Source organism: Arthrobacter sp. FX8, assembly GCF_026723805.1.
In the GTDB taxonomy this organism is placed as follows: Bacteria; Actinomycetota; Actinomycetes; order Actinomycetales; family Micrococcaceae; genus Arthrobacter.
This window is the reverse complement of sequence record NZ_CP113505.1, coordinates 57,672-173,014: the sequence shown is the minus strand read 5'-3', so window position 1 is coordinate 173,014 and position 115,343 is coordinate 57,672. Positions and strand designations below refer to the sequence as shown.

Genomic DNA, 115,343 nt, shown 5'->3' with positions numbered 1-115,343 from the left:
GGCCATCGAGCCCAGCGACGTCTCCGCCCTGCTGGCCAGCATCGACTACGTGGTGGGCGAGCTGCGCAAGTAACCACAGTTAAGCACGACGGCGCCGCCCGGGTTTCCCCGGACGGCGCCGTTTGTTTGTGGTCAGGAAGTCCTTGTTTCGGCGTCAGGCTCCGCGCCGTCGTCGGCCGGCCCTTCATCCCCGGGTTCCCGCTCCGCTGCCCGAAGCCCATCCGGGTTCCCCTGCCCGGGCTCCTGCTGTTCCGGTTCCTGCTGTTCCGGCTCCTGCTGCTCCGGTTCCTGCTGCTCCGGCTCCTGCTGCTGTTCGTCCTCGGGACGGACGCGTTCGGCCCACGGCACCCACTCCGGGGCCAGGACGGAGTCCCCGGACGGCAGCAGGCCCAACTCGTTGACCGTGACCACCTTGGAGCGCGAGTTACGGGTCAGTACCGCATACCACTGCCAGCCCACGTAGCCGGGCAGCCGGGATTCGAACAGGTGCGTGACCAGCCGGTCGCCCTCGCTCTTGGCTGCCAGGTGCGGCCCGATGGTGCCGGCCGGGGTGATGCCCTCCACTGCAGCCCGGGCGGTGTCCACCGCCGCGGCCAGGAAAGCATCGGGCTTGCCCGTGCGCCACACGGGCACGCCTGCCTTGCGCTTGGGCTGGGTCTTGGCAGCCTGCTCCTGCACTGGCGTGCCCGGCTGATCAGGTTGGGGGTCCATGGGCAGCCTAAACGTCCAGCTCGTCGGCAACCTTACGCAGGGCGGCAGCAATGGCCTTGCCCTTGTTGCCGTCCGGGTACTTGCCCTTGGACAAGGTTCCGGACAGGTTGTCCAGGACGGTCACCAAGTCCTGAACCAGCGGGGCGAGGTCCTTCGCGCTGGGGCGCTTGGCCTTGGCGATGGACGGGGTCTTGTCCAGCACCCGCAAGCCCAGGGCCTGGGCGCCCTTGCGGCCGTCCGCAACCCCGAACTCAACCCGGGTGCCCGCTTTCAGTTCCGTCACGCCCTCGGGCAGCGACGACTTGGGCAGGAAGACCTCCTGGCCGTCTTCGCCCGCGAGGAACCCAAAGCCCTTGTCCTTGTCATACCACTTGACCTTGCCGGTAGGCACGTAATCAACCTTCTTCGTTCTGCTGTCATGAGACACGGCCGGCTGCCACCGCGTCCGCATTGTTGTGCGGGTTCAAGGTATGGCCAGCGCAAACCGTGTTGGTCTGTATCCTTCAAGGTTATCCTGCCGCGTGCCCTAATCACGCTTCCGGCCGCACCGTTCCGCCCCGGGCGCAAGCTCCCGGTGCTTTCACTTGCGGCGCTGCTGCCGCTGTAGCGTTACGTCCATGACTCCCTTGCGTTACCGGCGGCCGCTGATGGTCCTCGCCGCTGTTATAGCCGTGCTGTCCCTCATTGCTGTGGGAACTGTGATGGCGCTTGCCTTCGCCGACACGGTCGCCCCCGCCTGGGTCACATACTCGGCCCTTTACGGCCTGCCGGCGGCCTTCATCCTGATGCTCCTGGTGGTCCTGGACGGCGTTGCCGCCCGGCGGCGGGCGGGGAAGCGGGAGCCGCGGTAACGTTGGACTGATGTCCCTCATTCGAGCGCTCGGCAAGGACCTGGAGGCGCGCAGCGACGACTCGTTGCGCGCGTTGTTCGCCGCGCGGCCGGACCTCATTTCCCCCTCTGTTCCGGACTTCGCCGCGCTGGCGGCGCGTGCCAGTTCACGGGTCAGCGTCCAGCGTGCGCTGGAGCGCCTCACCCGGCCACAGATGCAGGTGCTTGAGACCCTCCATCTGTGCACCAACACGGACACCGGGCACAGCGCCTCGGCGGAGGGCCTGCACCAGTTGATCCGGGGTTCATCCCTGGCCGTCATCGAACAGATCATGGACACCCTGCAGGAACTCGCTTTGGCGCATCCTGCGGTCCCCCGCATGGCGCCCACGCCCAGGCTGCCGGGCACCACTACTACCTCCCTGTCGGCTCCCTCAAGGATGTGGTGGGAATCTATCCCGCCGGGCTGGGCCGCAGCTACACGGAGCTGGTCCGCCTGCAGCCGGCCTTCGCCCAGCGGGTGGTCCAGCTGGTCTCCGAACTGCACCGCGGCGGATTCGCGATCCACGATGCCAGCACGCCCATGGAGGCGGCGCTGGCGCTCCAGCATTGGACCTCCTCCCCGAGGCACTGCGGGACATCCTCGCCAACGCCCCGGAACGGACGACGGCGTTGCTCGCCAGGTTCCGCAACTGGGCCATGGGTGCCGTCCCCCAGGCGCAACGGAAAGCGTCGGTCACCACGGAGGGTGCCGACGTCGGGCCCGTGGACTGGCTCCTTGCGCGCGGGCTGCTGGTTCCGCTGGATGCCGCCCACGTGGAGTTGCCGCACAGCGTGGGGCTGGCCCTGCGCGGCGGGGCGATCATCGACGACTTCACCCTGTCCCCGCCGGTCCCGGAGCTTGGCCGGACCACCGCGGCGCTGCGCAGGAATGCAGCGCTCAGCGCCATCTCTGAAACCCTGCGGCTGGTCTCCGAACTGCTGCATGCCGTCAGGGAGAACCCGCTGGCCACGCTGCGCAGCGGAGGCGTGGGGATACGCGAGATGCGCCGCCTGTCCGACCAGCTGCGCGTCGACCAGGGCGTGACGGGCCGGCTATTGGAGCTGTGCGGCCTGGCGGGCCTGATCCGCCTCGACGTCGACTCGTCCTCATGGGTGCAGCCGCCGCAGCTGGAATGGCTGGTGCTGCCGAGGCAGGAACAATGGCTGTGGCTGGTCAACGCCTGGCTGGCCAGCGAGCGCGTGCCGTCGATGGTGGGCCAGCCCATGAACACGGCAGCGGCAGCACCATCCCGGGGACCGTCAGGAGCCACCATCCCGGCGTTGTCCGCCGGTGCGCAGCGGCCTGACGCCCCGGTGGTCCGCAAGCGCATCCTGGAGATCCTGCACGAACTCACGCTCGAAGCTGCAGGACCGGACGGCACCGTGCCCGTGCTGGATGCCGCCGCGGTCCTGCAGCGTGCGGAATGGTCCCAGCCGCGGATGGCCCGGCGGTTCAGTTCCCTCATCCGGGGAGTCCTCGCCGAGGCGGAGATGCTGGGCCTGGTGGGCTCAGGTGCGCTGAGCCAACTCGGAAGCGCGTTCGCCGAAGACCAGCCCGATGCTGCCCTTGCCATCCTTGGCGAGCACCTGCCGGCAGCCCTGAACCATGTGCTGTTGCAGGCAGACCTGACCGCCGTTGCCCCCGGCTACCTCGCTCCCGCCCTGACCGAAAAGCTCCTGGTCATGGCGGACGCCGAGGGGCAGGGCCCGGCCACCATCTACCGCTTCTCGGCGACGTCCATCAAACGGGCACTCGATGAGGGCTACGACGCCGCAGGCCTGCTGGCGTTTCTCCGGGAACACTCCGCCACCGCTGTCCCCCAGCCGCTGGAGTACCTGGTGGAGGACACGGCCTCCCGGCACGGCCAGCTCCGGGTGGGCCAGGCCGCAAGCTTTGTCCAGAGCGATGATGAAGCCGCACTCCGCGAGTTGCTGGCGGGGCCCAAAGCGGCGCAGCTCGGCCTGGCCCGCCTTTCCCCCACGGTCCTCACGTCGTCGGCACCGCCCCGCGAACTCGCCGCCGCACTTCGGAGCCTGGGCCTGTCCCCTTCTGTGGACGGCGTCGAACCCGCCGCCCACGTCCGCCGGTCTTCCGTACCGCAGGAAAGCCTGCGTCCCGTCTATACCGCCCCGCGGATGGCGCCCGCGGCGGAGGAGGTTGACGCCCAGCTGGACGTCCTGCGGCGGCCGGGCCCCGCCGTCGGACACCACCCCGGTACCGCCGCCGGCGGCGAGGCAGCAACCCAGCTGGGGCTTGAGGCACTGCAACGGGCCATCCGGCTGAAGCAGCGGATCCACATGAACGTGGTGGACAATCTGGGGAATGCAAGCCTGGAAATTGTTGTTCCGCTTTCTGTGAGCGGGGGCCGGGTCCGCGTGTTCGATCCTGCCAAGGACACCGAGCGGGTCCTGTCCGTCCATCGCATCATCGACATTGAGGCCGCAGAGGAACTGCGCCAGTAAAGGATTCCCCGCGTGACCGACGGACCCCTGATCGTCCAAAGCGATAAAACCATCCTCCTCGAGGTGGACCATGAGCTGGCCACCGAGGCCCGGCACGCCATTGCGCCGTTCGCCGAGCTGGAGCGGGCGCCCGAGCACATGCACAGCTACCGGCTGACCCCGTTGGGGCTGTGGAACGCCCGGGCCGCCGGGCTGGATGCGGAGAAGGTGCTGGATGCGCTGCTGAAGTACTCGCGCTTCCCGGTTCCGCATTCGCTGCTGATCGACGTCGAGGAGACCATGTCCCGGTATGGACGCCTCCGCCTCGAAAAGGACCCGCGCCACGGACTGGTCATGCGGACCGATGACTACCCCGTGCTGGAGGAAGTGATCCGGGCCAAAAAGATCGCACCGCTGCTGGGTCCAAGGATCGATGGCGAGACGGTGGTGGTGCATGCCTCCCAGCGTGGGCAGCTCAAGCAGCTGCTGCTGAAACTCGGCTGGCCGGCGGAGGACCTGGCCGGTTACGTGGACGGCACGCCGCACCTGATCTCCCTCAACGAGGACGGGTGGAAACTGCGGCCCTACCAGCGCCTGGCCAGCGAAAACTTCTGGGCGGGCGGCAGCGGGGTGGTGGTGCTGCCCTGCGGCGCCGGCAAAACCCTGGTGGGGGCCGCGGCCATGGCCACCGGTTCCACCACCACACTGATCCTGGTCACCAACACCGTGGCCGCCCGGCAGTGGAAGGACGAACTGCTCAGGCGCACCTCCCTTACAGAGGAGGAAGTGGGCGAATACTCCGGCGCCCTGAAAGAGGTCCGGCCGGTGACCATCGCCACCTACCAGGTGCTCACCACCAAGCGCGGCGGCATCTACCCCCACCTGGAACTGGTGGACGGCCATGACTGGGGACTCATCATCTACGACGAGGTCCATCTCCTGCCCGCACCGATCTTCAGGATGACGGCCGACCTGCAGGCCCGCCGCCGCCTTGGGCTGACCGCCACCCTGGTCCGGGAGGACGGGCGCGAGGGCGAGGTGTTCAGCCTGATCGGACCCAAACGGTATGACGCACCCTGGAAGGACATCGAGTCCCAGGGCTACATCGCGCCGGCCGACTGCGTGGAGGTCCGCGTCGACCTGCCAAAGGACGAACGCGTGGCCTACGCCATGGCCGACGACGCGGACAAATACCGGCTGTGCGCCACCTCCGAATCCAAGACACAGGTGGTGGAGCAGCTGGTGGCGCTGCACGCCGGCGAGCAGCTGCTGGTGATAGGCCAGTACATTGACCAGCTGGACGATCTGGGCGAGCGGCTGCAGGCACCGGTGATCAAGGGCGATACCTCCGTCAAGGTACGGCAGAAGCTCTTTGACGCGTTCCGCGCCGGGGAGCTGCAGACCCTTGTGGTGTCCAAGGTGGCCAACTTCTCCATCGACCTGCCGGAGGCCTCGGTGGCCATCCAGGTCTCAGGCTCCTTCGGCTCGCGGCAGGAGGAGGCGCAAAGGCTGGGCCGGCTGCTGCGGCCCAAGAAGGACGGCAGGGCGGCCCGCTTCTACTCACTCGTGGCACGGGACACCCTGGACCAGGAGTTCGCTGCCAGGCGCCAACGGTTCCTGGCCGAGCAGGGGTATGCCTACCGGATCATGGACGCCAAGGACGTGCACGCCGCGGACTGACCCGCAGCGTGCACGCCGTTCACGTCACGCCCTCGGAACTGTCGCGCTCCATGGTGCCCGTTCTGGGATCGAACTGCGGGCGTTCGTAGGCCAGTTCCCCGCCGCTGCGGCCGCCGTAGGGACGGCCGTGGTCCGCAAATTCCTCCCGGAAGAAGGCCAGGCACCATTGCCCCATCTGGATCCTTGCCCCGGTCCGCAGGACGGATGGTCCCGTCCGGGAGACGCTGCCGCTGACGGGACCGTTCGGTACCAGGACGTATTCATCCTGCCCGTCGTGCCTGATTTCGGCGTGCAGCTCCGCCAGGCCCTCGAGCCGGACGTCCGCGCCTGCGCCGCTCCCTATCGTTGTAACGTCTGCCGTGAGGGCCACCTCCCGCGGAATCTGCCCGGTCCAGGTGGCGGCGTCCTGGACAAAGATCAGCCGCGGCCGGCCACCGCCCCTGGCGTAGTGGGTGGTGGTGATGCGGCGGGTGATCTTCCGCTGGACAGTGGGCACCAGCGGCAAGGGAGTCGACGGCGGCAGCAGCCGCATTCCTTTGGGCCTCCGCCTGCCCTGGCGGACCAACGGCAGCAGGGAGCCGAGTTTGCCGAGCTTGATGTGGGGGGAACGCGTGACCAGCCGCTGGGAGGCAGGGCTGGCCACGTTGCCCAGGCTGAGGATGTTTCCGCCGGGGCCGGCCACGGTGATGCTCACCCCCTTGCGGGCCAGCAGCTCCGCCAGCGGTTTGATCTCCTCCAGGGAGGGCAGCCCGCCGCCGGTCAACGGCGCCAGGCCTTCCAGGGACACTGTTACCTCGGTGCCGGCGGCCCTGGCGCTGCCCGAGGTGACGGCACCGGACTCGTCCGTGTAGGAGAAGTCCAGATCAACGTCCAGACGGTACTGGGGCATGTCCGTCAGCCGCGGTTCGCGTCCGACCCGGCGGCATCCCTGTCGCTGGTGGTGACGCGCAGGCTGCCGTTGAGCTTCCATGTGGCGCGCGGCGCGTCCGGGCCGATGTCGCGCGGAACTTCAATGGTCATATCGACGAACTGGTAGTTGATCGCAGCACCCTTGCCGGTGAGATAGGACCACATCTCCTCGGCAAGGTCTGCCCAATCCCGGATGCTGCGTTCGTTTACAGCTGCGTTTTCAGAAGCACTCAGGTCAGTCATGATGGTCTATCCCCTTCGATGGGCCAGGAACTATCGGGTTACTACCGTTGTTGGCGCGGGACCACCAGGGACGGGACGAGGCGGCAGCCGGTGATCCGTTGGAACGCTGGTGCCGGGCTTGACCGCCCGGCAAGCATCACTGTATTCCCGGCCGCAGGGCGGGGAAGATGCCGGGCGCGGAACGTTCTTGCCGTGAATTGGGTTCCCTGGTGCGTAACAGCGGTCTGCGACGCACACTGGAAGCATGAGTCCACGAATCATTCCCGTCGTGCCCGGGCCCGGGCAGGAGTCGGTCTGGGACTATCCCCGGCCGCCGCGGATCGAACCCAGCACGGAACGCATACGCATCGTCCTTGGAGGCGAGGTGATCCTTGACACCACCGACTCGCTGCGCGTTCTTGAGACCAGCCATCCACCGGTGTACTACGTCCGGCAGTCAGCATTCGTCTCCGGCGCGCTGGAGCCTGCTGCCGGCAGCAGCTTCTGCGAGTTCAAGGGCGCGGCCAATTACCTGACGGTGCGCGGCGGGGGTAAGGAGGCGGACGGCGCTGCCTGGTCCTACCCCGAGCCGGCGTCCGGGTTTGAGGCGCTCGCCGGGCGGGTGGCCGTCTACGCCGGGAGGATGGATTTCTGCGAAGTTGACGGGGAACGGGTGCAGGCGCAGCCGGGCCGCTTCTATGGCGGCTGGATCACCAGCCGCGTGGTGGGTCCCTTCAAAGGCGAGCCGGGAACAATGGACTGGTAAGCCCAAGCGGGCCTTCATCATGCTCACAACGAATATCCAGACAACTCCCAGAGACTGGGAGCATGATGGGAACATGAACAAGAACGGTCCAGAAGCCAGGCTGCTCGTCGTCGACGATGAACCCAACATCCGCGAGCTCCTCTCCACGTCATTGCGGTTCGCCGGCTTTGAAGTGGTCTCCGCTGCCAACGGGCGCGATGCCCTCGCCGCGGCCGACACGCACGCCCCTGACCTGGCCGTGCTGGACGTCATGCTGCCTGACATGGACGGCTTCACCGTGACCCGCCGGCTCCGTGCCGCCGGGAAGCACTTCCCGGTCCTCTTCCTGACCGCGAAGGACGACACCGAGGACAAGGTCACCGGCCTCACCGTGGGCGGTGACGACTATGTCACCAAGCCCTTCAGCCTCGACGAAGTGGTGGCCCGGATCCGCGCCGTCCTGCGCCGGACGCAGCCCCTGCTGGACGACGATGCGGTGATCCGCGTTGACGACCTCGAACTCGACGACGACGCCCACGAGGTGCGGCGCGGGGGCACTGTCATCGAGCTCTCCCCCACGGAATTCAAGCTGCTGCGCTACCTCATGCTCAATCCCAACCGGGTGCTGTCCAAATCGCAGATCCTGGACCATGTGTGGGAGTACAACTTCAACGGCGACGCGTCCATCGTGGAGTCCTACATTTCCTACCTTCGGCGGAAAGTGGACATCGACCCGGAGGCGCCGGCCCTGATCCAGACCAAGCGCGGCGTGGGCTACGTGCTCCGGACGGCTGAAAAGCGCTGACCTTGCTGAAGCGGTGGAAGTCGGCCTCGCTCAGGTCGCAGCTGGTGGCCATGATCATGGCCCTGCTGATCGTGGCCCTGACGGTGACCGGAGCGGTCACACTGACGCTGCTGCACAGCTATCTCCAGGGGCAGGTGGACGACAAGCTGAATGCCGCCGTCGACTCTGCCCGGAAACAGCGCTCGTTCACGCAGCTGCAGGCGCCCAGCTCCATTCCCACCGACTATTCGCTGATGCTCTTCGCCCCGGGTGAGCAGCCGTACACCTTCGGCGGTGATCCGGACGACCACCCGGACATCAGCGCCATCTCCGTGGAGCAGGCGCAGGCACGCGGGCTGGTTCCCTTCCAGGTCCGTGGAACGGACGGGGAAAACTGGCGGGTGGTGGCAGTGACCGTCCAGAACGGCCAGACCACCGCCGTGGTGGTCATCGGCCTGCCCCTGGAGAGCGTCGACGATGTCCTCAAGCATGCCACCCTGGTGGTCACCGGGGTGGGCCTGTTGACGCTGCTGCTGGCCTCGCTTATTGCCAGCTGGACCGTGTCGAGGTCCTTCCGGCCGCTGGCCCGCGTGGAGAAGACTGCGGCAGCGATTGCCGCCGGTGACCTCTCCCGCCGTGTGGAGGTGGAGAACCCTGCCACCGAGCTGGGCCGGTTGAGCAGCTCGCTGAACGCCATGCTGGCGCACATCGAGACCGCGTTCGCTGCACGGACCGCCTCAGAGGCACGGATGCGCCGCTTCGCCGCCGACGCGTCCCACGAACTGCGCACTCCCCTGGTCACCATCCGCGGGTTCTCCGAACTGTACCGCCACGGCGCCCTGGCGACGGACGAAGACGTGGCCACCGCCATGGGCCGGATCGAAAGCGAAGCCAAGCGCATGGGTTCGATGGTTGAGGACCTGCTCCTGCTGGCACGCCTCGACGAACAGCGGCCGCTGCAGCAGAAGCCCGTGGACCTGCAACTGATTGCGCACGACGCCGTGGTTGACACCCAGGCCAGCGACCGGTCCCGGCTGATCACGCTCACCGGACTCGACGGCGGACCGGCGGCACCGGCCCCGGTCCTTGGGGATGAGGCCAAGCTGCGCCAGGTGGTGGGCAACCTCGTGGGCAATGCCCTGCGCTATACCCCGGAGGGCAGCCCCATCGAAGTCGCCGTCGGGGTCCGCGGGACCGACGGCGAAGAACGTTCCATCATCGAAGTCCGGGACCATGGGCCGGGTATCTCGGAAGAGGATGCAGCCAAGGTCTTTGAACGCTTTTACCGGGCTGACACGTCCCGGACCAGGGAGACGGGCGGCAGCGGCCTCGGGCTCGCCATCGTGGCGGCCATCGTGGGGTCGCACGGCGGTTCGGTAAGGGTGGAAAAGACCGACGGCGGCGGCGCCACGCTGGTGGTGAGCCTTCCGCGGCGTGAGGATTCCGCCCGCACTGGCGGCGCGGACGGGCAGGAAACCACCGCCCGCAGTGCCGCAGGGGCCAAGGGCAGCGACGGGTCCGTTATCCACATATAGTCCTCCGGCCATGGCTGCCGCCCGGTTCTGCTCCATAGGCTCGTCCCAGCAGCCCGGATCCGCCGGGCGCGGGGCGCTCCGCCCGCCGTATCGAAAGGCACAGCCATGAGCATTATTTCCGTCGACCCCGAATTACTGCAGCTGAAGTCCGCGAACGTCCAGGCCACCGTGGACCGGATCAGCGCGGACGTGCACGCAATGAAGCGTGGCCTCGACGAACTGCAGGGATCATGGCGCGGTGCAGCGGCCACCAACTTCCAGGCGCTCATCACCGAATGGACCATCACCCAGGGCCGGGTGGAGGCGTCGCTGGCGTCCATCAACGCGGCCCTGGCCTCTGCAGCGGCCACGTATGCCCAGGCGGAGCAGGGAAACACGCAGCGGTTCAGCTGACGCCCGTGTGAGCTGAACGGTTCGCCTAAGCTTCCGGCGTTCCCTGATGGAACCGCAGCCGCCACCGGCCGCCGTCGAGGACCCACAGCGAGCTGCGCAACGTGGTGCCTGAGCGGGCGAAACTGCGGTAGGTCAGCAGGACCGCGCTGGTGCCGATGCGGTCAGCGCCCAGGATTTCGATATCGGTCCGTTCACCGGGATCCTCTTCGAGGGCCATCATCATGGCGTCCCGGGTCCAGACCCTTCCCGAGCTGCCAATCTCCATGAAGTCCGGGTGCAGCAGGACAGCTGTCCGGCCGATATCCCCCCGCACCAGTGGGCCCAGCAGCTCACGTTCGAGCTCTTCCACCAGCGCCTCAGGCGGGATGGCGCCGGCCTGTTGCGTTGCCTCGGCCATGTCAAGGGCGTCGCTGTCCAGTTCGCTGAACAGGTCAAGTTCATCGAAGGCCGGGAGCGGTTCAGGGGTGGCGCGCGGCCTGCCGGCGCCCGCTGCCGGTGCGCCACCGCCGGCCCCTGGTACCGGGCGCCCAGGAGCAGCGGTCGGGATGTCCAGGGTGGCGGGCGGGAAGCCAATACCGGAGGGCTGCCCGTCGGCGGCATGTCCGGAGCCGGATGGGGTCGCAGCAGGTTGGTGTTCGGCTGCGTGGTGTGCAGCTGCGTGGTGCGCGCCAGGGTGGTGTCCGCCGGGGAACCCGGGCCCGGACCTGGCTGCCACGCCCTGCTGGTACGCCGTTGCCGCGGCCCTGGCCCGTTCGTCCGCAGCCTCGTTCAGCTCATGGCCGGCGTGGCCCTTGACCCACTCAAATGTGTAAACCCGGCCGGCCAGCTCGCGGTCGAGTTCCTTCAACAGTTCCACGTTCAGGACGGGTTTTCCGTCTGCCTTGCGCCAGCCCTTGCGCTTCCAGCCCGGCATCCATTTGGTAATTGAGTTGATCACGTACTGGCTGTCGCAAAGGATGCGCAGGTCCTCACCGGGCAGGTGGGCGGTGGCGCGCAGGAGGTCAAGGACAGCCATCAGCTCACCCTGGTTGTTGGTCCCGTGCGGCCAGCCCCCGGCCCGCCAGCAATCGTCATTCACATACCAGGCCCAGCCGGCCGGACCGGGATTTCCCAAGGCCGAACCATCAGCCGCTGCAGTAATCGTCACCAAACCATCCTGCCAGAAGCCATCGACATTGGACCGACGCCACAGCATCCCAGCCTGGGCGAGCTGCCGCACCCCTTCCGGCGCGCCGGCAGTGGGCTGTGCGAATGGTCGTAAGCGCAACTTTGACGGCCGAAGCGACAGGGGTCGGGAAAACGCTTACCGAAACTTCTTGACGTGAGCATGCCGGGCGCGACACAATCACTTCATCACTCGAGAAAACGGTTTCTGATCTTCGCCGGTCAGCGCATCACGGCGACCCCGGCGCACAAGGAGCCCATCCGGAAGGAACATCAATGACGATTCCAGTCGTAAGCCGGCGCCGCTTCCAGCTGGGCGCGGCCGCGCTGGCACTCTCCATCCTGGCCACCGGCTGCGGGGCCCCCGGCGGTTCAGGCGACAACGGCCAGGTGACCTTGCGGTTCGCCTGGTGGGGCAATGAATACCTGAACGCACAGACAAACAAGGTCATCGCGGCCTTTGAGGCATCGCACCCGAACATCAAGATCAAAGCGGAGCCGGGAGAATGGTCCAGCTACTGGGACAAGCTGGCAACGAAGACCGCCGCCAACGATGCGCCCGACGTCATCCAGATGGACCAGAAATACATCGCCGAATACGGCGGCCGCGGGGCGCTGATGGACCTGTCCAGGCAAAACGGCATCGATACCTCAAAACTGGACAAGGAAGCGCTTGCGTCGGGCCAGTACGGCGGCGCCCAGTACGGGCTGAGCACAAGCCGGAACGCCTATGTCATCATGGCCAACACGAAAGTGTTCCAGGCAGCGGGAGTGCCCGTGCCGGACGACAAGATCTGGACGTGGAAAGACTTCGTGGACACGGCGGCGAAGATCAGCGCAGCAGGTGACGGGAAGAGTTACGGGGCCGCTTATGGCAGCAACGAAGCCGACCTGATCATCTGGCTGCGCCAGCACGGCGAGAATCTGTACTCAGGGGACGGCAAGCTCGACTTTGAAGCCGCGACTGCAGCGTCCTTCTGGGAACGGATCAAGGAACAGCGCGACTCCAAGGCCAGCCCCGCGGCCACCGTGGCAACCGAGGATGCAGGGGCAGGACTGGAGGAAAGCCTGTTCGGAACAAACCGGGTGGCCATGGCCTGGTGGTGGACCAACCAGCTTGGTTCCCTTGAAGCCACCACCGGCAGCAGCATAAAGATACTGCGGGCCCCCAGCGTCGACGGCGCCTCGGCCGGCAATGGCATGTACTACAAGCCCACCATGTTCTGGTCTGCATCCTCCCGTTCGAAGCATTCCCAGCAGGCCGCGGAGTTCATCAACTACCTCACCAACAGTCCGGAGGCGGGTGCCATCCTGATGACCGACAGGGGCGTCCCCACCAATCCGGACATCGTTTCGGGCATCACCCCGCAGCTTAAGCCGGCTGACACCACCGTGGTTGGATTCCTGAAGGACATAGCCCCGGACATCAAGGACGCACCGCCTGTCCCGCCCGTGGGTGCAGGGAGCGTCCAGAACGTCATCAGGAGGTACACGGATGAAGTGCTGTACGACCGGATGACCCCGCAGGCCGCGGCGGAAGCCTTCAAGAAGGAAGTCCAGGGGATGCTGGATTCGGCCCGGAAGTAACTCCCGTCCCACAGCTCCTTGTCCAGGCGGCCAAGCCGGCACAGGCCGCATCCGTGGCCGGGAACAAAACCTCCGGCACAAAGTGCGGCCCCCTCGCAAACGAGGGGGCCGCACTTTGCGGTTGGCGGGAGAGGTCCCGGCAGGAGGGCTTAGAAGCCGCCCATGCCTCCCATGCCGCCCATGTCGTCTCCGCCTGCGGGGGCGGCGTTCTTCTCCGGCTTGTCAGCCACCACTGCTTCGGTGGTGAGGAAGAGGCCAGCGATGGAAGCCGCGTTCTGCAGGGCAGAGCGGGTTACCTTGACGGGGTCGTTGACGCCGGCAGCCAGCAGGTCGACGTATTCGCCGGTGGCTGCGTTCAGGCCGTGGCCTGCGGGCAGGCCGCGGACCTTGTCCACCACGACGCCCGGCTCGAGGCCGGCGTTGAAGGCGATCTGCTTCAGCGGGGCGTCGATGGCAACGCGGACGATGTTGGCGCCGGTTGCTTCGTCGCCGGAGAGCTGCAGGTTGGCGAATGCCTTGGCACCGGCCTGGATGAGGGCCACGCCGCCACCGGCCACGATGCCTTCTTCAACTGCAGCCTTGGCGTTGCGGACTGCGTCCTCGATGCGGTGCTTGCGCTCCTTGAGCTCAACCTCGGTGGCGGCACCGGCCTTGATGACTGCAACGCCGCCGGCCAGCTTGGCCAGCCGCTCCTGCAGCTTCTCGCGGTCGTAGTCGGAGTCCGAATTCTCAATCTCGGCGCGGATCTGGGAAACGCGGCCGGCGATCTGGTCGGCGTCGCCGGCACCTTCAACGATGGTGGTCTCGTCCTTGGTGACAACAACCTTGCGGGCCTGGCCCAGGAGTTCCAGGCCGGCGTTCTCCAGCTTGAGTCCAACCTCTTCGGAGATGACCTGGCCGCCGGTGAGGACGGCGATGTCGGCCAGCTGGGCCTTGCGGCGGTCGCCGAAGCCCGGAGCCTTGACGGCGACAGACTTGAAGGTGCCACGGATCTTGTTGACGATCAGGGTGGCCAGGGCCTCGCCCTCGATGTCCTCGGCAATGATCAGCAGCGGCTTGTTGGACTGCATGACCTTTTCCAGGACAGCAACCAGTTCCTTGACGTTGGAGATCTTGGAGTTGACGATCAGGATGTACGGATCCTCAAGGACCGTTTCCTGGCGCTCGGCGTCCGTGACGAAGTAGGCGGAGATGTAGCCCTTGTCGAAGCGCATGCCTTCGGTGAGCTCGAGCTCCAGGCCGAAGGTGTTGGACTCCTCGACCGTGATAACGCCTTCCTTGCCCACCTTGTCCAGGGCTTCGGCGATGAGGGCACCGATTTCGTCGTCACCGGCGGAGATGGAGGCGGTGGCCGCGATCTCTTCCTTGGTTTCGATTTCCTTGGCGGAAGCCAGGAGTTCGCGGGTGACAGCCTCGACGGCCTTCTCGATGCCGCGCTTGAGGGACAGCGGGTCGGCGCCGGCGGCAACGTTGCGCAGGCCTTCCTTGACCAGGGCCTGTGCCAGGACGGTGGCCGTGGTGGTGCCGTCGCCGGCAACATCGTCGGTCTTCTTGGCAACTTCCTTGACCAGCTCAGCGCCGATCTTCTCGTAAGGATCGTCCAGCTCGATCTCCTTGGCGATGGAAACACCATCGTTGGTGATCGTGGGGGCGCCCCACTTCTTTTCGAGGACGACGTTGCGTCCACGCGGGCCGAGGGTGACCTTAACGGCGTCGGCGAGGGTGTTCAGGCCACGCTCAAGGCCGCGGCGTGCCTCTTCATCAAATGCAATGATCTTGGCCATAACGGCAGTAGTCCTTTCGGGACAGTCGTTAAGAATGAACCTTCGCTGCAGTGCCCGCGACGGACGATCCTTTGACGGCGGCCTCTGTATGCCTCCGGGAGGGGATCTCACTGAAGTGAGGTGTTTCTTTCGCTCCTCGTCCGGTGCCCCGCGCCGCCGGCCGGAACCAGGCTTTGCTTTAGCAGTCGGTACGTCAGAGTGCTAACTCAATAATTAGCACTCCCCAGGTGAGAGTGCAAGCGAAAAGACGCCGGACGGGCGGGTAGGGGCAGCGGCTTCGCCCAGGGCGATCAGCTTGAATGTCCGGCCGTCTCCCGGCCGGTGGGGGTGGGGTTGTTCTCCGGGCCGTAGGTGAATACGGAGAAAACGGCGGTGGTGATATCCCCGTTGGCGTCGAAGGCAACCGGTCCTGACTCGCCGTCGTAATTGATGTCCGGATTGGCAGCAAGGCCGCCCAGGCACTCCTTGTACGTCAGGCACGGGGCGGGCGGGGCCGTTGCCCCCGGGGCAGGTGTCCCTGCGGAGGGCATCCCCTGGGATGTGGTCCTGCCTGATGCGGCGCCACCCGAAACCGGAACCAGGTTGGCGGCGATGGAGCGTCCGGCATCGTCCTGGGCCCTTGCCGCCGCCAGGGCCGCCAGGGTAACGGCGTCGTAGGTTTCAGCAGCATACGAGACGTCCTTCAGGGAAGGATCAACGGCCAGGAGCTTTCCCTGGAAGGCGGCGGTGGGCAGTTGGCCCGGGACGACGGCGCGGGCGCCGTCCAGGGCCCGGGAGGGGAGCCCTGATCCGTAGCGGGCAAAGGCGCCATCGCTGAGGAGAATTTTTGAACCCCTGAGGCCGGAGTTGTTCAGCTCGGCCAACGCGCCCTGCGCCCCTTCCCGGGCAACCAGGACCACGGCGTCAGGGCTGGCCTTGGCTGCGGAGCGTGCGGCTTCGGCGGCGGCGCCGGGCTTGAAGGCGGCTCCGGGCAGGACCGTCAGGCCGGACTGTTGCGCGGCTTTCGTGACGGCAGCCGACAGGTCCTTGCCGTAGGCACCTTCCTGGTACACCACGGTGATGCTGGCGGCCCCGGCGTCCTTGGCGAGTTTGGCCAGCACAGGACCTTGCGCGACGTCGGCCGCGGCCGTGCGGAAGTAGTAGCCTCCGCTGTCGATCCCGGAGAGGGCGGCAGCGGTGTTGGCCGGCGAGATGAGGGGTATGCGTGCGTGGGACAGGATGTCCACGGCGGCGGCCGCGTGGCTGGAATCGGTGGGTCCAATGACCACGTCCGCCCTGGCGGCCACCAGGTCCTTGGCCTGGCCTGCGGCTTCCTGGTCCGGATGCGCCGGCAGCAGCTCCACCGGCCGGCCTTTGTGTCCGCCGGCGGCGTTGATTTCCTGGATGGCCAGCTCGGCGGCCGCCAGCTGGGGCGCATTAAGGAAGGCATTGCCGCCGGTGTTGTCCAGGATCAGGCCCACCCGGAGGACGCCATCGCCGGAGGCTTCGACCGGGTCCACCCTGGCGTTGCCGCCGGCGCCCGAACATGCTGTGACCGCGAGGACTGCCCCCAGGGAAACAGCCAGCGCCGCTCGGCCGCGGACTGGGGAACGGTAAAACGGCATCACTGGGCGGGCCGGACGTTTTCTGCCTGGGGACCTTTTTCGCCCTCCCCGACTTCCAGCTGCACCCTCTGCCCCTCATCCAGTGCGCGGTAGCCCTCCCCTGGATCGCGGACCAGTGGACAAAAACGTCATCACCGGAGCCGTCAACGGTGATGAAGCCATAGCCCTTTTCAGCGTTGAACCATTTGACGGTTCCCAGTGCCATGATGAACAACTCTTTCCGTTGGGGTTATGCAGCCGTGGGCGGAGCGGGTGCGGCTAGCGGTATCCGGGGCCAAGCACCACCACGAGCGGCATCTGGAATTCGGCGCTGTTCACCACGGTGGGGATGTTGAGCAGCCCGGCAAGCGCCTGTGCGTTTGCCAGTTGCTGGGGGCCGGAGTAGAAGATCACGGAGGATTTTTGCGGGGCGCCGGACCAGTTGCCTACCTGGCCGAGGCGCCATCCGTCCGCCTGGACGGTTCCGGCCACCCGGCTGGCCAGCCCTGCCGTGCCTGCCGCGTTGTAAACCGCCACTGCCTGCGTCCTGTCGACGGCTGCCTCCCGGGTGGCGGAAGGTGTGGCCTGGGGCTCCGGGTCACGGCTTTGGGTTGGTTCAGACGAAGCAGACGGAGACGGCGAAGCAGGAGGCGCGGATGCCTGCGTGGCCGATGGGGTGGTTCCGGTTCCGGCCAGCGGAGCTGACTCCACGCTCGCCGATGCCTGGCTCGCGGTGGCGCTGAATCCCATCTTGGGAAGGATCAGGAAGGACACCAGCCCTATGGCAAGGGCCGCCATCCCCACTACCAGGATGGGCCACAGCCGCACCCGGGACGGGGCCGAGGCCGTCCGGTGGACACCTTGTCGCGACGCGGTCTCCGGGACCTTGTCGAATTCATCGCGGGCGTATCTGGTCATGGTGGAAGGACATCCTTGTTGATTGCGGCTGTTGTCCCGGCCTGGGGGTTGTTAAGCGTCGGATCCCAGGCGCCGGGCAGTGCGCGCACGGTGGCGCGACGTACGTAGTCTACGCAATCTCTTCACCAGCATGGGATCGTGTGCCAGCGCATCCTCGCGGTCGATCAGTGCGTTCAGGAGCTGGTAGTAATGGGTCGCGGAGAGGTCAAAGAGGTCGCGGATGGCCTGCTCCTTGGCCCCTGCGTACTTCCACCATTGCCGTTCCAGGGCCAGCATCTGCTGTTCGCGCTCGGAGAGGGAGGACTCACGGAGGGTGAAATCCGCCAAAAGGGACTTCCGTGGATCCTGCTCCGGCAGGTGTTCCCGGGCCGGTTCCGCCACGGCACACTCCTTCGCTGGTTACGGTAAATGTCTTAACCCCATGCTACCGGTCGAATAACACCGGTGTCATTCGCGCCCCGCGCCCCGCGCCTGCACCGGCCCGGTGCCGCGGGCGGGCGTCCCCCGATGGCCTGCAAGAATGGAACGATGTTTGAATCGGATGCGCTGTTCGAGCTGCAGCAGGACCCGGCGGACGGCACCCGCTTCGCTGACCTGGCTGACCTGCCCCTGGCGGAGCTCATGGCGCCGGACTGGGCCGCGGCCCTGCAGGGAGTGGAGGGCAAGCTCCGGTCGGTCCTGGCCTTCCTGGCTGCCGAAGAGGCGGCCGGGCACCAACTCCTGCCGCCGCCGTCGAACGTCCTGCGCGCCTTCCGCCAGCCGCTCGCCGGCGTCAAGGTCCTCATCGTGGGCCAGGACCCCTACCCCACCCCGGGGCACGCAGTCGGGCTGTCGTTTTCCGTCGATGCCCGCACGCGCCCCCTCCCCCGCAGCCTGGTGAACATCTACCGCGAACTCGAATCGGACCTCGGCATTCCGCCGCGCGTCCATGGCGACCTGTCGGCATGGACGGAGCAGGGCGTGCTGCTCCTGAACCGGGTACTCACGGTCAGGGCAGGATCTGCTGGGTCCCACCGGGGCAAAGGCTGGGAGGACATTACGACGGCGGCCGTCACCGCCCTGGCATGCCGCCGGGCCGCGGATGGGTCCAGGATGCCTTTGGTGGCGGTGTTGTGGGGCAAGGAGGCGGAGGGCCTCCAGCCGCTGCTGGCAGGCGCCCCCGCCGTCATCAGCCCGCACCCCAGCCCGCTGTCCGCCTCCCGCGGGTTCTTTGGCTCCAGGCCATTCAGCCGGGTGAACCAACTGTTGCGCGAACAGGGTGCAACGGCCGTAACCTGGGAACTCCCGCCGTCGCCCTAGCTTAGGCTTGCCTTATGAGCACCGTCCCCGCCGCCACCAGCGCCACGAAGAAGAGCCGCCCCCAGGTCACCCTGACCGTGCTGCGCAAGGAACAGCTGTCCCCGCACATGGTCCGGATCGTGGCCGGCGGGGAGGGCTTCAGCGACTTCGCCAACAACGGCTTCGTGGACCGGTACGTGAAGATCGTTTTCCCGCAGCCCGGGGTTGACTACCCCTCCCCGCTGGACCTGTGGGCCGTCCGGGAAACCATGCCGCGCGAGCAGTGGCCGTTCACCCGCACCTATACGCTGCGCTGGGTGGATCCGGAGGCGAGCGAACTCGCCATCGACTTCGTGGTCCACGGCGACGAGGGCCTGGCGGGTCCATGGGCGGCAGGGGCACAGCCGGGCGAGACACTGACCTTCACCGGACCCGGCGGCGCCTACAACCCCAACCCCGAGGCCGACTGGTACCTGTTCGCCGGTGATGAGGCAGCGCTTCCTGCCATCGCCGCATGCATCGAGGCCCTGCCCGCGGAGGCAACCGGGCTTGCCTTCCTGGAGGTAGGTTCCGAGGCCGACATCCAGCCTGTTTCCGCCCCTGCCGGGCTGGAGATTACCTGGCTGGCCCGCAACGGCACACCGGCAGGTGCCAGCGACCTGCTGGTCAGGACGGTGGCGGAGGCCGAATGGCCCACCGGCACCGTGGATGTGTTTGCACATGGCGAACGCGGCTATATGAAGGCCCTCCGCGAAATCTTCTTCAAGCAGCGCGGCCTGGACCGCCGGCAGGTGTCCCTCTCCGGTTACTGGGCGCAGGGCCGCGTGGAGGACGTCTTCCAGGCCGAGAAAAAGCTCCCGGTCGGCCAGATCTAGCGGCGGCGCGCCCGGCGCCGCTCGTTGCTTGCCAGGCTGCGGGTCAGGGGCCGGGCCAGCACGTCGCCCAGGACGATCCCGCCGGCCGTTCCCAGCACGATGGCACCGGCGCTGAGCATTCCTCCGGCGCCGGCCAGGATCTCGGACTCCTCAACGGTGAGGACGTACATGGACCGGAATATCGTGAGGCCGGGCAGCAGGATCAGGGCTGCGGGAACTGCCACCACCAGCTGCGGCGCACCCATCCGCAGCGCCACCACCCGTGCCAGCAGGCCAATGACGACGGCGGCCATGGCAGGGGCGAAACGGTCGCCGATGCCCAGCAGGCCGCAGCCCAGCAGCACCAGGTAGCCCGCCACGCCTACGGCTGCGGTTGGCAGCAGGAGCTTCCAGGTGGTCTGTTCCGTAATGCCGATGGCCATCACGGCGGCGGCTACGAAGATGATGAGGACCCACAGATCGTAGGCGGGCGGGAAGGTCTGGGTGACGTCGATGCGCTGCAGCCCGGTCAGCTCCCCCACCACGAAGGCAACAGCGATCCCTGCCACGATGGCGCCGAACGTCAGCAGCGTGGACAGGAACCGTCCGGCCGCCGTCACCGGGAAGCCGTTGATGGCATCCTGCACGGAGGACACCAGGCGCCCGGTGGGAAGGAGCAGCAGGATGCCGCCCACCACCACGATGGACGGCGATGCGGTGAGCCCGAACTGCCAGAGCAGCAGCGCCAGCATGGTGACCACGAAAGAGCAGCTGGCGGTGATGAAGAAGTCCGGTACGCGCCAGCGTCCCAGCTGCCGGGCCAGCAGGCTGATGCCGATATTGGCCACGAAAGCAACTGCCGAGGACACCGGACCGCCGCCCAGCACGCCAACGAACACGGCGGCGAAGATGCCGAAGGCGGCCGTGACCATCCAGCGCGGATAGGGTTTCGGGCTGGTGATGGCCTCGTTCAGCCGGCGGATCGCCTCATCCCGGCCCACGCCGCCGGCCACGATGTCCGTGACCAGTTGGTGCACCTTGGCCAGGCCCGCATAGTTGTTGGTCCAGGAGCGCACCACGCGCAGCAGGGCGATCGGCGTCTGGTCCTTGGGTGCGTAGTTGATACCCACGGACTGGTTGGTGATGTCCACCTCGATGTTTTTCAGCCCCAGGGCCGCGGTGACGGCAATGATGCTGGTTTCCACCTCCAGGGCGCCGGCGCCATACCGGAACATGGTCTCGGCCAGGTGCAGGGCGAAATCCAGGGTCTTCCGGGCGGAGGTGTCCACGCCACCCACCTGGATGGTGGGGTTGGCGTAGGGACTCCCCGCCAGCCGGTCCACGATGCTCAACGGGGCGGTTGGTGGATTCTCGCCCTGCACCAGGCGGCGCAGCATCCTCTTGGCGGCAGCGTCCTGCCGAAGCTGCGCAGGGGTCAGCGGTTCAGTCTTGGGCAGGCCGTCAGTCTTTGGCCTGTGCCCTGGCCGTTCGTGCCGTTCGGTCATGCCCGCTTCCTCCCTGTACGCGGTTTATGGACGGTCAGGCTGCACGCTTCAGCGGCAACTTGCCCAGCAGCGTGCGGGCGGCGGCCGCAGCGGACCTGGCGAGCCTGTTGGCATGGAAGACGGCGGGCCGCACCGGCACGACGAAGTCTCCCACCAGCTGGACCACTTCGCCGCCAAAGCCCTTCTTGAATTCGTAGCCGCCGTGGCCTTCCTCGTCCTGGCCGGAGATGCCGAAGGTGCCGTAGAAGTTGTACCGCGGGTATCCCTTCTCGAGGGCATGCAGCATCATTCCCCAGTACAGGGAGGTTGCGCCGTTGAAGTAGATGTAGTCCTGGACGGTGCCGCCGATGACGCACACCACCTCATCGCCGTAGCAAACGAAGTGGATGGCTGCCACGGTGGCCGTCCCCACGGAGTCGGGGAACCTTTCGATGTCCTTCAGGCTCCGCTCGTAGCTGTCCACCAGGTCCTGTACCACTTTGAGCCGGTTGGCCTTCTTTTTGCTGCCGGTCTCCTCCACCTCACGGCGGAGATCTGCTGCGGTGGCTGACTCCGTTTCCAGGCGCTCAGTGATGGATTTCCGGTAGGCCGGGATGTCGATCTTCGCCATCATCAGCTTGGTGAATTCCGGGGTGGTGGTCCGGAGCAGGTGTTCGTAGTAGGCGCGTTCGCGGTAGACGAATCCTTTTTCGTCACCGGCCCGGCTCAGGGCCCCGTAGAAGTCGTCCAGGGTGTCCAGGGTGGCCTGTTCCAGGAAGACGCCGTTCTTTTCCGCTTTGCGGATGGCTTTGCGCGTCCGGTAGCTGGTGCTCATGATCAGTTCTTCGGCGTCCTGGATGCCCACCAGGTTCTTGATGAACATCCAGTTGACGTTGACGAAGTTCATGTCCAGGCCCTGGTGCTTGAACCCCAGCCGTTCCAGGTCGGCCACCAGGGGCCGGTTGTCCTCGACGTCGGGGTGCTCGGCGCCGTCGGCGTCCCGGGCGATGTACCTGACGTTCGGCGAGATCCGCAGTTCAGCGGCTTTACGGCCTGCCGCGTGCTTGCGGAGAAGCTCGACGACGGCGCCCACCAGGTTCCGGTCCGTGTAGTCCATAAGGGGGCCCTTGGCGCATTCACAGACGGTGTAGCCGAGGCGGTTTGCGGTGTAGTTGAGCTTTCCTGCCGCCACGAGTTCCCCATTGCGCCGGACTCCGAAGAGTTCCACCTGCTGGCCGCGTGCTCGCTGGAAACGGGCAAAATCAATGGACTGCAGGAAACTGTTCTGCGGGTGCTTCAGGGCGAAGGCCTCAAAGTCGGCGTCGCTGAGGTTGGCGTATTCAAGCCCGGTAGCGGCGGAAACTGGATTCAAGGGGTGACCTTCTTCTGGACTCTTCGCGGCCTGGTGGGCGCGCGATGGGCGGGCGGTGTTCGGGGCGGCCGGCACGCGGGCGTGCTGGTCCGGCGGGGGTCGCGGGAGCTTTGCGGGTCTGGCGGCTGCAGGTCAGTAGAACTGCTGGCCGGTCCGTGCGGTTTCAATCCGGCGGAAGATCTTTTCGCCGCCTTTGACCCAAAGCCGGTGCCGCAGCGGGGACAGGACGTAGTCGTGGCAGCCCACGAAGTCGGTCACTGTCTTGGTGAAGCTGGTCTTGAACATGCCCATTCCGTAAAGGTTGTGGGTCTTGTCCTTGATGCGCGCAGCTGGAGGCGTGCCGCAGAAGTCGTACTCGGTGCAGCCGAGTTCCTGCATCCGGCGGATGGCCGCCCACTGGACCAGGTGCGAGTCACCGTACTGTTTGCGGTTCTGGGTGGAACCGCCGTCCTTGTAGGTTGCCTTGGCACCGTAGTTGATGACGAATGCGCCCACGCTGGGCTTTCCGTCCTCGTAGGTGAAGAAGAAGTTGCCCTGGCCGCGGTTGCTGAACTCATCCCAGAACTGTGCGTAGTAATCGTAGCTGCGCAGGGGCATGGATCCCTTGGCGCTGACGGTGTTGACCATCAGGTCGTACAGGGCGCGGTAGGTTTCAGGTCCGGGTTCCTGCCGGACCACCTGGCAGCCTTCGCGTTCGGCACGCCGGATGGCATTGCGGGCGCGCGAGGAGATGGCTTTGAATACTGCCTCTTCGGAGCCGGAGATATCCAGCAGGGCGGTGGAGTCGTTGGACTGGATATTGGGCGCTTTCACCAGGTTGGCCGCGCGGAGTTCCTTCTGCACCTCGTCGGAGTCGATAATGTCCGGTTCCACTTTGATGGTGAAGACATTCAGCTTCCTGCCGCGGACAAACGCGGCAACGGATTCAAGGACGGGGCCGAGGTCCGCTGCATCGGCCAGGTCGGGGCCCTTGATCAGGTACCACAACCGTCCCAGGACGGGGAAGCTCTTCTCCAGCACCAGGTTGTAGCTGGAGTTTCCGGGGCTTTCCAGCACCAGGAACCGGACTTTCCAGCCGCTTCCGTTCTTGACCGATGCATAGGCGGCGGACTGCAGCATATTGCCGCCGTTCGGATTGGCCGTGACGTGCTTGTCCCAGTTTTCAATTTCCTCGGCGGTGGCAAAACGTGCGGTGAATTGTCGCAAGGGGGCCTTGTCCAATCGGGTCTGTGCGCGGTTTCGGTAGTTCTGGGTGCGTGCGGACATGCAGCCTCAAGTCTAAAGCCTGATGTGCTTCCGGCTTTTCGCCGCCTTGCAGGGCATGCGGGCCAGCGGGGTTCAGGATGCCCGCTTGACGCCGCTGTTGGCGGTCAACAAGGGTGTAGGCATGAGGCCGGATGGGGAAGAGACTACAGCCCGCACGGGGAGCGACGGACAGCCCTACAGCGCCGGGGTGCAGGTGGCCGCGCTTATCGGATTCCTGGTGGCGTCACTGTTGGTGGCGGCGCTGGGCGGCCTGGCCTCGGCGGCCAATGTCTCCGGCTGGTACGCCACCGCTGACAAGGCGCCCTGGTCCCCGCCCAACGGCGTGTTTGGTCCCGTCTGGACCGTCCTCTATGCGGCAATGGCTGTCGCAGCGTGGCTGGTCTGGCGCCGGCGGACCAGCAGGACACGTCCGGCAATGGCCGCCTACGCCGTCCAGCTGGTCCTCAATCTTGCCTGGACCCCCGCGTTTTTCGCCCTTTACCCCGCCCTTGGCACGCCGGCCCTGTGGCTGGGGCTGGCCATCATCCTTGCCCTGATCGCCGCCGTCGCAGTAACCGTTGTGTATTTTGGTCCCATCAGCCGCACGGCCGGGCTGCTCCTGCTGCCCTACGTGTCATGGCTGGTGTTTGCGGCCAGCCTGAACTGGTGGGCCGCGGCGCATAACTAAGCGATGGTCTCCGCGTGGCCTGTGGCGTCGCGTTGCCAGGTGGGGGTCAGCATTCGACGACGTTGACGGCGAGGCCGCCCATGGCGGTTTCTTTGTATTTGGAGGACATGTCCTTGCCGGTTTCGCGCATGGTGATGATGACTTCGTCCAAGGACACGCGGTGGGTGCCGTCGCCCCAGAGCGCCATTTTCGCGGCGTTGATCGCTTTCGCGGCCGCGATCGCGTTCCGTTCGATGCAGGGGACCTGGACCAGCCCGCCGATCGGGTCGCAGGTCAGGCCCAGGTTGTGTTCCATCGCGATTTCCGCGGCGTTCTCCACCTGCGCCGGGGTCCCGCCCATGACCTCGGCCAGGCCCGCGGCCGCCATCGAGGACGCCGACCCCACCTCGCCCTGGCAGCCGACTTCGGCCCCGGAGATCGAGGCCTGTTCCTTGTACAGCACCCCCACCGCGCCCGCGGCCAGCAGGAACCGCACCACCACAGCGTCCCGGTCCTCCTGGGTGGCCTTGTCCATGCCCGGGGCGAAATGCAGGGCGTAGAACAGCACCGCGGGGATGATCCCGGCCGCCCCGTTCGTCGGGGCGGTGACCACCCGCCCGCCGGAGGCGTTCTCCTCGTTCACCGCCAACGCCACCAAATTAACCCACTCCTGCCAATACCTGGCATCGAACGGGCCCGCGTCCCACGCCGCATCCGTCTCCTCGACCGGGCCGCCCGCGGATTCCTTCTTCAACCGGTCGTACCAGTCAGGGCGCGGCGGCGGACCTTCAACCCGCCCGGCAGCACCCCTTCCCGCCTCAACGAGGCGGCCACGCAGCCCTCCATCACCGACCAGATCTGCAGCAACCCCGCCCGGATCTGCTCCTCGTCCCGGGAGACTTTTTCGTTCACGAGCATCACGTCGGCGATGCCCAACCCGGTCACCGCGCAGTGCCCCAGCAGCTCCGCCGCGGTCCGGAACGGCAGCGGCAGCTCCTGTTTGGACGCGTCCAGTTCCTGCTGCGCCGCGTCCTCCTCGCCCTCCCGGACGATGAACCCGCCACCCACCGAGAAAAACGTCGCCGCATGCAGCACCTCCCCGGCCGCATCAGTGACCGTGAACGTCATCCCGTTCGTGTGCCGCGGCAACACCGTCAACGGCCGCAGCACCATATCCTTCACCCCGTACGGCAAGGCCACAGCACCGGCCAGGTTCAGCACCCCGGTCTCCGCGATCGAGGCCAACCGCTCCTCCACCTCGGCGGGCAGGATCAACTCCGGATGGAACCCCTCCAACCCCAACAAAACGGCGGTCATCGTCCCATGCCCATGACCCGTCGCCGCCAACGACCCATACAAATCAACCCGCAACCCCGCCACATCACCCAGGACACCCAGGCCCTTGAGCTCCTCAGCGAACACCGCAGCAGCCCTCATCGGCCCCACAGTATGCGAAGACGAAGGCCCAATCCCGATCGAAAACAGGTCAAAGACACCAACAGCCATAACGGGGTATTTCCTAACTAAATCTGGTTCGGTTGCCGCTCAACCCACTTCCTGTACGTCCTGTCAGCCTCGACACACCGGTCCATGCGCACCAGGGGCCGGCAGAGCCGGACCCGAAGCCCGGCCACGGTGCGGTACAGGGCTTACTTTTGGCGTTTGTAGAACGGGAGGTCGACGACTTCGAATGGCTCCGCCTTGCCACGGAGGTCCACGTCGAGGGCGGTGCCGGGTGCCGAGTATTCGACGTCGACGTAGGCCATGGCGATGGGGTAGCCAAGGGTGGGCGACGGCTGGCCGGAGGTGACTTCGCCAACCGTGGCGCCGTCCTTGAGGACGGGATAGTGCGCGCGTCCGGCGCGGCGGCCCTGGCCTTTGAGCCCCACGAGGCGGCGGCCGGAGGTGCTGCCGGCTCCGGCTTCCTTTTGGCGGCCAGGGCGGCTTTGCCGACGAAGTCGCCTTCCTTGGAGAGCGCGACGACGGGGCCGAGGCCGGCGGCGAACGGGTCGCCCTGCAGGGACAGTTCGTTGCCGTACAGGGGCATTCCCGCTTCGAGGCGCAGGGAGTCACGGGAGGCGAGGCCTGCCGGGGTCAGTTCCCTGTCGTCGGCGACGGCGATCAGTGACTGCCACAGCGCGGGGGCATCGTCGTTGCCCACGAAGATTTCGAACCCGTCCTCACCCGTGTACCCGGTGCGCGCAAGCAGGAGTTCCTTTCCGGCGCCGCCTACCAGGAGCGGCACGCTGACGGCGGCGTAGTACTTGAGCTCGGTGACCAGTGCGTGCTGCGCGGCCGGGACCAGGCGCAGCAGGAGTTCCTGGGCCTTGGGGCCCTGGACGGCGATCAGCGACGTGCGGGCTGAGGCATCCTCCACTACAACATCGAACCCGGCGGCCCGTTCCTGCAGGGCTGCGGCGACCACGGCGGCGTTGCCCGCGTTGGGCACCACCAGGAAGACGTCGGTACCATCCTGTGCGGAGGGGCGGCGGTACGTGATGAGGTCGTCGATGATACCGCCGTCCTCGTTGCAGATCAGCGAGTACTTGGCCTTGCCCACGGCCATGGCGGAGATCTTTCCCACCAGGGCGTAGTCCAGGAAGGCTGCGGCATCCGGGCCGGTCACCCAGACCTCGCCCATGTGGGAAAGGTCGAACAGGCCGGCAGCCTTGCGGACGGCGTGGTGTTCAGCAAGCTCCGAGCTGTACTTCAGCGGCATCTGCCACCCGCCGAAGTCCGTGAAGGAAGCTCCAAGCTTCTTGTGCTCGTCGTAAAGCGCGGTGTATTTCTCGGTCATGGCGCCGGTCCTTAGTTTTCGAAGTCTTCCAGCGGCGGGCAGGAGCAGATCAGGTTCCGGTCACCTGCGGCGCCGTCGATCCTGCCCACGGGCGGGAAGTACTTGTCCTGCTTGTGGTGGGCAGGGAAGGCCGCCTGCTCGCGGGGGTAGGCGCGGTCCCAGTCAGAGCTGACGACGGCGGCCGCCGTGTGCGGTGCGCGGCGCAGCGGTGAGTCCGCCACGGCAAAGTCGCCATTGGCCACCTGGTCGATTTCCTTGCGGATGCTGATCATGGCCTCGATGAAGCGGTCGATCTCCGCCAGGTCCTCGGACTCGGTGGGCTCCACCATCAGCGTGCCCGCCACCGGGAAGGACAGGGTGGGGGCGTGGAAACCGAAGTCGATCAGCCGCTTGGCCACGTCCTCGGCCGTGACTCCCGTCTTCGCCGTGAGTTCGCGCAGGTCCAGGATGCACTCGTGCGCCACCAGCCCGCCTTCACCGGTGTAGAGGACCGGGAAGTATTCGTTCAGGCGGGACGCGACGTAGTTGGCCGCCAGCAGCGCGGACTTGGTGGCCTCGGTCAGGCCCTCACCGCCCATCAGCTTCACGTAGGCCCAGGAAATCGGCAGCACGCCGGCCGAACCGAACCGGGACGCCGAGATCGCCACACCGTGCCCGGCTTCGTGCGCCGCCTTGTTCGCGTCGCCCGGCATGAACGGTGCCAGGTGCGCCTTGGCGGCAACGGGCCCGACGCCGGGTCCCCCGCCGCCGTGCGGGATGCAGAAGGTCTTGTGCAGGTTCAGGTGGGACACGTCCCCGCCGAACTGGCCCGGCTGGGCCAGCCCTACCAGGGCGTTGAGGTTGGCGCCGTCGATGTAGACCTGGCCGCCCGCGGCGTGCACAGCGTCACAGACTTCGCGGACATCCCCATCGTAGACACCGTGGGTGGAGGGGTAGGTGATCATGATGCAGGACAGGACGTCCTTGTTGGCCTCGATCTTGGCCGTCAGGTCGTCGTGGTCGATGGTGCCGTCGGCAGCCGTGGCCACGACGACCACCTTCATGCCCGCGAGCACGGCGGAGGCGGCGTTGGTGCCGTGCGCCGAGGCCGGGATCAGGCACACGTTGCGCTGCTGCTCGCCCCGGGAATGGTGGTAGCCGCGGATCGCGAGCAACCCGGCGAGTTCGCCCTGCGAGCCCGCGTTGGGCTGGATGGACACCTGGTCATACCCGGTGATCGTGGTCAGGTCCGCTTCCAGGCCGGCGATGAGTTCGCGCCAGCCTTCGGTCTGGGAGTCCGGGGCGAACGGGTGGATCGAGGCGAACTCCGGCCAGGAAATGGCTTCCATCTCGGCCGTGGCGTTCAGCTTCATCGTGCATGAACCCAGCGGGATCATGGTGCGGTCCAGCGCCAGGTCGCGGTCCGAGAGCTTGCGGATGTAACGCAGCAGCTGGGTTTCAGACCGGTGCGTGTTGAAGACCGGGTGCTGCAGGTAGTCGGAGGAACGCTCGCCGGCGGCCTCCAGCCCAAAGCCCTGGCCCTCGCCCTGGACCTCGGCAACCGTGGCGCCAAAGACGTCGGCAACCTGGGCGACGATGGCCGCCGTCGTGGTTTCATCGAGGGCGATGCCTACGGTGTCGGCGTCGACGCTGCGCAGGTTGATGCCCCGCGCCTCGGCGTCGGCGATGATGCCAGCAGCCCGTCCGGGGACCCGGACCGTAAGGGTGTCGAAGAAGCTCGTGTGCAGCACCTCGACGCCGGCGGCCGCAAGCGAGGCCGCCAGGCTACGGGCGTGGCGGTGCGCCGTTTGGGCAATCGCCTTCAGTCCGTCGGGGCCGTGGTAAACGGCGTACATGGACGCAACGATGGCCAGCAGCGCCTGGGCGGTGCAGATGTTGGACGTGGCCTTCTCGCGGCGGATGTGCTGCTCGCGGGTCTGCAGGGCCAACCGGTAGGCAGGCGTGCCGGCGTCGTCCTTTGACACCCCAACCAGGCGGCCAGGCAAGGAACGCTCCAGGCCTTTGCGGACAGCCATGTAGGCGGCATGGGGGCCGCCGAAGAACAGCGGCACGCCAAAACGCTGGGCTGAGCCGACGGCAATGTCCGCGCCCTGCTCGCCCGGAGGTGTGATCAGTGTCAGGGCCAGCAGGTCCGCAGCCACGGTGACCAGCGCGCCCCGGTCCTTCGCTGCAGAGATCACCGCGGACTGGTCCCACACGCGGCCGGAAGCGCCGGGCTGCTGCAGCACGATCCCGTTGATGTCGCCCTCGGGCAGGCCCTTGGACAGGTCGGCGACCTCCACCTCGAAGCCGAGCGCCTCCGCACGCCCCAGCACGATGGCGATGGTCTGCGGCAGCACGTCGATGTCCAGGACGGTCTTGCCGTCTGCCGCGGGCTTGGTCTTGTTGGCGCGGCGCATCAGCAGCACGGCCTCGGCCACGGCCGTTGCTTCATCCAGCAGCGAAGCGTTGGCGATGGGCAGGCCCACAAGGTCCTGCACCATGGTCTGGAAGTTCAGCAGCGCCTCAAGCCGGCCCTGGGAAATCTCCGGCTGGTAGGGCGTGTAGGCGGTGTACCAGGCCGGGGATTCCAGGATGTTGCGGCGGATCACCGGTGGAGTCACGGTGTCGTAGTAGCCCTGGCCGATCAGCTGCACCGCCGTCTTGTTCTTGGCGGCAAGCTTCCGCAGTTCCGTGAGGACTTCAACCTCACTGAGGGCGTCCTGCAGGCGAAGGGCGGTGTCCTGGCGGATGACCTTGGGAACCGCGGTGTCCACAAGGGAATCGACCGAGTCGTAGCCTACGGCTTTGAGCATGGTGTCGACGTCGGCCTGGCGGCGCGCGCCGATATGGCGGTCTACGAAAGTGGTGGAGGCTGGGGTAACCGACACGAAGGAACTCCATTTACTCAGGCGGCGAAGGGTACGCCACAGCTATTCGGGTTCCTCCCCGCTCTGTATTGGACCTGAGAGTTTCCGCGTTCCCTGCCTGGGCAGGACCCGCTTGCACCGTCGGTGAGCACAACAGTCCCTACCTCTCCAAAAGAGAATAAGACTGCCTGCTGCTTTCCAGAGGTGCCTCGCCGCGGCGGTACGGGGGCCTGCGAGATTCCTGGGGAGGATTTGCTCCTACGGCGCCTGCCTGTACTTCCGGCAGAACTCTCCCGCCGCAGATCAAAGGCTATTCATTTGTTGGATCATGAAGGCCGGTGACAGCCCTCACAACTTTCTATTGTCCTACGCGGCAACCCCTCCCGGCAAATGACGGAGCTACCTGCGGAGCCGTTCCAGCGCGGCCAGGAGTTCCTCCACGTCAGCGGCCGCTCCCCCAGCCGGCGCAGGGGCCACGGACAGCATGGCGTTGAAGTACAGGCCGTCCCCCATATAGAGGACTGCCTTGGCCAGCCCAGGTCCCACATCCGCAGCAATTTCGTCCAGCCAGCGCTGCTGGATGGCCGCGAAGCGGCGCCGCGTCTCCTCGTGGGCCACCTCTGCAAGCCGGGTGGCGGCCACGATGGCACGGTCCAAAGGGGTATCCGCCCAGACCGAGGAACGGATGAAGTAGGCCGCGGCGCCTTCAGCTGCCGACGCCATGGCATCGGCATCCTCGCTCGCCAGGCCCTCCAGGCGGTCAAGCAACACGGCAATCAGGGCTTCCTTGTTGGGAAAGTGGTAGAGGAGGCCGCCTTTGGATACGCCGGCCTTGCGAGCCACGGCATCGAGGGTGGCCGCCCGCTCACCCACTTCAATCAGCAGGGACTCGAAGGCGTCAAGGACCGCGTCACGGGCAACAGGCTTTCGGGGCATGCCCTCCATCATGCCCTCCCCCGTGCAGGAATGAGGAAAACCATCGCATTTTTAAACTATACCGTCCGGACGGTATAGTTATCTCATGACCACTTCCATCGAGAGTTCGGCAACCGGGCAGGCAAGCAGCACTTCCGTGCGTCCTCCGTGGCGCGACTGGCTGGCGCTGGGGCTCCTGATGTTTCCCGTGCTGCTGGTGGCGGTGGACAACACCGCACTGACGTTCGCGCTGCCGGCCATCGCCCGGGCCCTGGAACCCACGGGCGTGCAGCTGCTGTGGATCGTTGACGCCTACCCCCTGGTGCTGGCCGGGCTGCTGGTATCAATGGGAAGCCTCGGCGACCGGATTGGGCGGCGGAGGCTGCTCATCCTTGGCAGCATCGGCTTTGCCGCGCTGTCCGTTGCGACGGCTTTTGCGCCCGCGCCGGAATGGCTCATCGCCGGCCGCGCCGCCCTGGGATTCTTCGGCGCCATGCTGATGCCGTCCACCTTGTCGCTGATCCGCAACATTTTCCCCGAGCCCAATCGCCGCAGGCTGGCCGTCGCCATCTGGGCCGCCGGATTCTCCGGCGGCGCGGCCCTGGGTCCGATCTTCGGCGGCTGGCTGGTGGAGCACTTCTGGTGGGGTGCCGTCTTCCTGGTGGCGGTCCCCCTCATGCTCCCCCTGCTGGCGTTTGGACCGGCCCTCATCCCGGAATCGAAGGATCCGGCACCCGGCAAGGTGGACATCCCCAGCATCCTGCTCTCCATGCTGGTCATGGTGCCCGTTGTCTACGGGATCAAGGCAGTTGCCACCGAAGGTCCAGGGGCGGCAGGTCTGGGCGCCATCGCTTTCGGCCTGGCCATGGGGGCGGTGTTCGTGCAGCGGCAGCAGCGGCTGGCGCACCCCTGCTGGACATGTCCCTGTTCCGGAACAGGGTGTTCAGCATGGCCATCAGCGCCAACATCCTTGCCTTGTTCTCCTTCAACGGCTTCATCCTGTTCCTCGCCCAGCACCTCCAACTCCTCGAGGGAATGACGCCGTCCGCAGCCGGCGTTGCCATGATCCCGGCACTGGCCGCCACGGTGGTGGCCGGCCTGGTGGTGGTGCCGCTGGTCCGCAAGGTCCGCCCGGGATACGTGGTGGCTGCGGGGTTGGCGTTCAGTGCCACCGGCTACACCATGGTGGCATTCGGGAATCACGACGGCGGCCCCTCGCTGCTGCTGGCAGCCCTGCTGGTCCTTGCACTGGGCGTGGGTACGGCCGAAACCATCTCCAACGACCTCATCCTCGGGTCCGCGCCGCCGGAGAAGTCAGGCGCTGCCGCGGCAATCTCCGAGACCGGCTACGAGGTGGGGTCGCTGCTGGGCACGGCGGTACTGGGCTCCATCCTGACGGCGTCCTACCAGCAGAACCTGCGGCTGCCCGCAGGCCTTGACGGCATGCTGCCCGGCTCCTCCCTGCACAGCGCGAGGGAAACACTTGCCGGCGCAGTGGAAGCAGCAAACCTGCTGCCCGCTTCCCTATCGGACACCGTCCGGGACGCTGCGGCGTCAGCGTTTGATTCCGGCGTGCACATCACTGCGGCAATTGGGCTGGTACTGATGGCGACGGCGGCAGTCCTCGCCGCCGTCGTGCTGCGGAAGGTGCCGAAAGCGGCCTGACCAAGCGAAACAAAAAGGGCGCCTGGTACCGGATCAATTCCGATACCAGGCGCCCAAAGGGTCCAGGCGGGTGGCTGCCGGCTACTTGGAGTCGGCGGCTGTGACCTTGGCGGTCGGCTTCATGTTTTCAGCCTGCACCATCCAGGCAAACTGCTCCAGCCGGGCAATGAACTCGTGCAGGAGGTCCGCGGAGGTGGGATCCTCCTCGTCCACCTCGTCATGGACTTTGCGCATGGTGCCCACGGCGGCTTCCATGGCGGCAACGATCCGCTCGATGGCATCCGTAGTGCTGATCAGCCCCTCAGGGAACTGGGCCAGGCTGGTGGTTTCGGCAACGGTGGAGCTGCGGCCGTCCGGGAGTGCATGCAGGGCGCGCATTCGTTCGGCTGTGTCGTCGGCGAACTGGCGGGCAGCGTCGACGATCTCATCAAGCTGCAGGTGCAGGTCGCGGAAGTTGGTGCCCACGATGTTCCAGTGCGCCTGCTTGCCCTGGACGTGCAGTTCGATCAGGTCGGCCAGGACAGCCTGCAGATTGTTGGTCAGTGTCGGTGAAGCTTTCATGCGTCCTCCTCAAGTGGTCCAATACGGCCGACGCTACCAGCCGAGCACCTAGCGGCGGCAGGGCTTTCGGCAATTTCTCAGTGAGCTTACTAATTTGGAAAGGAAGTCATAAACGAATGTGATTCATATTGCGTCTTGCATCACAGGTCCGGCACCCCCATACTAAATGAACGCCATTCATATAGTGACCTCCGTCTCACAGCCTTCCAGAAAGTGGTGCCATGACAGAGACAATCCGCACCAGTACGGCCAAACCCGGTCCGCACGCCCACGCCCCGTCCGCGGACGGCGTCAGCGCCAAAGGCCTCAAGGGCGGGCAGCTCGGGCTCCTCGCCGTCGTCGTCCTGGGCATTTCAACCATCGCCCCCGCCTACACCCTCACCAGCGCACTCGGACCCACCGTCAATGAAGCCGGACTCCAGTTGCCAGTCATCTTCCTGATCGGGTTCATCCCCATGATCCTGGTCTCGCTCGCCTACCGGGAGCTCAATGCCGACTCCCCGGACAGCGGCACAACCTTCACCTGGGTGACCAAGGCCTTCGGCCCCTGGGTCGGCTGGATGGGCGGCTGGGGCCTGCTGGCCGCCAACATCATCGTGCTGTCCAACCTGGCCGGCGTCGCCGTCGACTTCTTCTACCTCTTCCTGTCCCAGCTCACCGGCTCACCGGAACTGGCAGACCTGGCCGGCAACAAAGCGTTGAACGTCCTGACCTGCTTCGTGTTCGTGGCGCTGGCTGTTTGGGTCAGCTACCGCGGGCTGCACACCACCAAGGTGGTGCAGTACGGCCTGGTGGGCTTCCAGCTTCTGGTCCTGGGCCTGTTCGTCGCCATGGCCTTCGCCAACTGGTCCACGTCCGAAACGGCCATCCCGTTCAGCTGGGACTGGTTCGACGTCACGAAGATCGAGACGTTCGGCCAGATTGCCGCCGGCATCTCGCTGTCGATCTTCGTGTACTGGGGCTGGGATGTGTGCCTAACGGTCAACGAGGAAACAGCGAACGGCCAGAAGACGGCCGGACTGGCCGGCACCCTGACCGCCGTCATCGTCCTGGCCATCTACCTCCTGGTCAGCATCGCCACCATGATGTTCGCCGGCGTCGGGGACACCGGCAACGGCCTGAACAACGCCGACAACCAAGAGAACATCTTCACGGCCCTGGCCTCCCCCATCATGGGCCCCTTCGCCATCCTGATGTCCCTCGCCGTGCTGTCCAGTTCCGCGGCCTCCCTCCAGTCCACGTTCATGTCGCCGTCCCGAAGCCTGCTGGCCATGGCGCACTACGGCGCCCTGCCTGAACCGTTCAGCCGGATCAGCAGGAAGTTCGCGACGCCGGGCTACGCCACCATCGCCGCCGGCATCCTGTCCGCCGGGTTCTACGCGGTGATGCACGTGGTCAGCGAAAACGTCCTGAATGACACCATCCTGGCCCTGGGTCTGATGATCTGCTTCTACTACGGCCTCACCGCGCTGGCCTGCACCTGGTACTTCCGCCACAGCCTGTTCAACAGCACCCGCCACTTCCTGCTGCGGCTGGTATGCCCGGTGGTGGGCGGCGTGGGCCTGTTCGTGGTGTTCGTCCAGACCGCCGTGGACAGCCTGGCGCCGGAGTTCGGCAGTGGTTCCGAGGTCTTCGGCGTGGGCCTGGTGTTCATCCTGGGCATCGGCATCCTGGCCCTGGGCGCCGTCGTCATGCTGGTCATGTCCCGCACGCACCCCGGCTTCTTCCGCGGCGAAACCCTCAAGCGGGACACCCCCGCGCTGGTAGTGCCGGAATAGATCGCTGGAGGCCGCCACAACGCTGCCTGAACGAAAAGGTGCCGTGCCCCCATCAGGGGCACGGCACCTTTTTCGTTTTCACCAGTAGTGCGCCACGTCGATCACCAGGCGCGAGCCCGGGCCGGGACCGGCCAGGGTGAAGACCCGGAACGGCAGGCGGGCCCGGACGCCCAGACCGAGGCTTGTGTACCCCTCGAAGCTTCCGGCCGAAACCACCTGGCGGAACGTCTGGTAGCCGGCCACGTTGCTGAGTTCAGCCTTGTCCGCCGGGTTGTAGGTGGGGTTGCCGTTCTGGTCGTAGGACGGCGCCTTGATGCTGATATGCAGGCGCGCGCCGCCCCGTACCGGGATGACGGCCCCGGAGCCTTCCTGCTCAATCCGCGGCACATACTGCACCGTGTAGGACACGGCGGGCCCGTTGAGGTCCACCACCAGCCGGTCGAAGCAGTAGTGCTGCCCGGTCCGGACATTGGTGACCGATGCGGTCCCCGTATCCTGCCCGGTCTTCGCAAGGGAGCCCCATGTGAGGCCGCAGTAGGGCGCCGCCGAGGCGGGCGCCTGGACCACGATTCCCAGCCCGGAAGCCAACAGGATTGCCGCGAGCCAGGTGAGGAACTTCTTCATAGCAGTGCCATCCACGACTAAAGACCATTGGATGCTTCCAGCGTAGGAGTGTCCGGACCGGGAAACGAGGGGGCATTTTGATAACGACGGCGTCCGGGGACAAAGCAGCGCCGGCCACCTCGGGGAGGTGGCCGGCGCCGGCAAAAATCAGGAAGACACTCAGCCTTCGCAGTCGCGGCAGTACTTCAGGCCGTCCTTTTCACGGGCAACCTGGGAGCGGTGCCGGACCAGGAAGCACGACGAGCAGGTGAACTCATCGGACTGCTCGGGAACCACAATGACGGTCAGTTCCTCATTGGACAGATCGGCGCCGGGCAGGTCGATGCCTTCAGCGGTGTCGTTCTCGTCGACATCGATAACCGCGGTCTGCGCGTTGCCGCCCCGTGACGCCTGGAGGGCCTCGAGAGAGTCGGCCGGCGACTCTTCTTCCTGCTTGCGTGGAGCATCGTAATCGGTAGCCATAGCGTGTTCACTTTCGTTGCTGCGCAGCGCCATTTCAGGCACCTCAGTGCAGCAGTTTAGGGCATTATCGCGCTACCGTCGCAATAGTGTGGCTAAGCAGACATTCTGCCGCTTCCGCCGGCTGTTCCTGCATGCCCGGACCGGGCCTGGTCGGCACCGAGGGACACTCCGCTCAAGGCCGGAAGCCAGCCCCACCGGGTGGCGTCGGCCATGGCGCCGGCGGCACTGGACTCGGATTCGTAGGTGAAGGTGTCCAGCAGCCAGTCGCGGAGCCGGATGAGCAGGGTAGCCGTCATGCACTGAAAACTACGCAGCGATTGTTGTGGCCACGTTTCGCGCCGGTCTCCCCGGATTAAATCAGCTGCCGGCAGGATCTCCGGCCGGATTCGGCAGGCGGGTTCTTAGGCGGGCGGTGCCGTGCTGCTGCGCAGGACGAGTTCCGGCTCCACGACAAGTGTCCGGGGTCCTTCCGCGCCGCTGAACGCCGTCAACATCATCTGCATGCACCGCCGGCCCAGTTCCTCGAAATCCTGCCGGACCACCGTCAGCGGCGGACTGAAATAGCCGGCCTCGGGCTGGTCGTCGAAGCCCACCACGGACACGTCCTGCGGCACTTTGATGCCGGCCTCGGTCAGGGCGCGCAGGACTCCCAGGGCCATCTGGTCGTTGCCCACGAAGAGGGCGGTGGCCCGGCGGGTGGCCGCGATCCGCCGGCCGATGGCGTAGCCGCTGCCGGCGCTCCAGTCACCTTCGATGATCAGGTCCGCCTCGAGTCCTGCGGAGGCAAGGGTGGACCGCCAGCCGTCGGCACGCGCCACGGCATCGATCCAGTCCTGCGGGCCCGCGACGTGCCCGATCCTGACGTGCCCCTGCCCAATGAGGTGCCGCACGGCGAGTTCGGCCCCGCGGCGCTGGTCCACCCTGACGCCGCCAACAGTGTCATTCCCCTCGGGTCCAACGGCCACCACCGGGACCCCGATGGGAAGTTCCGCCAGGGCGGCCAGCGTCTCAAGGTGCGGAACGATCACCACGATGCCGTCCACCGACTGGTCCAGGAAGTGCCTGACGGCGTCCAGGATCGCGTCCCGGCTGACCTCCCGCAACGCGGCGACGCTGACGAAATATCCGGCGTCCCTCGCAGCGCGTTCCACGCCCAGCAATGTATTGGCAGGACCGTACTGGGAGAGCTCGCTGCCCAGGACCCCTATGGTCTGCGAGCGCCGGGTGACCAGGCTCCGGGCTGCGGTGTTGCGGCGGTAGCCGAGCCGGGCTATCACCGCTTCCACTTTTTCCCGCGTCCCCGGGCTCACGTTGGGGTGGTTGTTGACCACCCGTGACACGGTCTGGTGTGAGACCCCGGCCAGCTCCGCCACGTCCTCAAGCCTCGGCAGCCGGCGTGGTTTGCCGTGCGTCACGGGTTTGTTGTCCGTGGCGGGCGCCGGGAGCTCAGCCGTGCCATTGGATCAGATCCCGCCTGCCAGCTTGTAGTAGGCGGCGTTCCAGTTCAGGTCCTTCTTGAACTGCCGGATGGTGGTGTCGTGGTCAATGGTCAGCAGTTCGGTTTTGGCGATCTCGGCGAAGTCTTCGAACACGTCCATGCCCACCTGGGTGGAGAGCACGGTGTGGTGGGCTGCGCCGGCTGTGAGCCAGGCTGCTGCGGAGGTTGCGAAGTCCGGCTTGGGCTCCCACAGGGCGCGGGCCACGGGCAGGTTTGGCAGCGGCTGGTCCAGGGGAACGACGTCGACGGCGTTGGCCACCAGGCGGAAACGGTCCCGCATGTCGGACAGGGCGACGACGACGCCCGGGGAGGCATCGGCGTCGAACACCAGGCGGACCGGGTCTTCCTTGCCGCCGATGCCCAGCGGGTGGATTTCCAGGCGCGGCTTCGACGCCGTGAGGGAGGGGCAAACTTCCAGCATGTGGGCGCCCAGGATCTTCTCGGACCCGGGCTCCAGGTGGTACGTGTAGTCCTCCATCAGGGAGGCACCGCCGGGCAGGCCCGCGCCCATCACCTTCGCGGCGCGCACCAGGATGGCGGTCTTCCAGTCGCCTTCGGCGCCAAAGCCGTACCCGGCGGCCATGAGCCGCTGGACCGCAAGGCCGGGAAGCTGCCGCAGGGCGCCCAGGTCCTCGAAGGAGGTGGTGAACGCGGCGGAGCCGTTGCCCTCCAGGAAGCTGCGCAGGCCCAGCTCGATCCGGGCGCCGTACCGCAGCGATTCATGCCTGGCCGCGCCTGCGCGGAGCTCCGGCACCACGTCGTAAAGGTCCGTATATTCCGCCACCAGTGCGTCGACGTCGGCCTCCGCCGCGCCGTGCACGGCGTCCGCGAGCTCGTTGACGGACCAGGTGTTCACGGCGACGCCGAAGCGCAGCTCCGCCTCGGTCTTGTCGCCTTCGGTGACGGCGACGTTGCGCATGTTGTCCCCGAAGCGTGTCAGCTTAAGGGTGCGGACGGCGGCCCAGCCGGCGGCGGCGCGCTGCCAGGAGCCCACCTGGCGTGCCACCTCGGGGTTGGAGACATGCCCGACGACGGTCTTCCGGGCGATGCCCAGGCGGGACTGGATGTACCCGAACTCGCGGTCGCCGTGCGCGGCCTGGTTCAGGTTCATGAAGTCGAAGTCGATGTCCGCCCACGGCAGGTCCCGGTTGGCCTGGGTGTGCAGGTGCAGCAGGGGCTTACGCAGCAGGTCCAGGCCGGAGATCCACATCTTGGCAGGGCTGAACGTGTGCATCCAGGCGGTCACACCGATCACGGAATCATCCGCGTTCGCCTCCAGGGCGGTGCGCCGGATGGCATCCGAATCGGTGAGGACCGGCTTCCAGACGATCTTGACCGGGACGGCGGAATTGGCGTTGAGCTGGTTGGCGATCTCCTGCGACTGGGCGGCCACCTGCTTGAGGACCTCCTCCCCGTACAGGTGCTGGCTGCCGGTGAGGAACCAGACCTCGTAGCCGTCGAGGGAGGTGCTTGCTGCGGTGCTCATGGATTCTCCTGGGAAGTTGTGTGGCGGCGCCGTGGATTACTGGCCCGTGTTGTTTATTGGCCGTAGACGTTCTGGTAGCGGGCATAGAGGGAGTCGATGGAGCCCTGGTCGATGGGCAGCGGTTCGCCCAGCTGGCGGGAGATGTGGACGGTGCGGGCCACTTCCTCGCACATCACGGCGGCCTTCACCGCGGAGCGGGCGTCCTTGCCGATGGTGAAGGGGCCGTGGTTCTGCATCAGGACCGCCGGTGAATTGGAGTTCTTCAGCGTCTCCACGATCCCGTGGCCGATCGAGTCGTCCCCGATCAGCGCGAATGGGCCCACCGGGATGGAGCCGCCGAACTCATCGCCCATCATGGTCAGCACGCACGGAATGGCCTCCCCCGGGCAGCCCAGGCAGTGGCGTAGGTGGAGTGGGTGTGCACCACGCCCCCCACCTCCGGCATGTGCCGGTACACGTAGGCGTGCGCTGCGGTGTCCGACGACGGCGACAGCGGCGGGTTGCCCCAGTCCACGGTCCCGCCGCCACCGACGTTGGTGCCCCTGACGGGCATGCCGTGCAGGTCCGTCACGATCATCTGTTCCGGGGTCAGGTCCTGGTAGGCGACCCCGGAGGGCTTGATAACCATGAGGTCGGTGCCCGGCACCCGGGCGGAAACGTTGCCTGCGGTCCACACCACCAGTTCGTAGCGGGTCAGCTCGGCATGCAGCGCACACACTTCCTCACGGACCCGGGCGATGGTTTCCAGGATCCCGGTGTCGGTGCTCATGCGGAGACCCCCACGGCAGGTTCGGCGGCGGAGCCGGGCAGGCTGGCCCGGGCGGCTTTGCGCTGGATGGCCTTAAGCCGGTGCATCACGTCGTTGCTGCCGCGGCCAAAGTAGTCGTGCAGTGCCTTGTATTCCTGGAACAGTTCCTCGTACGCGGCAACGTTTTCCGGGATCGGCGTGTAGACCTCGCCGGGTTCGGCGCCCATGGCGGCGGCGGCTTCCCGGATGTCCGCGTATTCACCCGCGGCCACGGCGGCGTGGATGGCCGATCCCAGGGCCGGGCCCTGCTCCGAGCCGATGGTGGACAGCTGCAGGCCGGTGGCGTCCGCGTAGATCTGCATCAGCAGCCTGTTCTTGAGCAGGCCGCCGGCCACGATGAATTCCCTGACCGGAACCCCGGCGTCGCGGAAGGCGTCCACGATGGTGCGGGTTCCGAAGGCCGTGGCTTCCAGCAGGGCACGGTAGGTGTCCTCGGGCCGGGTGGCAAGGGTCTGGCCCACCACGATGCCGGACAGCTCGTGGTCCACCAGCACCGAGCGGTTGCCCGAGTGCCAGTCGAGCGCGATCAGGCCGTGCTCCCCGATGGCCTGCCGCGACGCCAGTCCGGTGAGGTACTCGTGGATTCCCAGCCCCGCGTCCCTGGCAGCCTCATGGTATTCGGGCGGGACGCCGTACCTGGTGAACCAGCCGAAGATGTCCCCCACACCGGACTGACCGGCCTCGTAACCCCACAGGCCGGGCACGATGCCGCCGTCCACTGCCCCGCACATTCCCGGCACTTCACGCAGTTCGCTGCCGTTCATCACATGGCAGGTGGAGGTGCCCATGATGGCCACCAGCTGGCCGGATTCCACGGCCTTGGCAGCAGGGGCAGTGACGTGGGCGTCAACGTTTCCCACGGCCACGGCGATGCCCTCCGGCAGCCCGGTCCAGGCTGCAGCCTCCGCCGTCAGGGTCCCTGCGGCGTCCCCCAGCCGCCCGATCGTGTGCTCCAGCTTGGAACTGACAAAGTCCTTGAAGTCCGGATTCAGGGCGGCCAGGAAATCCTCCGAGGGGTACCGCCCGTCCTGGTAGATGCCCTTGTAGCCGGCGGTGCAGGCGTTGCGGACGTAGCGGCCGCACAGCTGCCAGACGATCCAGTCGGCCGCCTCCACCCAGTGGTCCATTTCGGCGTAGGCCTCCGGGTCCTCTTCCAGCAGCTGCAGGCCTTTGGCGAATTCCCACTCGGACGAAATCAGGCCGCCGTAGCGGGGAAGCCAGTCTTCGCCGCGTTCGGCCGCCAGCCGGTTGATCCGGTCGGCCTGCCCCTGGGCGGCGTGGTGGCGCCAGAGCTTCACGTAGGCATGCGGGCGGTTGGCATAGCCCGGCAATTCGTTCAGCGGCGTGCCATCGGCCTTCACGGGCACCATGGTGCAGGCGGTGAAGTCGGTGGCAATGCCGACGACGGCGGCCGGGTCGATCCCCGCGTCAGCCACCGCGGCAGGAACGGCGGTGCGCAGGACGTCCCGGTAGTCGTTGGGCACCTGAAGCGCCCATTCGCCGGGAAGCCGCGTGCCGTCGTCGCCCGCCACGTCACCGGGCAGGGAGCCGGTCACCACCGCATGGGGATATTCATGGACGGCGCTCCCAAGCTCCTTGCCGTCGCGGACCCGCACCACCACGGCGCGGCCGGACAGGGTCCCGAAGTCCACGCCGACCACGCAGTGGTCGTGGCGGGGGTCGGAGCTGGAAGTGAACAGCGCATCTGGCATGGGGTTGCCTCCATCCGGGAGGCAAGCGGCCTCATTACCGGTTTTGTAGGGTCAGGGTCGAGCTAAGTGCTGCAGCAAGTGTGAACGCTAACAAAGAAGAAGTCAATGCCATCGAAAGATTTCGGAGTTTCCGGGAGAAGGCTCTTGTTAGCGTTCACAAATCAGTCTATATTGAACCGACACATCAACCATGTGGCCAGGACCGGGAGCACCGTTGCTTCCCGGCCCAACAACACTTCGCGGCAATGCTGCCGCGGAAGGAGATTATGGTGAGAATCAAAAAACTCATGGGCGCGGTGGCCCTTGTCCTCGCCCTGACCGTGGGAGCCACCGGTTGCGGCTCCCGTGGCGGAACCAGCGAATCCAGCGGCGCAGCGAAGCCCAGCGACTCGCTGGTTGGCATCTCGATGCCAACCCAGACATCTGAACGGTGGATCGCCGACGGCGCCAATGTTGAGAAGTCCCTGAAAGACCTCGGCTACAAGACGGACCTCCAGTTCGCCAACGACGACATCCCCACGCAGGTCTCGCAGATCGAAAACATGCTGACCAAGGGCGCCAAGGCCCTGATCATCGCTGCCATCGACGGCACCACCCTGACCGACGTCCTGGCCAAGGCCAAGGAGCAGAACGTCAAGGTCATCGCCTACGACCGCCTTATCAACGGCACTCCGAACGTGGACTACTACACCACGTTCGACAACTACACCGTGGGCGTCCAGCAGGCCACCTCGCTGCTGACCGGCCTGGGCCTGGTCGACGCGAGCGGCAAGAAGGTGGACGGCAAGGGCCCCTTCAACATCGAACTTTTCGCCGGAAGCCCGGACGACAACAACGCCAACTTCTTCTGGACCGGCGCCATGGACACCCTCAAGCCCTACATGGATGCCGGCACCCTGAAGGTCCCCAGCGGCCAGACCAAGTTTGAGCAGGCCGCCATCCTTCGCTGGCAGGCACCCGTGGCGCAGAAGCGCATGGAGGACATCATCACCTCCGCCTACAGCTCGGGCACCAAGCTGAACGGCGTCCTTTCCCCGTACGACGGCCTGTCCATCGGCATCATCTCCGCCCTCACCAGCACCGGCGGCTACGCCAAGGGAAGCCTTCCGGTGGTCACCGGCCAGGACGCCGAAAAGGGCTCCGTGAAGTCCATCGTCGCGGGCGAGCAGTACTCCACCATCTTTAAGGACACCCGCCAGCTCGGCGCACAGGCCGTCAAGATGGTCGACGCCGTCCTCAAGGGCCAGGAACCTGAAACCAACGACACCAAGACCTATAACAACAAGGTCAAGGTTGTTCCGGCCTTCCTGCTGAAGTCCGTGATCATCACCAAGGACAACTACAAGAAGGAACTGATCGACTCGGGTTACTACACCGACGCCGACGTCAAGTAGTCAGCGTCCGGGGGCTGTGGCCGGACCTCCATCCGGCCGCAGCCCCGCCCGCAACCTCCTGCAGCAGCAGGACGGCCAAGCTTCGACCAGTCAGTGGGAATTGACGATGAACACACCCATTCTTCAAATGCGAGGAATCACCAAGACCTTCCCCGGCGTGAAAGCGCTGCAGGACGTCACCCTCGATGTGAACCGTGGAGAGGTCCACGCCATCTGCGGCGAAAACGGCGCCGGCAAATCAACGCTCATGAAAGTGTTGTCCGGCGTCTATCCACACAACACCTTCGAAGGGGAAATCCTCTTCGAAAACGAACCCTGCAACTTCTCCAGCATCTCGGACAGCGAGAAGCGGGGCATCGTGATCATCCACCAGGAACTGGCGCTGAGCCCGTACCTCTCCATCGCGGAGAACATCTACCTTGGCAATGAACAAGCCACCAACGGATGGGTGGACTGGCGCAAGACCAACCTGGAGGCAGCAAAGCTGCTGGCCCGCGTGGGCCTCGACGAAAACCCCGTCACCCCCGTCCAGCACATCAGCGTGGGCAAGCAGCAACTCGTGGAGATCGCCAAGGCGCTGTCCAAGGAAGTGAAGCTGCTCATCCTGGACGAGCCCACGGCAGCCCTCAACGACGAGGATTCCGGCCACCTGCTGGACCTGATCCTCCATCTGAAGGGCCAGGGGGTCACCAGCATCATCATCAGCCACAAACTCAATGAAATCCGGAAGGTGGCCGACGCCGTCACCATCATCCGGGACGGCAAAACCATTGAGACCCTCCGGCTCGATGAAGGCCAGATCACCCAGGAACGCATCATCCGCGGCATGGTGGGCCGCGACCTGGAGAGCCTGTACCCGGACCGCGAGCCGAACATCGGCGAGGAAGTCCTCCGGATCGAGGACTGGTCCGTCCGGCATCCCCAGGACCACAGCCGCATGGTGGTCCGCAACGCCAACCTGCATGTCAGGAAGGGCGAGGTGGTGGGACTTGCCGGGCTGATGGGCGCCGGGCGCACCGAACTCGCCATGAGCGTCTTCGGCCGAACCTACGGCACCGCAATGTCCGGCAAGGTCTATAAGTACGGCGAGGAAATCAACACCTCCACCGTCTCCGACGCCATCCGCCACGGCATCGCCTACGCCACCGAGGACCGCAAGCACTACGGCCTGAACCTCATCGAGGACATCAAGCGCAACATCTCCCTGGCAGCGCTGCGCAAGCTCGCCAAACGCGGCTTCGTGGACAAGAACCAGGAGACCGTGGTGGCCAACGGCTACCGGAAGAGCATGAACATCAAAGCGCCCTCGGTGGCCGCCATCACCGGCAAGCTCTCCGGCGGCAACCAGCAGAAGGTCGTGCTGAGCAAATGGATGTTCTCCGACCCGGACGTGCTCATCCTCGATGAACCCACCCGCGGGATCGACGTCGGGGCAAAATTCGAGATCTACACGATCATCGCCAAACTGGCGGCCGAAGGAAAAGCCGTGATCGTCATTTCCTCGGAACTTCCCGAACTCCTGGGCATCTGCGACCGCATCTACACCCTCGCCGCCGGCCACATCACCGGCGAAGTCCCCATCGCCGAGGCCACCCAGGAAACCCTGATGCACTACATGACCAAAGAGAAGGAATAGCGAAATGTCCGCCTTACGAGAATCGCTCGGATTCCTCACCAGCCGCCTCCGCCAGGTTGGCATCTTCGTTGCCCTGATCCTGATCGTCCTGCTGTTCCAGGGGCTGACCGGCGGGATCCTGCTGGAACCGCAGAACGTCACCAACCTGGTGGTCCAGAACAGCTACATCCTCATCCTGGCCATCGGCATGGTGATGGTGATCATCGCCGGGCACATTGATCTTTCCGTCGGATCCGTTGCCGGGTTCATCGGCGCGGTGGCCGGCGTCATGATCGTGCACTGGGGCTGGCCGTGGTGGGCCGCAATCCCTGCCTGCCTGGTGGTGGGTGCCCTTGTGGGCGCCTGGCAGGGCTACTGGATCGCCTATGTGGGGATCCCGGCCTTCATCGTCACGCTGGCGGGCATGCTGATCTTCCGCGGACTCACGCTCATCACCCTCAAGAACCAGCAGATCACCCCCTTCCCCGCCGAACTGCGGGCCCTGGGCGGCGGTTTCCTTCCGGACATCTCCGGCGGCACCTCCGTCCTGGAATGGCTCACCGTCATCCTGGGTGTCGGCGCTACGGTGGCACTGCTGATCCAGGCCCTCAAAGAGCGCAGGATCCGCAGGAAGTTCGATCTCGAAAGCGAACCCCTGGTCTGGTTCGTCATCAAAACCGCCTTCACGGCGCTGCTCATGCTCATCATCACCTTCCTGCTGGCCTCCTACCGCGGCACCCCGATCGTCCTGGTGGTCCTGGCCGTCCTGGTGATCGCCTACACCGCCCTGATGAGCAACAGTGTCTTCGGGCGGCACACGTACGCCATCGGCGGCAACCTCCATGCAGCTGAACTGTCAGGCATCAAGACCAAGGCCGTCACGTTCCGGCTCTTCGTGAACATGGGCGTGCTCGCCGCACTGGCAGGCCTGGTCTTCACCGCGCGGCTCAACTCGGCACAGCCCGCCGGTGGAACAGGCTTCGAACTGGACTCCATCGCCGCGGCCTTCATCGGCGGCGCCGCCGTTACCGGTGGCATCGGAACAGTCGCGGGAGCCATGATCGGCGGCCTGATCATGGGCGTGCTCAACAACGGCATGTCCATCCTGGGCCTGGGCACCGATTACCAGCAGCTCATCAAGGGCCTGGTACTCCTTGTCGCCGTCGGCTTCGACATCTTCAACAAGAACCGCAGCGGCGGCGGTGGTGACCTCGGCAAGCGGTTCAAGCTGAAGACCACGCCCCCGCCCGCCGAGGAAAAGCCGACGCCGGCGGCCAGCGAAACCGTAGGCGTCAAGTAGCGGCTACCGCGGCCGCGGCGCTGCTCCGTGCAGACCCGGGCCTTGGACATCACGTCCGGGGCCCGGGTCTTTGCGGCTCAGGGCGCTGCCGCGAGCCCGGTAGCAGCATCTGCCGGCGAGCGCCGGCGGCGGCTGAGGAGGATGAAGGGTGCCGCCAGCAGCTGCACCGCGCCGCCCAATGCGAGCGATGCCGGGTAGCCGTAGAGGTCTGCGGCCCTGCCGAGCGCCGGCTGCACCACCACTCCCCCACTGGACCCCATGAGCGAGGCGAAGCTCAGGACGGTTGCCCGCTGTTTCGAGCCGATCATGTCGTTCAGGTAGGCCTGGCGCACGGGGGTTCCGGCGGAGGCCACCACGGCCCAGAGTGCCAGGAGCACCAGTGCCAGCCAGAAGATGCTGGTGGCCAGGAGCACCACCAGGACCACCGAGCTGGTGATGGTTGAAATGATCAGGACGGTGGTGCGCCGGCGGACCAGTTTCCGGACCAGCGGAGCCAGCCAGCCGCCCAGGATGTCCGCGCCGGCAACAATGGCCGCTGCCAGGCCTGCGATGGCGTAGGCCCTGGGATCTCCGAAGAGCTGCAGCAGGTAAGGCTGGAGGGCATAGAAGACATAGAATCCCACGCCCTCGGTGAACGGCGCAGCCAGCATCATGTACCTCACCGGCGGGTTCCGCAGGCCGCCGTCCAGCGAGGCGCGCAGGACAGCCCGCGTGGCCTGCACCGGGTGGGCCGAACGCTCCGGGGTGAAGCCGACGTCGTGCATGAGCAGGAAGGCCACCGCGAACATTGCCACCAGCACCGCGACGCGCAGCAGGAACGGCACGCCCAGGTTCGTTGCCTGCGCGATGACGCCGCCGGCCACTGACCCTGCCAGCATGGCGATCCCGGAAACCATCTGGCCGCGGCCCAGGACCGCTTCCAGGCCGCCGTCGTAACCGGAGAAGTGCAGGGCGTCCACCAGCCAGGCTTCCACTGCCCCCGAAAAGAAGGTGAAGCCAAGCCCCAGCAGCGCCGACACCCCGGCCCACCACCAGAACGGTGCGGACAACTGCCACAGCAGGTAATAGAGGTAGGTGGATCCTGCCAGGGTTACGGTGCCCAGCAGGAAGGAGGTCCGGCGCCCCCAGCTGTCCGCGACTACCCCGGTGGGAACCTCGAAAAGCACCATCCCGGCAGTGAAGAAGGCGTTTGCCGCGAAGGCTTCCAGGTTGGTCAGCCCGGCGTCGAGCAGGAACAGCGTATTGATGCCCCAAATGAACGACGCCGCAAGGGTGTTGCCCAACGTCAGCGTCAGGTATACGGTCTGGATCTTTCGTGCTGCGGCGTTCACCGGCGGCCGTTCCCTGTATCTGTTCCTGCCATGGCGGGCTCAGGATGGGCTGTAATTCGGGGGTACGGGGTCATGGCGCAGGTACTGGCGGCGGAAGCGCCCGGTGCCGGCGGTCAGCGCCCGCAGTTCCACCGCATACCGCAGGAGTTCCTGGTCCGGGACTTCGGCGCTGATCTCCGTGAGGCCCTCACCGGAAGAGGTGGTGCCGGTGAGGCGTCCCCGCCGGCCGGACAAATCACTCATCACTGTGCCCACATGTTCATCGGCGACCGTGATGGAGACGGATGACACCGGCTCCAGCAGCTGGATCCTTCCTGCTGCCGCGGCCTCCCGGAGCGCCAGCGCCCCGGCCGCCTGGAACGCCGCATCCGACGAATCCACGCTGTGGGCCTTGCCGCCCACCAGGGTGACCCGCAGGTCAACTACGGGAAAGCCCGCGGCGACGCCCTTGTCCATTTGGGCCCGGACGCCCTTCTCAATGGACGGGATGAACGTTCCCGGGATCACGCCGCCCACCGTCTTGTCCACGAACTCGAACCCCGCGCCGCGCTCCAGCGGTTCCACCTCGATGTCGCACACGGCGTACTGGCCGTGTCCGCCGGACTGTTTAACATGGCGGCCGTGGCCGGAGGCGGCTGTGGCAAAGGTTTCCCGCAGCGGCGTCACCACGTCCACGGTGTGCAGTTTCACTCCCTGTTCGCGCAGCCTGTCCAGGACCACCTCCGCGTGCGCTTCGCCCATGCACCAGAGGACCAGCTGATGCGTTTCGGCGTTCCGGTCCACCCGCAAGGTGGGGTCACCCGCCGCTATCCGGCCCAGGCTGCGGGCCAGCGCGTCCTCGTCGCTGCGGGAATCGGCTTCCACGGCAACCGGCAGCAGCGGCTCAGGCATTTCCCACGTGGCGAGCAGCAGCGGGCTCTCCCGGGCGGAAATGGTGTCGCCGGTTTCAGCGCTGCCCAGCTTCGCCAGGGCACACATGTCCCCCGCCACGCAAAAGGGGACGGGGCGAAGGGTGGCACCCAGCGGTGAGTAGATATGGGTCACCCGTTCATCGGTGTCATGGTCCTGGTGACCCCGGTCGGCCAGGCCGTGGCCGCCCACGTGGACCGGCGAGTCTTCCCGGAGCGTTCCGCTGAACACCCGCACCAGGCAGATGCGGCCCAGGAAGGGATCGTTGGAGGTGCGCACCACCTCGGCGGCGAGGGGGCCGGACGGATCGCAGGACAGGCTCCCGGCCGGTTCCCCCGCGAGGTCGGTGGTGTCCGGCAGGCTGCGCTCCCCTGGCGGCGGAAAGGCGCGGACCAGCAGGTCCAGCAGTTCGGCGGTCCCCAGCCCGGTGACGGCGGACGTGGGCAGCATGGGAAAGAACGATCCACGTGCGACGGCGGTTTCCAGGTCTGCTGCGAGCACTCCGGTGTCGATGTCCTCGCCTTCCAGGTAGCGGTCCATCAGCGTTTCGTCTTCGCTTTCGGCGATGATGCCCTCGATGAGTGCGCCCCGGGCAGGCCCGGCAGCCGCGAGTTCATCCGGCGTGGCGGCCCGGACTTCAGGGGTTGCCTCGCCGGAGGAGTAGTCCGTTACCTCCCGGGACAGCAGGCCCAGGAGGGACAGCGGCCCGGCGGCCTCCTCTGCTGAGGGCAATGGGACACACAGCGGCAGCACGCCGTCGCCGAACGCTTTGCGGCAGGCGGCCAGGGCGCCGTCGTAATCTGCCCGCGGGTGGTCCAGCCGGGTGATCACGACGGCGCGTGGCAGCAGCATGTGCGCGCACTCGCCCCACAGGGCGGTGGTGGTGGCGTCGATTCCGTCCACGGCCGACACTATGAAGAGGGCAGCATCGGAGGCGCGCAGCCCCGCCCGCAGCTCACCAATGAAGTCGGGGTAGCCCGGTGTATCCAGGAGGTTCACTTTTGTCTCGTCCACCATCAGGGGCACCAGGGACAGGGTGACGGAGCGCTGCTGGTGAACCGCGGCGGGGTCCGAGTCGCTGACCGTGGATCCGTCGGCGATGGAGCCTTTGCGCGTGATCATGCCGTTGGCTGCCAGCAGCGCCTCGATCAGCATTGTTTTCCCGGCGCCCGAGTGACCCACCAGGGCCACGTTCCGGATCCGCGCCGGGTCCTGGGCCGCGATGCCGGTGGCTTGGTCGGCGCGCTTTGACTCAGGCCCGTTCCTGCCGCCTCCCGCCCGCGCTGACTCCTTGGTGCTCTTCACCGACATTGGAACCTCCTGGCATCATCGCCGACCCGACCTGACGTGTCCCTCTGATTCGACACCTTGGACGGCAGGACGGCAAGAGCACAGGCTATTTGCTGCGGGCTTTGCGGGTGGCGGCGTCGTTGGCCTTCTGGATGGCCTTGACCAATTCACCCTTGTCCATCTTCGAGCGGCCTTTGACGTCCAGTTCCCTGGCCAGTTTGTAGAGGTGGTCCTTGGACGCATTGGCGTTGACTCCGCCCGCGGTGGGTTCGGAGGAGCTGATGCCCTGTTCTGCGCGCTTGTCCGACGGGCCTCTTTTTCCTTGGGCTCCCAGTGGTCGCCCACCTTCTCGTAGCTGTGCTTCAGGGATGCGTATGCTGCCCGGGCCGCCCGCTGCTCATCCTGGTCGTACGACTCAAGGGCGGAATCATAGGTCTTGGCGAATGTGTCCTGCGCCTTTTGCTCAGAACGCTGCAGGGTGGAAGGAAGTTCTTCCTTGCGGGCATGATCGTTCTTGCCGGTCTTGGGCATGGCACCCATCCTCCTTTAGTCAGCACGCTGATTATGTGGATGGATCCAGCTTAAACCCGGAGGTTGAATGGAGCCCCCTGTCGGATTCGAACCGACGACCCCCGCTTTACAAGAGCGGTGCTCTGGCCAACTGAGCTAAGGAGGCGCGCCCCTGCGGGCGTGCACCGTGAAGGCGCTAGATAAGGTTAGCCCAACTCCCCCGGGCGTAAAAACGCCGGACTACTGGCGGTGAATGCGCCAGGGGCCCGCCCCGGAAACGGTCCGGAGCGGGCCCCTGCCCTGACTGGGAATCCTTAGCCCTTGGCGGCGATGGCTGCCTGCAGGAAGTCCGGGAACGGCGTCTGCGCGCTGTCGCCCTTGCCCCACTGCTTGCCGTCCACGAACACGGTGGGCGTACCGGTGACGCCGATGGCCGCGGCCTCCTTCGTGGTGAACTTCACGAACGGGCGGTAGGTCTTGTCATCGACGCAGGAACCGATGTTGACGCCCATGTCGGACGCCATCTTCTTCAAATCACTGTCGGAAAGGCCTGCGCTGCCTTCCGCCGGCTGCTTGGCGAACAATGCGTTGACGAAATCGGAGTACTTCTCCGGGGATTCGTTGACCACGCACGCTGCTGCGTTGGCGGCCCGGGATGAGTAGTTGGTGGTGGACCGGCTGTCCAGGAATCCGAGGGCCCGGTACTCAACGGTGATCTTGCCTTCGTTGCGCAGCGACGTGAGCTGGTCGTTGTACTGGGTCTCGAAGTTCTTGCAGATGGGGCAGATGAAGTCGATGTAGAGGACCACCTTGACCGGCTTGCCCGCCTCCGCTTCGGCGCCGGGAGCCACTACCTCGGCGGGCGCCGTCTTCGGCGCGTCCCCCAGGGAGGCGGCGTCAACCGTGGCCGGTTCCGACTTGGCCACATCCGTATTGGCCAGCAAAGTGACGCCGCCATGCACGTTGGCGTTGGCAGGCGTGGGGCCCTGGTCCGCTATCGGGGCGTTCTGCTTGAGGCTGTTCGTCACCACCAGCGCCACCACCACCAGGATGGCCACCACTGCCGCCACGATGCCCCAGCCGATCAGCAGCTTGTTGCGCTTGTCCTTCTTCAGCTGCTCTTCCCTGATCAGGCGCGCCTTTTCCCGCGCCTCCGCGGTTCGCTCAGCCTTGGACTTACGTACTTCGTTTGCGGGGCTCATGAGTTCCTTGGGTCGGTCGACGTAGGGGACCACTTCGTGGCACTCCAACATTTTAGGGGAGAAAGCTGAGCGCTTGCGGTTTCAACCATTCCACCGGCTTGACCAACGGACGAATAGCCCCGATGATTCCGTCCGGCTAGGGTGGCTAAGAGGCACAAGCAACCCCAGGGGGCAGCAATGCAAACACCCGTCCAGGAAAAACCCGCCGGCAAAGCAACGGCCGGCAGCTCCGGTCCCAGCCATGCCGGCCATACGAAGTACGACTTCATGGTGGTCTCCAACAGGCTGCCTGTTGACCGGGTCGCGGCAGGGGATGCCGGTGATGACGAGTCTGGCTGGCGCCGCTCCCCCGGGGGACTGGTGACCGCCCTGGCCCCCATGATGACCAAGACAGACGGCGCCTGGGTCGGATGGCACGGCGCGCCGGACGAGACTGTCAAACCCTTCAGCCACGGCGGCATGGACCTCGTCCCGGTCCAGCTCAGCAACGACGACGTGGAGCTGTACTACGAGGGGTTTTCCAACGCCACCCTCTGGCCGCTCTACCATGACGTCATTGCCCCGCCGGAGTTCCACCGCACCTGGTGGGACGCCTACCGAAGGGTCAACCGCAGGTTCGCCGACGCCGTCGTACAGCATGCGGACCAAGGCGCCACCGTGTGGGTGCAGGATTACCAGCTCCAACTGGTGCCCCGCATGCTGCGCGAGGCGCGGCCGGACCTGCGCATCGGATTCTTCAACCACATCCCGTTTCCTCCGCCGGAGATCTTTGCCCAGCTGCCGTGGCGCCAGGCCATCATCGACGGACTCCTCGGCGCAGACCTGGTGGGTTTCCAGCGGCCCAGCGATGCCGGAAACTTCATGCGCTCCGCTCGCCGTTTCCTCGGTGCCAGCGTTAAGCAGCAGCAGGTCCACGTAAAGGGCCAGGACGGGCAGGTCACACACATTGCCCGGGCACAGGCCTTCCCCATCTCCATCGACGTCAAGCACATCAGCGAGCTTGCCGCCAGGCCGGACATCATTGAGCGCGCCCGCCAGATCCGCCAGGATCTGGGGAACCCGAAGACCATCCTGCTCGGCGTCGACCGACTGGATTACACCAAGGGCATCAGGCACCGGCTTAAAGCCTTCGAGGAGCTCCTGGCAGACGGCAAGCTCTCGGTTGGAGACGCCACCCTGATCCAGGTGGCCAGCCCCAGCCGCGAACGCGTCGAGCAGTACCGGCTCCTGCGTGAGGAGGTGGAGGGCACGGTGGGCCACATCAACGGCACCTACGACACCATCGAGAACACCGCCGTCCGCTACCTGCACCACAGCTACCCCGTGGAGGAGATGGTGGCGCTGTACCTTGCCGCCGACGTCATGCTGGTCACGGCCCTTCGGGACGGCATGAACCTGGTCGCCAAGGAATACGTCACGGCGCGCACCAACAACGACGGCGCGCTGGTCCTCAGTGAGTTCGCCGGCGCAGCCGACCAGCTCAAGCAGGCACTGCTGATGAACCCGCACGACATCGACGGCCTCAAGAGCGCCATCATGCGTGCCGTGGAGATGCAGCCGCGGGAGTCCGGCCGCAGGATGCGGGCCATGCGGAAGCAAATCCTCGAACACGACGTGGACCACTGGTCCGCCGACTTCCTGAACGCACTGAACGAGAAGGTGGTCCGCGATGACTCCTGACGGCCACACCAAGGCAGCGCTGGCGCTCACCCCCGAACTGCGGGAAGCGCTGCACCGCATTGCCGGTACGGAGCACCTGCTGGTGGCCATGGACTTTGACGGGACCATCGCCCCCATCGTGGGCCGCGCCCAGGATGCGCGGCCGCTTCCACGCTCAGCCGCGGCGCTCGCGGGGCTCGCCGTGCTTCCACGCACGACGACGGCACTCATCTCCGGGCGCGCCCTCGCCAGCCTGCGCGAGGTGGCGTCCCCGCCCGTGGACACCCTGCTGATTGGCAGCCATGGGGCCGAAGCCTGGCTTGGGCCGGGCTCCACGGAACTGACGCTGGACGACGGCCAGAAGACCCTCCTTGAAGAGGTGCGCGCCGAGTTGGCGGCTATCGTCGCGGAGGCGCCTGGCACGTCCCTGGAATACAAGCCCGCCGGCGTCGTCCTGCACACCCGACTGGCTGCGGATGACGTGGCCGAGGACGCGGTGTCAGCAGCCCGGTCGGTGCTCCAGGAGCGAAAGGGCGTCTTCCTCAAGGAGGGCAAGCGCGTCCTGGAGACCTCCGTGGTCAATGCCTCCAAGGGCGAAGGCGTCAGCTTCCTGCGGCAGGCCACCGGGGCCACTGCCGTGCTGTTCGCCGGTGATGACGTGACGGACGAGGACGCTTTCGGCCGGCTTGAACCAGGCGACGTAGGGGTCAAGGTTGGCCTCGATTTCACCCAGGCCCAATACCGGGTGGAGGCGCCTGTCCATATCGCGGAGCTGCTGGAAGCCCTGCTCCAGGAGCGGAGCATCGCCGTCGCCGAGGAAGACCCCCAGGCCGCTTCCGGATAGCCCGCGGCCGGAAGCACATGTGACATCCGTAACATTTGCGGTAAAAGAAGCAACTTCTGGCATACTCTTGGGTGTGATGTGGCGCACAACAACCGTGCGGCGTCACGTGGTGCTCCGCGCAAAGCCGCGGAGCATTTTGTGGGAACACAACTGAATAAACATGAACCATTCACAACGGATCGTCCGGCACGTACCTGCCGGTGAAGGGATTGATAACTGTGGCTACAGTTACTTTTGATAACGCTACGCGTCTGTACCCGGGCACAGATAAGCCCGCCGTCGATAAGCTCAACATCGACATCGCCGATGGCGAATTCCTGGTCCTCGTTGGACCCTCCGGCTGCGGCAAGTCCACCTCCCTGCGCATGCTCGCCGGCCTGGAGGACGTCAACGCAGGCCGCATCCTGATCGGTGACCGTGACGTCACCGATGTTCCGCCGAAGGACCGCGACATCGCGATGGTTTTCCAGAACTACGCGTTGTACCCGCACATGACTGTGGCCGACAACATGGGCTTCGCCCTGAAGATCGCCGGCGTCTCCAAGGAAGAGCGCGCCGAGCGCGTCCGCGAAGCCGCAAAGCTCCTTGACCTTGAGCAGTACCTGGACCGCAAGCCGAAGGCACTCTCCGGCGGCCAGCGCCAGCGTGTTGCCATGGGCCGCGCAATCGTCCGTAACCCCCAGGTCTTCCTCATGGATGAGCCGCTGTCCAACCTGGACGCCAAGCTCCGTGTCCAGACCCGCACCCAGATCGCATCCCTGACCCGCCGCCTGGGCGTCACCACCGTCTACGTCACGCACGACCAGGTCGAGGCCATGACCATGGGCGACCGCGTCGCCGTGCTGAAGGACGGCCTGCTGCAGCAGGTGGACACCCCCCGCAACCTCTACGACCGCCCCAAGAACGTCTTCGTTGCCGGCTTCATCGGCTCCCCCGCCATGAACCTGCTGGAACTTCCCGTCGTCGACGGCGGCGTCCAGTTCGGCGGCACCGTCTACCCCGTGCCGCGCGACGTCCTCGAAGAGGCACACGGCTCCACGGTTACGCTGGGCAGCCGTCCCGAGGACCTGGAAACCGCTCCGCACGGCGAAGGCCTGAAGGTTGAGGTAGATGTCGTTGAAGAGCTCGGCGCCGACGCCTACGTCTACGGCCACACCACGCTGGACGGCAAGGACCACGACATCGTGGCCCGTGTCGATGGCCGCCGCCCCCGATGAAGGGCGAGGTCATTTACGTCCGTCCGCAGTCCGGCCACGTGCACCTCTTCGACACGAAGACCGGCCTGCGCCTGGGCGACTAAACTCCCCACCGGCACCCTAACGGCGTGGGCCCACCCACGCGCGTAACTGACGGCGGTCCGCACCTTTTCGCAACGGTGCGGGCCGCCGTCGGCCTTAACCATGGCCGCACAGGATTTACCGTCCCTGCCCTGAGTACGGAAGAATTGAGCCCATGACCGAGGAACACAGCGCCCAGTGGCATGACGAACCCACAGACTATGCCCAGGTGGGTAAGCTCCCGCGGTTCGTGGCCGCCAGCGCCGACGAGAACAAGGCCGCTTCGGTAGCCTCCTCGCTGAGCATCACCGCGGCAGCGGCGGATCCGGAGCTGCTGGACCTGCCCTGGCACATCGCCCTCGAGGAGTGGCCGGCGCAGTACCTGGCCGCACTCCCCGGGGCATCTCCCGGCACATCGTGCGCTTCGCCCACCTTGGCGGCTCGGTGATTGCCATCAAGGAAACCTCCGAGCATGTGGCCCGGCACGAGTACCACATGCTGCGCAAGCTGGCCCGGCTGGACGTCCCCTGCGTGGAGCCCGTGGCCGTGATCACCGGCCGCACCACCCCTGACGGACGCCCGCTGAACCCCGTCCTGGTGACCCGGCACCTGAAATTCTCCATGCCGTACCGCGCACTGTTTTCGCAGATGCTGCGCAAGGACACCCTGACCCGCCTCATCGACGCCCAGGCGCTGCTCATGGTGCGGCTGCACCTGATCGGGTTCTACTGGGGCGACGTCTCGCTGTCCAACACCCTGTTCCGCCGCGACGCCGGCGCGTTTGCCGCCTACCTGGTGGACGCCGAAACCGGTGAGCTCTACCCCGACCTCTCCACCGGCCAGCGCGAATACGACCTTGAGATCGCCAGGGTGAACATCGCCGGCGAGCTGATGGACCTCCTGGATGGCGGTCTCATCGAGGAAAAGGTGGACCCCGTGGCCACCAGTGAGCTGATCATGGACAGCTACCGGCGGCTGTGGGCCGAGCTGACGGAGAAGGAATCCTTTGAGCTGGGCGAACGCTGGCGGGTGAGCGCCCGCATCCGGCGCCTGAACGAACTCGGCTTCGACGTCGAGGAATACGCCATAAAGACCACCCAGAACGGCTCCACCATCCAGCTCCAGCCCAAGGTGGTGGACGCGGGGCACCACCAGCGGCGGCTGCTGCGGCTTACCGGCCTGGACGCCCAGGAGAACCAGGCCCGCCGCCTCCTCAATGACATGGACTCCTTCCGGGCGGACAACAACCCGGACATGGATGAGGAATACAGCGCCCACCTGTGGGTCAGCCAGATCTTCGAACCGATCGTGCGCGCCATTCCCCGGGACCTGTCCGGCAAACTGGAGCACGCCGAGGTGGTCCACGAGGTCCTGGAGCACCGGTGGTACATGTCCGAGAAGCAGGAGCGCCACATTCCGCTGGCGGAAGCTGTCCAGTCCTACATCGACTCGATCCTCCGGCACCGCCGGGACGAGGCCGCGATCATGCTGAACCCTGATACCGAGCTGCTGAAAATCCTTGAGGTGGAGACCGAGGAGTCCCGTTACGGCGAAGACGAATCGGTGGACGAATACCCGGATTCGGACGACTGAGTCCTAGATCGCCTTACCGGGGTTGAGGATCCCCGCGGGATCGAACAGGTCCTTGATCCTGCGCTGGAGCTCCCGCACCGGTTCCGGCTGCTCCTGTCCCAGCCACCGGAGCTTGTACTGCCCTACTCCGTGCTCACCGGTGATGGTGCCGCCCATCGCCAGCGCCGCGGTGATGGACTCGTCCAGTGCCGCCTGCAGCCGCTGCATGGCTGCGGAGTCCACGCTTGCCCCCTGCCGGTCGATCCAAAATGTGGGGTGCAGGTTGCCGTCACCCGCGTGGGCCACCACCTTGAGGTGTACCTGCTGCCTGGCGGCCATGGCTTCGAGTTCCGCGACGTAGTCCACCAACCGGGAGCGGGGAACGGCCACGTCCTCGCCTACACGGTACTCGTCGTCCACCTCCGTCCCCCTGCTGTGCCGGCGGAGTTCCACCAGGCGCTCCGCCTCGGCGCTTGCCTCAGTAGTCACCGTTGCCCCGCCGGCGCGGAGGACCTGGCGCACAACCTCCGCTTCCGCGGCGGCGCCAAACCCGTCGGTCTGGACCAGCAGGAGTGATTTTCCGCGGGCGGTGAGGTCGGAGCCGTGGTCGTCGAGCTGGGCCAGGGTACCGCCGTCGAGCAGTTCCGTGATCGCCGGCTGGACGCGTGCCTTGCCTACGGCCAGGACCCCTGCGGCAGCCATCCTGAAGTCCGGGTAGAAGGCGGCCACGGTGTGGACTTCCCGTGGCAGGTACTTCAGGCGCACGGTGATTCCGACGACGACGCCCAGGGTTCCTTCGGATCCCACGAAGAGGCCCGTCAGGTCATAGCCCGCCACGCCTTTGAAGGTTTGGTGGCCTGTGTGGATGAGGGACCCGTCGGCCAGGACCACATCCAGTGCCAGGACCGAATCCCTGGTGACCCCGTACTTGGCGCAGCGCAGGCCGCCGGCATTGGTGGCCACGTTCCCGCCGATGGTGGAGCTTCGGAAACTGGCCGGATCGGGGGCATACATGAGGCCGTGCGCTGCTGCGGCTTCGTTGAGGACCGCGTTCACCACGCCGGGCTCCACCATGGCTGTCTCATCGTCTGGGTTCAGGGCGAGGATCCGGTTCATCCGCTCCAGCGAAAGGATGATGCAGTTCCTGGTGGCATGGGCACCACCGGAAACGCCTGTACCCGCACCCCGGGGGACAATGGCCACTCCGCTGCCGGCGCAGGTTTTCATCACCGCCTGCACGTCGGCCACTGATTCGGCGAACACCACCGCCAGGGGAAGCTGGAAATCGATGACGGGGGCCTGGTCGATGGCGTACCGCCGGAGCGAGACCTCGCTGACATCCAGCTGCCCTGGCGCCAGGATGGCCTCCAGCTCGTCAACGATGCTTCCCACAAAGCCTCCACCCGTCGTCGGACATGTCTACCCAGTCTAGGGCGTGCGACGCTCCGGTCTTCTGGATTTGCCGGCGTGCAATCGCTTCCAGTTGTTGGACTGCAGAGCCTCGAAAGTTCGTGCAAAATTAGGCGAAACATGTATGGAAGCGTTTTCATTTATCGCCCGTCCGCCGCTATGCTGGCTTTCATGTCTGTCGATACTGTGACCCAGGACACCTCAGCTGCCACTGGCCCCCTGACGCTCATCCACGCTGCCGATACCGCTCCCGGCTGGTGGCGCTCTGCCGTGATCTATCAGGTCTACCCCCGGTCATTCCGGGACCTGAACGGTGACGGCGTGGGAGACCTCGCGGGAATTACCGAGGAACTGCCGCATCTGGCGGACCTGGGCGTCGACGCTGTTTGGCTGTCACCCTTTTACCGTTCCCCCCAGCGTGACGCCGGATACGACGTCAGCGACTACTGCGACGTTGACCCGATCTTTGGCACACTCGCCGACTTCGACGTCATGATGGCCGAATCCCACCGCCTGGGCCTGCGGGTCATCGTGGACCTGGTGCCCAACCACTGTTCGGACCAGCATCCGGCGTTCCAGGCAGCCCGTGCGGCACCGGCCGGTAGCCCCGAACGGGACATGTTCATCTTCCGTGACGGCACCGGGCCTGACGGAGAGGAGCCACCGAACAACTGGCAGTCACACTTTGGCGGATCTGCCTGGACACGGGTAACAGACGCCGACGGCCGGCCGGGCCAGTGGTACCTGCACCTCTTTGACTCCTCCCAGCCGGACTTCAACTGGGACAACCCCGCCGTCCACGCCGAGTTCGAGCGCGTGCTGCGTTTCTGGTTGGACCGCGGCGTGTCCGGTTTCCGGGTGGACGTAGCCCATGCCCTGGTCAAGGCCCCGGGCCTGCCCGCCTGGGGCGGCCGGGCCGATGGCGGCAACAGCGACGGGTACCCCGGCCACGAGGCACCCATGTTCGGGCAACCCGGCGTCCACGACATCTACCGCAACTGGCGGCTGATCCTGGACGAGTACGGCCCGGACCGCATCCTCTGCGCCGAGGCAAGCGTGGACCTTCACCGGCTGGCCCACTGGGTCAGGCCCGACGAGATGCACCAGGCGTTCAATTTCCCCTACCTCCATGCGGGCCTGGACGTCTACCGGCTGCGCTCGGTCATCACCGATTCCCTGACCGTCCTTGACGGCGTCGGCGCCCCGAGCACATGGGTGCTGTCCAACCACGATGTGGTCCGCCATGCCAGCCGGTTTGGCTACAACGGCCATGGCCCACGGGACGGCGACGGCATCGGGGCGGCCGATCCCCAGCCGGATGAGGAACTCGGCCGGCAGCGCGCAGCTGCTGCCTCGCTGTTCATGCTGGGACTGCCCGGTGCCGCCTACCTCTACCAGGGCGAGGAGCTGGGGCTGCCGGACGGCATCGACATCCCCGGCCACCTGCGCCAGGACCCCACGTTCGCCCGGACCGGCGGGCAGCGGCTTGGCCGTGACGGCTGCCGGGTGCCGCTGCCCTGGCGTGCCGGAGAACAACACCTGGGCTTCGGTTCGGGAAATGAACCATGGCTGCCCATTCCCGCTTCCTTTGGCGGGTTGGCGAGGGACCTGCAGGCGGAATCGCCGTCGTCGCACCTGTCCCTCTACCGCGACGCCCTGGCACGCCGCCGCGACCTGGACCTGGGCCGGGGATCCCTGTCCTGGGCCGAGGACTGGTGCACCGGGTCATCGCTGGGCTACCTCAACGGCACTACGCTGGTGGTTATGAACCTGAACCACGAGCCGCTGGAGATACCTGCGGGCCGCGTCCTTATCCGCAGTACGAGGTCCGGCACGGAAGGACTGCTGGCTTCGGGCGAAACCGCCTGGATCCGCATCACAGCAGCAGGCTGACCATGGCGGGCATCAAAGAAGTTGCCAGCCGGGCCGGCCTGTCCGTGGCCACCGTCTCCAGGGCGCTGAGCGGCAAGTCCAACGTCTCCTCCAGGAGCCGCCGCCTTGCGCAGGAGGCGGCACGGGAACTCGGGTTCGTCCCCTCTTACCACGCCTCCAGCCTCGCCTCCGGGCGGAACCACAACATCGGCCTGGTGGTGCCCAACGTCCAGCGCTGGTATTTCTCTTCGGTCCTGGAGGGCGTTTCGGAAGCCCTCCTGGACGCCGGCTACGACCTGACGCTGTACAACGTGGGAGAGCAGCCGGAGCACCGCAGCAGCATTTTGAACGACTTCCTGCTGCGGAAACGCCTGGACGCCGTCATTGCGGTGGCGCTGGTACTCAGCGAGGAAGAGATCGGCCAGCTGCTCGCCGTGCACCGTCCGATTGTGGGCATCGGCGGGGCGCTGCGGGGCGCCTCGACCATAAGAATCGACGACGAAGGCCTGGCCATGATGGCCACCCGGCACCTGATCGGGCTGGGCCATACCCGGATCGCGCATGTTACCGGGGATGCGGCCTTGAACCGGGACTTCAACCTTCCGCAGCTGCGCCAGAAGGGCTTTGCAGCGGCTATGGCAGCAGCCGGGCTGACGGTGCGGCAAGAGTGGCAGGCCACGGCCGACTTCACCATCCAGGGCGCGTACGCGGCGGGCCGCCGGCTCCTGGGCACCTCCGCTGACCGCCCCACCGCAGTCTTCGCCGCGTCCGACGAGATGGCCGTGGGCATCATGCTCGCCGCCCGGGACTTCGGCCTTCAGGTCCCACAGGACCTTTCCGTCGTGGGGATTGACGGGCACGAACTTGCAGAGACCTTTAGGCTGACCACCATCAGCCAGGATCCACGCGGACAGGGAAGGCTCGCGGCTGCCACTGCTTTGGCCCTACTGGACAATGCCGGTGGAAGTTCCGAGGGCGCAGGTTCCGACGGAGGAGGTTCCGACGGCGGGCTGGCGGCGGATGGAGCGCGGGACCAGGAATACCCTACGGAGTTTGTGATCCGGAACAGCACCGCCGTGCCGCCGGACAAGGCCGCGGGGCCGGGCTAGGCCACGCCTCCAGTCGAGCTGTCCGCTGCGGCGTCTCCGGCGCCCATGAACCGCGCATACCTGTCCAGGATCCGGGGCCACGCCTCCGCGTACTCTTGACGCGCGGCGGCAGGATCCTCGGCGCCTTCCCACCCTTCATGAAAGACCCGGACTTCAGTTCCGCCGCCGAGGGCGCGGAACGCCACCAGGAGCTCGGTGGACCACAGCGCCGTAGTGCCGGGATGCCAGGTGGCATGGAAGGACAGGGGCGGCTGCCAGTCATCAAGGGTTCCCCAGATACTGGTGCGGCCGTCATCGGCTGTTTCGAGGATGAGGTTCTCTTCAAACTCCACGTAGGAGCCGGCACCATAGACACCGTGCTGCTCAAGGGGCCACCAGAGGTGGGTGTGCTCCGTGAAACCAACGAAAGCCCGGGCCACGGGACCGGGCACGACTACGGTGTTGACCACCGGTTCCAGCGGCTCAATTGCCCGCTGTCCGGCTTCTTCGAAAGGGTCCTGCGGGTGGCTGAAGATGCTGCTCATGAGGGACTACTCTACCCCCGGGCAGCGGTGCCCGGGGGTAGAGTCCGCCCGGAGGCAGGGCATCCTCTTTGTGCTGTTCGGAAGCAGCAGGGCCCTGACATTCGTTGTCAGGGCCCTGCTTAATGTGTGTCCGGCGGTGACCTACTCTCCCACACCCTCCCGGGTGCAGTACCATCGGCGCTGTGGGTCTTAGCTTCCGGGTTCGGAATGGGACCGGGCGTTTCCCCCACGCTATGACCGCCGTAACCCTTGTACCCGCCCGCCCGGTATTTTGTTCGGGGGTGGGAAGACTCGTGGTTACAACATTGTGGTGTTGTTATTCAGTTGTGTTGGTTCCGTGCCGTGACAACCCCGGTGTTGGGGGGTTGTTGGTTGGGAACCACATAGTGGACGCAAGCAGAGTTTGTATGTATCTGTGTGGTGTAAGTTGTTGGCCTATTAGTACCGGTCAGCTTCACGAGTCGTTAGTCCTCGCTTCCACATCCGGCCTATCAACCCAGTGGTCTGGCTGGGGGCCTCTCACACCCGAGGGTGTATGGAAATCTCATCTCGAAGCGAGCTTCCCGCTTAGATGCTTTCAGCGGTTATCCCATCCGAACGTAGCTAATCAGCGGTGCACTTGGCAGTACAACTGACACACCAGAGGTTCGTCCGTCCCGGTCCTCTCGTACTAAGGACAGCCCTTCTCAAATTTCCTGCGCGCGCAGCGGATAGGGACCGAACTGTCTCACGACGTTCTAAACCCAGCTCGCGTACCGCTTTAATGGGCGAACAGCCCAACCCTTGGGACCTACTCCAGCCCCAGGATGCGACGAGCCGACATCGAGGTGCCAAACCATGCCGTCGATATGGACTCTTGGGCAAGATCAGCCTGTTATCCCCGAGGTACCTTTTATCCGTTGAGCGACGGCCATTCCACAATGTACCGCCGGATCACTAGTCCCGACTTTCGTCCCTGCTCGAGATGTCTCTCTCACAGTCAAGCTCCCTTGTGCACTTACACTCGACACCTGATTGCCAACCAGGCTGAGGGAACCTTTGGGCGCCTCCGTTACTTTTTAGGAGGCAACCGCCCCAGTTAAACTACCCATCAGGCACTGTCCCTGACCCGGATTACGGGCCGAAGTTAGATGTCCAAAGTGACCAGAGTGGTATTTCAACGATGACTCCACCCGAACTGGCGTCCGGGCTTCAACGTCTCCCACCTATCCTACACAAGCCACTCCGAACACCAATACCAAACTATAGTAAAGGTCTCGGGGTCTTTCCGTCCTGCTGCGCGTAACGAGCATCTTTACTCGTACTGCAATTTCGCCGAGTTTATGGTTGAGACAGCGGGGAAGTCGTTACTCCATTCGTGCAGGTCGGAACTTACCCGACAAGGAATTTCGCTACCTTAGGATGGTTATAGTTACCACCGCCGTTTACTGGGGCTTAAATTCTCAGCTTCGCCTTGCGGCTAACCGGTCCTCTTAACCTTCCAGCACCGGGCAGGAGTCAGTCCGTATACATCGTCTTGCGACTTCGCACGGACCTGTGTTTTTAGTAAACAGTCGCTTCCCCCTGGTCTCTGCGGCCCCGATCCCCTCCACACCGCAAAGGGTGTATCAAGGTTGGGGCCCCCTTCTCCCGAAGTTACGGGGGCATTTTGCCGAGTTCCTTAACCATAATTCTCTCGATCGCCTTGGTATTCTCTACCTGATCACCTGTGTCGGTTTGGGGTACGGGCGGCTAAAACCTCGCGTCGATGCTTTTCTCGGCAGCATAGGATCACCAAATCCCCCCAAACGGGGGTCCCATCAGATCTCAGGCACCATGAGTGGCGGATTTGCCTACCACTCGCCCTACATCCTTAGACCGGGACAACCATCGCCCGGCTCGGCTACCTTCCTGCGTCACACCTGTTAATACGCTTGCCTCCCGGGATCAGGTCCTGCGCTCCACCAAAACCCTCACACCACAAGGGCGCTCGGGCAGGCTTCGGGCAGTTAGTATCCCCCGCTCAGCATGGGCGGTTTTTCGCCGGTACGGGAATATCAACCCGTTGTCCATCGACTACGCCTGTCGGCCTCGCCTTAGGTCCCGACTTACCCAGGGCAGATTAGCTTGACCCTGGAACCCTTGATCATTCGGCGGACGGGTTTCTCACCCGTCTTTCGCTACTCATGCCTGCATTCTCACTCGTGTAGGCTCCACCGCTGGTTTACACCGCGACTTCACCGCCCACACGACGCTCCCCTACCCATCCACACGCCTGAACCACAAGGGCTTAGCTAAAATGTGAATGCCACAACTTCGGCGGTGTACTTGAGCCCCGCTACATTGTCGGCGCGGAATCACTTGACCAGTGAGCTATTACGCACTCTTTTAAGGGTGGCTGCTTCTAAGCCAACCTCCTGGTTGTCTGGGCAACTCCACATCCTTTCCCACTTAGCACACGCTTAGGGGCCTTAGTTGGTGGTCTGGGCTGTTTCCCTCTCGACTATGAAGCTTATCCCCCACAGTCTCACTGCTGCGCTCTCACTTACCGGCATTCGGAGTTTGGCTGACGTCAGTAACCTTGTAGGGCCCATTAGCCATCCAGTAGCTCTACCTCCAGCAAGAAACACGCAACGCTGCACCTAAATGCATTTCGGGGAGAACCAGCTATCACGAAGTTTGATTGGCCTTTCACCCCTACCCACAGCTCATCCCCTCCATTTTCAACTGAAGTGGGTTCGGTCCTCCACGACGTCTTACCGTCGCTTCAACCTGGCCATGGGTAGATCACTTCGCTTCGGGTCTAGATCACGCCACTCACACGCCCTATTCAGACTCGCTTTCGCTACGGCTGCCCCACACGGGTTAACCTCGCGACGTAACACTAACTCGCAGGCTCATTCTTCAAAAGGCACGCCGTCACCAGAATCAGACTGGCTCCGACGGATTGTAAGCACACGGTTTCAGGTACTGTTTCACTCCCCTCCCGGGGTACTTTTCACCTTTCCCTCACGGTACTGGTCCGCTATCGGTCATTAGGGAGTATTTAGGCTTATCAGGTGGTCCTGACAGATTCGCACGGGATTTCTCGGGCCCCGTACTACTTGGGATACTCTCACAGGCGGTACAAACACATTACGGTTACGGGACTAACACCCTCTCTGGCCGGCCTTTCAAAACCGTTCACCTATGCGCGCACATCACACCCCACCAGCCCGGCAGAACTGGTATGGAAAGTCCCACAACCCCGACCATGCAACGCCCGCCGGCTATCACACATGGAACGGTTTAGCCTGATCCGCGTTCGCTCGCCACTACTAACGGAATCACTATTGTTTTCTCTTCCTGCGGGTACTGAGATGTTTCACTTCCCCGCGTTCCCCCCACGCACCCTATGTGTTCAGGTACGGGTCACCGAGTCACTCGCGCGCTCGGCGGGGTTTCCCCATTCGGACACCCTGGGATCACAGTCCGGTTATCGACTCCCCCAGGCTTATCGCAGATTCCTACGTCCTTCTTCGGCTCCTAATGCCAAGGCATCCACCGTGTGCTCTTAAAAACTTGACCACAAAGATCAAAAACATTTCTCGAGAGAACCACAGAAACCAACCACACCCCAACACCCAAAGGGCATCAACAGCGCAGCCAGATCCAGGTTCATTAATCTTGGAAATTGCTTCTTATACAAGATGCTCGCGTCCACTATGTAGTTCTCAAACAACAACCCCACACCACACACCCCACACACCCAAACAGGCGCACGGAACGTCACGGCAGGGAAACCAGAAACAAACAAACCCGACAAGGAACCACCACGACCAAAGCCGCAGCAACCCCTCCCCGGTCCTGTTGCCTCAGGACCCAACAGTGTGCCAAACACTAAACCACGCATCCCCCCGCCACCGTTCCAGAACCATCACTGGCTCGTACTAGACAAGACAAAAAAACACGCAGCCGCTATTTGCTGATATTCCACCCATGAGCACCCGCCACGGAACAATCGTCCATGCTGCGGGCTTGCTTCCTGACAACCCCCCACACCGGCATTCACCAGCACAGAAGAGTTGGAGGTGCTCCTTAGAAAGGAGGTGATCCAGCCGCACCTTCCGGTACGGCTACCTTGTTACGACTTAGTCCCAATCGCCAGTCCCACCTTCGACAGCTCCCTCCCACAAGGGGTTAGGCCACCGGCTTCGGGTGTTACCAACTTTCGTGACTTGACGGGCGGTGTGTACAAGGCCCGGGAACGTATTCACCGCAGCGTTGCTGATCTGCGATTACTAGCGACTCCGACTTCATGGGGTCGAGTTGCAGACCCCAATCCGAACTGAGACCGGCTTTTTGGGATTAGCTCCACCTCACAGTATCGCAACCCTTTGTACCGGCCATTGTAGCATGCGTGAAGCCCAAGACATAAGGGGCATGATGATTTGACGTCGTCCCCACCTTCCTCCGAGTTGACCCCGGCAGTCTCCTATGAGTCCCCACCATCACGTGCTGGCAACATAGAACGAGGGTTGCGCTCGTTGCGGGACTTAACCCAACATCTCACGACACGAGCTGACGACAACCATGCACCACCTGTAAACCAGCCCCAAAGGGGAAACCACATTTCTGCAGCGGTCCGGTTCATGTCAAGCCTTGGTAAGGTTCTTCGCGTTGCATCGAATTAATCCGCATGCTCCGCCGCTTGTGCGGGCCCCCGTCAATTCCTTTGAGTTTTAGCCTTGCGGCCGTACTCCCCAGGCGGGGCACTTAATGCGTTAGCTACGGCGCGGAAAACGTGGAATGTCCCCCACACCTAGTGCCCAACGTTTACGGCATGGACTACCAGGGTATCTAATCCTGTTCGCTCCCCATGCTTTCGCTCCTCAGCGTCAGTTAATGCCCAGAGACCTGCCTTCGCCATCGGTGTTCCTCCTGATATCTGCGCATTTCACCGCTACACCAGGAATTCCAGTCTCCCCTACATCACTCTAGTCTGCCCGTACCCACCGCAGATCCGGAGTTGAGCCCCGGACTTTCACGGCAGACGCGACAAACCGCCTACGAGCTCTTTACGCCCAATAATTCCGGATAACGCTTGCGCCCTACGTATTACCGCGGCTGCTGGCACGTAGTTAGCCGGCGCTTCTTCTGCAGGTACCGTCACTTACGCTTCTTCCCTACTGAAAGAGGTTTACAACCCGAAGGCCGTCATCCCTCACGCGGCGTCGCTGCATCAGGCTTTCGCCCATTGTGCAATATTCCCCACTGCTGCCTCCCGTAGGAGTCTGGGCCGTGTCTCAGTCCCAGTGTGGCCGGTCACCCTCTCAGGCCGGCTACCCGTCGTCGCCTTGGTAGGCCATTACCCCACCAACAAGCTGATAGGCCGCGAGTCCATCCAAAACCACAAAAGCTTTCCACCAACCACCATGCGATGGAAGGTCATATCCGGTATTAGACCCAGTTTCCCAGGCTTATCCCAGAGTCAAGGGCAGGTTACTCACGTGTTACTCACCCGTTCGCCACTAATCCACCAGCAAGCTGGCATCATCGTTCGACTTGCATGTGTTAAGCACGCCGCCAGCGTTCATCCTGAGCCAGGATCAAACTCTCCGTTGAAGTAAAACAAAAACAGACACAACCACAACCACCGGAAATAACGGCAGAAACAGCTGCACAAAATTTGAAACCAGCTAAAAACACCATGCACACCACGGGGTGGCGGCACAGCACAATCAACCAATTACATACATAATCGGTATCAACAAACTTGGCACACTATTGAGTTCTCAAACAACAGACACACCCGGCACCACCCAAACCAACGTCCAGGCTCGCTCCGGAGCAACTTTCCAAACTTACCGGCTGATCTCTCTCGTGTCAAACCGGCGTCCGCGACCATCCTCAGCGTTAGCTTGGGGGGTTCGGTTTTCCGTCTGACTCCGTGGAGCAGCGCGGAAATAAACTCTACCACCACTCATTACGGATCGCCAGTCCGCTGCCGGAGGGCGTCCTGCGGGCAGCCAAAAGGCCCGGAACCACGCGGATTCCGGGCCTTTCGCTTACTGCATCTGCCGTTATTTCTTCCCGTCGGCCTGGTCAGCCGATGCGGCCCCGGGCTTGAAGTAGGACGCTCCCAGCGGGGAAGCGTGACAGTAAGGGTGGCCGGCTGGCCATCCTGTCCCTCGTTGGTGGCCTTCAGCTCTCCACTGTTCAGCACACCCGATCCGCCGTAGGTGGTGTGGTCCGTATTAAGGACCTCGGTCCATGCGCCGGCCGTGGGAACTCCAAGGGTGTAGCCGACGTGCGGCGTACCGGAGAAGTTGATGGCGCAGACGACCGGGTTGCCGTCGGCGTCCCATCGGATGAAGGACAGGACGTTACGGTCGGCGTCTCCCCCGTTGATCCACTGGAAACCCGCAGGAACGTTGTCCTGGGTGTAGAGGGCGGGTGTGGCAGCGTACAGCTCGTTCAGGTCCTTGGTCAGCAGCTGCAGTCCGCGGTGCGCGGGGATGTCCGCGAGCCACCAGTCCAGTCCGTGCTGCTCAGACCACTCCGCTTCCTGGCCAAACTCGGTTCCCATGAAGATGAGCTGCTTGCCGGGGTGCGCCCATTGGTAGGCAAAGAAGGCGCGGAGGTTGGCCAGCTGCTGCCAGCGGTCGCCCGGCATCTTGCGGAGCATGGAGCCCTTGCCGTGGACAACTTCATCGTGGCTGATGGGCAGCAGGAAGTTCTCCGTGAAGGCGTAGACCAGGGAGAAGGTGACCGTTCCGTGGTGCCACTTGCGGTTGAAGGGATCCTCGGAGATGTACTTGAGGGAGTCGTGCATCCAGCCCATGTTCCACTTCAGGCCGAAGCCCAGGCCACCGTGGCTGGTGGGAGCGGTGACGCCCGGGAAGGCCGTCGACTCTTCCGCGATCATGACGGCGCCGGGGTGTGTCTTGTAGACGGTGGCGTTGACTTCCTGCAGGAAGGAGATGGCTTCCAGGTTTTCCCTTCCGCCGAAGCGGTTGGGCCGCCACTGGCCTTCCTGGCGGGAGTAATCGAGGTAGAGCATGGAGGCCACCGCGTCCACGCGCAGGCCGTCGATATGGAACTCCTCCAGCCAGTACAGCGCGTTGGCCACCAGAAAGTTCCGGACCTCGGTGCGGCCGAAGTCGAAGATCAGGGTGCCCCAGTCCGGGTGTTCCCCCAGCGCCGGATCCGCGTGCTCGTAAAGAGGCTCGCCGTCGAACTGGGCCAATGCCCAGGAATCCTTGGGGAAGTGTGCAGGCACCCAGTCCAGGAGCACGCCGATGCCCGCCTGGTGGAGGGCGTCCACCAGGTAGCGGAACTCGTCGGGATGTCCGAACCTGGACGTGGGTGCGAAGTAGGAGGTGACCTGGTAACCCCAGGAACCGCCGAACGGATGCTCCGCGACGGGCATGAATTCCACGTGCGTGAACCCGAGCCACTTGACGTACTCCACCAGTTCGTCGGCGAGTTCACGGTAGCCAAGGCCCAGCCGCCAGGACCCGAGGTGCACTTCGTAGACGCTCATGGCCGAGTTGTGCGGGTCCCGTTTGGCCCGTGCTTCCATCCATTCGTCGTCCTTGAAGGCGTAGGAAGGTTCCACCACCCGGGACGCCGTCAGTGGGGGCACCTCCGTGCCGAAGGCCAGCGGATCGGCCTTTTCGACCCAGTAGCCGCCCCGTGTCAGGATCTCGTACTTGTAGCAGGCACCTGCCGGGACGCCGGGAATGAACACTTCCCAGACACCGGAGGAACCCAGCGACCGCATGGAGTTTTCCCGTCCGTCCCAGGCGTTGAAATCGCCCTTGACCCGTACAGCCTGCGCGTTGGGGGCCCAGACGGCGAAGGACACACCGTTGACGTCCCCAAGCGATGATTTGTAGTGCCGCACGTGGGCACCGAGAACCTGCCACAGTTTTTCGTGCCGGCCTTCACCAATGAGGTGCAGGTCCACTTCGCCTACGGTGGGCAGGTAGCGGTAGGGCTCATCAATGGTCACCGGGTCCTTGCCCGGGTAGGTGACCGAGAGCCGGTAGTCGGGAACGTGGCCCTGGTCCTGCGGATCCAGGACCGCAACCCAAACGCCGTGTGCCTCGTGTTGCATTGGCACTTCACCGGCTTGGGTGACCACGGTGATCGCTTCGGCAAGATGCTTCACGGTGCGGATGGTGACATGCCCGTAGTCGTCCAGGTGCGCGCCCAGGACGGAGTGGGGGGCGTGGTGTTCACCGTTCGCGATCCTGCCCAGGGTGCCTTCGTCCACGTGCAGCGGCACCCCGGCTGGTCAGTTCGTGCTGAGCCTGTCATTTCGTTACCTTCCGATGCTGCACCGGCCTGATCGCCGGCACCGTTACCGCTTAGGAGCCGCCTGGAGGCGTTTACTGGAATCGCCACCCAGTCGGGCCTGTTACGCATTTCATAAACAACTTCGTACAGCGCCTTGTCCAGCCACAATGCCACAAACAGGGGCGAGGTCCGGTCCACCGTGCCGGGAATGACCCCCGCGTATCCGGCAAGGAAGGCATCAGCGCAATCGTCGACCCAGCTGTCCGGGACCTGTGCACCTTCCTGCTCGCGCTGCGCCGCACCGGCCGCGTAGTCGAAGGAGCGCAGCATTCCCACCACGTCCCGGAGTGGTACGTCCGGGACGTTCCGTTCGGAGATGGGCCGCAGGGGCTCGCCCTCGAAATCCAGGATGGCCCAGCGCGACTGGTCGCCGGATTGTCCGGTCACGAGGAGGATCTGGCCCAGGTGGAGGTCGCCGTGGATGCGCTGCAGCGGCCCGGCGGGAACCTTGTCCAGGCCGGCCAGCAGGGCGTCCAGAGCATCATCGTAAGGCCCGACGGCGGCACGGGCTTCCGCCCAAGCAGCGCGGACACGCTGGGCAACAGCAGCTCCTGGCGCCTTTCCGGGTTCGGGCTCGGCTGACTGCCCCAGTGCCTCCGCCAACCGCTTGTGCACCGTTGCGGTGGCCGCGCCCAGGGCTCGGGCTTCTGCCGTGAAGTCGGTGCCGGAGCGGGCGGCGTCAACCGCCAGCCGCCAGGCGTCGCGGCCGCCGGCGAGGAACTCGTGGGCCACCGCAAGCTCACCTTGGACGTAGCGGCTGCTTTGTCCGGCGTTACCGGATTTTCCGAGCCACTCCCCGCGGACCCAGCCCAGGGTGGCGGGGACTTCCGCTGTGCCGGCCCTGGTCAAGGCAGCACCGACTTCAATCTCCGGGTTGGTCCCGTCCGACAGGACGCGGAAGAATTTCACCATGGCGGCAGATTCGCCGTCGTCCACGATGACTGAACTGTTGGACTGCTCCCCCGAGAGCACCTTCACCACGCCCTTGGCAGTGGGCAGGCGGTGCGGCCCTTCCACCCGGAATCCGGTGGCACTGCCGCTCGCGGCCTTCGACCCGTCCCGGATGAGGTCGAGCCAGGCGCCTACGAAGTCGGGGTCGTGGACAGCGTCGTAGACCCAGGGACGGGTTGGATCCATTCCTGCGGCTTCGCCTACCAGCGCCCGTTCCATGCCGCCGGCCGGTGCCGGGCGGAAGCTCAAGGGGACCTGGACCACGGCGCTGCGCGGGCCGCCGTCGGGCCCCTCCATGGTGACGTTGAGGAGGAATACGGCCAGCGCGGCGTGCCCGGTGGGATCCTCCAGGCCCAGGCTGCCGGCCTGGGAAATGGCGAAATCGGGTGTCTTGACGGGGAACCATCGCTGCTGCGGCAGCCATTCCTTGAGCAGCGCGGTCAGGGCGGGAGTGAGGATTGGCTGGTTCATCTCAGTTCTCTATCGACAGGATGGGCATGGCCTGGGTGAAGGGCGACGACGGATTGGACCCCGCCGACCGCATGCGGAGCCAGAAGAAGTCATGGCTTCCGAGGGTCAGGGTGAGGGTGCCGTCATCGCCGATGCCGGGGAAGATCTGTCCACCGAAGACGTCGCGCAACCCGCGCCCGGCATATTCCGGAATGCGCAGCGTGGCGGCGACGGGGTGCTGGGAGAGGTTGAAGGCGCACAAAATGATTTCTCCATCGACGCCCGCAGGGTTGCTGTCCGGCAGTTCACGAAGGTAGGCCAGGACGGCGTCGTGGTCCGCCTCCACGTGCTTGAACCCGCCCAGTCCGAAAGCCGGGTGGTTCTTGCGGACGCTGAGGATCTGCCGGGTCCAGCGCAGCAGGGACCCGGAGTGGGCAGCCTCCGCTTCGACATTGGCCATGCCGTAGTTGTAGACCAGCGACTGGATGGGCGGCAGGTACAGCTTGCCGGGATCCGCATGGGAGAAGCCGGCATTCCGGTCCGGGTTCCACTGCATGGGGGTGCGGACGGCGTCGCGGTCCTCAAGCCAGATGTTGTCCCCCATGCCGATCTCGTCCCCGTAGTACAGGAAGGGGCTGCCCGGAAGCGAGAGCAGGAGGGCATTGATCAACTCGATCTCGGCGCGGGAATTATCAAGCAGCGGTGCCAGCCTGCGCCGGATGCCGATGTTGGCCCGCATCCGGGGGTCGGGGGCGTACCAGCCCAGCATCGCCGCGCGCTCATCGGCGGTGACCATCTCCAGGGTCAGCTCGTCGTGGTTCCGGAGGAATGTTCCCCACTGCGCGCCCTCGGGGATGTCCGGGGTGTCGCGCATGGTTTCGATGATGGGAGCGGCCTTCTGGTCCCGCAGCGCGTAATAGAGGCGGGGCATGATGGGGAAGTGGAACGCCATGTGGCATTCGGGTTCCTCAACGGTGCCGAAATACTCCACCACTTCGGTGGGCGGCTGGTTTGCCTCGGCAATGATGACGCGGCCGGGATAGCTTTCGTCCACCATGGCCCGCAGCCGGCGGAGGAACTCGTGGGTGGCCGGGAGGTTCTCGCAGTTGGTGCCCTCTTCCTCAAAGAGGTAGGGGATGGCGTCTGCCCGGAAACCGTCGATCCCCTGGTCCAGCCAGAACCGGACAACGTCGAAGACGGCGTCGATCACCTTCGGGTTTTCGAAGTTCAGGTCAGGCTGGTGGCTGAAGAACCGGTGCCAGAAGAACTGCCGGCGGATGGGATCGAACGTCCAGTTCGATTCCTCGGTGTCGACGAAGATGATGCGCGCGTCCTGGTACTTCTCGTCCGTGTCGCTCCAGACGTAGAAGTCCCCGAAAGGGCCGTCCGGGTCCTTCCGCGATTCCTGGAACCACGGGTGCTGGTCGGAAGTGTGGTTCAGGGGCAGGTCGATGATCACCCGGACGCCGCGGGCATGGGCTTCTGCCACGAGGCGCTTGAAATCGCTGATGGTGCCGAATTCGTCCAGGACGGAGTTGTAGTCGGAGATGTCGTAGCCGCCGTCGCGCAGCGGTGACTGGAAGAACGGGGGCAGCCAGAGGCAGTCAACGCCCAGCCACTGCAGGTAATCCAACCGGTCGATGAGCCCGGAGAAATCCCCGGACCCATCGCCGTTGGCATCCGCAAAGGCCCTGACAAGTACTTCATAGAACACGGCCTTGCGGTACCACAGCGGGTCATGCTGGAGGCCAGGGGCATTTAGCTCGAACGTGCTCTTTGGGGTGAAGTGGCCGGAACTTTGCGGATTAAAACTCACGAATGCATTCTCCTCACGCTCAGGATGTGGGCCGGTTCCACGTGCGGGTCGAGCCGCACATAGTTGTACTCGCCCCACTCCCAGCTTTGGCCGGAGATCAGGTCGTCCACGTAGAAGCCGCCGCCCGGGGTGCGGTCCTGCGGATCGAGCTCCAGGGCTGCCAGGTCCAGCACCACGCTGCTTTCCTTGGTGACATGCGGGTCCACGTTGACCACCACGATGATGGTGTCCTTGGTCCCGTCGGGAAGGGTCTTGTGCTTGGAGTACACCACCGTGGATTCGTCCGTGCTCTGGTGGACCGTCAGGTTCTGAAGGTCCAGCAGCGCCGGGTGGTCACGGCGGATGTGGTTCAGCCGTGTGATGTACGGTGCCAGGGAGCGCCCGGACTCGGCTGCGGCGTCCCAGTCGCGGGCCTTGTACTCGAACTTCTCGTTGTCGATGTATTCCTCGGCGCCGGGCCGGGCCACATGCTCGTACAGTTCGTAGCCGGCGTAGACGCCCCAGAGCGGGCTTCCGGTGGAGGCAAGGACCGCCCGGATCCGGAACGCGGCGGGGCCGCCGTACTGCAGGTATTCGGTCAGGATGTCCGGGGTGTTGACGAAGAAGTTGGGGCGGAAGAAGGCCGGGGATTCGTGGCTGACTTCGTCGAAGTACGCCTCGATCTCCTTCTTGGTGTTGCGCCAGGTGAAGTAGGTGTAGGACTGCTGGAAGCCGGCCCTGCCCAGTGCGTGCATCATGGCGGGGCGGGTGAACGCTTCGGCGAGGAACACCACGCCCGGGACCGTTTTATTCACTTCGGCAATAAGCCATTCCCAGAACCACACCGGTTTGGTATGCGGGTTATCCACCCGGAAAATCTTTACGCCGTGGCTGACCCACAACAGGACAATCCGCAGAATTTCCCGGGAAAGCCCTTCAGGATCATTATCGAAATTGAGCGGATATATGTCCTGGTACTTCTTTGGCGGGTTTTCGGCGTAGGCAATGCTGCCGTCCACCCGGGTGGTGAACCATTCCGGATGGGACTCCACCCAAGGGTGGTCCGGGGCTGCCTGAAGCGCAAGGTCCAGGGCAACTTCCAGGCCCAGTTCGTTGGCCCGCGCCACGAAGGCGTCGAAGTCCTCGAAGGAACCGAGGTCGGGGTGGATGGCGTCATGGCCGCCCTCCTTGGCTCCAATGGCCCAGGGTGAGCCGGGATCATTGGGGCCGGCAACCAGGGTGTTGTTGGGTCCCTTGCGGTGCTGCACGCCGATGGGATGGATGGGCGGCATGTACAGGACGTCGAAGCCCATGGCGGCCACGGCGTCGAGCCGCCTTGCCGCGGTCCGGAAGTTTCCTGACGTCCAAGCGCCCGTGTTGTGGTCCTTGACCGCGCCTTCAGAGCGGGGAAGAACTCGTACCAGGCGCCGCGGCCGGCGCGGTCCCGCTCCACCAGGAGGGGGAACTTCTCGGAAACCGTCACCAGTTCCCGGATGGGCTGCCGGGCCACGATGTCAGCGATTTCCTGGCTGAACCCTGCCCCGAGCCGTTCCTCGGTGCTGCGGGACTGGTCGGCCAGGACGTCGGAGGCGTGCCGCAGCGCTGCCCGGTCCACCTCGTCCCGGAAGTCCTCGGTGGACGCTTCGCCCAGCAGTTTGGCACCTTCGGTAAGCATGAGTTCGACGTCGATCCCGGCGTCGATCTTCACCTCGGCGTTATGGTGCCAGGTGCCGTAGCGGTCGTGCCAGGCTTCGATCACAAAGGACCAGTTCCCGGTTTCCGACGGCGTGAGCACGCCTTCCCAGCGGTCCGTTCCCATGCCGCGTTCCCCGCGGGGCGGCGCGAGCCGCACACGCTGGCGCTCCGCACCGGAGGGGTCCAGGAGCACGGCGCTCACACCGAGCTGGTCATGCCCTTCGCGGAAGGCGGTGGCGCCCACCACGATGGCTTCGCCGGGCAGGGCTTTGGCCGGAAACTTGCCGCCCTCGACGACGGGCTGCACTGCGGTAATGGGAAAACGCCCGAACCGAAGGCCCTCCGTGATATGGCGCTGGGGCATTTTGGTGGATGCGGCACTGGTTCCTGAGTTAGTCGTCACAGGCTCGACGTTAGCGAGAAATGGCCAGGATTGCTAAGCGTGCTCACTAAAATTCCTCGCGCCGCGGCCCAATTTCTTCACGCCCCTGTCATTTACCCAAAAGAAACCGAAAGCTGGTTCCAGCCGCGCATGTTGTCGATTAGTGTGACGCAGGTGAAGGCAATCCGCAGGTTTACGGTCCGTACAGTCCTCCCCGAGCCCATCCGGCCCCTGGCCAGGCTGGCCAGCAACTTGCGGTGGTCCTGGCACCGGCCCACGCGGGAGCTTTTCGCGGCACTGAACCCGCGCCTCTGGGAGGAAAGCGGGCAGGATCCCATCGGCTTCCTGGGAATGGTCAGCCGCGAGGAATTCCAGCGGCTCGCCGCGGACCAGTCAGTGGTGGACCGGGTGCGGGCTGCCGAAGAGGACCTCGACCGGTACCTTGAGGAACCCCGCTGGTACCAGGGCCTGGGCCCGGACGCCCCCGCCTCCATCGCCTACTTCTCCCCCGAGTTCGGCATTACCGAGGTCCTCCCCCAGTATTCGGGCGGCCTGGGCATCCTGGCCGGTGACCACTTGAAGGCTGCCTCGGACCTGGGTGTTCCCCTGATCGGGGTGGGCCTGCTGTACCAGGCGGGTTATTTCAAGCAATCACTCTCGCGCGATGCCTGGCAGCAGGAGACCTACCCGGTCCTGGATCCGGACGGGCTGCCCCTGACCTTGCTCCGCGAGCCGTCCCCCGACGGCAACGGCAAGGCCCTGCAGATCTCACTCCCCTCCCCAACGGAAGGCGGCTGCTGGCACACATCTGGCGTGCCGACGTCGGACGCGTTCCCCTGCTCCTGCTGGACTCCAACGTGCCGGGCAACGACGATGCCGCCCGCAGCATCACGGACCGGCTGTACGGGGGCGGCGGCGACCACCGGCTGCAGCAGGAACTCCTGCTCGGCATGGGCGGCGTCAAGGCCCTGCGCGCTTTCCAGAAGCTGACAGGCTGCGCCGCACCGGAGGTGTTCCACACCAATGAAGGGCACGCCGGGTTCCTTGGGATCGAACGCATCCAGGAGCTGATGTCCGGTGAACAGGCCCTGAGCTTCGACGAAGCACTGGCCGCGGGGCGTGCCTCCACGGTGTTCACAACGCACACGCCCGTCCCGGCAGGCATTGACAGGTTCGAAATCAACCAGATCAGCCACTTCTTCCAGGCCGGCCTGGCTCCCGCGGTGCCGCTGGACCGGATCCTGGAACTGGGCAGGAAAACTATGCGGACGGCAACCCGTCCGTCTTCAACATGGCGGTGATGGGCCTGCGCCTTGCCCAGCGCGCCAACGGCGTGGCCAAACTGCACGGCGAAGTGTCCCGCGGCATGTTCTCCGCCCTGTGGCCGGGCTTCGACCACTCCGAGGTGCCCATCACCTCGGTTACCAACGGCGTGCACGTGCCCACCTGGGTGGACAGCCGCATCTCCAAGCTGGCCCGTGACCAGTTCGGCAGCGAGGCGGAAGCGCTGGGCAAATGGGACCTGGCCTACAACGTCAGCGACGCCGATGTCTGGGCGCTCCGCCGGGAGATGCGGGCTGCGCTGGTGGAGGACGTCCGCCGCAGGCTGCGCGCTGCCTGGAAGAAGCGCGGCGCGGCCGACGCCGAGCTGGGCTGGACGGACAGCGTCCTGGACCCGGATGTGCTGACCATCGGTTTTGCCCGCCGGGTGCCCACTTACAAGCGGCTCACCCTGATGCTGCGCGAACCTGCCCGGCTCAAGGCGCTGCTGCTGCACAAGGAGCACCCCATCCAGCTGGTCATCGCTGGAAAGTCGCACCCTGCCGATGATGCCGGGAAGAAAATGATCCAGGACCTGGTGCGCTTCACGGACGATCCCGAGGTGCGGCACCGTATCGCGTTCCTGCCCAACTACGACATCGCCATGGCCAGGACCTTGTTCCCGGGCTGTGACGTCTGGCTGAACAACCCGCTGCGGCCGCTGGAGGCCTGCGGGACCTCCGGCATGAAGGCGGCGCTGAACGGCTCGCTGAACCTGTCCGTCCTGGACGGCTGGTGGGATGAGATGTACGACGGCGAGAACGGCTGGGCGATTCCCACCGCCAACAACGACGCCTCCCCCGAGGAACGCGACGACATCGAGGCGGCGGCGCTGTACGAGCTGCTTGAAACACAGGTGGCACCGCGCTTCTACGGGAGCACGGTATCCGAGGGGGCAGGAGCTGCCGGGCCTTCGACCACCAGGAGCGAGAAGGTCCCCACGCACTGGGTGTCCATGATCAAGCACACCCTGTCCCACCTGGGTCCGGCCGTTTCCGCGGAGCGCATGCTCCGCGACTACGTGAACATCCTGTACCGCCCCGCCGCCGAAGCCGGCCGCAGCGCCACCGCCAACTCCTATGCCCAGGCCCGTGCCCTGGCGTCGTGGTCGGCCAAGGTCCGCGGGGCCTGGCCCCAGGTGCACGTGGAGCACGTGGATTCCGTGGGTGTGTCCGAGGATCCGCAGATCGGCGACACACTGCAGGTCAACGCCTACATAGCGCTGAATGCCCTCACCCCCGAGGATGTCTGCGTGGAAGTGGCTTATGGCCGGGCCGAAGAGAACGACGCCCTGGCAGACATCACCATGATGGAGCTGCAGGTGAAGGAGGACCTGGGCAACGGACGGCACCTGTTCAGCGGTTCGCTGGTGATCGACCGCTCCGGACCGTTCGGATACACCGTCCGCGTACTGCCCCGGCATGAAGCACTGGCCTCCAAGGCGGAGCTGGGGCTGATCGTCAACGCTTAGCCCGCCGCTCCGATGGGTACGGCTCCTGGGCAGGCAGGGACCAACCCGACGCAGGAGGGCGCAATGACCGAACGTACGGTAGCGGATGTGATCGTGGAGCGCCTCACCACGTGGGGTGTGGGGCGGGTCTTCGGCTACAGCGGGGACGGCATCAACGGATTCATGGGTGCCCTGCGCCGCACCGATGGACGGGTTGAGTTCGTCCAGGCCCGGCATGAGGAATCGGCGGCCTTCATGGCCGTGGGCCATGCCAAGTACACGGGCGGAGTGGGCGTGGTGACCTCCACCCAAGGCCCCGGCGCCGTCCATCTGCTCAACGGGCTGTACGACGCGAAGCTGGACGGCGTGCCGGTGGTGGCCATCGTGGGGCAGCAGAGCCGCACCGTGCTGGGTTCGGCCTACATGCAGGAAATCGACCTCAACGCCTTGTTCAAGGACGTCGCCTCCCAGTTCGTGCAGCTGGTGAGCGCGCCCGAGCAGGTGCCCATGGTGCTGGACCGTGCCTTCCGGACGGCGAAGGCAACCTCCTCCCCCTGCGTGGTCATCATTCCGCATGACGTGCAGTCCGCGCCTGCCCCGGAGCTGGAACAGCAGCACGGCATCGTTGTCACAGCCCCCTCCTGGAGTGCTGCGGCCAAGAGCCCCCGCGGGGAAGACCTGGCCGCCGCAGCTGCCCTCCTCAATTCCGCAGAGAGGGTAGCCCTCCTGGTGGGCCAGGGTGCCAGGCACGCCGGCAAGGAAGTGGTTGCCGTGGCGGAAAAGCTTGGGGCCGGCATCGCCACCAGCCTCCTGGGCAAGCCCTACGTGGATGAGAACCTGCCCTTCGCGGTGGGAACCATGGGGCATCTGGGCACCACGGCCAGTGCCCACCTTCTGGGCAATTGCGACGCCCTCCTCATAGTGGGTTCCAACGACCCCTGGACCGAGTTCTACCCGCCGCCCGGGGCCGCCCGCGCCGTGCAGATCGACATTGACGAGAAGAAGATCGGCAACCGCTACCCCGTGGAGGTGGGCCTGGCGGGAGACGCCGCATCCGCCCTGGAAGCCTTGAACCAACGGCTGGAACACCGCCCACGCACCCAATGGCGTTCAGATGTGGAGGAGGCCGTCAGCCGGTGGCGCATCCTCTCGGCAGACCGGGCTGCAGTTGCGGCGAGCCCCGTTAATCCTGAACGTGTGGTGCGTGAGCTTAACGGCAGGCTGCCGGAGAACGCCCAGCTGAGTGTCGACGTCGGAATTTGTGTTTACTGGTATGCCCGTCAACTGGTGCTGCCCCTGAACGTCCCGGCGCACCTGTCCGGGACGCTGGCCAGCATGGGCTGCGCCATCCCTTACGGGATTGCCGCCAAGCTGGCGCATCCGGACCGCCCGCTCGTGGCCCTGGCCGGGGACGGTGCCATGCAGATGCTGGGCGTGGCCGAGCTGGTCACGGTGGCGCACAGGTGGCGCCAGTGGCAGGACCCACGGTTCGTGGTGTGCGTCTTCAACAACCGGGAACTTACCGAGGTCACGTGGGAGCAGCGTGAGTCGGAGGCCGAGCCGCGGTTTGCCGCAAGCCAGGAGCTTCCCGATTTTCCGTTCGCCGGCTACGCGGAACTGCTGGGTTTGAGGGGCATCCGGGTGGAGGACCCGGAGCAAATCGCAGACGCCTGGGACCAGGCCTTCGCCGCGGACTGCCCCGTGGTGATCGAGGTACTGACCGACCCCGAGGTCCCGTTGCTTCCGCTGTTCCCGGCCGGGCGCCAGAAGGCGGAGAACATGCGGAAAGGGCTGTCAGCGGAGGACGACGGCGGCCGGGCCTCTGCGCTGCTGGACACCTATGCCGCGCACGAGGAGCGACCGGAGGGCTAGCCGCGTGTGCCCGGTTCCTTGGGGAGGAACGGGACTTTCAGGACGGGAGCCGGGTCAGAGCATGACGGCGGTGACGGCAAGGTCATTGCCCGCGTACCGTTCGGCGTCCTGCAGGATTTCGCAGATGATCCCGAACGACCTGTCGCTGCGGAACGGGGCAGCCACCTGCCACAGGACCGTGACGGGCGGGTTGCCGTTGTCGGTGATGCTATCCGCGAAGTCGTGGAGCGAGTCGTTCAGCGCGTCCAGGTTAACGCCATAGTGTTCGGGAAAATCCAGGACCTCACCGAAGGTTTCCAGGACGGCGCGTTTGCTGTCCGCGGGTGGGACCACCACGCTGCGCCGGCCGGCATCCGCCACCTGTTCCTGCAGTTCTTCCAGGGTCCAGGTGTCGCCGGAGAAGATTCTCATGGTTGCGCTAGCTGCCTTCCGCTATGTACTTGAACGTTGCGTAGTGGTCACTGGTGTAATACTTCTCCCCGCCGTCACCGGCGACGATGCGCCGTGCGCCCCGGTCCGGTTCGCCGGGGGTGGGGACGGTGTACTCGCGGTAATAGCCACGGTTCCGGACCGGCAGGACCCGCTCGAAGTTGCCGAACACCTGCTGGTCCTGGCTGTACTGGAACGGACCGCCCGCCCGGATCAGCCCCAGCACCCGGCGGCCCTCCACGGGAAGGGCGGACTCCCTGATCTCCGGCAGGCTGGACGGGTTCGCGCCCCGCTGCGGCGGGGACTGCTTCGCTGCCGGGGACGTTGCCGCTCCGCCCGGTGTGGGGGTGCGGCTGGAAGCAGTTTCCGGCGTCGGGCCTTCCGTCTGCCGGCCCAACAGCCCGGCACCGCCGAACGCCACGATGGCCAGCACTACCAGCACGGCCAGGAGCAGGGGGAGGATGGAGCGGTTCCGCATGTGAGCTACGTGCGGTAGATGCTGATGGAGTTGGCCTCGGCCAGGTCGGTTTCCCCCGAAGCCACCTGGATGCCTTGCCGCTGCTTGTGGCGGGGCGAGGTGGTCAGCCGAAGCTCGAACAGGCTTGGATTCTTCCTCCCGGCGTCCGGCAGGGTGACCGTGACGTCCGAGGCACTGCCGTTCACTACCACCAGGCCGGCCAGTTCGCCGCCGTCGTCACCCAGCAGGAGCTGCATGACGCGGTGGTGCGGATCGTTCCAGCGTTCAGCGGACATGGGCTGGCCGTGCTGGTCGAACCAGTAGAGGTAGGACTGCTCGTCCCGCACCGGGAAATCATGCGGCTGGGCAGCCAGGAACTCCTTGCGCAGGCGGATGTACCGTTTGGTGCTGCGCAGCATTTCGTGCGCTTCCGGCGTCATGGTCCAGTCAAGCCAGGTGATGGCATTGTCCTGGCAATAGGCGTTGTTGTTCCCCTGCTGCGTCCGGGCGAGCTCGTCCCCGGCGGTGATCATGGGAACCCCCAGCGAAACCATCAGTGATGCCATCAGGTTCCGCCGCGACTGCGCCCGCCGGGCGAGGATGACACCGTTCTCCGTGGGGCCCTCCACGCCGTGGTTGTAGCTGCGGTTGTCCCCGTGCCCGTCCCTGTTCTCTTCGCCGTTGGCCTCGTTGTGCTTGCGGTCGTAGGACACGAGGTCGTTCATGGTGAAGCCGTCGTGGGCGGTGACGAAGTTGACCGATGCCAGGCGTGACCGGCCGGACGCTTGGAAGAGGCTGGCGGAACCGGACAGGGCGTCGGCGAGTTTGGCCATGGTCCCGCCGTGCCCGCCAGTGTCGATGGCGGCACGGTCTGCCAGCCAAAAGGTACGGACGGCGTCCCGGAAGTGGTCGTTCCAGTCCACCCATCCGGGCGGGAAGCGGCCTGTCTGCCAGCCTCCGTAGCCAATGTCCCAGGGCTCGGCAATCAGCTTGACCTCGGACAGCACGGGGTCGGCGGCGACAGCGGTGAGGAAAGGATGTTCGGGGTCGAATTCGTTCGCGGCGTCCCGGCAGAGCGTGACGGCCAGGTCGAACCGGAACCCGTCAATGTGGTATTCGTCCACCCAGTACCGGAGGGAATCGGTCACCAGCTGGACCACGCGCTGGTCCGCGAAGTTCAGCGTGTTGCCGCAGCCCGTCGTGTCGATGTACCTGCCGTGACCGTCCACGCGGTAGTAGGTGTCCCCCAGTCCGCGGAAGCTCAGGACCGGTCCGCCCGGGCCGGCCTCGGCGGTGTGGTTGTAGACGACGTCGAGGATGACCTCCAGCCCGGCCTCGTGGAGTGCCTTGACCATGGCCTTGAACTCATCCTGGACAGCCTGCGGGCCCTCCTCCCGGGCGGCCCGGGTGGCGTACCCGGGGTGCAAGGCGAAGAACGCAGCGGTGTTGTACCCCCAGTAGTTGGTCAGTCCCAGGTCCTGCAGGTGCGGCTCATCGACGTGGAAGTGCACCGGCAGGAGCTGGACGGAGGTAACGCCCAGGCTGGTCAGGTGCTCCACCACGGCTGGGTGGGCCAGGCCGGCATAGGTGCCCCTCAGCTCTTCCGGCACGTCGGGATGGAGCATGCTCTGGCCACGGACATGGGCTTCGTACACGATCGTGTTGCGCCAGGGAAGGCGCAGGCGTTCGTCCGACCCCCAGTCGAAGTCGGTTGCGGTACGGACGCTGGTGAGGACGCCGTCGCGCTGGTCCACTCCCCGGCCATAGGGGTCCAGGAGCAGGGGCTGGCTGCCGGAACCGTTCCCATTGCCTGCAGGAAGCCCGGAGGGCAGGGTTTGGCGGTCCGGCGTGGGACAGAAGCCGTAGTGCGATCCGTAGGGCAGGTCCTCGACAATGCCGTGATGGACGCCGCGCGTAACGTTGGGCAGCGTCTGGACCCGCCACTGGCCACCCGGAGGGCAGTACACGATGTCCAGGCTGGACACCCCGGGGGCAAGGCAGGCGACGTTGGCGCGCGCGCCGGCGTGGTGGCGGGTACCGCCGGAATCAGCGCGCGGAACGCTGACACCGAGGGGAACAGCCGAGGAGGCATCCATGGCGGAAGCAGTGTCGAAGAGCGGCATGACCATCACCTAAATAGTAGCCGCCAGCGGCACCTGACCTGCCCGTACGCCACAGCGGCGCCGGGTAACCATCCCGGGATACCGGGCTGGAAGTACTTACCCCGCCGCGCGTTGGCGGGAGACCTCGTACAGCGAGATGCCCACGGCCATCGACGCGTTGAGTGACTCCATGGCGGAATCGATGGGGATGGAGACGATCTGGTCGCAGTTCTCACGGACCAGGCGGCTCAGGCCCTTGCCCTCGGAGCCCACAACGATGCACACCGGTTCTTTGGCCAGGGTGAGGTCAGGCAGCGAAACGTCGCCGTCGCCGTCGAGCCCCAGGACGAAGATGCCCATGTTCTTGAACTGCTTCAGGGCGTTGTTCAGGTTGGAGGCGCGGGCCACGGGCACGCGGACCGCCGCGCCGGCGCTGGTTTTCCAGGCCGAGGCGGTGACGCCCACCGAGCGGCGCTCGGGCACGATCACGCCGTGGCCGCTGAAGGCGGAGACGGAGCGGATAATGGCACCCAGGTTCCGGGGGTCCGTGATGCCGTCCAGTGCAACGAAGAGCGGCGCGTTGGCGACGTGCCCCTTCTTCCACTTCTCCACAGTTTCCTCGGCCAGTTCGTAGGCGTCCTGGTAATCGTAAGGCGGGATCTGCAGCACCAGGCCCTGGTGGACGGCGTCGTCCGTCATCCGGTCCAGTTCCGCCTTGCCGGTTTCCATCAGCGGGATGCCGCGTTCGGCGGCGAGCTTCAGGGATTCCTTGACGCGGTCGTCCATCTCGATGCGGATGGCAACGTGCAGGGCTTTGGCAGGGATGCCGGCGCGGAGCGCTTCTACGACCGAATTGCGTCCGGTCACCACTTCCTCGGTGGCACGGCCCTTGGGTCCGGACTTGGCGGCACCGGCACTGCGGGCACCGGTTCCGCGCTTGGCAGCGGAGCGCTCGGCCAGCTGCTTGGCTTTGTGTGCCTTGTGGTACGGACGGTCCTCGGCCTTGGGCGTGGGGCCCTTGCCCTCGAGGGCCTTGCGGCCATGGCCACCGGTTCCGATGGTTGGGCCCTTCTTCGCTTTAACCGATCGGCGACCATTGTTGGCCATGATGTTCCACCCTTGATTGTGTTGACTGAATCTGCCTACCAGTCTACTGACCGAAGAAAAATCGGCAGCGCCGGCAAGCGATCCGTCCCCTGGGGCGGGTAGGGATCAGTCCCGCTTGAGGCTCCACGTGGCGCCGTCCGGGCCGTCTTCCACCACGACGCCGGCCTGGTTGAGCGTGTCCCGGATGGCGTCGGAGGCGGCCCAGTCCTTTTGGGCCCGGGCAGCCGCGCGGGCGGCCAGCTGCGCTTCGACCAGCACGCCAAGGGCCTCGGCCTCCCGGGTTGCCGCGGCAGCGGAGCCTTCGACTGCGTTCAGCCCCAGGACCCCGAGCATGTCGTGGACATGGTGCAGCGCCTGCCGGGCGTCCTCCAGCCGGTCCTCAGTGAGGGCGGTGTTTCCGGAGCGGACCGTGTCATGGAGTACTGCCAGCGCCTGGGGGACGTTCAGGTCGTCATCCATGGCGCGTTCGAACGCCTCGGGAACAAGACCGTCCGTGGCAAGGGTGTAGGTTCCGTCAGAGGAAAGTGCACGCACGGCCCGGCTGATGAAGCCGTCAATGCGTTCGACGGCGGCCGCGGCCTCCTGCAGGGAGGTGGGCCGGTAGTCCAGGATGGAGCGGTAGTGCGCCTGGCCGAGGTAGTAGCGCACCACCCGCGGCGACGCGAGTTCCAGCATCTCCGCGGGGCTGATGGTGTTGCCGATGGACTTGGACATCTTTTCGCCCTGGTAGGTCACCATGCCGTTGTGCATCCAGAAGTTGGCGAACGGGTGTCCGGCCGCCTGTGACTGCGCCATCTCGTTTTCGTGGTGCGGGAAGCGCAGGTCCAGGCCGCCGCCATGGATATCGAATGCGGTACCCAGGTACTTGGTGACCATGGCCGAGCACTCAAGGTGCCAGCCGGGCCGTCCTGCCCCCCAGGGCGAAGCCCAGCTGGCGGTGGCCGGCTCCCCTTCTTTGGAGCCCTTCCACAGCGCAAAGTCGCGGGGGTCCTTCTTGCCGCGGGGGTCGGCGTCGGGCGCTGCCTGCATGTCATCGATGTTCTGCCGGGTCAGTGCGCCGTATGTGTCCCACGAACGGACGTCGAAGTACACGTCCCCTGAATCATCCAGGGCAGGATAGGCATGGCCGCGGTCAATGAGCTGCTGGATCAGGGCATGCATCTCGGGGATGTGTCCGGTGGCCCGGGGTTCGTACGTGGGCCGGGAGACGCCAAGGGTGTCGTAGGCCTTCAGGAATTCCTGCTCGTAGCGGTACGCCAGCGCCCACCATTCCTCCTGAGGCACTTCGCCCACCTCCGGGCTGAAGTCCGGCGCGAACGAAGCCTCGGACTTGGCCAGGATCTTGTCGTCGATGTCCGTCACGTTGCGGACGACCGTGACGCGCAGGCCCCGGTACTCAAGCCAGCGGGTGAGCTGGTCAAAGGCGATGGCGGAGCGGATGTGCCCCACGTGCGGCATGCCCTGGACGGTGGCGCCGCAGTAGTAGAGGCTGACCTTGCCGTCGACGATGGGGACGAAGTTCCGGACTTCGGCGGAGGCGGTGTCATAGAAGCGCAGGGTCACCGCTCCAGACTAGCTGATGGGCTGGGGCTGCTGGGGGTACACCAGCGCGGTGGCCACCGCCGAAATGCCTTCCCCGCGTCCGGTGAATCCCAGGCCGTCGCTGGTGGTTGCCGTGACGCCCACAGAGGCGCCTGCGGCTTCGCTGAGGACCTTTTGGGATTCTTCCCTGCGCGGCCCGAACTTGGGCCGGTTGGCCACGAACTGCACCGCAACGTTGCCAATTTCGAACCCGGCTGCCCGGACAATCCGGGCGGCTTCGGCCAGGAGGGTGGCGCCGGATGCGCCGGCGAACTCCGGGCGGTCGGTACCGAAGTGGGTGCCAAGGTCGCCGATACCGGCGGCCGAGAACAGGGCGTCCGCGGCCGCATGGGCGACGGCGTCACCATCTGAGTGCCCGGCGAGGCCCCGTTCGCCGGGCCATAGGAGTCCACCGAGCCAGAGGGGCCGGGGCGAGTCTTCCGGCGCGTAGGCATGGACGTCGATCCCCACCCCGGTGCGCGGCAGAACCATCTCCGCGCTCATCCTTCCACCCACCGGGCGCCGAGCGGGCCTTCCAGGAGCCCTTCCGCGAAGATCAGGTCAAGGGGCGTTGTGATCTTGAGGGACTGCGTTGATCCGCGGACGGCATGGACGGGGGTGCCGAGCATCTCCACCAGCATGGCGTCGTCGGTGACGGCCGCGGACTGCTGCTGGTCCAGGGACTGTGCGGCCTGGTGCGCCTGCAGCAGCGCGCCGATCCGGAAACCCTGGGGCGTCTGCACGGCCCGGAGCTCCTGGCGGCGGGCTGTCCCCGTGACAACTTCGGGTGCAAAGGCCGCGTCCTCCCCGGTAGTGGCGGCCACCGTTTTGACGGTGTCTACCACGGGCAGCGCCGGAATGACGGCGGCAGCGCCGGCGGCAAGGGCATCGGAGACGCGGTGGAAAACGGATTCGGGCGTGAGCGCGCGGGCGGCGTCGTGGACCAGGACCGCCTCGATGCCGTCCATCAGTGCCGAGATGCCTGCGCGGACGGAGTCGGCCCGGGTGGCTCCGCCGTCGACAATCGTCAGGAGTGGACCACCATCGGCAAGCTCGCCACGGAAGTCGTCACACAACTCCCGCAGGCCCTGGTCACCGGCAGGCAGCGCCACGCACACCTGGCTGGCCACTCCTGACGCGACAATGCCCCGCAGGGCATGTATCAGGATGGGCTCGCCGCCGAGCGGAACAGCGGCCTTGGGCATGCCGTAGCCGAGGCGCTGCCCGGAACCGGCGGCCACGAGGATGACGGCCGTGACCAGGCGCGTGGGTGATTCACTCATGCGGACTAGCCTACGACGCCGCCACTGCGGTCAGGCGGCTTGGACACCGGCGGGTGATGCCAAAGAAGCCCCGGCGGCACTTGCGTGCCGCCGGGGCTAAATTCTTAGGAAGCCAGGACCTCGTCGAGAACGCTTGCAGCCTTCTCCTCGTCGGTCTTTTCAGCCAGCGCCAGTTCTGAAATCAGAATCTGACGGGCTTTGGCCAGCATACGCTTCTCGCCTGCGGAAAGGCCCCGGTCGTGATCCCGGCGCCACAGGTCGCGAACGACCTCTGCCACCTTGATGACGTCACCGGAAGCAAGCTTCTCCAGATTTGCCTTGTACCTGCGTGACCAGTTGGTGGGTTCCTCGGTGAACTCGGCGCGGAGCACATCAAACACGTGCTCCAGGCCTTCCTTGCCCACTACGTCCCGGACCCCAACAAGGTCAACGTTCTCTGCTGGAACTTCAATGGTCAGATCACCCTGAGCCACCTTGAGCTTGAGATACATCTTCTCTTCGCCCTTGATGGTGCGCATCTTGATTTCTTCAATCTTCGCAGCACCGTGGTGAGGGTAAACTACTGTCTCGCCGACCTCAAATACCATGTGGACATTTCCCCTTTCCCGCAGACCAGTTTATCACGATTCAGGCATATGACCGGCCGGAGAAAGGGCCTCCAACCGCGAAAATACGCGGAAAATGGGCCCAATCAACCCCCTTCACCCCCTTGACGGATGGGAGGATTAGTGCATCAGGTGAGCGCTCCCACAGTGGATGTGACACCGCCGAATCCTCGTTTGCCCCTCATTGCGGATAGGCTATGGGCTGAAAAAGACTTCAAATTTCTCGAGGAGTACGTGACGTGCGTTCCACTGCGATGAACCGGGCCCAGCGCGGCAAACTGGCACTGACGGCTGCTGCCCTTGGCGCCAGCCTGCTGACCGCGGGCTGCGGTTACATCACGCCCCAGCAGACCAGCCATCAGTACTCCGCCTCGGACGGCATCCGCGCGGACCTCGGTCCCCTGCAGTTGCGGAACATCCTGATTGTTTCCACCGGCGAGGACAAGCCCGGCCGCCTGATCGGCGCCGTTTACAACTCCTCTTCCAAGGACGTGAAGCTCACGGTCAACGGCGCCAAGGGCTCGCAGACCGAGGTACCGGTGAAGGCCAACTCGTACACGCTCCTCAACGAGAAGTCCGACGAAGCCATCCTGAGCACCACTGGTGGCCAGCCCGGCTCCCTGGTGGACGTCAAGATCAGCGAGAACGGCACCAACGTCAGCAACACCGTCAAGGTTCCCGTCCTGGACGCCACGCTGGAGGAGTACAAGGACTACGTACCTACGCCGAGCGCTTCGGCAACGTCCCCGTCGTCCGCTTCTTCATCCGCCACCCCCTCTGCCGGCGCAACCTCCAGCGCCACTTCGAGCGCCTCCGCCCCGGCTACTGCCACCGCGACCGCCACGAGCCGCTAAGCAGGCGCCGGAACCCCGGACACAACGAAAGGGAGGAGCCCACTGGCTCCTCCCTTTGTTATGCCTGCTGACGGAGTCCCGGTACGGCCTACGGCTCGAATTTGTACCCAAGGCCGCGGACGGTCACCAGGTAGCGGGGAGCGGACGGATCGGGTTCGATCTTGCCGCGGAGGCGCTTCACGTGGACGTCAAGGGTCTTGGTATCGCCCACGTAGTCGGAGCCCCAGACGCGGTCGATGAGCTGGCCGCGGGTCAGCACCCTGCCCGAGTTGCGCAGCAGCATCTCCAGGAGCTCGAACTCCTTCAAGGGAAGCAGGACCTGCTGGCCGTCCACGCTCACCACGTGCCGTTCGATGTCCATGCGGACCGGACCGGCCTGGACGGTTGAGGAAATCAGCTCCTCAGGCTCCCCCTGGCGCCGCAATACCGCCCGGACGCGGGCCACCAGTTCGCGGGAGGAGTAGGGCTTGGTGACGTAATCGTCAGCACCGAGTTCCAGGCCCACCACCTTGTCGATTTCCGAGTCCTTGGCGGTCAGCATGATGACGGGGACGCTTGAGCGCTGGCGGAGCTGCCGGCACACCTCAGTGCCGGAGAGGCCCGGGAGCTGCAGGTCAAGCAACACCAGGTCGGCGCCGTTGCGGTCGAATTCGGTGATGGCATCAAGGCCGTTGTCCACCACCTCCACCTCGAACCCTTCTTTGCCCAGCAAATAGGACAAGGGATCGCTGAACGACTCCTCGTCCTCGACAATCAAAATCCTGCTCAAGCGCTGGCTCCTCGATCTGTTGCGCCGGCGGCGCGGGGTAGGTGGGTAAGACTGCGTTTTTCCGGCGCCTGTGCCGGTGCTTCCGGCCCGGCCGGCGCGTCCTCGCCGTCCTGGCCTTCCATTTCGGGCAGCCGGAGGGTGAAGGTGGACCCCTGCCCGGGCTGGGACCAGAGGGTCACTTCGCCGCCGTGGTTGGACGCCACGTGCTTCACGATGCTCAGGCCCAGGCCGGTACCGCCCGTCTGGCGGGAACGGGCGGCGTCCACCCGGTAGAAGCGTTCGAACACGCGTTCCTGGTCCTCAGGGGTCAGCCCCTCGCCCTGATCCGTCACGGAAATCGAGACTACGCCTTCCCTGGAACGTACACCGATCCCCACCCGGGTGTTGTCGGGTGAATAGCGGATGGCGTTGTCGATAAGGTTTCGCAGCGCCGTCACCAGCAGGTCCTGGTCACCGAAGACCTTGCCCTCGGTGCGGCCGCCCACCACGATGCTGATGTTCTTGCTTTCCGCGGGAAGCTGCGACCGGTCCACGGCCTCGGCGATGACGGCGTTGATGTCCACCGGGCCGCCCTGCTGGGTCACGCTGGCGCCCTGCAGGCGGGAAAGTTCGATGATGTCCTGGACCAGGGCGGCCAGGCGGGCGGATTCCTTGTGCATGCGCTTGGCGAAGCGGCGGACAGCGTCAGGATCGTCGGCGGAGGATTCGAGCGCCTCGGCCAGCAGCGAAATGGCACCCACGGGGGTTTTCAGTTCGTGGGATACGTTGGCGACGAAGTCGTTGCGGATCTCTTCGGTGCGCGTGATCTCCGTCCGGTCATCGGCGAGGAGCAGGATGTATTCCTCACCCAGCATGGCCGCCCGCACCTGGACGATGATGGTTCCCTTGCCCAGCGGCCCCCTCGGGAGTTCGAGCTGCTTTTCCAGGATGACGCCGTCCCGCCGGACTCCCGCGGTCATGTCCAGGAGTTCCCTGTGGACCACGGTGTGCCCGCGGACCAGGCCGTACGCGTACGCTGCGGGGCTGGCCCGGACCACGCCGTCCACGTCGTCCAGCACCACAAAAGCGCGTCCGACGACGGCGAGCACCTCCGCTGCGCCGGGCGGCAGTGCCAGCTCCCCGGCGTCGATCTCCAGCAGCTCGCGCTGCTTCTCGCTGACCCGGTAGGCAAGCACGCCGAACGTGCCAAGCGCCAGACCGATAAGGCCGGCAACCAGACCAATGAGCATAGGATCCACAGCTCCACTTTATGCTCTTGCCCTAAGCCCCCTGCCGACTTCCGGCCTATCCGGCCAACGGTTCAACTAACGTTCATCTGTGTGGGCATAATCGTTTACCGGGCGATGACAGAGTTGGTGGTCAGAGCGCCTAATGGCGACACGATTCCTGCTGCCCTGCAGCGGCCGGCGGGAGTTCCAAGGAAAGGACGCCTACGTGCGTAAGGTTTTTCAGGAAGAGCTCACCCAGGTCGGTGACCAGCTGGTGGAGATCTCCCGACTGGTCAGCGAAGCGATCAACAAGGCCACTACCTCGTTCCAGGTAGCGGACGTGGACCTCGCGCAGGATGTCATCGCCGCGGACGCGCGCATCGATTTCCTGCAGAACAGCCTCGATGAGCGGGCCATCGACATTCTGGCACTGCAGGGTCCTGTCGCCAGCGACCTGCGCATGATCGTCGGTTCCCTGCGGATGAGCGCGTCCCTCGAGCGGATGGGTGACCTGGCCCGCCACATCGCCCAACTGGCCCGCCTCCGCTACCCCTCCACGGTGATTCCGGAGTCCATGACGGAGACCTTCAACCGGATGGCCGAGCTCGACCAGGAGATCGCCGACAAGCTGACCGTCCTGCTTGAAAGCCGCGACCTCGAGGTGGCCAGGGACATCCTCAAGGCCAACACGGCGATCAATGACCTGCACCTGAGCGTCTTCAAGGCCATCGCCGCGCCTGAGTGGCACGAGTCCCCCGCCACCACCGTGGACGTGGCCCTCGCCAGCCGCTACTTCGAGCGCTTCGCCGACCACGGCGTCTCCGTCGCCCAGAAGGTGACCTACCTGGTCACGGGCGCATGGCAGCCCACCGGGACAGAACACAGCTGACACCCAAGCTGCCGGAGGACGACGGCGGGCCGGTCACCTGAGGTGACCGGCCCGCCGTCGTACGGGTTTAATGTCCTATTTCTTGCCCTGGTTTGCCACTGCCAGGATGGCTTCTTCGGCAGCTTCGGGGTCCAGGTACGTTCCGCCGGGCTTGACCGGCTTGAAGTCCTCGTCCAGTTCGTACACCAGCGGGATGCCGGTGGGGATGTTCAGGCCGGCGATGGCTTCGTCGCTGATGCCGTCGAGGTGCTTGACCAGGGCACGCAGCGAGTTGCCGTGCGCGGTCACCAGGACCGTCTTGCCTGCCTTGAGGTCCTCCTTGATGTCCGATTCCCAGTAGGGCAGGAGCCGCACCAGGACATCCTTGAGGCACTCGGTGCGCGGCAGGGCATCGCCGAGTCCCGCGTAACGGGGGTCGTGCGCCTGGGAGAACTCGGAGTTGTCGTCGAGGGGCGGCGGCGGGGTGTCGTAGGAACGGCGCCATTCCATGAACTGCTCTTCGCCGTATTCGGCGAGGGTCTGCGCCTTGTCCTTGCCCTGCAGCGCGCCGTAGTGGCGTTCGTTCAGGCGCCAGTCGCGCTTGACCGGAATCCAGCCGCGGTCGGCCTTGTCCAGGGCGATGTTCGCGGTGTTGATGGCCCGCTTCAGCAGGGAGGTGTAGAGCACGTCCGGAAGGATGTTGTTCTCCACCAGCAGCTCACCGCCGCGCGCTGCTTCCGCGCGGCCCTGGTCGTTCAGGTCAACGTCCACCCAGCCGGTGAACAGGTTCTTTGCGTTCCATTCGCTGTGGCCGTGGCGCAGCAGAATCAGCTTGTAAGTCATGATTTTCATCCTAGCCGAGCAGTGTTGCCGCCCGCCCAGCGTTACAAGCCAGGCCGCGGTGGGGCCCGCTTCCCCCAGGGCCAGGGATAGGGTTGTGCGGTGGTTCAAAAGGCTGAACGGGTGAACTCCCCGCAACTATCCGGCAGGACATCCGCCGCCCGGCAGGGCCGTCCGGTGGGCAACGTCACCCGCGGCACCACCAACCCCAACCGGATGCGCCGGGTGGACCGCTGGCTGGCCGGACCTCAGGCCTGGCGCCTGCGGTCGGCGGCTGACCCGCTCGTCATTGACCTGGGCTACGGCGCAACACCAGCCACCGCCGTCGAACTCCATGAAAGGCTCGCCGCTGTCCGGCCGGACGTGCGGGTCTGCGGGATCGAGATCGAACCGGAGCGCGTCCGCGCTGCGCTTCCGCTGCAGCGGCCCGGGCTGACCTTCCACCTGGGCGGCTTCGAGCTGCCCGTTCCCGGCCATCCTGTCCTGGTCCGCGCCTTCAATGTCCTGCGGCAGTACGAGGAAGCTGATGTCCGGGGCATCTGGCAGCTGGTGCAGGGCAGGTTGTCGCCGGGCGGCATATTCGTGGACGGCACGTGCGACGAGATCGGGCGGCGCGTGGCGTGGGTGACCCTCGACCGGGTCCGTCCGCTGTCGCTGAGCATCTCGGTCCGTTTCGGGAGCTTCGACCTGCCTTCGGACGTGGCCGAGCGGCTTCCCAAGGCCTTGATCCACCGCAACGTCCCTGGCGAACCTGTTCATGCCTTCATGCAGGCGATGGACCGCGCATGGCTTGGGAGCGCGCCGCTCGCCTCGTTCGGCAACAGGCAGCGCTGGGTCGGCATGTGCCGGGGCCTGCGCGAGGCCGGGTGGCCGGTGCAGGACGGGCCGGCCAGGTGGCGGCTGGGCGAGCTGACGGTGGACTGGGCGGCCGTGGAACCTGGTTACCAGGGGCCGTAGGGGCCCATGTTGCGGCTGCCGCCGCGGCCTGCGTCCTTCACTGCGGGACGGACGTCGGCCAGGTAGACGGAGGCTGCCACCACGGCGGCGAGCCCGAAGAGGCCAAGGGTGCTGATAATGCCGCCACCGGCGCCGAACAGCGAAATGATGCCCACCAGCAACGCACCGCCGGTGAGGGCAAGCCAGAACGTCTTGGTCCGCTTGCCCGTGGCTTCGAAGGCGTTGGCCCGGTGCCTGGCACAGTCCACGAACGCCCACAGTTCAAGCCCCAGGGCCACCAGGCCAAGGATAAAGAACACTGCCTGCTCTACGTACGCGATAATTATTCGACCGTCCACAAGCCCAGCCTAGCCCTCCAGCGTGTCCAGCGCCTGCTTCAGGTCAGCCCACAGGTCCTCAACATTTTCCACCCCGACGCTCAGCCGAACCAGGTTTTCGGGGACGCTGGCGGGTTCCGCCGAGTGCCGGCGCCGCCGTTCGATCAGGGATTCGACCCCGCCCAGGGAGGTGGCCGGCAGCCAAAGCTCCAACGCCTGCACCAGCTTGTCCGCGGCGTCGGCGCCGCCCAGGCCCGCCGTGGGTGCCACCTGGACACAGATAATGGAGCCAAAGCCCTGCATTTGTTCCTTGGCGCGGGCATGGCCGGGGTCGGAATCGAGCCCGGGGAACCGGATGGAATCAATGGCGGGGTGGGCGGCGAGGCGTTCCGCCAGGATCATTGCCGACTCCTGCGACCGTTCCACGCGCAGCGCGAGGGTCCGCAGACCCCGCAGTGCGAGCCACGCTTCGAAGGGACCCGCGATGGCGCCGTGGATGATGCGGTGGTGGAGCAGCGACGACCGGATGTCCGGATTGGAAGTAACCAGGGCGCCAAGGACGACGTCGGAGTGCCCGGCGAGGTACTTGGTCACCGAGTGGAGGACGACGTCGGATCCGAGTTGCAGGGGCTGCTGCACCAGTGGCGTGGAAAAGGTGTTGTCAGTGACGACGATTGCCCCGGCTGCATGGGCGGCCTCAGCGACGGCCGGCATGTCCGCTATTCCGAGCATGGGGTTGGTGGGGCTTTCCAGCCACAGCATGGCCGCGGCTTTCGCCGACGGGCCTTGCGGTGCCAGGGCATCCTTGACGGCGTCCGTGTCGGCAATGTCCACGGTCCGGAGTTCGATGAATCCTTTTTGGGCAAGTTCCGTCGCCATCACCAGGGAGCCGGAGTAGCTGTGGTTGGGCATGACCAGCACGCCGCCGGCAGGGATCAGGGACAGCGCGGAACTGACCGCCGCCAGCCCCGACGCGTAGAGCAGTCCGGGAAGGGCAGCTCCTTCAAGCTGGCCGAGGGCCTCCTCAAAGGGATCCCAGGTGGGGTTGGAATAGCGGCCATAACCCCGGTCGCCGTCACCCAGCGGACCGGTACCGAAGTAGGTGGAGGAAAGCGTGATGGGAGGATTGACCGGCTGGTCCCTTTCCCGCGGCGGACGCCCGGCCGCCACCACCACGGTCTCGGGTGAAAGGGAAGCGGCCTGGTGCTCGGAAAGACTCATGGTGAAAAGCGTACTGTTCCTGCCGGATCCGCCGGAAAGCGGTGTCGTTTTGTGGACGGCTGCCGTTCACCGGACTGCCGCCTTCGAGGTAGCTACGGATCGGGAAAAGTCGGTACCCCTCGGTAGGCTTGAGAAGTGAACAAACAGAGGGCCGGCGTATTCATCGCGTTCGAGGGTGGCGATGGTGCAGGCAAGTCCACCCAGGCCGGCCGGCTTGCGGCAGCATTGGAGTCCCTGGGCTACACCGTGCTGCGCACCCGGGAGCCCGGCGGCACCCCGGTTGGCGAGAAGCTGCGGTCGCTTGTGCTGGACCACGGCAATGGCGACATCGACGCGCACACCGAGGCCCTCATATTTGCGGCTTCCCGGGCCGCGCACGCCACCCAAGTAATCCGCCCGGCACTTGGCCGCGGTGAAATCGTCCTGACGGACCGGTACATCGACTCCTCGGTGGCCTACCAGGGTGCCGGCCGCAACCTGGGCCTGGACGCGGTGCGTTCCCTCAATGAGTGGGCCACATCGGGCCTCCAGCCCCACCTCACAGTCCTTTTGGACGTTGACCCCCAACTTGGCCGCCGCCGCCGAACTGCCGGCCAGGCAGCGGAAGACCGCCTGGAATCCGAGGCTGACGAGTTCCATACCCGGATCCGGGAGGCCTTCCTTAGCCTTGCTGCGGACCGCCCGGAGTCGTACCTGGTCCTCCCGGCCCACCTCCCGGTGGAAGACCTTGCCGCTCAGATCCTCGCCCGGGTGGAAACCCTCCTTGCCGTTCCTGCCGCCGCAGCAGCCACGGACGGCGGTGACTCATGACCGTCTGGGATGACCTCCAGGGCCAGCCCGCCGTCGTCGAACAACTGCGCCAAGCCGCCGGCGGCGAAAGCCTGACGCACGCCTGGCTGTTCACCGGTCCGCCGGGGTCCGGTCGCTCCAATGCCGCCAAGGCGTTCGCGGCCGCACTGAACTGCGACCAGGAGGACGTGGGCCAGCGTGGCTGCGGACAGTGCCAGGCCTGCCACACGATCCTGGGTGAAACGCATTCGGACGTGACCTTCGTGCGCACAGAGAAGGTCACCATCACTATTGACGAGGCCCGCGAACTGGTGGCAACCGCCGGCAACCGGCCGTCGTCCGGGCGGTGGCGGATCATCGTGGTGGAGGACGCCGACCGCATGGCCGAGCGGACCACCAACGTGCTGCTCAAGGCCATCGAGGAACCCACGCCGCGGACCGTGTGGATGCTCTGCGCGCCGTCCCCGGCCGATGTCCTGGTGACCATCCGGTCCCGCTGCCGAAGCGTTGCCCTGCGGCTGCCGCCCGCGTCGGACGTGGCAGCGCTGCTGGTCCGGCGCGACGGCGTGGACCCTGCCCTTGCGGAGCAGGCCGCCCGCGCTGCCCAAAGCCATGTGGGCATCGCCCGGAGGCTGGCCAGGGATCCGGCGGCAAGGGAACGCCGCCTGGAGACTGTCCGCTTCCCGCTGGGGCTGCGCGGCGTAACAGCGGCGGTCATGATGGCGGACAAGCTGGTCAAGATCGCCACTGCGGAGGCCAACAGCTCCAACGAGGAACGCGATGCAGCAGAGAAGGCCGCACTGCTGGCGACGCTGGGAGCACCGGAAACCGGCGCCCTCCCCCGGCCATGCGCAGCCAGCTGAAACAGCTCGAAGACGACCAGAAGCGGCGGGCCAAGAGATCCATCACGGACTCCCTGGACCGGACCCTGACGGATTTATTGTCCTTCTACCGCGACGTCCTGATCATCCAGCTTGGGAACGCCGTGGAGTTGGTCAACGTTGAGCTGAGGAGTGAGCTGGAAGAGTTCGCAGCCCGCTCCACGCCGGAAGCCACGCTGGCCCGCATGGACGCCATTAACAAAGCCCGTGAACGCATCACCACCACCAACGTTGCCCCGCTGCTGACCATTGAGTCCATGGCTGCCAGCCTGATACAGCCCTCCAAGGAGACCCGATGACTGCCCGCCCCCTGCCCGCACGCCACAGGTCCCTGACGGTCGCTGTCCGCGCCGCCGCAGCAATGGCCGTGGCCGTTGTCCTGGCCTCCTGCAGCCTCCTTGGTGGCGACAAGAACCCGCCGGAAGCTGCCACGGCCAAGGCTGACCCCTCCATCGTGGCGTCTGCTCCCGCAGGGCTGGAAAAGTTCTACTCGCAGCAAATCGTGTGGGAGCCCTGCGAAGGGGAATTCCAGTGCGCCAAGGTGAACGTGCCCATGGATTACGCCAATCCCGGCGGCGACACCATCCAGATCGCAGCGCTCCGGGCACCCAGCACCGGTAAGAAGACCGGCAGCCTCCTGGTCAATCCCGGCGGCCCGGGCGCCTCCGGTTACGACTTTGTCAAAGACGCTGCCGGAACCCACTTTTCAGCGGCTGTCCGCAACGCCTACGACCTCGTGGGCTTCGATCCGCGTGGCGTGAAGCGCTCCGCTCCGGTCACCTGTGCCACGGACGCCGAACGCGACGCCGCCCGGGCCAAGATCTACGCGTACGAAACCGATGCCGGGCTGGCGGCGGCACTGGCTGACAGCAAGGCAATCGCTACCCAGTGCGCGTCACAAACAGGCCCCGTCCTGGGCCACATTGACACCGTCAGCGCCGCGAAGGACCTGGACGTGCTCCGCGCGGTTGTGAACGACTCCAAGCTGAACTACCTGGGGTACTCCTACGGCACGTTCCTGGGCTCCACCTACGCCTCGCTTTTCCCGGACAACGTAGGCCGGATGGTCCTCGATGGCGCCCTCGATCCGTCAATCAGCAATGAGGACCTGACCAGCGGCCAGGCCCGGGCCTTCGAAAAGGCGCTCCACAGCTACGTGGCCAGCTGCCAGAAGCAGACCAAGTGCCCCCTGGGCGGTGATGTCGACTCCGGCGTTCAGCAGATCCGGGACCTCATTGACTCCATACGGCAGACACCCCGCACGGCCAAGGACGGGCGGCTGGTCAATGCAACCCAGTTCGTCAGCGGCCTGATCACCCCGCTTTACAACGACCAAAGCTGGCCGGCCCTCACCCAAGCGCTGGAGGCCGCCGTTTCCGGGGACGTCAGCCTCATGCTCCGGCTTGCCGATATCGGTGCCGACCGGGCCCCCGACGGCTCCTATACGTCCAATTCGGCGCTCGCTTTCAATGCGGTCAACTGCCTGGACTACCCCATGGTTTCGGACGCCGCGGGCATGCGGGCGGAGGAAAAGCGGCTGGAACAGGATTCACCCACCTTGGGCTACTTCTTTGCCTACGGCGGAACCATCTGCGCAGACTGGCCGTACAAAAACGTCCGCACGCCGGCGGCGGTGGAGTACAGCGGCGACTCCCCCATCGTGGTCATCGGCACCACCGGCGACCCTGCAACCCCCGTTGAATGGGCAGCATCACTGCGCAAGCAGCTGGGGAACGCCTCCCTGCTGACCTGGAAGGGTGAAGGACACACCGCGTACGGCCGGGCCAACAGCTGCCTGGAGGATTCCGTGGACAACTATCTGGTCAGCGGCAAGCTGCCGGCCGACAATACGGTGTGCTGAGGTTCGCAGCAGCGTCACGCCGGCCATTTTGACCGGGGCGGCGGGACTCTATTACAGTTGACTCTTGCATGAAGCGCCCGGTTCGTCCGGGGGATTTGGTGCGGTGCTTCCTTAGCTCAGTCGGTAGAGCGTTTCACTCGTAATGAAAAGGTCATCAGTTCGATTCTGATAGGAAGCTCGGGATAAACCCCGGACAGCCCCTGTTTTCAGGGGTTTCCGGGGTTTTTCGCTGGTTAAGCGGGTAGTACTGCCGGAGGGCAGGGCACATGATGGGAACCCCTCCCGGCCACGATCCAAAGACAGTGCTGGCCGCCCGGAACGTGCGCCAAGCAGGCCCTCGACGTCAGTCCGCCAGGGCTATTGACGGGAGCGAGCTGCCGCTGAAACCACCACAACGCGCCGTTCTACGCCTACTTCGCACGAACCGGGGGCGTTCCCCGAAAACTGCTGCAGCGACTTTGGCGCGAACTCCACACCTGACCATCTGCTCATGGTCGGCGGGCCAATCACCGACACTGCGCAACCCGTCCCGGACCAGCCGCCGCCGCTGTGGGACAGGCCCAATGGACGCCCCGTAACCCCAGTTCCACGTACGGAACCGGACTAGAATTGGCCCGTTCGGGCGCTTCGATTCGTCGCCGACCACCCTGGTCATCAATAGAAAGTCCTCAATGACACCCCCTTCTGACCACCCGGTTCCGGCCCAGGTCTCCCTGAAGCAGGACTCAAGCCTGGACCAGGCTCCCCTGGTCCGCTGGCTGCTCGCCAACCAGGTGGCCCCCGCCGGCCCGGAGGCCAAGGAAGACCATAAACCCAACGCCTGGTGGAAGGTCATGTGCCTGACCGGAGTCGACTACTTCTCCACCTTGTCCTACCTGCCAGGCATCGCCGCCCTGGCTGCCGGCGCCCTCTCCCCACTGGCCACGTTGCTGATTGTGGCCCTGACGTTGCTGGGGATGCTTCCCATGTACCGCAGGGTCGCGCAGGAAAGCCCCCACGGGCAAGGATCGGTGGCAATGTTGGAGAAGCTGCTGCCGTTCTGGCGCGGCAAGTTCTTCGTCCTGCTGCTCCTGGGCTTCGTCGCAACCTCCTGGATCATCACGATCACCCTCTCCGGCGCTGACGCGACCGTCCACCTGCTCGAGAACCCGCTCATCCCCGAGGCCCTCAAGGGCAGCGCCGTCATCATCACCGTGATTCTGCTTCTGATCCTCGGCGGGGTGTTCCTGCTCGGCTTCAACGAAGCTGTAGGTGTGGCGATCCCCCTGGTGGCCATCTACCTGCTCCTCAATGCCGCCGTTGTGGTGGCTGGGTTCCTCCACCTGGCCGCGGATCCGTCGCTGGTCAGCGGCTGGACCGACCGGCTGTTCTCCAGCGGCGGCGGCCCGATCGGGCTGGTCAGCCCTGCCATCATCGCCTTCCCGCTGCTGGTCCTGGGCCTGTCCGGCTTCGAAACCGGCGTCTCCATGATGCCGCTGATCAAGGCCACGGGACGCACACCCGAGGAAGCGATGGCCTCCCGGGTCAAAAACACCCGCAAGCTGCTCACCACGGCCGCCCTCATCATGAGCGTCTACCTCATGTCCACCAGCTTCATCACTACGGTCATGATCCCCGCCAAGGAATTCGAGGAGGGTGGACAGGCCAACGGACGCGCCCTCGCGTTCCTCGCCCACGACCTGTTCGGAGCCGGGTTCGGTACCGTCTACGACATCTCCAGCGCCCTGATCCTCTGGTTCGCCGGCGCGTCCGCCATGGCAGGGCTGATCAACATCGTGCCGCGGTACCTGCCCGCCTACGGAATGGCACCGGAATGGGCCCGCGCGGTCCGCCCCGTGGTGTTGGTCTACACCGTCCTGAGCATCGGCATCACCATCGCGTTCCGCGCTGACGTGAACGCTCAGGCCGGCGCGTACGCCACCGGGATCCTGGCCATGATGGTCTCCGGGGCGGTCGCCGTCACGGTCTCGGCCCTCCGGCGCCGGAGCAGGGCCGGGGCCGTCGGCTTCGGCATCCTGACCCTGATCCTGCTGTACGCCCTGGGCGACAACGTCCTCGAAAAACCGGACGGGATCGTCATCTCGGCGTTCTTCATCGCCGGGATCATCGCGGTCTCGCTCATCTCGCGGGTCACCCGCTCCACCGAACTGCGCGTGGACACCATTGAATTCGATGAGGCCGCCCGCCAGTTCATCACAGACTCGATTGCCTTCGACGGCGAGCTGCACATCATCGCCAACAAGAAGCAAAGCGGTGACAAGGCTGAGTACGCCGAGAAGGAGTACGAACAGCGGGGGCTGAACCCGGTTCCGGGCCCAGCCGACGTTATCTTTCTCGAGGTCGAGATCTCCGACCCGTCGGACTTCACGCACACGCTCCGGGTCGAAGGTCTTGAAGTCGAGGACTACCGGGTGCTTAGGGTGAAGTCCCCGGCCGTGCCAAATGCCATCGCGGCGGTCCTGCTGGCGATGCGGAACTCCACCGGCGTGAAACCGCAGTGCTATTTCGAGTGGTCCGAGGGAAGCCCGGTGGCGCACCTGATGCGTTATCTTTTCCTCGGGCAGGGTGACACCCCGCCGCTGGTGCGGGAGATCCTCCGCGAGATTGAACCCGACCAGGCGGCAAGGCCAGGCATTCACGTCGGCTGACGAGCGCGGCGCGGAGGCCAAGCCGGTGTCCGCAGGATTGAACGTGAAGGGGGCGCTCCGGCGTCCCCTACCGGCCGCCGAACCTGGTCAGCTACCTTCAGGGCCGCCCCGACAACCGCTCCTGTCCGGGCCGCCCAGGGAAGGGAACTTAGGAACGGCCTGCCCCGAACCGGGACGCTGAGCTGCCACCGCCGGGCCCGGATCCGCACTTTATTACGCCCGCCACCCCGGGTGCAGTGCGAGGTTCAGGGAACGGCAAGAAAGCCAAGGTATCCTCCCCACATGACCACCCGCTTCCAGGCTGCTGTTCCGCGCGCCGCGGCACATGCAAGCAGCTTCGGCCACCTCCTGCCGTACACCCCCGGAGGCCCGGCCCGGCGGGGCAGGACAAGCGCCCACTTCGCGGCGTTGGGGGGATCCCAGGGGTGAACCAGCACGCACCCCGGCACATGAACCAGGACGGGAAAGGACCCGCCCGCAGGACCATCCTCCTGGCAGCCGTGCTGACGTTGTCGGCCGCCGTGCCCGACCTGCAGCCGCAACCAGGGCACCCTTCCGCGGCACAGGACACGTCCGCGGACACCGCCAACGGTCCGGCGGACGGCTCCGCGCCGCTGTCGCATACCGGCTCCGACGGCGACGGGCCGGCATCCAGGACGCCTGCAGGCACCGTGCCCGCCCGGGCACAGATCATCGACACCTATGCGAAGCGCCAGGCCCACTACTGGGGCCTGGAGGCACCCGGCGTCCTGACGCGGCTGCCGCCCGGATCACAGGGCATCGCCCTCACCTTCGACTTTTGCGGCGGTCCCGGCGGCAGCGGTTACGATCAGGTGCTGATTGATACCCTGCGCCAACGGCACGTCCCGGCAACGCTGTTCCTGAATTCGCGGTGGATCACAGCCAACCCGGCCACGGCCCGTCAGCTGGCAGCGGATCCGCTCTTTGAGATCGCCAACCACGGGACGTCCCATAAGCCGTTGTCCACCGCCGGCAACACGGCCTACGGCATCCCGGGCACCAGGAACGCGGGGGAAGTCTATGACGAGGTCGTACCCAACGACGGCGTCCTGGCCGGCATCACCGGCAAGCGTCCCCGGTACTTCCGCCCGGGCACCGCGTACATGGATGACATCGCCGTGGACATCCTGAATACCTTGGGCGTGAAGCCGGCAGGCTTCAGCATCAATGGCGACGGCGGCGCCACCTATCCCGCCGCCGTCGTCGCCAAAGAAGTGGGAAAGGCCCGGGCCGGAGACGTGGTCATCTGCCATGGAAACCACCCCAGCGGCGGAACGGCGGAAGGCGTGAAGCAGGCGGTGGACAAGCTGCTGGCAGCAGGAATCTCCTTCACCCATCTGCCCTGAGCATGCCTCCGGAGCTCCGCCGGCCGGGTAGGTGCTGATCCATACGTTAGCGAACGCAGGACCCCGTCGATGCGCGATGGCGGGCGCCACCTTCCGGGTTTCGCCGGGAACTAATCCGGCCTGCCCACCACCACCTGGGCCGGGCTGTGGGTGACGTAGCCGTTGGCCCAGGAGAACAGCGCCCTGACTTTCTGCTGGAATCCGGGCAGCAGGGCCAGGTGGACCGCCAGCCAGGACACGAACGCCAGTGGGCCCTGCAGTTGCAGGCGGCGGCGCCCCAGCTCCGCGACCGCTGCGCCGCGTCCCACCATGGCCATATACCCCTTGTCCCAGTACCGGAAAGGCTGGCGCACACCGCCGGTAAGGTCTGCATAGATATTGCGGGCCGCCCACTTGCCTGATTGCTGCGCAACCGACCCGAGCTGCGGCAGTTTGTTTCCAGTGGCATCGGTGATGTTGGCGGAGTCCCCCAGCACGTACACGCCGTCAAAATCAGGGACTGTCAGATCGGCCTGCACGTCCACCCTGCCGCCCTTGCCCTGTTTCAGGCCGGAACCGGTAATGATCCGGCCGGCCTGGAGGCCACCGGCCCACACCACCACCCGGCCGGGAATAACGGTGCCGTCCTTGAGGGTCACGCCGTCCGGGCGGACCTCACCAACAGGCTGGCCCATGTGCAGCTGTACGCCCAGCTTGGTCAGGCGGTCCCGCGCATACGCCTGCGACTTTTCGGAGAACGCGGCGAGGACGTTCGGAACCATATCCACCAGGTGGACATGGCACCGGGCAGCCAGCCCCGGCGAGAAGTATTTGGGCACGATGTATTTGACGTTCTCCGCCAAGGCGCCTGCAGTTTCCACACCAGTGGGACCCCCGCCCACCACGACCACGTCGGCTTCCGCCCCGGGCTCGCGGTCAGCTTCGTCCAAAACAGCAGTGATCGCGGCGCTCAGGCGCGTTGCGTCCGCCACCGAGTACAGCGGGTAGGCGTGCTCTTCGGCGCCCGGGGTGTTGAAGAAGTTCGGTACGGCCCCGGTGGCGATGACCAGGATCCTGGCCCGGTAGCTGGAGCCGTCTGCGGTGGTGACGGTGCGGTTGGCCGCATCGATAGACGTCACCTCCGCGGTGAGGACGCGGACATTGTTGACCTTGCGGAACTCCGACCTGAGCGGCCGGGTGACCGCCGAGACGCCAATCTGGGATGCAGCCACCTGGTACAGGAGCGGCTGGAACTGCTGGTAATTGTTGGCATCGAGCAACAGCACCCGGACGCCCTTGCGGCCCAACTCCTCAGCCGCCGTCTTTCCGGCGAATCCGCCGCCAACCACGATGACCTGGTATGAATCGTCCATTCGTGCAACTTACCCCTCCGGGCCGATGAGTAACAGAGTGCCGAGGCCACTGGCAGGGCGGCCGGCGTCCGGCGCCCGCCGGGACCGGACGCCGGCGGGAGCACGGCACCTAAGATGGCGGCATGGAAGACGAAGCCCTGGCGGACATTGCGGACAGGCTGTACGGCGGGACGCTGGACGACTTCATAGCGGCCAGGACCGCCGCTGCGAAGGACGCCGGGCGGCAGGACAAGGAACTGGGGGCAGCGGTCCGCGCCCTGCCGAAACCATCCGTCGCCGCGTGGGCGCTCAACATGCTGGCACGGCACCGGCCGGACGTGCTGGCCGCGCTTCGCGGACTTGGCGAGCGCATGCGGGCAGCGCAGAACTCGCTGGATGCGCCCGCCCTGCGCGAACTGGGCCGGGAGCGCCGCACCATGCTGGCTGACGCCGTCGACGCTGCCCGGTCTGTGGCCCAGGAGCAGGGCCGCTCCATCAGCGACGCGATGGCCGCCGACGTTGAGGAGACCCTGCGGGCACTGACGGCAGACGAGCGTGCGGCGGCTGCGGTGGGCAGCGGCCGGCTGCTGAAAGTCCTGTCAGCCGACGGCATCAACGACGTCGACCTGGACGGGGCAGTGGCCCTCCCCGGGCTGCTCCCGGCCGCGCCGGCCACCGCCCGCGCAAGTGCTCCCCCGGCTCCAAAGACGAAAACGGAGGCGCAGGCAGCGGGGCCAAAGGCAACAGCGGCAAAGACACGCACGACGGCGGAGCACCACACCCAGCCAAAGCCCGCCAAGCCCCGGCTTGAGGCAGTGCGGCAGACTCCCCGGCCGGCCTCGCCGTCGGCCCTGGAAAGGGCCAGGGCCGCGCTGGCCGAGGCCCAGGCCGCTGAAGAGGAGGCCTCCCGGCTCGCGGGCGAGCTGCAGGACCGGGAGGAGCAGACACGTGCGGAAATCGCGTTACTGCAGCAGGAAACGGCTGAGCTTCGAAACCGGCTCAAGGCCGCCGAGGAAAGCCTGGACCGTTCCCGGAAGCGGCTCGCCGCCACCACCGCAGAAGCGAAACAGGCGGTCCGGGCGGCCGACAAAGCCAGCCGCACGGCCATGCTGGCACAGGAACGCGTACTCCGCCTGGCCAGCACCTGAGGGGCGCCAACTACTTGGCATGCCCTCTCGCCCCGGGCATCGGCGGGACCTACTGTGGAGCTATGGACGCCGCAGCAGCACACGCCTTTGCGATCCCGCCGGTATCGGTTCACCGTCCCACCACGGCCGTGGAAGACGCCGTCACCCTCGCGGCCGGCGTCTGGCTCCTCACGGGGACCTACGTTGACGGCTGGGCGCACAACAACCTCCGCGGCCTGGAGACGTTCTTCACACCGTGGCACGCGATCCTCTACTCAGGCTTCGCCGCCTGCGCCCTCTGGATCGGCGCTTTGACCTGGCGCCGGCACGCCCCGGGGACGAGGTGGCGGGAAGCAGTCCCTGCCGGCTATGGGGCAGCCGCCGCCGGCGTACTCCTCTTCCTTGCTTCCGGGCTGGGCGACTTCGCCTGGCATTCGGTGTTCGGCATTGAGCAGAACATCAGCGCCCTGTTCAGCCCGTCCCACCTGGGTCTGGCTACCGGCGGCTTCCTCATTCTTGGTGCACCTTTCTCGGCAGCGTGGCACTCACCTGCCCGGCCATGGGGCCGGCAGGTGCCGGCGTTCGTGAGCGCGATGCTCGCCGGCATGGTTGCAGCTTTCATCCTGCAGGAGTTTGCGGTCTTCTCCCGCCATGGCCTCATCCAGACGTACTCCGGCCCCGCCGGGACCCAGCCGGCGGTGACGGGTCCAACGTCGTCGAGCATCATGGTCTCCTTGGCGACATTCCTGGTCTCGACGTTCGTGCTCTTCGTTCCCATCCTGTTGCTGTCGCTGCGGTGGCGGCTGCCGGCCCTGGTGCCGGCGGCGATGGTGCTGGTCCCCTCCGCAGCCCTGCAGATCATGGTGGCCCTGCGGGATGCCTGGCTGTTGCCGGCTGCCCTGGCCGGTTCACTCCTGGTAGGAGTGGTGTGGGCGGTGGCGCGGCCGGTCCCGGACAGTCCCGCGCGGCTCCTAACCGCGGCAGGCCTCTCACCTGTCGTCTTCTGGGCCCCCTATTTCGCTACTGTGGCGCTTCACGACCGGGCGCTCAGCTTCCCGCCCGAGATATGGAGCGGAACCCTCACATGGAGCGGGCTTGCAATGCTGTCCGTGGCCGCACTCGTGCTGAAGGTGCGGGCCACCGGCGCCGCAGTCCCGGATCCACGGGCCCTTTAGCCCGCCAGGTGCGCGGCCTGGCTTCAGCCGGGTTGGCAAATCCCAACAACACGCGGCGCTGCTTCCGGTGAATGTCAGACCCCGGTTGCACACTGGATTTATGGAAAACCAAGCCGTACAGGAATTTCACGTAACGTACTTCGACGCCGACTGCGGCCGGGCCCGCTCCGAGTATTTTGACACCCTCGAAGAGGCCGAGCGCTTCGCCTCCCGGCACTGCCACGGCGAAGACAGCTGGGCCGTGGTGGACGCCGTCACCGTGGAGCACGTCCGAATCGCCGCCTGACCGGTTCAGCCAAAAACCCCGCGGTCCACTGCCCAGGCCAGCCGGGGCCCAGCTCCGCCAACCAGGGTGCAAACCAGGCAGGACAGCCACGCCGGTTACGGGCGCCAGCCTCGCATTAAAGCCGTCAGCCCGCGCTGCCTGGCGGTTGCCGGCAGCACGGGCTGACGTTGGTTCGGCGGAGGTCCCCGGCCGGTTGGGCCGGCACCGCCGGTCGCGGGTTACGCGAAGTCGGAGACCGCGGGATCGGGTCCGATGCGGCCCTCGCCGCCGGCGGTGCGGTCCAGGTTGTTGATGGCTTCAACGTCCCCGGCGTCCAGGGAAACCTCGAGTGCCGCGAAGTTCTCCTTGATGCGGGACTCAGTCACGGACTTGGGGATGACCACGTTGCCGATGGCCAGGTGCCACGCAATGACCACCTGGGCGGGAGTCGCCTGGTGCTTGGCAGCGATCGACGCAACAACAGGGTCCTGCAGCAGTTCCCCGCCCTGGCCCAACGGGGACCATGCCTGGGTCAGGATGCCTTTTTCTGCTCCAAATTCCCGCAGTTCACGCTGGCTGAAGTAGGGGTGCAGTTCGATCTGGTGGATGGCCGGAACCACTCCAGTTTCATCGATCAGGCGCTGCAGGCCCTCGGCGGTGAAGTTGGAGACACCGATGGACTTGACCCGGCCGCGCTTCTGGAGTTCGATCAGCGCCTTCCACGTGTCCACGTATTTGTCCTGCTTGGGCTGCATCCAGTGGATCAGGTAGAGGTCCAGCGTTTCGAGGCCAAGCCGGTCCATGGATTCCTCGAAGGCGGCGAGGGTGGATTCGTACCCCTGATCCGCGTTCCACAGCTTGGTGGTGATGAAGATCTGTTCCGGTGACAGGCCGGAGCCGGCGATTGCACGGCCAACGCCTGCCTCGTTGCCGTAGATCTTCGCCGTGTCGATGTGCCGGAAGCCGGCTTCGAAGGCCTGGCGGACAACCTTTTCAGCCACGCCGTCCTCAACCTGCCACACACCATAGCCGAGCTGGGGGATCGTGTTTCCGTCGTTGAAAGTCAAGGTAGGTGAAGAAGTCATTTCTTCATCCTGCCAAACGTCCCCCGCTTCAGGCTCCCGTTTGGTTCAATGTCAGCCACACGCGTAACCGCGATATTTACGTCCCAAACCGGGAATATTTGCGCGGCACCGGTCCAGCTACTCCCCGCGAAGCTGCCTCTCGGCGTCGTTCACCTGCTGGAACACCGCCTCAGCCCGGCGCCGGACCGACACCGCACCAACCGGTACCGGCCCCACGGCGAGCCGCAGCATTGCCGCCGCCTCAGCCGTGGTCGCCAGCGAATTGCCCGCCTTGGAGAGGGACCTGTGGACGTCCGCAAGGCCGGCCGGGATGTCCAGGCCGTCACTGGGCGCACGCCGCTGCGCTTCCATGCATACCGTCCGGACACGCTGCAGGAGGCCGGCCAGTTCGTTGGCGATATCCACCAGTTCCCCGTACAGCTGGTCGTCCTCCACCCCTTCGAGCACCTGGTGGAAGCGGTCAAGTCCCCGCTGGAAGCGGTCGTGCGCGCGGCGCCACAACCCCTTGCCCAGTTCAACATCATCCTTGCGCCCCTGCCGTGCGGCGCTGAAAAAGCCCAAGCGGAGCCTACAGGTACTGCCCGGGACCGTGGTCCGGTTCGTCACGCTGGTTGGGCCGTGCCTGCGCCCCCGGCCGTGCTCCGGCCGGGGCGCGCTGCGGCTCGCCGTTTTCGCCGATGACGACGCCGGGCGCAATCATGGTGCCTGGCGGCAGCTGACGCAGCTGCAGCTGCGCGGCGGCGTGTTCGCGGGCGGCGTTCTGCGCCGCGATGGCGGTCTGGATCCCGTGGAACAAGCCCTCAAGCCAACCCACCAACTGCGCCTGGGCGATCCGGAGCTCGGCGTCGGAGGGCGTGGCGTCGTCCGAGAAGGGCAGGTTGATCCTGTCCAGTTCTGCCACCAGCTCCGGCGCAAGCCCGTCCTCCAGCTCCTTGATGGAGCGGGCGTGGATGGCGGCCAGCCGGCCCCGCGCAGCGTCGTCAAGCGGCGCGGACTTCACCTCTTCGAGAAGCTGGCGGATCATGGTGCCGATCCGCATCACCTTGGCAGGCTCGTCCACCAGATCCTGCAGGCTGCTGCCCCTGGGCTTGCCGTCCGCGGCGGACGGAATCTGCACGGGGTCCTGGGTGTCGTCAACGGGAGTGCCTTCTACCGGGAGGTCCTCAGCTGCCTGAGTGTCGTTGGGATCGCTCATGCGTTCATACTCTCACGGCCCATCCGCCCGGAGTCCACCCGTGAACGCCTGTGGCGGGCTTGTCCGCTGCCGGCTCAATCAGCAGGCCCAATCAGCAGCACCTGCCCTGCGGGTTGTTGTCCTGGCGGTCCGTACGGTCCCGCCAAAACTCGCGTTCGCTGAGGGGCTCCTCCTGGTGCCCGGCTGCCCTGTGGTGCTCGAGGTACTTGGTGTAGGCGTCCGCGCCCATGACGCCGCCCAGGTAGCGGGCGAACCCGCGGAAGCCATTGGCCACCAAAGCCACACCGGTGCCCATCAGTGCCTGGCCCGTTCAAGCCGTGCGTCTGCGGGCACCCTGTCCCACTCGGCTGCCAACTCACGTTCGGCCGTCGTCGGCACCAGTCCGGCGGGGGCGAAGACGCGCGAGGGAACCGCCGGGTCCTCGTTGTCCGTGGTGGCAGTGCCGGCCGCCCTGTCACGGAATGCCTTGACCGTGGCCAGCACCGCCGTGGCAATCACGATGATGCTCAGCACCACGAAGATCACGGACAGCCAGCCCTGGATGGCCGTGTTGCGGACCACAGCTTCCATGGCGGCCCCGGTCTTGGCGGTACCGAACTCGGTCTTGCCGTCCGCCAGCGCCTTGCTGAAGGCGGCGTTGTTCGCGAAGTACCCCACGGCAGGGACGGGCGAGAAGATCTTCAGGTAGCTGGCGGTGATGGTGACCACGGCGGCGAAGGCCAGCGGCAGGGCAACGATCCACAGGTACTTGAAGGTGCCGCGCTTGGCGACGATGGCCAGGCATACAGCCAGCGCGATGGCGGCCAGGAGCTGGTTGGCGATGCCGAACAGCGGGAACAGGGTGTTGATGCCGCCCAGCGGATCGGTCACGCCCATCAGCAGCACGGCACCCCAGGCAGCCACCATGATGGCCGTGCAGAGCCAGGCCCCGGGCCGCCAGGAGGCTTCCTTGAACTTGGGGACGAAGTTGCCGATCGAGTCCTGCAGCATGAAACGTGCAACGCGGGTGCCGGCATCCACGGCGGTGAGGATGAAGAGCGCCTCGAACATGATGGCGAAGTGGTACCAGAACGCCATCATGGCCGTCCCGCCGATGAACTGCTGCATGATGTGCGCCAGCCCGACGGCCAGCGTGGGTGCGCCGCCGGTGCGGGAGACGATGCTCTGCTCCCCAACGTTGGCGGCGGTTTCGCTGAGCAGGCCGGGGGTGATGTTGACGCCGCTCAGGCCCAGGCCGTTGACCCAGGTGGCTGCCGTTTCCACGGTGCCGCCCGTCAGCGCCGTGGGGGCATTCATGGCGAAGTAGAGGCCGCGGTCGATCGAGATGGCTGCTACCAGCGCCATGATGGCCACGAAGGATTCCATCAGCATGCCGCCGTAGCCGATGTACCGGGTCTGCCGTTCCTTCTCCACCAGTTTGGGGGTGGTGCCGGACGAGATCAGGGCGTGGAAACCGGACAGCGCACCACAGGCGATGGTCACGAACAGGAAGGGGAACAGTGCGCCGGAGAACACGGGCCCGTTCTCGCGGCCGGCGAATTCGCTGAAGGCCGGGACGGTGATTTCGGGCCGGACCACGATGATCGCCAGCGCGAGCATCACGATCACGCCGATCTTCATGAAGGTGGAGAGGTAGTCGCGCGGAGCCAGGAGCAGCCATACGGGCAGGATCGCAGCAATGAAGCCGTAAACGATCAGGCCCCAGGCGATGGTGACCTTGTCCAGGTGGAACACGGTGGCGCCCCATTGGGTCTGCGCCACCAGGCCGCCGCCGATGATGGCCGCCATCAGGAGGACGAAGCCGATGATCGAGACCTCCATGACCTTGCCGGGGCGCAGGTAACGGAGGTAGACACCCATGAACAGGGCGATGGGGATGGTCATGCCCACCGAGAACACGCCCCACGGGCTTTCGCCCAGGGCATTAACGACGACGAGCGCCAGGATGGCCACGATGATCACCATGATGAGCAGGGTGGCGATGAGGGCGGCCGTGCCGCCGATGACGCCAAGTTCCTCGCGGGCCATCTGGCCCAGCGACCGGCCGCCGCGGCGCATGGAGAAGAACATGACCAGGTAGTCCTGGACGGCCCCGGCAAGGACGACGCCGAGGATGATCCAGATGGTGCCGGGCAGGTAGCCCATCTGCGCCGCGATGACCGGCCCCACCAGCGGGCCGGCGCCGGCAATGGCGGCGAAGTGGTGGCCGAACAGGACGTTGCGGTCGGTGCGGACGTAGTCCTTGCCGTCTGCCTTGTATTCGGCAGGGGTGGCGCGCCGGTCGTCAGGCTTGGTGATGTAGCGCTCGATCACCTTCGAGTAGAAGCGGTACCCGATGAGGTAGGTGCAGACGGAGGCAAAGACGAACCAGATGGCATTGACGGTTTCCCCGCGGACGATCGCCAGCATGAACCAGGCCACCCCGCCGAGGAGGGCGATTGCTGCCCAGAGCGCGATCTTGCCTGGCGTCCACCTCCGGTCTTCGGCGTCGAGCCGTGCCTCGTCCACAGCGGGCGGGGGAAGATTCGGGTCAGTCGCCAACCCGCCCTCCGCCCGGGATCCGTTGTTCCGCTGGTCAGGCATTCCGGCCATGTCTCCTCCTTGAGAGTTTTCCCTCGTTTGCTACTGGGCACCCTACCAACGCCGATCCTGCCAAAAGGGTCCGACGGCGGCGCGGCGCCGGCCTGTGCGGCGAGCGGCGGCAGTCCGGCGCTGAATGAGCGGTGACGGACGTACGACGGCGGGCTGCGGCAAAGCGAAGGCTCCCGTCCGGATTCCGGACGGGAGCCTTCGCCCTTCGCATGGCGGCAGGGACGGTCAGGCGTGGGCGTAGGTGAGGCAGTCAGCGTTGTCGGCTCCCGGCCCGACGTGCACCTCCGGGGCGTTGCACATCAGGTGGTCATTGTGGACGCACTCGGCCCGCTGGCAGGCTCCCACGTCGGCGAGGACCTTGGGCAGGCCGCCGTGGATGCCGGTCTCGATGAACGTGGCGCAGGATGCGTGGTCCTGGCTTCCCCCACGGTGATGGCATGGGCGGTGCAGCCTTCATGGTCGTTGAATGAACAACGGGTGACACTGCAGTCGGCAACATGGGTCGTCATGAAGTTCCTCCGTAAGTTCCACCGCCCGGGCGGGCGGCTCGTGCACCTACGGTAGGCCTGATCCCGGTGATCAAAAGACCCAATACTTTGACCTAATGCCCCTCCGCCAGGCTGCGCCTGGACAGGGGCAGCCCGGACCGGGTGAAGGCCCAGGCGAGCGCTGCCGCCGTCAAGGGCACTGCCACCAGCAGCGCGGACAGGTGCAGCCAGGGAACCTCGAGGGCTGTCCGCATGTCCGTGGAAAGGACCAGCAGGACCGCGGGCACCGTTCCTGCCAGCGTCCCCAGAACGGCTCCAACGCCGCTGGTGAACAGTCCCTGCGACCCGGCAAGGGCCTTGCGCAGCCTTGGCGAGGCCCCGACGCCGGCGAGGACCGCATGGTCCTTCCGGGCATCAGCCATGGAGAGTCCTGTCGTAATGCCCGCCGCGCTGAAGGTGATCAGCGCAGCCGCGGCCACGATGGACCAGGTGATCCACTGGCTTACCTGCGAAACGCCCGGTTCCGCCTGGAAAGTCATGCCCGGCTGCCCGTAGACGGCGGCGGCCGCAGCGGAGGCCGCATCTGCCTCAGCCTCGGAGGGGTAGGCAGAGAGCTGCACGAGCAGTCCGGCCGGGGCCGCGCGGAGGTCCAGGCGTTCGGCGGTTTCCGGCGAGACAACGCCGTAGTAGGGCACCGGGACAGCCGGTTCAAGCACTGCCGCGGCAAGGGAGTCGCTCCTGACGGTTGAGGGGACGGTGCCCGGCCCCGAGGATGCCGGCTCTTGGGTCCGTACGTCCTTTCCCTCGAGCAGTACCCTTCCATCACTGACGAACACCGGGTTGGTCACCACCATCCCGCCGGCGTCCAGCACCGCCGTTGCCTCGGCGGTGGCGCTGCGGCCCAGCGCCGCCCGGATCTCCTCGCCGCCGCCCACCAGGATGGCCCGGCCGGACGGTTGTTCGCTGACCATGGAACCGCGGCACCGCCAGTCGCCCGGGTCCAACACCCTTCCCTTGGGAGTCCTAGGGCATTCATTTGCCTGCGGCCTGGCAAGCGAAAACAGCAGGCAGTTTGACGTATCCGTGCGCGCCGGCAGTCCGGGATCAGCCGGGCCCTCGGGGCAGTTGCGCAGGCCCTCCGGCGCCGTGATCACGTGCGTCGATTCGACGGTGCCAAGGGCATCTGCCACCGCAGAGGAGAGCTTAGGGACATCCACCCGGACGGCCGGCTTCCTGCTGCCATCGGCCGACGCCGGCGGGTCCACCACCAGCGGCAGGTACGCCTGGTTTTCCAGGGCGCCCCAGTAATGTGATTCCCGCATCCCTGCCTGCTGGCTGGCGGAGAGCACCAGGGCGGCGCTTGCCAGGGTGGCGGCGGCGAGTACCGCGGCCACAGCGGGAACGCTGCGCCCGCGGTTCCGGGCCGAATCACGGGCCGCCATCCGGAGTGACAGCGGCATCCACTGGATGCGGGAGGTCAGGCGGAGGACCAGCCAGCCGGTCAGCAGCACCAGGGCAACAACCGCCAGCACGGCGCCGAGGATGAGCACCGTGACCACCAGCGGCAGTTGCTCCGCCAGCCGGTCCGGATCGTTGGTGGACCGTCCCAACAGCCAGCCCGCCACCAACAGCCCGGCAGCGAGTACCAGCACCCCGGCGCCGGCCAGGGTGCCCGCCGCGGCTTCGCGGAGGGTGCCCGGCCGGCTTTGAGGGCACCCAGCACCGCCTGACGGGAAACCTGGCGGGCAGGTACCATCGCCGCGATGGTGCAGGATGCCAGCCCCATGGCCATGGCGGCGAGTGTCAGCAGGAAATCCGGATGCAGCCCTGCCAGCCGTGCCGAGCCGTGCAACCGGACCACGTGGACGACGACGGCAGCGGCTCCCAGCCCCACCGCGGCTCCGGCGGCAACGGCAACGCCGCCCAGCCAGAGTCCACCCGCGGTGACAACAGCGCGGATGGCGGGGCCTTCCGCACCCGAGGATGCCAGCAGTGCCAGCTCACGCACCTGCTGCCTGGCGCCCACGGCGAAGGCAGCACCGGCCAGCAGGCCCACCTCCAGCAGCGCCAGGGCGCCGATCAGGCCGAAGCCGGCGTAGACGGCCACCGCTTCCGTGGAATCATCCCGGGGCACGGAACCGGCAACGGTCCGTTCCTCCCGGGACGGCGGGTCCAGCACCACGCTGCGGGACAGCACGCCCACGCCTTTACTGTTGGCTTCCATGACCTGCGGCCAGGTGACCGGCTCCGGACCCACCAGGTAGTAGGACACGGACTGGCGGGTCTGCGGTCCCCTGGCAAGGTCAGAGGGTACCTGTCCTGCCTGCAGGTACAGGAAACTGGTGCCGTCCGGGAGGCCGGCATCGCGAATGGTGCCCACCGGCACGAAGGTGCCTGCCGACGTCGTAAATTCCTGTCCGAAAGTGAGGTGGAAGCGCGTCATCAGCCCGGGCGACGCCAGCACCTCCGTGCCGTCGCGCGGGGCCCGGCCCGCCAGGAGGCTGAACTTTCCGGTGAAGGCCGGATTGAGGGCATCCACTTCGCGGCCCTGCAGCGAAACAAGTGCTTCCCCCACGCCGGTGGTCAGCTGGAGCAGGCGTTGCGGCAGCACATCGTAGCCCGCGGGAATGGCGTCAAGCGGGTCGGTCCGCCGGAATTCAGGATCGAACCGGCCGGTGCTGGAGGCGACCACACCGTCATTGAGCGGGTCCTGGAGGGAGTCCGCGCTGGGAACGGGCAGGACGCTGAACCTGGCCTGGGTGCTTCCCAGTTCGTAGGTGACGATTTCACCCGGCGTCCGCTGCGAGCTCTGGTAGAGGGTGGCGGCACCCGTCATCCCGGCCACGGGCAGCATGATGAGCAGGATGATGAGGAGGGACCGCCCCTTGTGGCGGGTGATGTCCCGGCGCGCCAGCCGCAGGGCAACCCGAAGGCTGCTCCGGCGGCTTGTGGGCGCCGGAGCAAGGTCCACCGGCATCAGAGACCGGCCTGGGTGAGCAGCATGGTGGGATCGTGCATGGCGGCGGCCTGGTCGATGATCCGCCCGTCCCGAAGGAAAACCACGCGGTCCGCCCAGGCGGCGTGCCTGGCTTCGTGGGTGACGAGCATGACGGCCGCTCCGGCGTCGGCACGGGTCCGCAGGACCTCCATGACCCCTTGGCCCGTTGTCGAATCCAATGCACCTGTAGGTTCATCGGCCAGGATCAGCCGCCGCTGGCCCACGATGGCCCTGGCGATCGCGACGCGCTGCTGCTGGCCGCCGGACATCTGGTCCATGAACCGGTCCGCCAGTTCGGGAATCCCCACTTGCCACAGCGCATCGGCGGACTGCCGGTGCGCTTTCCTGGTGGAAGTTCCGTCCAGTTCCAGCGGCAGCGCCACGTTCTCCGCGGCGGTCAGCGTGGGAACCAGGTTGAAGTCCTGGAAGACGTACCCCACGGCCCGGCGGCGCAGCCGGGCCAGTTCGTTCAGGCCCAGCCCGGCCAGCGGCGTGGACTCAACGTAGACAGCGCCCGACGTCGGCCGGTCCAGTCCGCCGGCAATGGCCAGCAGGGAGGACTTGCCGGAGCCCGACGGGCCCATGACCGCGACGAACTCCCCTGCTGAAATGGTGAGGTCAACGTCGCGGAGGGCGGCGACCGCCGTCGCGCCGTGCCCGAAAGTCCTTCCCACCCTGGCGAGTTCAACGACCTGCTGCGGCCCCTGCACGCTCACCGGCGGATGTCCGCGTTGAGCGGGGTGTCTTCCGTGGCCCCGTTGGAGGCTTTCCAGGCTCCACTTGCCGCCGTGGCCTGCGCCTGCTGGACCATCCTGGCCTCGCAAAGGTCCAGCCAGCGGACTTCCGCTTCGGTCTGGAAGATCAGTGAATCGAGCACCAACAGCCAGGCAGTATCCGTGGCCCGCTGGTTTGCCGCCGTATCGCGGCGCGCCCTGGTGTAGTCCTGCAGGGCGCGGATGGACGCCACGCGCTGGGCCTGGATGATGGCCTGGACATCGACCCCGGGCAGGGTAACGGCGAGCGCAAGCTTGATGGCGAGCTCGTTGCGTGGTGGGCTGTTCCGCTCCACGGGGGCGGCAAACCAGTTCCGCACCTCGTCCTTGCCGGCAGGGGTGATGCTGTACACCACGTGCCCTTCGCCGTCGTCGCCCTCCTTAGCCACCAAGGCATCGCGCTCCAGCCGGTCAAGCGTGGTGTACACCTGCCCGATGTTCAGCGGCCACGTGGCCCCGGTGCGGTTCTCGAACTCGACCCGCAGCTGGTAGCCGTAGCGCGGCTGGTCCTGCAACAGGGCAAGGAGGCTGTGGCGAATGGACATTGTGCTCCCCCGGGCTGGTTCCAACCGGTATGCACGCGCCCCCAAGACCCGTGCATACCGCGTATAGGCAGCCTAGCCCCGACTGACGCCCCGGCGCAATACCGGGTATGCAACCGAGGGTTCCTACATGACCAGGAGGACCTTGCCCACGTGGTCGCCGCTGTCGAAATAGCGGTGGGCTGCCGCA

Annotated in this window: 79 protein-coding genes, 2 tRNA genes, 3 rRNA genes, 15 pseudogenes and 2 riboswitches (2 of these 101 cut by a window edge); of the genes and pseudogenes, 37 read left to right on the top strand and 62 right to left on the bottom strand. The window is 65.9% G+C overall.

Annotated elements, in window-relative coordinates:
* A protein-coding gene (serC, locus tag OUO20_RS00750) for a phosphoserine transaminase (RefSeq protein ID WP_268002624.1) crosses the window boundary here: on the top strand, positions 1-73 show its 3' end. It extends 1,058 nt beyond the left edge of the window; the window shows 73 of its 1,131 coding nt (coding positions 1,059-1,131); its start codon lies off the left edge, out of view; its stop codon occupies positions 71-73.
* 59 nt (positions 74-132) lie between these two features.
* Here the strand turns inward: serC and OUO20_RS00745 are convergent, their stop codons facing one another.
* Both OUO20_RS00745 and OUO20_RS00740 read right to left on the bottom strand, forming a co-directional pair.
* Positions 133-711 (bottom strand): DUF3027 domain-containing protein, encoded by a 579-nt coding sequence (locus OUO20_RS00745; protein WP_051081372.1) that lies wholly within the window; start codon positions 709-711, stop codon positions 133-135.
* 7 nt (positions 712-718) lie between these two features.
* Positions 719-1,102: a cold-shock protein gene (locus OUO20_RS00740; RefSeq protein ID WP_018762148.1), complete on the bottom strand. Its 384-nt coding sequence runs from the start codon at positions 1,100-1,102 to the stop codon at positions 719-721.
* A gap of 226 nt (positions 1,103-1,328) precedes the next feature.
* Between OUO20_RS00740 and OUO20_RS00735 the strand changes: the two genes are divergently transcribed.
* The 3 genes and pseudogenes from OUO20_RS00735 to OUO20_RS00725 all read left to right on the top strand — a co-directional run bounded on the left by OUO20_RS00735 (position 1,329) and on the right by OUO20_RS00725 (position 5,704).
* Positions 1,329-1,562, top strand: coding sequence for a hypothetical protein (locus OUO20_RS00735; protein WP_134165644.1), 234 nt, complete (start codon positions 1,329-1,331; stop codon positions 1,560-1,562).
* Between the two features lie 10 nt (positions 1,563-1,572).
* A pseudogene (locus OUO20_RS00730) lies at positions 1,573-4,045 on the top strand (helicase-associated domain-containing protein).
* A 12-nt stretch (positions 4,046-4,057) separates the two neighbouring features.
* Complete coding sequence (locus tag OUO20_RS00725; protein WP_134165646.1) at positions 4,058-5,704, top strand: DNA repair helicase XPB; 1,647 nt, start codon at positions 4,058-4,060, stop codon at positions 5,702-5,704.
* Positions 5,705-5,723: 19 nt separating this feature from the next.
* Here OUO20_RS00725 and OUO20_RS00720 read toward each other — a convergent pair whose 3' ends face one another.
* Together OUO20_RS00720 and OUO20_RS00715 are read right to left on the bottom strand one after the other, a co-directional pair.
* Positions 5,724-6,593: an FHA domain-containing protein gene (locus OUO20_RS00720; protein WP_224084287.1), complete on the bottom strand. Its 870-nt coding sequence runs from the start codon at positions 6,591-6,593 to the stop codon at positions 5,724-5,726.
* A gap of 5 nt (positions 6,594-6,598) precedes the next feature.
* Positions 6,599-6,856, bottom strand: coding sequence for a hypothetical protein (locus OUO20_RS00715; protein WP_134165648.1), 258 nt, complete (start codon positions 6,854-6,856; stop codon positions 6,599-6,601).
* A gap of 244 nt (positions 6,857-7,100) precedes the next feature.
* Between OUO20_RS00715 and OUO20_RS00710 the strand changes: the two genes are divergently transcribed.
* From OUO20_RS00710 to OUO20_RS00695, 4 genes are all read left to right on the top strand, one after another.
* Positions 7,101-7,601 carry a DUF427 domain-containing protein gene (locus OUO20_RS00710; protein WP_026265813.1) on the top strand — a complete coding sequence of 167 codons (501 nt, stop codon included), beginning with the start codon at positions 7,101-7,103 and terminating at the stop codon, positions 7,599-7,601.
* 73 nt (positions 7,602-7,674) lie between these two features.
* Positions 7,675-8,385, top strand: a complete 711-nt coding sequence (locus OUO20_RS00705; RefSeq protein WP_018769540.1) for a response regulator transcription factor — start codon at positions 7,675-7,677, stop codon at positions 8,383-8,385.
* Positions 8,386-8,387: 2 nt separating this feature from the next.
* Complete coding sequence (locus tag OUO20_RS00700) at positions 8,388-9,899, top strand: sensor histidine kinase (protein WP_268002622.1); 1,512 nt, start codon at positions 8,388-8,390, stop codon at positions 9,897-9,899.
* A gap of 105 nt (positions 9,900-10,004) precedes the next feature.
* Positions 10,005-10,292, top strand: coding sequence for a WXG100 family type VII secretion target (locus tag OUO20_RS00695; protein WP_268002621.1), 288 nt, complete (start codon positions 10,005-10,007; stop codon positions 10,290-10,292).
* Between the two features lie 25 nt (positions 10,293-10,317).
* On the opposite strand, the gene OUO20_RS00690 is transcribed toward OUO20_RS00695, so the two are convergent.
* Entirely contained in the window at positions 10,318-11,439 is a 1,122-nt protein-coding gene (locus OUO20_RS00690) for a ribonuclease HI family protein (protein ID WP_268002620.1), read from the bottom strand.
* 293 nt (positions 11,440-11,732) lie between these two features.
* Here OUO20_RS00690 and OUO20_RS00685 point away from each other — a divergent pair, with 293 nt between their 5' ends.
* Positions 11,733-13,043 carry an ABC transporter substrate-binding protein gene (locus OUO20_RS00685; protein ID WP_268002619.1) on the top strand — a complete coding sequence of 437 codons (1,311 nt, stop codon included), beginning with the start codon at positions 11,733-11,735 and terminating at the stop codon, positions 13,041-13,043.
* Positions 13,044-13,192: 149 nt separating this feature from the next.
* Here the strand turns inward: OUO20_RS00685 and groL are convergent, their stop codons facing one another.
* The 5 genes and pseudogenes from groL to OUO20_RS00660 all read right to left on the bottom strand — a co-directional run bounded on the left by groL (position 13,193) and on the right by OUO20_RS00660 (position 17,709).
* Positions 13,193-14,827 (bottom strand): chaperonin GroEL, encoded by a 1,635-nt coding sequence (gene groL / locus OUO20_RS00680; protein WP_018769535.1) that lies wholly within the window; start codon positions 14,825-14,827, stop codon positions 13,193-13,195.
* Between the two features lie 290 nt (positions 14,828-15,117).
* Positions 15,118-16,431 (bottom strand): ABC transporter substrate-binding protein, encoded by a 1,314-nt coding sequence (locus tag OUO20_RS00675; RefSeq protein WP_268003348.1) that lies wholly within the window; start codon positions 16,429-16,431, stop codon positions 15,118-15,120.
* Positions 16,431-16,636, bottom strand: a pseudogene (locus tag OUO20_RS00670) (cold-shock protein). Before OUO20_RS00670 ends, OUO20_RS00675 begins: the two are co-directional and overlap by 1 nt.
* A 53-nt stretch (positions 16,637-16,689) precedes the next feature.
* Positions 16,690-17,328 (bottom strand): LytR C-terminal domain-containing protein, encoded by a 639-nt coding sequence (locus OUO20_RS00665; RefSeq protein ID WP_268002618.1) that lies wholly within the window; start codon positions 17,326-17,328, stop codon positions 16,690-16,692.
* Positions 17,329-17,379: 51 nt separating this feature from the next.
* The gene (locus tag OUO20_RS00660) at positions 17,380-17,709 is read right to left on the bottom strand and encodes a DUF3263 domain-containing protein (protein ID WP_018769531.1); all 330 of its coding nucleotides are present in this window, start codon (positions 17,707-17,709) and stop codon (positions 17,380-17,382) included.
* Positions 17,710-17,856: 147 nt separating this feature from the next.
* On the opposite strand from OUO20_RS00660, the gene OUO20_RS00655 reads away from it, so the two are divergent.
* Positions 17,857-18,627 carry a uracil-DNA glycosylase gene (locus OUO20_RS00655; protein WP_056389170.1) on the top strand — a complete coding sequence of 257 codons (771 nt, stop codon included), beginning with the start codon at positions 17,857-17,859 and terminating at the stop codon, positions 18,625-18,627.
* A 14-nt stretch (positions 18,628-18,641) separates the two neighbouring features.
* Positions 18,642-19,481, top strand: a complete 840-nt coding sequence (locus tag OUO20_RS00650; RefSeq protein WP_268002617.1) for a siderophore-interacting protein — start codon at positions 18,642-18,644, stop codon at positions 19,479-19,481.
* Here the strand turns inward: OUO20_RS00650 and OUO20_RS00645 are convergent.
* From OUO20_RS00645 to OUO20_RS00635, 3 genes are all read right to left on the bottom strand, one after another.
* A complete protein-coding gene (locus OUO20_RS00645) occupies positions 19,478-20,965 on the bottom strand; it encodes a threonine/serine ThrE exporter family protein (RefSeq protein WP_018769528.1) in 1,488 nt (495 codons plus the stop codon). The two genes, OUO20_RS00650 and OUO20_RS00645, sit on opposite strands and share 4 nt — an antisense overlap.
* A gap of 34 nt (positions 20,966-20,999) precedes the next feature.
* Positions 21,000-22,316: a peptidoglycan bridge formation glycyltransferase FemA/FemB family protein gene (locus OUO20_RS00640; protein ID WP_268002616.1), complete on the bottom strand. Its 1,317-nt coding sequence runs from the start codon at positions 22,314-22,316 to the stop codon at positions 21,000-21,002.
* A 132-nt stretch (positions 22,317-22,448) separates the two neighbouring features.
* A complete protein-coding gene (locus OUO20_RS00635; RefSeq protein WP_056389176.1) occupies positions 22,449-23,582 on the bottom strand; it encodes a lipid II:glycine glycyltransferase FemX in 1,134 nt (377 codons plus the stop codon).
* A gap of 121 nt (positions 23,583-23,703) precedes the next feature.
* Between OUO20_RS00635 and OUO20_RS00630 the strand changes: the two genes are divergently transcribed.
* A complete protein-coding gene (locus OUO20_RS00630) occupies positions 23,704-24,249 on the top strand; it encodes a TspO/MBR family protein (RefSeq protein ID WP_056389195.1) in 546 nt (181 codons plus the stop codon).
* Positions 24,250-24,295: 46 nt separating this feature from the next.
* Here OUO20_RS00630 and OUO20_RS00625 read toward each other — a convergent pair.
* From OUO20_RS00625 to OUO20_RS00610, 4 genes and pseudogenes are all read right to left on the bottom strand, one after another.
* Positions 24,296-25,734, bottom strand: a pseudogene (locus tag OUO20_RS00625) (L-serine ammonia-lyase).
* Between the two features lie 143 nt (positions 25,735-25,877).
* Positions 25,878-27,025: pseudogene (gene gcvT, locus OUO20_RS00620) on the bottom strand (glycine cleavage system aminomethyltransferase GcvT).
* 11 nt (positions 27,026-27,036) lie between these two features.
* Positions 27,037-29,895 carry an aminomethyl-transferring glycine dehydrogenase gene (gene gcvP / locus OUO20_RS00615; RefSeq protein WP_268002615.1) on the bottom strand — a complete coding sequence of 953 codons (2,859 nt, stop codon included), beginning with the start codon at positions 29,893-29,895 and terminating at the stop codon, positions 27,037-27,039.
* Positions 29,896-29,948: 53 nt separating this feature from the next.
* Positions 29,949-30,056: riboswitch (glycine riboswitch) on the bottom strand.
* A gap of 26 nt (positions 30,057-30,082) precedes the next feature.
* A riboswitch (glycine riboswitch) is annotated at positions 30,083-30,180 on the bottom strand.
* A gap of 93 nt (positions 30,181-30,273) precedes the next feature.
* Positions 30,274-30,810, bottom strand: a complete 537-nt coding sequence (locus OUO20_RS00610; protein WP_142068613.1) for a TetR/AcrR family transcriptional regulator — start codon at positions 30,808-30,810, stop codon at positions 30,274-30,276.
* Positions 30,811-30,895: 85 nt separating this feature from the next.
* Here OUO20_RS00610 and OUO20_RS00605 point away from each other — a divergent pair.
* Positions 30,896-32,454 (top strand): annotated as a pseudogene (locus OUO20_RS00605) (MFS transporter).
* Positions 32,455-32,535: 81 nt separating this feature from the next.
* Here OUO20_RS00605 and OUO20_RS00600 read toward each other — a convergent pair.
* Complete coding sequence (locus tag OUO20_RS00600) at positions 32,536-33,015, bottom strand: Dps family protein (RefSeq protein WP_018772030.1); 480 nt, start codon at positions 33,013-33,015, stop codon at positions 32,536-32,538.
* Between the two features lie 221 nt (positions 33,016-33,236).
* On the opposite strand from OUO20_RS00600, the gene OUO20_RS00595 reads away from it, so the two are divergent.
* On the top strand, positions 33,237-34,793 hold the full coding sequence (locus OUO20_RS00595; RefSeq protein ID WP_018772031.1) for an APC family permease: 1,557 nt from the start codon (positions 33,237-33,239) through the stop codon (positions 34,791-34,793).
* 78 nt (positions 34,794-34,871) lie between these two features.
* On the opposite strand, the gene OUO20_RS00590 is transcribed toward OUO20_RS00595, so the two are convergent.
* The 7 genes and pseudogenes from OUO20_RS00590 to araB all read right to left on the bottom strand — a co-directional run bounded on the left by OUO20_RS00590 (position 34,872) and on the right by araB (position 41,383).
* Complete coding sequence (locus tag OUO20_RS00590) at positions 34,872-35,417, bottom strand: AMIN-like domain-containing (lipo)protein (RefSeq protein WP_268003347.1); 546 nt, start codon at positions 35,415-35,417, stop codon at positions 34,872-34,874.
* A 159-nt stretch (positions 35,418-35,576) separates the two neighbouring features.
* Positions 35,577-35,879 carry a DUF4193 domain-containing protein gene (locus OUO20_RS00585; RefSeq protein WP_026266196.1) on the bottom strand — a complete coding sequence of 101 codons (303 nt, stop codon included), beginning with the start codon at positions 35,877-35,879 and terminating at the stop codon, positions 35,577-35,579.
* Positions 35,880-35,971: 92 nt separating this feature from the next.
* Entirely contained in the window at positions 35,972-36,175 is a 204-nt protein-coding gene (locus OUO20_RS00580) for a hypothetical protein (RefSeq protein ID WP_018772034.1), read from the bottom strand.
* 105 nt (positions 36,176-36,280) lie between these two features.
* A complete protein-coding gene (locus OUO20_RS00575) occupies positions 36,281-37,294 on the bottom strand; it encodes a LacI family DNA-binding transcriptional regulator (protein WP_018772035.1) in 1,014 nt (337 codons plus the stop codon).
* A 48-nt stretch (positions 37,295-37,342) separates the two neighbouring features.
* Positions 37,343-38,863, bottom strand: a complete 1,521-nt coding sequence (gene araA / locus OUO20_RS00570) for an L-arabinose isomerase (protein WP_268002614.1) — start codon at positions 38,861-38,863, stop codon at positions 37,343-37,345.
* A gap of 53 nt (positions 38,864-38,916) precedes the next feature.
* Positions 38,917-39,632 (bottom strand): annotated as a pseudogene (locus tag OUO20_RS00565) (L-ribulose-5-phosphate 4-epimerase).
* Positions 39,629-41,383, bottom strand: coding sequence for a ribulokinase (gene araB / locus OUO20_RS00560; RefSeq protein WP_268002613.1), 1,755 nt, complete (start codon positions 41,381-41,383; stop codon positions 39,629-39,631). The pseudogene OUO20_RS00565 and the gene araB overlap by 4 nt, the downstream one beginning before the upstream one ends.
* Before the next feature lie 266 nt (positions 41,384-41,649).
* On the opposite strand from araB, the gene chvE reads away from it, so the two are divergent.
* From chvE to mmsB, 3 genes are all read left to right on the top strand, one after another.
* Positions 41,650-42,777: a multiple monosaccharide ABC transporter substrate-binding protein gene (gene chvE, locus OUO20_RS00555; protein ID WP_142068633.1), complete on the top strand. Its 1,128-nt coding sequence runs from the start codon at positions 41,650-41,652 to the stop codon at positions 42,775-42,777.
* Positions 42,778-42,883: 106 nt separating this feature from the next.
* Positions 42,884-44,413 (top strand): multiple monosaccharide ABC transporter ATP-binding protein, encoded by a 1,530-nt coding sequence (mmsA, locus tag OUO20_RS00550; RefSeq protein ID WP_026266198.1) that lies wholly within the window; start codon positions 42,884-42,886, stop codon positions 44,411-44,413.
* Positions 44,414-44,417: 4 nt separating this feature from the next.
* Positions 44,418-45,692 carry a multiple monosaccharide ABC transporter permease gene (gene mmsB / locus OUO20_RS00545; RefSeq protein WP_018772041.1) on the top strand — a complete coding sequence of 425 codons (1,275 nt, stop codon included), beginning with the start codon at positions 44,418-44,420 and terminating at the stop codon, positions 45,690-45,692.
* Between the two features lie 77 nt (positions 45,693-45,769).
* Here the strand turns inward: mmsB and OUO20_RS00540 are convergent, their stop codons facing one another.
* The 5 genes and pseudogenes from OUO20_RS00540 to OUO20_RS00520 form a co-directional block, all read right to left on the bottom strand.
* The gene (locus tag OUO20_RS00540; protein WP_268002612.1) at positions 45,770-47,023 is read right to left on the bottom strand and encodes an MFS transporter; all 1,254 of its coding nucleotides are present in this window, start codon (positions 47,021-47,023) and stop codon (positions 45,770-45,772) included.
* Positions 47,024-47,062: 39 nt separating this feature from the next.
* Positions 47,063-49,243 carry an elongation factor G-like protein EF-G2 gene (locus OUO20_RS00535; protein WP_268002611.1) on the bottom strand — a complete coding sequence of 727 codons (2,181 nt, stop codon included), beginning with the start codon at positions 49,241-49,243 and terminating at the stop codon, positions 47,063-47,065.
* Between the two features lie 85 nt (positions 49,244-49,328).
* Positions 49,329-49,753: pseudogene (locus tag OUO20_RS00530) on the bottom strand (ChaB family protein).
* A gap of 68 nt (positions 49,754-49,821) precedes the next feature.
* A tRNA-Thr gene (locus OUO20_RS00525) sits at positions 49,822-49,898 on the bottom strand.
* Positions 49,899-50,046: 148 nt separating this feature from the next.
* Entirely contained in the window at positions 50,047-50,934 is an 888-nt protein-coding gene (locus OUO20_RS00520) for a DsbA family protein (RefSeq protein ID WP_018772045.1), read from the bottom strand.
* A gap of 177 nt (positions 50,935-51,111) precedes the next feature.
* Between OUO20_RS00520 and otsA the strand changes: the two genes are divergently transcribed.
* From otsA to OUO20_RS00500, 4 genes and pseudogenes are all read left to right on the top strand, one after another.
* Positions 51,112-52,614 carry an alpha,alpha-trehalose-phosphate synthase (UDP-forming) gene (gene otsA, locus OUO20_RS00515; protein WP_018772046.1) on the top strand — a complete coding sequence of 501 codons (1,503 nt, stop codon included), beginning with the start codon at positions 51,112-51,114 and terminating at the stop codon, positions 52,612-52,614.
* Positions 52,604-53,437, top strand: coding sequence for a trehalose-phosphatase (otsB, locus tag OUO20_RS00510; RefSeq protein ID WP_134166101.1), 834 nt, complete (start codon positions 52,604-52,606; stop codon positions 53,435-53,437). Before otsA ends, otsB begins: the two co-directional genes overlap by 11 nt.
* Before the next feature lie 218 nt (positions 53,438-53,655).
* Positions 53,656-54,737: pseudogene (locus tag OUO20_RS00505) on the top strand (ABC transporter ATP-binding protein).
* Positions 54,738-54,889: 152 nt separating this feature from the next.
* A pseudogene (locus OUO20_RS00500) lies at positions 54,890-56,307 on the top strand (DUF4032 domain-containing protein).
* A 3-nt stretch (positions 56,308-56,310) separates the two neighbouring features.
* Here OUO20_RS00500 and OUO20_RS00495 read toward each other — a convergent pair.
* Positions 56,311-57,678 carry an FAD-binding oxidoreductase gene (locus OUO20_RS00495; RefSeq protein ID WP_268002610.1) on the bottom strand — a complete coding sequence of 456 codons (1,368 nt, stop codon included), beginning with the start codon at positions 57,676-57,678 and terminating at the stop codon, positions 56,311-56,313.
* 177 nt (positions 57,679-57,855) lie between these two features.
* On the opposite strand from OUO20_RS00495, the gene OUO20_RS00490 reads away from it, so the two are divergent.
* Together OUO20_RS00490 and OUO20_RS00485 are read left to right on the top strand one after the other, a co-directional pair.
* Positions 57,856-59,589: a glycoside hydrolase family 13 protein gene (locus OUO20_RS00490; RefSeq protein WP_268002609.1), complete on the top strand. Its 1,734-nt coding sequence runs from the start codon at positions 57,856-57,858 to the stop codon at positions 59,587-59,589.
* Between the two features lie 2 nt (positions 59,590-59,591).
* Entirely contained in the window at positions 59,592-60,677 is a 1,086-nt protein-coding gene (locus tag OUO20_RS00485) for a LacI family DNA-binding transcriptional regulator (protein ID WP_268002608.1), read from the top strand.
* Here OUO20_RS00485 and OUO20_RS00480 read toward each other — a convergent pair.
* The 7 genes and pseudogenes from OUO20_RS00480 to OUO20_RS00450 all read right to left on the bottom strand — a co-directional run bounded on the left by OUO20_RS00480 (position 60,674) and on the right by OUO20_RS00450 (position 74,778).
* Positions 60,674-61,201, bottom strand: a complete 528-nt coding sequence (locus tag OUO20_RS00480; RefSeq protein ID WP_268002607.1) for a hypothetical protein — start codon at positions 61,199-61,201, stop codon at positions 60,674-60,676. The genes OUO20_RS00485 and OUO20_RS00480 overlap by 4 nt on opposite strands.
* 128 nt (positions 61,202-61,329) lie before the next feature.
* Positions 61,330-61,446: ribosomal RNA gene (gene rrf / locus OUO20_RS00475) — 5S ribosomal RNA — on the bottom strand.
* A gap of 172 nt (positions 61,447-61,618) precedes the next feature.
* Positions 61,619-64,747 (bottom strand): 23S ribosomal RNA (locus OUO20_RS00470).
* A 514-nt stretch (positions 64,748-65,261) separates the two neighbouring features.
* Positions 65,262-66,784: ribosomal RNA gene (locus OUO20_RS00465) — 16S ribosomal RNA — on the bottom strand.
* Together the 16S, 23S and 5S rRNA genes form the textbook arrangement of a ribosomal RNA operon.
* A 458-nt stretch (positions 66,785-67,242) precedes the next feature.
* Positions 67,243-70,945, bottom strand: a pseudogene (locus tag OUO20_RS00460) (1,4-alpha-glucan branching enzyme).
* Position 70,946: 1 nt separating this feature from the next.
* Positions 70,947-72,740: a maltose alpha-D-glucosyltransferase gene (gene treS, locus OUO20_RS00455; RefSeq protein ID WP_018771179.1), complete on the bottom strand. Its 1,794-nt coding sequence runs from the start codon at positions 72,738-72,740 to the stop codon at positions 70,947-70,949.
* Positions 72,737-74,778 (bottom strand): annotated as a pseudogene (locus OUO20_RS00450) (alpha-1,4-glucan--maltose-1-phosphate maltosyltransferase). Before OUO20_RS00450 ends, treS begins: the two are co-directional and overlap by 4 nt.
* Positions 74,779-74,970: 192 nt before the next feature.
* Here OUO20_RS00450 and glgP point away from each other — a divergent pair.
* Together glgP and OUO20_RS00440 are read left to right on the top strand one after the other, a co-directional pair.
* Positions 74,971-77,587: pseudogene (gene glgP / locus OUO20_RS00445) on the top strand (alpha-glucan family phosphorylase).
* A 63-nt stretch (positions 77,588-77,650) separates the two neighbouring features.
* Positions 77,651-79,438 carry a thiamine pyrophosphate-requiring protein gene (locus OUO20_RS00440; RefSeq protein ID WP_268002606.1) on the top strand — a complete coding sequence of 596 codons (1,788 nt, stop codon included), beginning with the start codon at positions 77,651-77,653 and terminating at the stop codon, positions 79,436-79,438.
* A 54-nt stretch (positions 79,439-79,492) separates the two neighbouring features.
* Here OUO20_RS00440 and OUO20_RS00435 read toward each other — a convergent pair whose 3' ends face one another.
* From OUO20_RS00435 to OUO20_RS00400, 8 genes are all read right to left on the bottom strand, one after another.
* Positions 79,493-79,849, bottom strand: a complete 357-nt coding sequence (locus OUO20_RS00435; RefSeq protein ID WP_018771183.1) for a barstar family protein — start codon at positions 79,847-79,849, stop codon at positions 79,493-79,495.
* Positions 79,850-79,856: 7 nt separating this feature from the next.
* Entirely contained in the window at positions 79,857-80,345 is a 489-nt protein-coding gene (locus OUO20_RS00430) for a ribonuclease domain-containing protein (RefSeq protein WP_268002605.1), read from the bottom strand.
* A 5-nt stretch (positions 80,346-80,350) separates the two neighbouring features.
* The gene (gene glgX, locus OUO20_RS00425) at positions 80,351-82,453 is read right to left on the bottom strand and encodes a glycogen debranching protein GlgX (RefSeq protein ID WP_268002604.1); all 2,103 of its coding nucleotides are present in this window, start codon (positions 82,451-82,453) and stop codon (positions 80,351-80,353) included.
* 90 nt (positions 82,454-82,543) lie between these two features.
* Complete coding sequence (gene rlmB / locus OUO20_RS00420; protein WP_018771186.1) at positions 82,544-83,533, bottom strand: 23S rRNA (guanosine(2251)-2'-O)-methyltransferase RlmB; 990 nt, start codon at positions 83,531-83,533, stop codon at positions 82,544-82,546.
* Positions 83,534-83,638: 105 nt separating this feature from the next.
* Positions 83,639-85,096 carry a cysteine--tRNA ligase gene (gene cysS, locus OUO20_RS00415; RefSeq protein WP_018771187.1) on the bottom strand — a complete coding sequence of 486 codons (1,458 nt, stop codon included), beginning with the start codon at positions 85,094-85,096 and terminating at the stop codon, positions 83,639-83,641.
* 9 nt (positions 85,097-85,105) lie between these two features.
* Complete coding sequence (gene ispF, locus OUO20_RS00410; protein ID WP_018771188.1) at positions 85,106-85,606, bottom strand: 2-C-methyl-D-erythritol 2,4-cyclodiphosphate synthase; 501 nt, start codon at positions 85,604-85,606, stop codon at positions 85,106-85,108.
* Between the two features lie 8 nt (positions 85,607-85,614).
* Entirely contained in the window at positions 85,615-86,397 is a 783-nt protein-coding gene (ispD, locus tag OUO20_RS00405; protein ID WP_056389214.1) for a 2-C-methyl-D-erythritol 4-phosphate cytidylyltransferase, read from the bottom strand.
* A 104-nt stretch (positions 86,398-86,501) separates the two neighbouring features.
* The gene (locus OUO20_RS00400) at positions 86,502-86,984 is read right to left on the bottom strand and encodes a CarD family transcriptional regulator (protein ID WP_011690592.1); all 483 of its coding nucleotides are present in this window, start codon (positions 86,982-86,984) and stop codon (positions 86,502-86,504) included.
* A gap of 272 nt (positions 86,985-87,256) precedes the next feature.
* On the opposite strand from OUO20_RS00400, the gene OUO20_RS00395 reads away from it, so the two are divergent.
* Positions 87,257-87,856: a hypothetical protein gene (locus OUO20_RS00395; protein WP_134165864.1), complete on the top strand. Its 600-nt coding sequence runs from the start codon at positions 87,257-87,259 to the stop codon at positions 87,854-87,856.
* A gap of 88 nt (positions 87,857-87,944) precedes the next feature.
* Here OUO20_RS00395 and OUO20_RS00390 read toward each other — a convergent pair whose 3' ends face one another.
* Complete coding sequence (locus OUO20_RS00390; RefSeq protein ID WP_026266060.1) at positions 87,945-88,625, bottom strand: response regulator transcription factor; 681 nt, start codon at positions 88,623-88,625, stop codon at positions 87,945-87,947.
* Entirely contained in the window at positions 88,622-89,854 is a 1,233-nt protein-coding gene (locus OUO20_RS00385; protein ID WP_268003346.1) for a sensor histidine kinase, read from the bottom strand. The genes OUO20_RS00390 and OUO20_RS00385 overlap by 4 nt, the downstream gene beginning before the upstream one ends.
* A 205-nt stretch (positions 89,855-90,059) precedes the next feature.
* On the opposite strand from OUO20_RS00385, the gene phoU reads away from it, so the two are divergent.
* On the top strand, positions 90,060-90,722 hold the full coding sequence (gene phoU / locus OUO20_RS00380) for a phosphate signaling complex protein PhoU (RefSeq protein ID WP_018771193.1): 663 nt from the start codon (positions 90,060-90,062) through the stop codon (positions 90,720-90,722).
* A gap of 75 nt (positions 90,723-90,797) precedes the next feature.
* Here phoU and OUO20_RS00375 read toward each other — a convergent pair whose 3' ends face one another.
* Positions 90,798-91,544, bottom strand: coding sequence for a phosphoglyceromutase (locus tag OUO20_RS00375; RefSeq protein WP_018771194.1), 747 nt, complete (start codon positions 91,542-91,544; stop codon positions 90,798-90,800).
* A 99-nt stretch (positions 91,545-91,643) separates the two neighbouring features.
* On the opposite strand from OUO20_RS00375, the gene OUO20_RS00370 reads away from it, so the two are divergent.
* The gene (locus OUO20_RS00370; protein ID WP_056389223.1) at positions 91,644-92,498 is read left to right on the top strand and encodes a class I SAM-dependent methyltransferase; all 855 of its coding nucleotides are present in this window, start codon (positions 91,644-91,646) and stop codon (positions 92,496-92,498) included.
* On the opposite strand, the gene OUO20_RS00365 is transcribed toward OUO20_RS00370, so the two are convergent.
* Positions 92,483-92,836 (bottom strand): DUF2516 family protein, encoded by a 354-nt coding sequence (locus OUO20_RS00365; protein WP_026266062.1) that lies wholly within the window; start codon positions 92,834-92,836, stop codon positions 92,483-92,485. The two genes, OUO20_RS00370 and OUO20_RS00365, sit on opposite strands and share 16 nt — an antisense overlap.
* A gap of 9 nt (positions 92,837-92,845) precedes the next feature.
* Complete coding sequence (locus tag OUO20_RS00360; RefSeq protein WP_018771197.1) at positions 92,846-94,036, bottom strand: trans-sulfuration enzyme family protein; 1,191 nt, start codon at positions 94,034-94,036, stop codon at positions 92,846-92,848.
* Between the two features lie 135 nt (positions 94,037-94,171).
* Between OUO20_RS00360 and tmk the strand changes: the two genes are divergently transcribed.
* The 6 genes and pseudogenes from tmk (at position 94,172) to OUO20_RS00330 (ending at position 101,582) form a co-directional block, all read left to right on the top strand.
* The gene (gene tmk / locus OUO20_RS00355; RefSeq protein ID WP_018771198.1) at positions 94,172-94,846 is read left to right on the top strand and encodes a dTMP kinase; all 675 of its coding nucleotides are present in this window, start codon (positions 94,172-94,174) and stop codon (positions 94,844-94,846) included.
* Positions 94,843-96,005, top strand: a pseudogene (locus tag OUO20_RS00350) (DNA polymerase III subunit delta'). Before tmk ends, OUO20_RS00350 begins: the two are co-directional and overlap by 4 nt.
* Positions 96,002-97,567, top strand: a complete 1,566-nt coding sequence (locus OUO20_RS00345) for an alpha/beta hydrolase (RefSeq protein ID WP_144600289.1) — start codon at positions 96,002-96,004, stop codon at positions 97,565-97,567. Before OUO20_RS00350 ends, OUO20_RS00345 begins: the two are co-directional and overlap by 4 nt.
* Before the next feature lie 105 nt (positions 97,568-97,672).
* Positions 97,673-97,745: transfer RNA gene (locus OUO20_RS00340), tRNA-Thr, on the top strand.
* Between the two features lie 493 nt (positions 97,746-98,238).
* On the top strand, positions 98,239-100,215 hold the full coding sequence (locus OUO20_RS00335; RefSeq protein ID WP_224084280.1) for an amino acid transporter: 1,977 nt from the start codon (positions 98,239-98,241) through the stop codon (positions 100,213-100,215).
* Between the two features lie 425 nt (positions 100,216-100,640).
* Positions 100,641-101,582 carry a polysaccharide deacetylase family protein gene (locus tag OUO20_RS00330; protein ID WP_224084279.1) on the top strand — a complete coding sequence of 314 codons (942 nt, stop codon included), beginning with the start codon at positions 100,641-100,643 and terminating at the stop codon, positions 101,580-101,582.
* Positions 101,583-101,692: 110 nt separating this feature from the next.
* Here the strand turns inward: OUO20_RS00330 and OUO20_RS00325 are convergent, their stop codons facing one another.
* Positions 101,693-102,934 (bottom strand): NAD(P)/FAD-dependent oxidoreductase, encoded by a 1,242-nt coding sequence (locus tag OUO20_RS00325; RefSeq protein WP_018771203.1) that lies wholly within the window; start codon positions 102,932-102,934, stop codon positions 101,693-101,695.
* Between the two features lie 122 nt (positions 102,935-103,056).
* Here OUO20_RS00325 and OUO20_RS00320 point away from each other — a divergent pair, with 122 nt between their 5' ends.
* From OUO20_RS00320 to OUO20_RS00310, 3 genes are all read left to right on the top strand, one after another.
* Positions 103,057-104,061 (top strand): hypothetical protein, encoded by a 1,005-nt coding sequence (locus OUO20_RS00320; RefSeq protein ID WP_268002603.1) that lies wholly within the window; start codon positions 103,057-103,059, stop codon positions 104,059-104,061.
* A 62-nt stretch (positions 104,062-104,123) separates the two neighbouring features.
* Positions 104,124-105,215 (top strand): hypothetical protein, encoded by a 1,092-nt coding sequence (locus OUO20_RS00315; protein WP_268002602.1) that lies wholly within the window; start codon positions 104,124-104,126, stop codon positions 105,213-105,215.
* A gap of 100 nt (positions 105,216-105,315) precedes the next feature.
* Positions 105,316-105,501 carry a hypothetical protein gene (locus tag OUO20_RS00310; protein WP_018771206.1) on the top strand — a complete coding sequence of 62 codons (186 nt, stop codon included), beginning with the start codon at positions 105,316-105,318 and terminating at the stop codon, positions 105,499-105,501.
* Positions 105,502-105,719: 218 nt separating this feature from the next.
* On the opposite strand, the gene OUO20_RS00305 is transcribed toward OUO20_RS00310, so the two are convergent.
* The 10 genes and pseudogenes from OUO20_RS00305 to OUO20_RS00260 form a co-directional block, all read right to left on the bottom strand.
* The gene (locus tag OUO20_RS00305) at positions 105,720-106,565 is read right to left on the bottom strand and encodes an aldo/keto reductase (protein WP_026266063.1); all 846 of its coding nucleotides are present in this window, start codon (positions 106,563-106,565) and stop codon (positions 105,720-105,722) included.
* A gap of 117 nt (positions 106,566-106,682) precedes the next feature.
* Entirely contained in the window at positions 106,683-107,126 is a 444-nt protein-coding gene (locus tag OUO20_RS00300; RefSeq protein WP_018771208.1) for a hypothetical protein, read from the bottom strand.
* A 7-nt stretch (positions 107,127-107,133) separates the two neighbouring features.
* Positions 107,134-107,760 (bottom strand): bacterial proteasome activator family protein, encoded by a 627-nt coding sequence (locus tag OUO20_RS00295; protein WP_018771209.1) that lies wholly within the window; start codon positions 107,758-107,760, stop codon positions 107,134-107,136.
* Between the two features lie 91 nt (positions 107,761-107,851).
* Entirely contained in the window at positions 107,852-108,055 is a 204-nt protein-coding gene (locus OUO20_RS00290) for a YbdD/YjiX family protein (RefSeq protein WP_018771210.1), read from the bottom strand.
* Entirely contained in the window at positions 108,055-110,352 is a 2,298-nt protein-coding gene (locus tag OUO20_RS00285) for a carbon starvation CstA family protein (RefSeq protein ID WP_018771211.1), read from the bottom strand. Before OUO20_RS00285 ends, OUO20_RS00290 begins: the two co-directional genes overlap by 1 nt.
* A gap of 225 nt (positions 110,353-110,577) precedes the next feature.
* Positions 110,578-110,861, bottom strand: a pseudogene (locus OUO20_RS00280) (DUF1540 domain-containing protein).
* A gap of 92 nt (positions 110,862-110,953) precedes the next feature.
* Positions 110,954-112,492 carry a hypothetical protein gene (locus OUO20_RS00275; RefSeq protein WP_268002601.1) on the bottom strand — a complete coding sequence of 513 codons (1,539 nt, stop codon included), beginning with the start codon at positions 112,490-112,492 and terminating at the stop codon, positions 110,954-110,956.
* 1,324 nt (positions 112,493-113,816) lie between these two features.
* The gene (locus tag OUO20_RS00270; RefSeq protein ID WP_268002600.1) at positions 113,817-114,554 is read right to left on the bottom strand and encodes an ABC transporter ATP-binding protein; all 738 of its coding nucleotides are present in this window, start codon (positions 114,552-114,554) and stop codon (positions 113,817-113,819) included.
* Positions 114,551-115,156, bottom strand: coding sequence for a PadR family transcriptional regulator (locus OUO20_RS00265; protein ID WP_268002599.1), 606 nt, complete (start codon positions 115,154-115,156; stop codon positions 114,551-114,553). Before OUO20_RS00265 ends, OUO20_RS00270 begins: the two co-directional genes overlap by 4 nt.
* Positions 115,157-115,279: 123 nt before the next feature.
* Positions 115,280-115,343, bottom strand: a pseudogene (locus OUO20_RS00260) (NAD(P)H-quinone oxidoreductase) (it continues 919 nt past the right edge of the window).

Coding starts and splice junctions, on each gene's coding strand:
- OUO20_RS00745 (WP_051081372.1), bottom strand. CDS start 711: ATGGACCCCCAACCTGATCAGCCGGGCACGCCAGTGCAGGAGCAGGCT.
- OUO20_RS00735 (WP_134165644.1), top strand. CDS start 1,329: ATGACTCCCTTGCGTTACCGGCGGCCGCTGATGGTCCTCGCCGCTGTT.
- OUO20_RS00720 (WP_224084287.1), bottom strand. CDS start 6,593: ATGCCCCAGTACCGTCTGGACGTTGATCTGGACTTCTCCTACACGGAC.
- OUO20_RS00715 (WP_134165648.1), bottom strand. CDS start 6,856: ATGACTGACCTGAGTGCTTCTGAAAACGCAGCTGTAAACGAACGCAGC.
- OUO20_RS00710 (WP_026265813.1), top strand. CDS start 7,101: ATGAGTCCACGAATCATTCCCGTCGTGCCCGGGCCCGGGCAGGAGTCG.
- OUO20_RS00705 (WP_018769540.1), top strand. CDS start 7,675: ATGAACAAGAACGGTCCAGAAGCCAGGCTGCTCGTCGTCGACGATGAA.
- OUO20_RS00695 (WP_268002621.1), top strand. CDS start 10,005: ATGAGCATTATTTCCGTCGACCCCGAATTACTGCAGCTGAAGTCCGCG.
- OUO20_RS00685 (WP_268002619.1), top strand. CDS start 11,733: ATGACGATTCCAGTCGTAAGCCGGCGCCGCTTCCAGCTGGGCGCGGCC.
- groL (WP_018769535.1), bottom strand. CDS start 14,827: ATGGCCAAGATCATTGCATTTGATGAAGAGGCACGCCGCGGCCTTGAG.
- OUO20_RS00675 (WP_268003348.1), bottom strand. CDS start 16,431: ATGCCGTTTTACCGTTCCCCAGTCCGCGGCCGAGCGGCGCTGGCTGTT.
- OUO20_RS00665 (WP_268002618.1), bottom strand. CDS start 17,328: ATGACCAGATACGCCCGCGATGAATTCGACAAGGTCCCGGAGACCGCG.
- OUO20_RS00655 (WP_056389170.1), top strand. CDS start 17,857: ATGTTTGAATCGGATGCGCTGTTCGAGCTGCAGCAGGACCCGGCGGAC.
- OUO20_RS00650 (WP_268002617.1), top strand. CDS start 18,642: ATGAGCACCGTCCCCGCCGCCACCAGCGCCACGAAGAAGAGCCGCCCC.
- OUO20_RS00645 (WP_018769528.1), bottom strand. CDS start 20,965: ATGACCGAACGGCACGAACGGCCAGGGCACAGGCCAAAGACTGACGGC.
- OUO20_RS00635 (WP_056389176.1), bottom strand. CDS start 23,582: ATGTCCGCACGCACCCAGAACTACCGAAACCGCGCACAGACCCGATTG.
- OUO20_RS00630 (WP_056389195.1), top strand. CDS start 23,704: ATGAGGCCGGATGGGGAAGAGACTACAGCCCGCACGGGGAGCGACGGA.
- OUO20_RS00610 (WP_142068613.1), bottom strand. CDS start 30,810: ATGCCCCGAAAGCCTGTTGCCCGTGACGCGGTCCTTGACGCCTTCGAG.
- OUO20_RS00600 (WP_018772030.1), bottom strand. CDS start 33,015: ATGAAAGCTTCACCGACACTGACCAACAATCTGCAGGCTGTCCTGGCC.
- OUO20_RS00595 (WP_018772031.1), top strand. CDS start 33,237: ATGACAGAGACAATCCGCACCAGTACGGCCAAACCCGGTCCGCACGCC.
- OUO20_RS00590 (WP_268003347.1), bottom strand. CDS start 35,417: ATGAAGAAGTTCCTCACCTGGCTCGCGGCAATCCTGTTGGCTTCCGGG.
- OUO20_RS00585 (WP_026266196.1), bottom strand. CDS start 35,879: ATGGCTACCGATTACGATGCTCCACGCAAGCAGGAAGAAGAGTCGCCG.
- OUO20_RS00580 (WP_018772034.1), bottom strand. CDS start 36,175: ATGACGGCTACCCTGCTCATCCGGCTCCGCGACTGGCTGCTGGACACC.
- araA (WP_268002614.1), bottom strand. CDS start 38,863: ATGAGCACCGCAGCAAGCACCTCCCTCGACGGCTACGAGGTCTGGTTC.
- araB (WP_268002613.1), bottom strand. CDS start 41,383: ATGCCAGATGCGCTGTTCACTTCCAGCTCCGACCCCCGCCACGACCAC.
- chvE (WP_142068633.1), top strand. CDS start 41,650: ATGGTGAGAATCAAAAAACTCATGGGCGCGGTGGCCCTTGTCCTCGCC.
- mmsA (WP_026266198.1), top strand. CDS start 42,884: ATGAACACACCCATTCTTCAAATGCGAGGAATCACCAAGACCTTCCCC.
- mmsB (WP_018772041.1), top strand. CDS start 44,418: ATGTCCGCCTTACGAGAATCGCTCGGATTCCTCACCAGCCGCCTCCGC.
- OUO20_RS00535 (WP_268002611.1), bottom strand. CDS start 49,243: ATGTCGGTGAAGAGCACCAAGGAGTCAGCGCGGGCGGGAGGCGGCAGG.
- OUO20_RS00520 (WP_018772045.1), bottom strand. CDS start 50,934: ATGAGCCCCGCAAACGAAGTACGTAAGTCCAAGGCTGAGCGAACCGCG.
- otsA (WP_018772046.1), top strand. CDS start 51,112: ATGCAAACACCCGTCCAGGAAAAACCCGCCGGCAAAGCAACGGCCGGC.
- otsB (WP_134166101.1), top strand. CDS start 52,604: ATGACTCCTGACGGCCACACCAAGGCAGCGCTGGCGCTCACCCCCGAA.
- OUO20_RS00490 (WP_268002609.1), top strand. CDS start 57,856: ATGCTGGCTTTCATGTCTGTCGATACTGTGACCCAGGACACCTCAGCT.
- OUO20_RS00485 (WP_268002608.1), top strand. CDS start 59,592: ATGGCGGGCATCAAAGAAGTTGCCAGCCGGGCCGGCCTGTCCGTGGCC.
- OUO20_RS00480 (WP_268002607.1), bottom strand. CDS start 61,201: ATGAGCAGCATCTTCAGCCACCCGCAGGACCCTTTCGAAGAAGCCGGA.
- OUO20_RS00440 (WP_268002606.1), top strand. CDS start 77,651: ATGACCGAACGTACGGTAGCGGATGTGATCGTGGAGCGCCTCACCACG.
- OUO20_RS00435 (WP_018771183.1), bottom strand. CDS start 79,849: ATGAGAATCTTCTCCGGCGACACCTGGACCCTGGAAGAACTGCAGGAA.
- OUO20_RS00430 (WP_268002605.1), bottom strand. CDS start 80,345: ATGCGGAACCGCTCCATCCTCCCCCTGCTCCTGGCCGTGCTGGTAGTG.
- glgX (WP_268002604.1), bottom strand. CDS start 82,453: ATGGTCATGCCGCTCTTCGACACTGCTTCCGCCATGGATGCCTCCTCG.
- rlmB (WP_018771186.1), bottom strand. CDS start 83,533: ATGGCCAACAATGGTCGCCGATCGGTTAAAGCGAAGAAGGGCCCAACC.
- ispF (WP_018771188.1), bottom strand. CDS start 85,606: ATGGTTCTGCCGCGCACCGGGGTGGGGATCGACGTCCATGCCTACGCG.
- ispD (WP_056389214.1), bottom strand. CDS start 86,397: ATGAGTGAATCACCCACGCGCCTGGTCACGGCCGTCATCCTCGTGGCC.
- OUO20_RS00400 (WP_011690592.1), bottom strand. CDS start 86,984: ATGGTATTTGAGGTCGGCGAGACAGTAGTTTACCCTCACCACGGTGCT.
- OUO20_RS00395 (WP_134165864.1), top strand. CDS start 87,257: ATGAACCGGGCCCAGCGCGGCAAACTGGCACTGACGGCTGCTGCCCTT.
- OUO20_RS00385 (WP_268003346.1), bottom strand. CDS start 89,854: ATGCTCATTGGTCTGGTTGCCGGCCTTATCGGTCTGGCGCTTGGCACG.
- OUO20_RS00375 (WP_018771194.1), bottom strand. CDS start 91,544: ATGACTTACAAGCTGATTCTGCTGCGCCACGGCCACAGCGAATGGAAC.
- OUO20_RS00360 (WP_018771197.1), bottom strand. CDS start 94,036: ATGAGTCTTTCCGAGCACCAGGCCGCTTCCCTTTCACCCGAGACCGTG.
- OUO20_RS00345 (WP_144600289.1), top strand. CDS start 96,002: ATGACTGCCCGCCCCCTGCCCGCACGCCACAGGTCCCTGACGGTCGCT.
- OUO20_RS00335 (WP_224084280.1), top strand. CDS start 98,239: ATGACACCCCCTTCTGACCACCCGGTTCCGGCCCAGGTCTCCCTGAAG.
- OUO20_RS00325 (WP_018771203.1), bottom strand. CDS start 102,934: ATGGACGATTCATACCAGGTCATCGTGGTTGGCGGCGGATTCGCCGGA.
- OUO20_RS00320 (WP_268002603.1), top strand. CDS start 103,057: ATGGAAGACGAAGCCCTGGCGGACATTGCGGACAGGCTGTACGGCGGG.
- OUO20_RS00315 (WP_268002602.1), top strand. CDS start 104,124: ATGGACGCCGCAGCAGCACACGCCTTTGCGATCCCGCCGGTATCGGTT.
- OUO20_RS00310 (WP_018771206.1), top strand. CDS start 105,316: ATGGAAAACCAAGCCGTACAGGAATTTCACGTAACGTACTTCGACGCC.
- OUO20_RS00305 (WP_026266063.1), bottom strand. CDS start 106,565: ATGACTTCTTCACCTACCTTGACTTTCAACGACGGAAACACGATCCCC.
- OUO20_RS00295 (WP_018771209.1), bottom strand. CDS start 107,760: ATGAGCGATCCCAACGACACTCAGGCAGCTGAGGACCTCCCGGTAGAA.
- OUO20_RS00290 (WP_018771210.1), bottom strand. CDS start 108,055: ATGGGCACCGGTGTGGCTTTGGTGGCCAATGGCTTCCGCGGGTTCGCC.
- OUO20_RS00285 (WP_018771211.1), bottom strand. CDS start 110,352: ATGGCCGGAATGCCTGACCAGCGGAACAACGGATCCCGGGCGGAGGGC.
- OUO20_RS00265 (WP_268002599.1), bottom strand. CDS start 115,156: ATGTCCATTCGCCACAGCCTCCTTGCCCTGTTGCAGGACCAGCCGCGC.